This window comes from Niallia sp. Marseille-Q9988 (assembly GCF_976954375.1).
Genome location: NZ_CDRJSZ010000011.1, coordinates 1 through 115,343, shown reverse-complemented (window position 1 = coordinate 115,343; position 115,343 = coordinate 1). Strand labels below are relative to the sequence as shown.

The following is a 115,343-nucleotide window of genomic DNA, read 5'->3' as shown; positions in this document are numbered from 1 at the left end:
ACGAATGGTTCCTCCTATCGAAAGGCGGTGGAAACGTTCGAACAATTTTTAGGCTATTCGGCGATGAGCCACGAAGCATTACGGCAACATCTTCTTCAAACAAGCGTACTTCCCGCTAAGGAAAAACGCCCTTTTCAAAAGGTATTGTTTGTCGAAGTAGATGGATTATATGTGAAGAGTCAAGAAAAGAAAAAGCGTGGATTTGAGTTGAAATTCGCCGCTGTACATGAGGGATGGAAAGAAAACGGAAAGCGAGTCAGGCTCCGAAATAAAAGGCATTTTCTCTATGAAGGAAAAGAACCCTTTTGGGAAGCTTTTGAAACGTTCTTACAGAATAATTATGCGTATGATCCTACCCAAACCTTGCTTATTATTAATGGCGATGGAGCAGGCTGGATAACGGCATGTCGAGAGTATTTTCGGGAACGCGCCTTTTTCACCATGGATCGTTTTCATGTCGCTCGTTCAATGAAGCAACTAATGAAGAGCCATCCTCGATACCGCTACATGAAAAGAGCGTTAAAAAACTACCAGGTAGAAACATTACTTCTAGAGTTGAATAGCGCAGTAGGAACAATGGATACACCAGAAGAAGAAGAAAAACTAGAGCATTTCCTCGCCTTTTTAACGCATCATCAGGAAACCATAAAAGATTACCGTAGTTGGTTACAGGAAAAAGGTGTGGACACGACAGCGTATCGTCCAATGGGAAGTGCAGAGGCGATGATGAATCAATTAGCCAAACGATTAAAAAATGGAAGAGCATGGAGCAAAAAAGGGGTCATGAGCATGGCGCGCTTGTGGATTGGATTGAAGGATGACCTATCCATCCAAACGATATATGGGAAATGGGAAAAGAAAAAAGCCTAAATACATCAAAGAAAGAACATCGACCGAAAAGAAAAATACCCACAAAATTAGTAACAGAAACCGTGCGTCAGAACATGCCATACTTAAATCAAGCGATTGGAAAACCCATTCACTTTGCCTTACAGGGATTAAAAGGTTTTTAAAAAAAGAAAAAAACGAAATTTTGATGAAAGAAAATGTTTAGAAAGCGGATACAAAATTAAAAGTTTTATTTTATAAAAAGGGAGCTAAAAAAACTCCCACAAAAACTTGACTCAATCATGTTAGAATATTCTCTTTTCTAAAAGATGTTTTTATTTTATAATTTTATAATTAATAGTTTCAATACTAATTTCGGATTGAATTCATGCGTTATGCGCATGAGTGGAAAAGAGTGAAGATATGGAAATAAGACAAATTCAATATTTTTTAGAAGCTGCCAAAAGAGAACATATTACAGAAGCTGCCGATTCTTTGCATGTTGCGCAGTCATCTGTGAGTCGTCAGATTTTTAACTTAGAAACAGAATTAGGAGTAGAACTTTTTATACGTGAAGGGAGAAGCGTAAAATTAACGCCTCTAGGTAATGTTTTTTTTGAACGCATGAAGCAAGTATGGAGTATGATGGAAGACGCAAAAAGAGAAGTAGAGGAGTCCCTTGATCCTGAAAAAGGAACAGTTAGAATCGCATTTCCTATTAGCATGGCTGCTCATACCCTACCCTCCATCATTTATTCTTTTCGCACCCGTTATCCAGAAGCTAAATTCCATATGAGCAATGCCCTATATCACGATCTCATCGATGGAGTAATTAATGGGGAATTTAATTTGGCGATGATTGCGCCAATGCCGAATCGTGAAAAAGAAACTAAAATTAAAGGTGCGACATTATTTACAGAAAATATAGTCGCACTCCTTCCACTTCATCACCCTTTAAGTAAGCAAAAAGAAATCCAGTTAAAAGACCTAAAAGACGACTTTTTCTGTGTTTTGCCTGAAGGATTTGTATTTCGTGATCAAGTAGTTACAGCATGTCTTGATGCAGGTTTTTCACCACAGATTGCATTTGAGGGAAAAGATATTGATGCACTAAAAGGATTAGTATCTGCAGGATTGGGCGTTGCCTTAATGCCTGAAATGACTCTCGTAGATAACACACCACGGTCTACTTGCGTCATCCCCCTTTCAGATAACAATCTCACTCGAACCGTCGGTGTCATTTATCCCACCCATCGAAAACTTCTTCCAACAGAATTATTATTTTATCAGTTTCTTCTGGAGACATACGAAAGATTGAATGAGTTTAAAAAGTAAACAGCAAAAACAGAGTGTCTGACACTGTTAAAAGACATTTGTCTTGATTAGGTGCCTGACACTCTTATTACATTAATAAACTGATTCACTCTTTAATTCTCATATCTTTCATAAATACTACGTATCACAATCGTATTTACATAAGCAATTAAGGAAAAGCCAATAAACATGCAAAAGTATAAAAGGAACAAAAAAGAATAAATCGAAAATACAAAGGTTATAACAGGAATCATCGTCGTAAATATTAGGACTGTAAATGTTTTAATTGGATGTAAAAATGCAATCTTCCATGTATTTATGATAGAATTTTTTATTGAATTTTCAAATCTAGCGACATATGGAAAGATAAAGGTGAACAATAGTAAGTAAGCAAAAGTAAAAATAATGAGACTTAGTTTAACCAGCAATGACAAACTCCCTGTATATAGATTAAGGAAATAATAATCCAAGGAAAGGATAACACCTACTGCCAATACAATCATCCATATGATTGTACTTTGTTTGAAATTCTTTTTAAACGAATCGATGAATCCTTTGATGATAGAAACATCCTCATTTCTTACCATCTTCATTGTTATGGAATACATTGCTGTTATGGAAGATCCCATTGTAACAATTGGCAAACAACTGATAAGAAACACAGCATTTAAAACAAACAAATCAACTATTTTTGCTAAAAATCGATAAATGGGTCCATTCCATTCAAAAATATCATTCACCGTTTATCCATTCCTTTCTTAAATTATAGAGGTTATCTAGTTTTATAGATGTTGATACAATATTTGTTTTTTAATTGATACCCTCTTAATCTACGTTTGAAATATCACTTACTATTCCTTGACAGATCCGACTACAATTCCTGTAATAAAATATTTTTGTAGCATTGGATAGATTAATAGCAATGGGACACAGGAGACAACGATTTTGGCAGCATTAAGATTCTTGTTGGAAACTTCTCCTGCATTTGCTAAAGCACTTGAGGTTGCACCTGCTTTTAGCATATCTTCAATACTAATGGTTAGTGATTGTATATAGGTCATCAACGGATAATTGGATACTTTTGTCATATAAATTAATCCCGAGAAGAAATCATTCCAATTACCCACTATACTAAATAATGCAACCGTTGCTAAAGCTGGCATAGAAATCGGTATATATACTTTTATTAATACTTGTAACGGATTCGCACCATCCATTATGGCTGCTTCTTCTAATGATTTCGGTACACCTATAAAAAAGTTCATGACAAGGATGATGCTAAACACCTGCACTGCTCCAGGAAGCACTAATGCCCATATTGTATTTAGCATATCAAGATTTTTTACAACCAAATAGGTGGGAATCATTCCTCCGTTAAAAAGCATTGCAAAGATAAGTAAATTCATATAGATTCCTCTACCCCTAAACTCTCTTTTTGATTTAGAAAGAGGATAAGCCATTGTTACAATTAACACCATATTTATCACCAGTGATAAAAATACTCTTTGAACGGAAATACCAAAAGACCGCCAAAATTGTCCATCTTCCATGATCATTTTATATGCCTCAAATGTTGTATTAATTGGTGTAAGGCCAACTTTATTACTTGCTACTGCATCACTTCCACTAAAAGAAATCGCTACAATATTCCATAATGGAAGCAAGCAAGTCAGAGCAAGGAAAATGACGATTGCATAAATAGTAAATCGACCGATTCGTGCAGAAAAGCTTTTATTCTCTATCATGCGTTCTTCCCTCCTAGAACAATTTACGATCTGTAAATCTTTTAGCAGCATTATTTGCAGATAAAATTAAAATAATTCCTATCACCGATTTAAATAATCCTACTGCTGTACCAAAGCTATACTCGCGTCCCATTAATCCCACTCTGTAGACATAGGTATCTAATATGTCCCCTGATTCGTATACCATTGGTGAATAAAGATTATATACTTGATCAAATCCTGCATTTAATACATTAGGCAGACTTAATACAGCCAACAATAGAATAATTGGCAACATACCTGGAAGTGTAATATGCCAAATTCTCTTCCACCAATTGGCTCCATCTATGCTTGCAGCTTCATGAAGCCCAGGGTCAATAGCCGTTAGCGCTGCTAAATAAACAATCGAATTATATCCAAACTCTTTCCATACATCAGTCCCAATCATCAATGGTTGGAAAAGTGTATTACTCCCAAGAAAATTCAGCTTCTCTATGCCCAGGAAAGCTAGGATTTGATTAATCGTTCCATCCAGACTAAACATGTTTACTACAACAGTTGCAAGTACTACCCATGAAAGAAAATGTGGCAAATAAACAATCGTTTGGATAGATTTTTTTAGTATTTTCATTCTGATTTCATTTAATAAAATCGCAAAAACAATTGCCAATAAGGAACCTAATACTATTTTTCCGAGTGCAATAACTATCGTATTTCTGAACAGTTTACTTATATCAGGTAGAGAGAACATATACTTAAAATGTTCGAAACCAACAAATTCTGAGCCTGAGATTCCTTTTGCAGGCACATAGTCTTGAAACGCCATAATAACACCAAACATTGGTATAAAAGTAAAAATAATCAAAAAAATCATACCAGGAAGTAGCATCGAATGATAAAACAACTCTTCTTTTGTTACTATTTTTTTAGAATACTTCTTGTTGCTAGTTGGTAATGTACTTTTTTCATTTTCTGCTTTTACATGTGGTTGCTGAAACATAACATCCCCTCCTTACTTTGCAGCTGTTCTAACAATGACTTCTCTAATTACAGAAGGATACCCACTATTAGAACAGCTAAGTTTATATTCTATTTGTTCGCTAACTCCTCTTTAATTTCAGCAGCAATTTCATCTCCGCCTTGTTTCTTCCAATTTGCAACAAATGTATCGAAATAATCTAATGGTTTATTTCCTGTCACAATTTTAATGAAATCTTCTTCTTCCAATTTCAATAGGTTAGCACCCTTCTTTTCCATCGTTGGAGTGCTTCCAAAGAATACTGGAGTAGTCCAATTAAATTGCTCTTCTTTAGTAAACTTATCAATCATGCTCATACCTAGCATTCTAGAATGATATTTTGCCCATTCTGACGTCTCTGCACCTTCTGGATTCTCTTGATAAGCCATAACGCTTTGCGCATCAATTTTTAAACCTGCAGTAGGAATGTCATCAATAGAAATTTTCCCATCTACTGCTTCTTTAATATATTGATACTCATCTACTATATTTGTTGATTTATATACTTCAATGTTAAATGGTCTAGTTGAGCCGTCTACAGCTAATTCACCATACTTATAGATTTCTGGATAATCCTTTTGTAAATCATCTGCATTAATTATTTCATCATAAAATAAATTCAATATTTTGATTGCTAATTCTGGATGCTCATAATCTTTACGTACAACCATGAATTGTCCAGTCGGGTTATTATGGAATACATTTACTTTGCCGTTTTCTCCTTCGATTGCATAAGCAGCAAACTCAGCATTCTTATCCATCCCTCTCACTGTTGACAATCCCCAGTCCGGTATATGCCAAGGCCCTGTTATAATTCCCGTTTGGCCATTTGTAACAAGTGCCATAATATCATCCCAAGTTCTTGTACCAAACTGTGGATCGATGATACCTTTTTTAAACCAATCTGCCATTACTCCTAAAGCTTGTTTCGTCTCTTCTGTTGTAGAACCATTCACGATATTTCCTTTATCATCTTCTAACCACATACGAGGATGGGCATTAAAAACTCCAGCAATGCTAGTCATATTCAGACCACTACCCCCGTAATCACCCGCATTTAACCATGTAGCAAATGGAATTCCTACTGGATTTCCGGTGCCACCTGGATCATTTTCAATAAATGCTTTAGCTGTACGCTCCAATTCGGCTATAGTGATTTTGCTATCTCCGTCACTATCTAATTTAACCCCTAGTTTTTCCATCCAGTCTTTTCTAATCCAAACCATATTTGGCGCAGAGTCTCCAATGGTTGCTGGAATCGCCATTAGTTTCCCGTCAAATGTCGCATCCTCTAGACTGCGGTTATCATAAGTTCCATAAATATCCTTAATGTAATCGCTTGCATTTTCATCATAAACATCTGTCAAATCAGCAATTAGGTCATTTTCTACTAGCTCTTTTAGCTCTTCACGACTATCAACACGCATCATATCTGGCAACTCACCAGATGCAATAGCAAGTGCTACCTGACGACCATAATCTTCCCCTTCTGCTTCGAATTGATCCACTATCTTTGCATTTAATTTTTCTTCTACTAAACGTGTATAAGCATTATTTTCATATGTGTCGCCTTCAGGTAATTTAGAATTGGCAGCTGTTACACGTCCCATCGTTATAATTGTTTTCCCATCTTCTGTTTCGCTTTCTCCTGATGAAGAATTATCCATGCATGCTGCTAGTGATAGAGTTAGCGATGTTGCCATTAATCCCATTGCTGCGCGTTTCATTAACGTTTTGTAATTCATAAAGTCCCCTCCTATGGTCTATTTCTAAAAAAAATATCGTATAAGTTTGCCCAGCTTATTTTAAGCATAGTTAAAGTCTAATGGATTTTGAGAAGCAGGAATATATTAAATAAACCGTTTTCATGTACTTTTTTCCGGAAATTTTTCCAATTCAACATCGAGTTAAAAATCAATATGTTATAATCAACTAGAATTTTGTGCAGGAGGTATCATTATGTTTCGAATTTTAATAGCAGACGATGAAAAGGACGAACGAAGTGTCATCCGTTTTCTCCTTAATAAATTCCAGTTCGAACTCGATATTATAGAAGCTGCCAATGGAAAAGAGGCTGTTCAGTTATTAGAAAAAGATTCAATAGATATTCTTTTCACTGATGTAAAAATGCCTTTTGTAAATGGCATAGACTTAGCTGCAAAAGCAAAGGCACTAAATAAAGATATTCAAATTATATTTTTTAGTGGACATGACGATTTCAACTTTATCAAAAAGGCTCTATCGTTGCGAGCTGTTAATTATATATTGAAACCTGTAAGCCCGAATGAATTAAAACAAACAATGGCATCTGTTATCGAAAATATGGAGCAAAGAAGTTTGGAGTTAAAGCAAAAAGAAACGAATATCACTTTTCTTAAAAGTCATATACTATATCGGCTTTTAAATGGTACATCAATAGATGCTCTAATTAATGAATACCCTTTCATCAATATGGATTATTTAAAGGAATATTATCGAATGATACTCATTCAATTTGAAGAACCCTTTTTCGATAAATTACTTAAAGAAGAAACGTCCCTCTTTTTTGCTCAACTCAAACAATGCATGCAAGGGAATTCTTTTGATTATCTACATCTTAACCCTGATCAACTATTATTACTATTTACTGAAAAGCTTGAGCAAAAAAATATAAAGGAACTAGCCAGAAAAATTCATCAGGAGATTCTTTTATCGTTTAATATAATTGGATATATATCTATAAGTGAAGAAATTGCTTTACCGGAGAAAATTCCTGCACGATTTAAACAGATGGAAAATTACTTAGAAGATCGATTCTTTTATAAAGAAAACTATATTTATCCCATTGATTCAAATAAATTAGGATCCAATGACTATTTAGAACAGGACGAAGATCTCCTTCAAGCAATACAGAGAGCGATACAATATGTGGATACGTTCAGCTTTAACAAAAATATAGATACTCTCTTTCATAAATATAATAAAAAAAATCAGCTTTCCCATATTTATGTCCGGTTCTTATTTTCAAGATTGTTTCAAATTTTATGTCATGAATTGCCGCAATACAAGGAATCTATTCTAAATGAAAAAATCTCCGCTATCTATTCTTGTACACATTTTTCTGAAATAGAAAAAATAGTAGAAGAAGTAAAACTAAATATTCTAACCAGGCTCGAAGAAAAAGAACAATCTTCTAAACATGTCATTCATATTGTAAAGCAATATATCAATGAACATTATCCAGAGGATTTAAGTCTGAATCTTCTTGCTGATAAGGTGTATCTATCCCCTCGCTATTTAAGCGAAGTATTTATTCAAGAAACTGGGTCTGGAATAAATAAATACATTAAACAGATTCGGATGGATTCTGCCAAAAATCTGTTGGTCCATACAAATATGAAAATTAATGATATTTGCAAGCAAGTAGGCTATCAAAATTTCTCCTACTTTGTCCGAAGCTTCCGAGAGAACTTTGGCCTAAGTCCTGAAAAATTCCGACAATCACATAGAGATGCGAAAGAGAAGAATGAAAAATGAAAAAGCTAATCCAATGGTTTAAAGATTTAAGATACCGTAGGAAAATACTAATCATTTGCTTATTATCTAGTCTATTACCTGTCACTGTATTAGGTAGCTATTGCTATTTTCAAATACAAAACCTATTAATCAGTCGAGAAAATGAGGTTTTGGAAGAATCCTTACATCAGACTATTCTTAGTTTAGATTACAAAATTAATTCTTATAGTGATGCAATGAGCCAGATTGTTTGGAATGAAAATTTAAAGAACGGGTTAACTGCCACTTATGATAATACATATGAAATGTATATCATGTATCGTGATCATCTGACACCACTAATCCTTAATGTGAAAAATTTACAAACAGATATTAATCGTATCACTGTATACAGTAATAATAACACCTTGTATCCACATGGAACATTTCTACGACCTCTCACAGATGTAGAAGAATCAGACTGGTTCCCATATGTTATTAATAGTGCTTCCGTACACTTGACCGCTTCCGCTGATAAACGCCGATTTGTAATTGTGAGTAAAATATTCGATTATAACGAAAATAATAGAAATATAGTTTATATGGACATTGATTATCAATCAGTCTTTAGTCCATTGTCCCATATATTTGAGGATTCTTACGGACTCATTATATTAGATGAAAACAAGCAACCAGTCTTTACCCATCAAGGCTTTAATGAGAATGACGAATCTCATCCATTAACAACGGAAGAATTGATAAATAAAATCACTGATGGTTCACTAAAGGACAAGTATGTTTATAAAAAAACTAGTTTTCAATCGAACCAATGGACTGCCTATTTATATAGACCTTTAGAGATTGTTTCTAAATCTACTACCCCTATCATGACTTTGGTTATTATCGTGATTGTTTTATGTATTATTATTCTCTATCTATCTATTTATTTTCTTTCGAAGGTGGTTGTTCGCCCATTAGAACTACTTGCTGCCAATATGAAGCAAATTGAAGAAGGTAATTTAATTGTAACTGTAACCCCATCCTCTAAGGATGAAATTGGAGATGTAATTGGCCAGTTTGGTAACATGGTGTATGAGCTTGAAGATATGATTAATGAAGTATACAAAAGTAAAATTGCCAAGCAAGAATATGAAATGAAAGCATTACAAGCACAGATTAATCCGCATTTCTTTTATAATAGTCTTTCCCTTATTAACAGTAAGGCGATTCTTGTAGAACAAGAAGAAATTAGTGAGATGGCGCAGCTACTCTCCACATTTTATCGGACCACGTTAAATAAGGGAAAAAATACGATAACGGTTAAAGATGAGCTAGCAAATACCGTATCTTATATGAAAATACAACAAATGATGCATAGTAATTCCTTTGATATTTCTATTGATGTAGATAATCAAATTCTTGATTATTCAATGATTAATCTACTGCTTCAACCCTTAGTAGAAAATGCCATCAATCATGGAATAGACCATAAAGTGGATATCGAAAAAGGTAAGGTAACAATTATCGGAAAACAAACAGATACTTACTTGATAATTACTATACTTGATAACGGGCCAGGAATGAATCCAGAAGTATTAGATAACATTCTTACTACCAAAACAAAAGGGTATGGAGTACAAAATGTCCACAATCGGATAAAGTTAACCTATGGGGAAGAATATGGTCTGTTCTATACAAGTGAGTTGGGGAAGGGAACTTCAGTAGACGTTCGGATACCAAAATTTTTTTAGAAAATTCAAACAAAAAGCACCTGATACCATAAAAGAAAGAACGCTAAGTTCATTTGTGGTTTCGGGTCCTTTTTATTTATTCCTCTAATCTATCTATCACCATATATACATTGTACCAACTTATCCTTTCCCCTTCTCCTTCATCTCCCTAATACACGAATAACAATACCCCAGCTCCCGCTCAAATTTATACCACTTTTCACACTTCAAGCATTTTTTATGTAAAACTTCGTTTATCAGTAAATCATAACCATAGTATGTCATTACTTTTTCGATTTTCAGTATCTGCCCCTTTCTTTTCATCACCCTCTGCTAAATTATGCAATCGCTTGAAATAGGTGATAGCCCAAAAGGATTTTTTCTGCAAAAAAAGGGGATTAACCTGTTTATAAAAGAAATGCACTCCAATACTTTAAATCAGAGTGCATTTCTTTCACTTTATTAATGCTGTTTATTAGGCAGTTTTTCTTCTGGATGTCCTTTGCCATGCTTTTTGTTTTTCTCTTGCTTCTTTTGATCATTTTTCAATTTTTTAACAAACTGATTCGTATCTTCCATTATTATCCCTCCTACAAATGTTCATGTTATTTTATCCCATTAACAAACTTTACATTCTTTCAAATTCTTTCTTTTCTCTGGGGCATACATTGTAAAACGAATATTTAGCAAAATAAAAAAATTCCTTTCTCTTTGGATTAGCGTCACATGCTCAGTCTATTTCAATAGCTCTAGTTACTTGTTTGCCACAATTTTTACAGTTTTCTTGTAAAGCAATGGCAATTTTTGTTTCTTCGCTTAAATAATATTCTATTTGAACGATATCAATGCAGGAACTCCTCCATACATTTCTTATTAATTCACTAAACTCTTCACCTTCGCCACCCCTAGGGCATAATGATCAAAGAATATATTCTCAACCATTTCTCCTTGTGACTCTTCACAATCCACAATTACGATTACTTCTGAATGAATTCCCTTTAACAATCGCTTTCTCTTTTTTATGACTATTTCTGTAAAAAAGCGAATCCCAACTCCAATAAGAAAACCGACCGCGGCTCCTATTAACCCCCAATAAATCGGTCCTAATCTAAGCTTAAACCCTATACTTGCCCCAATAACAGAAAAAGCAGTAGCTAGTGCTGCTCCAATATCAATAAAAGAGGTTCCATCTGATAGATGAATATTATCAAAAAGTTTACGTTCTCCTGTTTGATTATCTAAAGGAAGAATAAATATACTCTCCTTCTTAATCCCCTTTTTCTCTAGCGTACTAATAGCCATTTCTATAAAACTCGAATGTTCAAATGTTGAAAATACTTGCATTATGACTTCACCTTTTGCCCTTTTAATACTTTAAATGACGGTGATTGATAATTTTCTTTAAAATAAAAGCGCTGTTCTTTATCATAAAGTTTATTGTTTTCTACGGTGTTTATATAGGAATCAAACGTAGCAAATCCATAAATCGACGGGAAAAACAACAACCATTCAGCATCTAATGCCGATGTAGCTTGTTTTATTTCCCCTAAAAATAATAGGGAAATGGCTTCAAGTCCATGAGATAAATAAAAAAATACTACCACCCAAATAATCACAAAAAATGCAGTGACAATTCTATGTATGTATAATTGACCTAATCCTGGCATAAAAAGTGACCATATAATTGCCATAACAGGATTTCTCTTATCGAGATAGTTGATTTCCATTACACCGATACTAAAAGAATTGAACCGATGCTCCTCCCGCTCTGCCAATACAAACACTTTATTCAAATCTACTGTCGTTCGATAGCTATCCCAAATCGCGAAGATATATACTGGAATATAAATGAGCAGCCATCTTGTATCAAGAACTTCTTTAGCCTTGTCAATCTCTCCTTGAAACGAATAAATCATAGCTAAATTCAAATGACTGTTAACATTTACTATAACTTCCCAAATAAATAAAACAAACCCTCGTAGATATTTTGATAAAAGAAGATGTCCGAATCCAGGAAAAGCAGCACTCCACCACCCTATGATATAAGGATTTCGCAGGTGAATTTGTGTCGTTCCGAGAACACTAACATGCGCCCTAAACCTTCTAGCTGTATTGTCATTTGTAAAATTATCCATAATTAAATTCACCTTGTTTTTCTTCATATATTACAAAGGAATAATAACTTGGTGTTATTTTTGTCTAAAATATGAAAGTTCATCCATGATTTAACTTTTTTAGTACAATAGAACTAAAAGAAAATAGAAAGGAAGATTAAAATTGATAGGAATTTTTGCATTATTACTATTTTTAGTTATCGCTAATCGCTTCTACCCAACAATAAAGGGTTTTATTGGGGAAATGAGGGTAAATAAACTTTTATCCAAATTGGAATTTCCATACAAGCAATGGAGAGATTTATATGTTCCAAATAGTAAAAGAGGCATGTCTCAAATAGATCATGTTCTGTTTGGTAAAAATGCTTTATTTATAATAGAGACCAAAAACTATCAAGGATGGATTTATGGAAGTGAAAATAGTCAGACGTGGACACAAGCTATTTATAAGAAAAAACATAAATTCAAAAATCCAATTTGGCAAAATTATGGACATATTCAAGCTATAAAGGAGTATCTTTCTGAAGAAATCCCAGAAAACTTTCCTATTTACTCTATTATCGTATTTAGTAATGAAGCAACATTAAAATACAAAACACCTTTTAAAAAAGCATCTGTCATAAATAACCGGAAACTTCTCTCTACTATAAAAGAACTGGATGTACCTTTCATTCAAGAAACAATTAATCGAGATACTATCGAAAACAAGTTAAATAGTTTATTAATTTCTGATAAAAAACAAAAGAAAAAAGTAGCAAAAAATCATATTAAGTCGATACAGTCTGAAGTAAAAACAAATAAAAAGAAAGTAAAACAAAATATTTGTCCCCATTGTGGCAACTCACTTGTTCAACGTAAGGGAAAAAATGGCCCCTTTACTGGTTGTAGTAATTTTCCCAAATGTAGATATACAAAAGCTATATGACCTATGTAAAACTTCAAAACACCATTGGAATTTTATGCTAAAATATATCTTAGAAATAAAACGAACTTTACAAAGGGGAGAACGAAATGTCTCAAGCATTAATATTTGATATGGATGGCACGCTTTTTCAAACAGATAAAATTTTAGAAATATCCCTTAATGATACTTTTAATCACTTGCGCTCTCTTCATTATTGGGAAGGAGCTACCCCCATTCAAACATATCGTGAAATTATGGGTGTTCCATTACCGATCGTTTGGGAAACATTATTACCTAATCATTCTATCGAGGTAAGAGAACAAACGGATGCTTATTTTCTTAAACGATTGGTTACAAATATAAAGAATGGAAAAGGTGCATTATACCCAAATGTAAAAGAAATTCTCTCCTATTTGAAAGAAAATAACTTTTCCATTTACGTAGCTAGTAATGGCTTAATAGAATATTTACATGCCATTGTAGAATTCTATCAATTAAATAATTGGCTTACAGAGACATATAGTATTCAACAAATTGCATCACTGAATAAATCAGATCTTGTTCGTAGTATCATAGCCAAACACGGAATAACTAGTGCTGCTGTTGTCGGTGACCGACTTTCTGATATTAAGGCTGCCAAAGAGAATGGACTAATTTCTATCGGCTGTAATTTTGATTTTGCTAGAGAAGATGAAATTAGCCAGGCTGCTATCGTTATTGATGATTTATTGGAGTTAAAATCAATTATACCGAAATTATTCACCTATCCAGTTAACGAACTTCTACATAATATATAAGAGATTAATAGGACTAGGACTAATAATCCTACTGCGGAATCTATAAAGCTATAGAACAAATAGCTGCCTTATTTGGCAGCTTAGCTATTAAACATATTGTTCCTTATTATCAAATTGCATCCCGTTTCAATTCTTTACAATTTCAGCAATACTCATAAAGCTGTTTGTGCGAATCCCCCATAAATCAACGTTTCCAATAAATTCGTAATTTTGTTGACTTAACAATGTTTCTAAGCTTTCTTTCCGTTCCTCATAGGGCAATTTGTATTCATCTATTAAATGCGCTTCGTCTCCTACTATTTCATAATAACTAAATAAAATGGAGTAACCCATCAAAACTATCTCCCCTTTTTCCCATCGTACAATGTATTCAATTAAATACATTAATTTATTTCTATACAAAACATAGATTTTCATATTTATGTTACTTAGTATAATGTTGTAAAGTAAACTGAATATAAACTTCTAAAAATTTATTTTCAGTTTACATTTTGCTTTTAAAATTAGGATAACTTATAGCTATGGAGGCATTTGATGTTTAAAATATTAGTGGTGGAAGATGACAAAAATACAAGAAAATTAATGTGTGCTGTCTTAAAACAGTATGGGTATCAAACTTTTGATGCTCAAGATGGAATGGAAGGTCTTTGTATGATGGAAAAAGAACATGTTGATTTAGTAGTTCTTGATTTAATGATGCCGAAAATGGATGGCTATGAATTAACGCGACAGCTTAGACAATCATGGGAGACTCTCCCTATATTAATGGTTACTGCAAAACAAGAACCAAAAGATAAAAGGAAAGGGTTTCTTGTCGGTACCGATGATTATATGACTAAACCTGTGGATGAAGAAGAAATGGTGCTTCGTATTAAAGCTCTTTTACGGAGAGCTAAAATTGCTAATGAACATAAGCTTACAGTGGGTAAAACGGTACTTGATTATGATGCACTTACCGTATCCCGGGGTGATCTCGTTTTTACGTTGCCACCTAAAGAATTTTTCTTATTGTTCAAACTACTATCCTATCCAAATATGATTTTCACACGCATTCAGCTCATGGATGAGATTTGGGGGATGGAATCTGAAACAGATGATCGCACACTTAATGTTCATATAAACCGGTTAAGAGACCGGTTGCGAGATATTCCAGAATTTGAAATTGTGACTGTTCGCGGACTAGGCTATAAGGCAGTGAAAACAGGATGAGAGATTTCTTTACCAAACGATTAAGTCTTGCTATCACATTAGTTATGTTTGTCTTTAGTGTAATGGTTGCAACGGTATTGGTAGCTGCCATGATTACTTTTGCCTTACAGCATTTAGGAATTATCTCAAAGAATAGTCAGCTTCCTTTATTTCCCTTAGTCGCTTTTTTAGGCTTCTGTATATTACTTGGAACTTCCTTAACAGCCTTTCTCAGTAAAAAGGCATTAAACCCTATTCGAACCGTAATCGATGCTACACATAAAGTTGCTGATGGTGATTTTACGGTGCAAGTAAACATAAAAGGAATAGGAGAATTAGAAGAATTATCCCAAAGCTTCAATAAAATGACTCAAGAGCTTTCCGGAATTGAAACATTACGAAGTGATTTTGTAAATAATTTTTCACATGAATTCAAAACCCCTATTGTATCTTTACGTGGGTTCGCAAAATTACTAAAAGAAAATAATTTAACAGAAGAAGAGCGACAAGAATACCTAGATATTATCATAACCGAGTCGGAGCGGTTAGCGGCACTTTCTACAAATGTACTGGCACTTTCAAAGTATGAAAATCTTGAAATTATAACCGATAAAGCGCCATTTCGATTGGACGAGCAAATACGAAAAACAATCGTCTTAATGGAACCAAAATGGGCTGCCAAAGAAATTAATATTAACGTCGAACTAGATGAAGTGACCTATAGTGGCAATGAAGATTTAACGCAACAAATTTGGTTAAACCTTTTGGATAATGCTATTAAGTTTTCAAATGGTGGGGGCTTGATACAAATAACCCTTACAAAGACAAAGGAAGAAATTTGTTTTATAATCCAAGATAATGGATCTGGTATGGATAAGCATACAAAAGCACATCTCTTCGATAAATTTTATCAAGGAGATACCTCTCATTCCAAATCAGGCAATGGGCTAGGATTAGCACTTGTAAAGCGAATTGTGCAACTATGTCATGGAGAGATTTATGTTGAGAGTGAAAAAGATTGTGGTAGCATCTTTATCGTTCGAATATAAGTACTTCCCTCTTTCCTTTTGCTTTTTCCATAGACAAGAGAGATATTTTAATAGTGAAAATTTATGTTTTTTATAAAAAAGAAACAGGCACCAATTGCTTTGGTACCTGTTTTTTCTCTCTTCAATATTATCCCCAAATTTCTTTTGCCACATCAACAATGTATTTCAATTTATTCCATTGCTCTTCTTCTGTCAATTTATTTCCATGATGAGTGGAAGCAAATCCACATTGTGGACTGATACAAATCTGCTCAAGAGAAACGTACTTAGAAGCTTCTTCTACACGTGCTTTGATAGCTTCCTTATCTTCTAATTCTCCACTTTTTGAAGTGAATACTCCTAAAACTACTTGCGCTCCACCATTTGGTACAAACTCAAGTGGTTTGAAACCACCAGAACGTTCATCATCATACTCTAAGAAGAAACCATCTACTTTTTCCTTGGCAAAGAAGCTAGGCGCAATTTTGTCATATGGACCTTCAAATGCCCAAGTAGATTGATAGTTTCCACGGCATAGATGTGTTGTAACGATTAAATCTTCTGGTTTTCCTTCTAGAACACCATTAACTACACGTAAAGCTAAATCGATTAATTCTTGTCTTTCTAACTCACTTTTTGCAAATGGTAATTCTGGAGCACAAAGTCCTGCAATATAAACATCGTCAAATTGTAAATAACGACACCCAGCTTCATAAAATGCTTGAACTGCATCACGATATGCTTGGATAACATCGTTTGCATAATCTGCAAGCTCCGGATAGATTTCTTCATTACGAATTCCTGCATTGAAAAATTGATTTGGACTTGGGATTGTCATTTTGGCAACGGCACGATCTCCCACAATCTCATAAAATTCCTTGAAATCTTTAAGATGAGGATGATCAGGATTAAAAGATACTTTTCCTGTAACTCGTACGTCATATGCTTCTGTTTCAACCCCATTAAATTTATAACCGTGGTCAGGTACATAACCTTCTACACCATTTAAATGCTCCATGAAATCAGTATGCCAGAAGCGACGACGAAACTCACCATCTGTAACTGCTTGAAGACCAACTTCTATTTGTTTATCGACAATTCGTTTGATTTCTTCTGTTTCTACTGCACGTAGTTCTTCTGCAGTAATAACTCCATCAGCAAACTTCTTTCTAGCATCATGAATTGATTGTGGACGAAGCAAACTGCCTACATGATCTGCTCTAAATGGTGCCTTAATAATCGTTTTTGTCATTTGAATCCTACCTCCGTAAATTTCTTCTCTCTTTTTTTTGTTTGGATTTTTCTAAAAAACAAATTATTATGTATAGAAAAATCTCCTTTGTGGATCATACATAACTAATTTCCACACCTTGCTTAGTTATAAATAAATGTAACATGAAAACAAGCATTCGGAAACACACAAAATTTTAATTCTTGTGATTATTTAAAACTTTTCTAGTAATTCTACACTATTTCGAAAAAGAATACTAGAAGAAACAAAAAATAGACGCAAGCTACTATTTTGTTATAATAGCTGACGTCTATTTTTTATCATTTTATGTTTTAATATTCAAATCATGATGCAAGGATTCAGATGGAATAGGATTAATCGGAACTTGTCCTTTCGGAACTGGTTCTTTTACATAAACGAAGTCACCTGTACCATCTTGTGCACTTCCTGTTGCCCATAAGCCCTCAGAAGAAGCATCTCCTTCTGATAGATTCCAAAATTCATATGCTTCTGGTTGCGATTCTTTTTCTGCTTCTGGTGGGAAAGTTGCTGGAACGACCACACCATTTTTCGCTTCTAGTTCCTCAATTGCAGCCATCCATTGATATTGGTGGTAGCGGTCACGGGCTAACATTTTTCTAAATGTTGCTTTAACTCCCTCATCTGTTGTCATATGGTACAATCTTGCCACCTGCAGACGGCCTTGGCTTTCTGCGTGAAGATTGGAACGCATATCTGCTAATAGGTTACCACTTGCTACAATATAAGATCCATTCCACGGTACCCCATTAGAGTTTGTAGGCATACCACCCAAACCACTTACTAGCAGATGCTGTGGATTAATTCCACCCATAATGGCTGCAACTGCTGGATCTTTTGCAGCCTCCGCTTGATCCTCAGGTGACGCTCCATCTAGAAGCTGACTTATAAGAGAGCAGAGCATTTCCACATGTCCAATTTCCTCTGTCCCGATATCCATTAGCATATCCTTATATTTTTCTTCTCCTCTACAGTTGAAACCTTGGAAAAGATATTGCATCATAACTGTCATTTCCCCGAATTGCCCTCCAAGTACCTCTTGGATTTGACGTGCTAACATTGGATCTGGATTGTCCACTTTCACTTCAAACTGTAATTCCTTTTGATGACGAAACATGATATCTCCTCCTTATGACTTTTCGTATTTACTGTTCGATTAAGATGTACCCCGGATTACATAAGAGTAAACTGCGGGAAATATTTCCAAGCAAAAAGTTCCAGGTGCTAAAATGCCACCTGGAACTTTTTTCTCTTATAATATACTAATATAGTAACTTCCTCCGTTTTTGCATCAAAAAGAAGTATTTTCATTTAAGTAAAACGCTTATATTTAAGAATAAAGAACCATTGCTAATCAGCTATATAATAACTGGATTATTTACTGCATTAGTATTGGTTGCGATTAGTCCTAGTGTACTCAATCCAGAGCCTGGTATCGCTATTTTAACTGGAACTGCTATATTCCCTTTAACAAATTCGGCCATCATTTCGATTCCAGCTGGTTTCTTAGGAGCATTTATTGGAACATCACTATCCAATAAACGGGATGAGAAGAAATACGCAGAAGTTATTGTTAAAGCTAATACGGGGATGAAGTGAAAATATAGCGCTGACATTCCATAACTTATTGTACAGGAAAGTCAGTCCATTGCTTTCCCGGGAAATAAAATGACAAAAACCGTCAATAATCGATTATATCCTATTTTTTCCGCAAACTCCTCTAACGTAGTTGATTACTTATTATATTTTTGAAGGCAATAACGTTTTCCCACGTCCAACATCAAAGTAACTCAAATATAGAATAAGATGGGAAAAGTAGAAATAGTAAGAAGATAAATTTATTTTTTCATACAGAATAAGCTCCCCTTTTTTCCTTGACCTTAAATGAAGTTGCCTCATAAATTCGAGACAACTTCTTCTACAATAAAGCAATTAATGCATATTATTATTCATTTGCTGTTGCATCGGCATACCTTGAGCAGGAGCAAATCCGTTTAAAATTTGCTGCATATCTTGTGCTGCTAATTGTGGCACTTGATAATAATGATGCTTGTTTTGATATAAGGAAACTTCATAAGCCATTTCAAGACAGTTTGGTATAGACGCGGCAATAACACGGCGTACTACTGGATTGGTTGTCTCTGAGGCTGCCATCGTTTTCATAGAAGCAGTTCCCTTAAGTGCATTTAGCATTGCTGCTGCCACATGTTGATCACTTATTTCCGTAACATTTTGAATTGGTTTAGATGGTGGCATTTGCGTCATACCAAAGATGAAATCATTATTTTCTTTCATCATATATGGCTCAGTTCTCTTAGCAGGAGGTTGTCCTGTTTGAAAACACTGTAATGTTAAATTATATTCTTCTTGGATAAATTGAGATTGTCTGTTATGGATATCACGTAATTCAGGATCCTGAATATGCCCCCCTAACAGTTTATATAAATTTAATGTATTTATTGCACCAGCCAAAACTTCATGTACATCGAACATTTCATGCCCACCATGATTCATTGCTTGGGGAACTTGTCCTGTTTGTATATTTTGGTGTACTTGCTGTCCATTTTCTAACATATAACGTCCTCCTTTTCTAATATAATAAACAACAGGATTAGTATGATAAAACCACATTAAACTATTCGTTTAAAAATAAAACATAATATGGCAATACATATGGTTTGGTTTCTAAAAACTTGAATTATTTTCTTATTTTAATCCATCCTAACAATTAGGAGGAGGTGTTATAATGCCAAGAGATCAAGTACATGTTAACGTGGATCCTAATATGGATGGGCCAAGAGAGGGAGTAATTGCTGATGCTGATGGAGACCAATTAGGTATAAGTAGAGACACTGGCGCAGAAACAACTGCCTTTCATGTGAAGCAATTAAAAAAAGACCCTGAATTGGCAAAATTTAACCAAACATTTAAACAATAATTTATAGAAAAAGAATTTGTAAAACTTAGGAATCATATGGAGGTAGAAATGAGTAGCTATTTAGATAAAGTGGTCACAAAAGTAAGAGATACTTTCGCTCATGCAACTGATTCAGTTCGCAAAAGTTTCCTCAACCTAACTGGAGAAGCTTCTGTCTCCATTAATCAGCTTGCAGCTTTTATAAAAGATCATAAGGAAACAAAAACAGAATGCAAATATTTATTGGGGAATTATTATTATTTTAGCCATTTGCAGGAAAATGGCATTCATTACTATTTAGAGACAAATGGCAATTATATTTTACAGTTAGATGCTAGCACAAAGGATCAGATTCTTATTGCCTATCGTTCTTACAAGGACAAGTTGTCTTTAAATTCCCCCATTAAATTCCCCAAAATATATTAAAAATAACAAAAAAACAGGATAGCATGAATTGATCTCGCTTCCTGTTTTTTAATATAGCTTAGACTATTTTCCCTTCCCAGCTCTGCATCCCACCAACCATATTTACTACATGAAAACCATTTTCCGATAATAATTGGGCTGCCTGACTACTTCTTCCACCAGCTTGACAAACGATATAATATTCTATTTGCTTATCTAATTCATGCATACGAAATTCAAGTAAGCGTAAAGAGATATTCATTGCGCCAGGAATTTTTCCTGTAGCCACTTCAGCTGGTTCACGAACATCAATAATGGATACGTTCTCCCCGCTGGATAGTTTACGATTTAATTCCTTTGGTGTTATTTCCTTCATACTATTATTCCTCCCAAAAATATTTTTAGCTACTTTAGATAAATAAATTCACATGCCCATCCTCTGCTTCTGCTAAATAGGCAGCTACACCAGCATACTCTATTCCGTCTAACAACTCTTCTTCTTTTAATCCAAGTAAGTCCATTGTCATAGTACAAGCAACAAGGTTTACATTCTGCTCTTGTGCCAATGCAATTAATTGGGGGAGTGTCATCGCATGATGTTTATCAATAATATGCTTAATCATTTTCTGGCCAAATCCTGCATAATTCATTTTGGATAAACCCATTCTCTCCGCCCCCCTTGGCATCATTTTGCTAAAAAGCTTTTCTAAAAATCCTTTATTTATTTGGACCTTTTCTTCCTTTCGAAGTGCATTTAGTCCCCAAAAGGTATGAAATATCGTTACTTCATGATCATAAGCAGCTGCACCATTCGCAATAATATATGCGGCCATTGCTTTATCATAATCTCCGCTAAATAGTACAATCGTTGTTTTCTTTGTCATTGTCCCACTCCTAGTCATTTACCTTTACCCCTATAGGTATTATACATACTAAAAATAATAAGCTCTATTATTCTAGAGCCTATCCCTTTTTATCATCTACTCTTTACTAACAGGTTAACAGCTTCTTTAATAACCTCATCCATTCTTTCGCCGTTTTTTTCTGCTTCTACTACACAATCTACTAAGTTAGTGCTAACAATTACTCCCATTGTTCGATCTACTGCTGAACGAACTGCTGATAGCTGTGTTATTACTTCCTTACAATCCTTATTATCTTCCATCATTTTCAGAATCCCTCTTAGTTGACCTTCCATTCGTTTCACTCTATTTTTTAATTGATCATTATATTCCAAAGAAAATGCTCCTTCCACTCAATAAGTATTTTTTAATCAACCATTATTAATCATTTCATTATACTTGATTAAATAATACTATATATAGTTTGTCAACGAACAAGCCAGCTAATGAAAAGGAGATTTCCTTACCATTCATCTATTTTTTCTTAATCCAAAATTTGATAATAGAACCTTCTTGTTCTGTTTTTAAAATTTGATGTCCGACTTTTTTTGTCCATGCCGGCAAATCAGTTAAAATTCCTTTGTCTGTTGCCAATAATTCTAATACTTGATTACTCTGTAACTCATCTATCCCTTTTTTTAACTTAACAATTGGCATCGGACAAGTTTAAACCTGCAACGTCTAAAATAGAATCAATTTGAATAGACGCTTCTGCTTTACTTCCTTCTTCTTTACGTTCTTCTTTTTGCGAACTACTTTCTTTTGTGATTTCTACTGTATCTGTCAAATTAGTAACAGCAGAATACGTTTTCCAGCCACCATCTACATTTTTTACTTCAAAGCCATTATTTTTCAATATTCTACTAGCTAAATAACCTCTTAGACCAACTTGACAACTTACATAAATCGGTTGATCCTTTGGTAACTCATCTAACTTATCTCTTAATTGACCTAAGGAAATATTCTGAGATCCCTCAATAAAACCAAATTCTCGCTCTACACTTTCCCTTACATCTATTAAATATCCACCGTTTTGGACTATTTGATCCACTTCATGCCACTGGATTTGTTCTAGTTCTCCGTCTACAATATTAGTTGCAACATATCCTGCCATATTTACTGGATCCTTGGCAGATGAATAAGGCGGTGCATAGGAGAGCTCTAAATTCGTTAAGTCCTCTACTGTTAAATTCCCTTTTATTGCAGTTGCAATTACATCAATTCGCTTATCTACACCGGCTCTTCCAATTGCTTGTGCACCGTAAATTCGTCCTGTTTCTTTATCAAAAATTAGCTTTAAGGCAATAGGTGAGCTTTCCGGATAATAGCCAGCATGTGCATAAGGATGAATGTGAACCACTTCATATGGGATATTCCACTTTTGAAGCACTTTTTCATTGTTTCCTGTAGTCGCAACTGTAAGGTCAAATATTTTAACAATGGAAGTACCTAATGTCCCTTCGTACTTTTCTCTTTTTCCCAATATATTATTTGCCGCAATTCGTCCTTGACGATTTGCCGGTCCTGCTAATGGAATCATTGTCTTTTTTTTATTGATATAATCGCGAACCTCAATTGCATCTCCTACAGCATAAATATCTTGATTTGAAGTTTGGAGCAAGTGATTTACAATAATACCACCTTGTACTCCAATTTCTAAACCGGCAGATTTTGCTAACTCGTTTTCCGGTCTAACACCAATAGAAAGAATAGTCATATCAGAGGTTATCTCTGTATTATCTTCTAATACTACTTTCTTGCCATTTTCTTTAAATCCCTTCACTCCATTGCCTAAGATAAGAGTGACTCCATTTTGTTTAAGATGTGTTTGAACAGGACTCGCCATTTCCACATCAAGCGGAGCTAAAACCTGATTACCCTTTTCGATAACTGTTACTTTTATGCCCCGAGCAACTAGGTTTTCCGCCATCTCTAAACCAATAAAGCCTCCTCCAATTATTATGGCACTATTTGGTGCTTGATGATCGACAAAATCTTTTATTCTATCTGTATCTGGTATATTTCTTAGTGTAAATAAAGATCCATGATTTTCTATCCCAGGAATAGGTGGAATAATTGGTCTAGCTCCAGGAGAAAGCAGCAATTTATCATAGAACTCTTCATAAACCTGAGCTGTTTTTAAGTTTTTAATCGTCACTTTTTTATTTTTTGCATCAATAGCTACAGCCTCACTATTTACTCTTATATCTAATTGAAATCTATTAGACATTCCTTCCACTGTTTGCACAAGTTATTTACTGCGATCTGTAATCGTTTCACCAATATAATAAGGCAATCCACAATTAGCAAAAGAAATATGCTCGCCTCTTTCAATTAAGATGATTTCAGCCTCTTCACTTATTCTTCTTAATCTTGCAGCAGCTGTTGCACCTCCTGCAACACCACCAATTATAACTACTTTTGTTTTCATATAAAATCTCCTCTCTTTAATACCTACAGGGGTATAATAGAATGTATAAAAAATACCCCAAGGGGTTTATTTATGTATTATATATGTCTTTAAATTGAAAGTAAAGAAAAAGGTGTCCAGCACTACAAAAGATAAGTAAGTATCTAATGCATCGCCTAACACCATTTTATGAACTAATTTATACAAGTCTTCTACGAATTCTACTACTTATAAAGTCAATGACAGAAACAACAACAATGATAATCATTAACATCATCCCAACTCGTTCCCAGCTACGCTGCATTGCGGCAATGATAAGAGGCGTACCAATTCCACCTGCACCAACTACACCAAGTACGGTAGATGAACGCACATCAATTTCATAGCGATAAATAGCATAAGAAGCAAATTCAGGAATAATCTGTGGAATTACCCCATACCAAATCGTTTGCAGTCTTCCAGCACCATTAGCTTTGAATGATTCAAGCACACTCATATCAATCGATTCAATAACTTCTGAATACAATTTTCCAAGCATCCCAATGGAGTTAATTCCAATCGCAAGCACCCCGGCAAATGGTCCCATTCCAACTGCAGCAACAAAGATAATCGCAAACATTACCTCTGGAAATGCACGAATTGCATTTAAAATCCATTTTCCAATATAGGAAAACTTCGAAATATTGGATGCAGCTAAAAATCCAAATGGAATTGCTAAAATGGCTCCAATAACTGCTCCTCCATATGCGATAGCTAATGTTTCAATCATATAGGCTATGTATTCAGGCACCTTCTCTAATACTGCATCATCAAAGAATGGATTCCAAAATAGACGTTGCAGTAATGCGCCTGGACTCAATGTTGATCCTCTATATGTCAAATCTGTAGTAGTCAGGGCAATATAGTATAGAAAAATAAGGATGACAGCAGAAATAATTGTTCTAATCCAAAACATCCTGTCTTTTTTCGGCTTTTGTATGATAGTATTTTTCGTCATTATAATAAACGCTCCCTTACACGACTACTTACAAAGTCAATGATAGTGACCGCAATAAATGTCATAAGTATGATAGTTGACACATTTCCATAATTAAATAAACTAGTTTGCTGTTTTAAAATAATCCCAATTCCACCTGCACCAACAAACCCTAAAATAACAGATGCACGTACATTTATTTCTAACACATATAATGCGTAAGAAGTATATTGCGGCAAAATTTGTGGGATGACAGCATATCTAATTACTTGAATGGTATTCGCACCAGTTGCCCGAATGGCCTCAAGAGGATTTGGATCAATCGCTTCAATTGTTTCACTTATAAGCTTTGCAAGAATCCCTAGTGAAAAAATAAACAATGCCCCAATACCGGAGATAACACCAATACCCATAAAGGCAACAAGAAGAACGGCCAGAATAAGCTCTGGTATCGTACGAATGATGTTTAAAATAAATCGTACAATTTGATAAAACACTTTGTTCTTATTAATATTTGCAGCAGCAAGAAAGCTTATTGGCAATGCAAATATAACCGATAGTGTTGTACTCAATAATGCCATATTCCACGTTTCTATTAATGCTTTCATAACGGTAGAAATGTACTTTAAATTAGGCGGAAAAAAATCATAAATAACAAAATCTATAACAACTGGCATTCCAGCAATAATCAGATTTGGATAAGCTTCCGTGTAAAATGCAGAAGCTATATATAAGCCTATTACAATTATAAGGATATAAGTTATTGTTACTTTCGTCTTTGAATGGAATACAGCAATATTCCCATTATCCACTGACGCTTTATTCTTTTGCTTCGACATTATTATTCAGCTCCTATAATGTCATCTTCTTTAATTGGACGACCATAGATCTCTTCGAATGTTTTTTCACTTACTTCACTAACAGGTCCATCAAATACTACTTCTCCTTCACGCATGCCAATAATACGGTCTGCATATTCCATTGCCATATCAATAAAGTGAAGGTTAATAATTGTCGTAATCCCGTCTTCTTTATTAATCTTCTTTAAATCTTTCATAACTGTATGAGATGTCGGTGGGTCTAAACTTGCGACAGGCTCATCTGCCAAGATGACATTAGGCTTTTGCGTTAATGCTCTTGCAATACTAACACGTTGCTGTTGTCCACCACTTAATTGATCTGCTCTGCGGTATGCTTTATCGTCAATTCCGACTCTCGCAAGACTACCCATTGCCAATTCCTTATCTTCATTTGAAAATAATCCAAATAAGCTTTTAAATGTACCCGTTCTGCCAAGACTTCCAGTTAACACATTGCGAAGCACAGACATTCTTTTTACTAAATTATAGCTTTGAAAAATCATGCCGATATTTCTGCGGACTTCTTTTAATTGACGCTCATTACACTTTAACGTATCTTTTCCATTAATAATTAGTTCCCCTTCTGTAGGCTTCACTAATTGATTAATACTTCTTATTAAAGTAGACTTTCCAGCGCCTGATAAGCCTACAACAACAATAAATTCTCCGTCATTAATCTTTAAGTTAACATTCTTTAATCCTTGATGACCATTCGGGTAAGTTAAAGATACATTTTTAAATTCAATCATCTAAAGAAACTCCTCTGCATTTACTTACTTGTAAAAAAGGAGGTAATTAGCTCCTCCTTTTTTACATTACTGTCTATTATTCAGATAACTCATCTTCGAACTTGCTATATACTTCTCTTACAATATCATAATCTTCTGGCTTAGCCTCTGCAATTCCATCCCAAGTATATACATCATTCATGATTGCCATCATTTCTTCATCATCATTAAATGCTAGGAATGCATCTTTAATTTTTTGTTTCCATTCATCTGGAAGATCACTGCGTACAGATAATGTATCATTTGGAATTGGATCTGTATGACCGATAACCTTTAAGTCTTCTTTAACTGTAGGATAGTCACCTTCTACTGTATCACGTGCATCATCAAATGTAGTTGCAAAATCAGCTTGTCCATCAAGTAATGAAAGAATCGCATTATCATGTCCACCAACTACTGAATGTTGGAAATGTGTAGATAAATCCTCTACGCCCATATCCATTAATTGTGATGCAGGGAATAAATATCCAGAAGTAGATAATGTATCTGCATATGCCCAAACAAGACCTTCTGTATTTACTAAATCTTCAATAGAATTAATTTCTGAATCTGCAGGAACAACATATTGAGCAACATAACTGTCGCCGCCATTACGAATCGCTTTTAATAGTACATCAACATCGGCACGATCTTCTGCTTGAACATAACCAAATGGATTTAAGAACCCAATGTCAATTTTCCCCGTTCTCATACCTTCTACTAATCCAACGAAGTCAATCATAACTTCTGCTTTAACAGGAATTCCAAGTTCTTCTGAAAGTTTTTCCTCAAGTGGTTCTACTGTATCAGCAATTTTATCTGCCTCTTGTGATGGAATAAACCCTAAAGTTAATTCCTTAATTTCCTCGTCATTACCATTGCTACTTTCGTTCTTTTCTTTCCCACCACAAGCTGTTAGTGCTACAAGCATTAATACCATAACTAGTGAAAATAATGTCTTTTTCAATTTCTTAGCCCTCTTTTCTTAATAAATTGTGTAATAAATAAAAGAAAACAACTGCAAAAAAACGATAAAAAAGTAGCTTTTAGTATGTATCTACATACTAAAAGTTTGTCCCCCCCTGTTCAAATTGTTGTAATGGATAAAATATATATAAAAATGGAAAAAGTCCATTTCTATTACGAAAGAGAGATATAAATACTGTAATACAAGTGGTAATAGTAATTAAGAAAGACTGACAATTACCTGATCCTTTATTTAGCTAAATGAAACATTAATTTTTTCAGAATATTCAATTTAATAGAAACCTACTATTTTTAAGATAGATATTCAAGAATATATTGATGAATTCCCGGTCTAGAAAATATAGTGGATGATTTCGTAAATACATTAATCGCTTGGTTTTCCAAGGTTGTCATTTCTGCACCTACTTCATTCAAAATGACTATACCTGCGGCAATATCCCATGGAGAAAGTCTAAAATCCAAGGAAGAATCTAATCTCCCACAAGCAACATATGCCATTTCTAATGCTGCAGAGCCAAGATAACGAACACCTCTTACATCATTTACTAAATGGTGCATTTTTTCATAGTCCACTTTTTCATTTGGAACAAGCCACAAATGATTGAAACATATTACTGCCTCTTCTACCCTACATGAAGTTAAAGTAGATAATGGCTGATCATTTAGAAAAGCGCCCTGATTTTTTATTGCAGAGAACAGTTCCTTTTTAATAGGATCATAAATATAACCAATGGTTGGGTCACCATCAATATAAACCGCAACAGAGATTGCATAATTCAGATTCTGATGGACAAAATTAGTTGTACCATCTATTGGATCAATAATCCAAACTACTCCTTCTTGCGTATCTATTGGTAATACATCTGACAAACCTTCTTCTCCTAAAACATAATGTCCAGGATAGGTTGACTTAATATTTCCGATAAAAAATTGTTCAATTTCTTTATCTTTTTGGGTAACAATGTCAGCAGCAGATGTTTTATATTCGACATTTAACTTTTCTTCCTGAGATAAGTTTAGACGTGCCCCAGCCTCCAGCGTCCATTCCTTCGCTTTCTCAGCAATCTCAATTACTCTCGAATCTACCATCTTTTCCTCCTCTGAAACTTACTGTATACAAGACTTCATTAATTTATGTATAAAATAGCTATAAGAATTAATAGTTTTGCCGTTATTTGTAACTATATGTTAGTTTATATCACATCATCTCTACTTTCAATAGAATATTGAATTTTTTCATGCTAATTTTTATTTTGCAAAAGTTTCCACAATAATATTAATAAAAAATTTACATTCTACCTAACGCTGTAAATAACTGTGGTTAATATATATCCCCTCAATATGTTGATTCACTGAATGCAGGAAAAGTTAAGGATTGGAACAGAGAGAATGTAATGATAATCTCTTGTCTAAAAAAATAGAAAGCAAATTGCTCTCTACTTTTAAATCTATACAACCATCACTGCATTTAAGATTTTATTATTCTATTACTCAACTTTCGCACCAAAAAAATAAGTGCAAATCGTTAGTTGTATTGCGTCTATGGTCTATTAAATATGTTGCTTGACAGTGTTTAATAAAATGAAATAACACCTCATTCTTTGGTATAGTGTAATTGTAGAGAAAACACTACCATACAGAAGAGGTGCTCCCTATATGATAGACCAAAATAGCCAAAACAATCAACTACCAAAAGAACTTAATTCGGTTTTTTCTGAGCTTGAAATGAATAAACACCTGCGCCAAGCAGGAATTAAAAAATCCTTCGGTTTCAGCTGTTCCTACTTATTTCAGCTTGTTTTCTGTTTGATTTTCCAGCACAAAAATTGGTTTTCACTTCTTGATTCAAAGAAAGCCGATCAGTTTCCAGCCAAAGATGCCGTCTATCGCTTTTTAAACCAATCAACTTTTAATTGGCGCCGTTTCTTACTACTGTTGAGCATTTTTACTATTCAAAAGGTGACTCGCCTTACGAATAAAGAGCGTCCAAAAGTACTGATTATCGATGATTCTGCGTATGACCGAAATCGTAGTAAAAAGGTAGAGCTTCTCGCTCGTTGTTTTGATCATGCTTCCCTGAAAATGCGTTTCTTTAAGGGGTTTCGTATGCTCACTTTGGGCTGGTCAGATGGCTATACATTTATGCCAATTGACTTTTCTTTAGTCAGTTCAAAAAAGTCTCAAATCAATGGTATCTCTGAAAAAATTGATAAACGTACTTGTGGATACAAGCGTCGAGAAAATGCATTACAAACTGAGCCTGAACAAGTTCCTGACATGATTAAACGTGCATTAGCCAATGGGATAGATGCAAGTTATGTCCTTATGGATTCTTGGTTTACATTGCCACCACTTGTAAAGTCTATTGTGGATCAAGGATTAGACGTAATTGGTATGGTCAAAGAAACAAAACAACGTTATAACGTAAACGGGGAGATGGTTTCTTTAAAGCAACTATACCACCTAGCTGGACCCATTCAATCCAAGAAAGGAATTCTTCGTTCCATCCATACGATGATGGCTAATGGAACACCAATTAAAGTGGTATTCATTCAAAACAGAAATAAGAAAAGCGACTGGCTTGCCATCCTCAGCACAGACTGCACTCTTTCAGAACAGGAGATCGTCCGAATCTATGGAATGCGCTGGGATATCGAGGTATTCTTTAAGGCGGCCAAATCTCTTTTGAAACTTGAAAAAGAATTCCAAAGCCGTTCATATGACGCGCTTATTTGCCATACAACGATTGTGTTTTCTCGTTTTATCGTTCTGTCGTGGCAGAATCGCTGTAATACCGATCAACGCACAATAGGTGGTCTGTTTTACGAATTATGCGATGAAGTAAATGAACTTGATTGGGCTGTCGCATTACAGCAATTGATCGAGCTTCTTCAAGATGCACTTAAACAAACGAATAAGAAAATCAAAAAAATAATTCAAAGTCAACTTGAACAGTGGATCGCTGGCCTTCCTAATTATATCAAGGCTTATTTGCCGATATCACTCTGCGAAAGTTGAGTCTATTATATTAAGAATAAATCAGTCGGCAGTTTTCCACATAGAAGGAATGTTTATAACTCGCCTTTAAAGCGTAAAACACTCCTCCGCTTTAATTCCTATTCCAAGTACTAGTCTTTTTCCTTGTACTACATATTATCCGAGCCATGATGTTGTAGCTATCCACACAATTCCACTGAACAATAGGAGTAGAAAACCAAGTTGAAGAAATGTAAATAGCGATTCTTTGCGATTGTCCAAATACTTCCACTCCATTAAGGCACGTGTAAGTCCTGAAACAGTAATGAAAAGAAGCAATACAAAATAGGGCTGCAAATACCACAGTTTATAAGCATAATTTATTATAAAGGCTATAAATAAAAGGAACATGAAAGCAATTCTTATACACCAATCGATTCGTTCGTGCACTTTATTTATATGGTTATAAGAGAAAAACTTTCGTCTTGGTAATTTCAATATTTTTCTAGCAACTAAATCAATTAGGTAACTAGCTATAAAAAAGACAAATAATATGATCAATAATTTCAACCAAAAAATTCCTTCGAATTCGTACATAGCTCGTTTTCCTTTCTCCGTTATTTTTATGTAAATATATACGAACTATAAGGTAAAAGGTTCCATCGATCTATATCTTTTTAGCACTATATATTCACTTAGGATTAATTTTGGATTATATCTTTTTACGGTTGAATCATAGATACATTTTTCTCCGGACTAAAATATGGCATACCGATTTCTATTGTCGGTATGCCATAGAAAAACTAAATTTTTGATTTTTTAACAAGCTTTATTTTAATTCCTTAATAAAAGCTTCAACTTCCTCCTCATTTGTTGCCCATGAAGTAACAAGTCGAATCGCAAAATGATCATTATCGACTTTTCCCCAAATATTGAATTGGTAATTCTTCTGCAGCTCGGCAATCATTTCATTAGAAAAAATCGGGAATACTTGATTGGTAGAAGATTGCGTTAAAAACTGATAGCCTTTCTCTGCCAATGCTATGTTTAGTCTGTCTGCCATCTTATTAGCATGCTCCGCTAATTCGAAGAAAAGATTGTCTTTAAATAGTTCATAAAATTGGATTCCTAGAACTCTCCCTTTAGCTAGCATCGCTCCCTTTTGCTTTATATGGTAACGAAAATCTTCCTTCAAGGAATCATTCTTTATCACAAGAGCTTCTCCCATTAATGCTCCATTTTTTGTTCCACCGATATAAAAAGCATCTAATAATTCTGGAAAATCACTTAAATCTAGATCATTATCCTTTGCACATAGTGCAGATCCTAATCGTGCGCCATCCATATAAAAAATTAAATTATTTTTTTGACAAAACGCACTTAATAGTTCAAGTTCTTGTTTGGAATAAATGGTTCCAATTTCTGTTGAGTTAGATATGTATACTAGCCTTGGCTTAACCATATGTTCATCTGTATGTTCATCCAGCACCTTTTGCAGCAGATCTGGTGTTAGCTTTCCATTTTCCGTATCAACTGTTAAAACTTTATGCCCTGTTGCTTCTATCGCCCCTGTTTCGTGGACAAAAATATGTCCAGTGGAAGCTGCAATTGCTGCTTCATGTGGTCTTAAAAAGGCAGAGATTGCAATGAGATTTGTTTGTGTTCCACCGACTAAGAGATGAACATCTACCTCATCACTTTTCATTTTTTCTTTTAATACTTCCACCGCTTTGTTTGTAAAGGAATCCTGTCCATACCCTATTTCTTGTTGTAAATTGGATTCTACCAATGCTTGGAGAATTCTTGGATGTGCGCCTTCACTATAATCATTGTTAAAACTATACATGGACATAACCTCCTTTTTTTTAAAATATTCTCTCATAAAAAGATTCTCCTTGTCACTAGTTGTATTTTTCTTTTAATTAAAATATGTTTTACCAAAAAAACAAATTCTTATAGATTTACGATAGACGCAGATGAAAGATGGAAAGTATTTACGACGCGAACTCTTGAAGCCAGAACTAAGAAAAAAAGCAAGTGTGAGCTTAAGCAAAGCTTTCGATAGCAAAAAAAGGGATTGCCCCTTAGATCTTAAGGTGTAACCCCTTCTTTCTTACTTATTTCGATATAAACATCTGTGTCCAATAGTTTCCGCTTTGGTAATAGCCTACTCCTATTTGTGTGAAACTTTTGCTTAAGATATTTGCTCGGTGACCACTTGAATTCATCCATGCTTGTACGACTGCTTGTGCACTTGTTTGTCCTTGAGCAATATTCTCTCCAGCTGATTTGTAGCTGATTCCATATGCTTTCATCATATCAAATGGTGATCCGTATGTTGGACTTGTATGGCTGAAATATTTCTTTTGTGCCATATCCATTGATTTGTCTCTAGCTACTCGGGATAATTCCCAGTTTTCCGTTAATGCTGGAAGTCCATTTTTTTGACGCTCAATATTACAAAGTCTAATGACTTCACGTTCTACTGTTTTAATAGAATCAATATTGGGAATCGTTAATTTTTGATTAGGATAAATTAAGCTTGGGTTTGAAATCTGCGGGTTTGCATCAATAATTTTCCGTAAGCCGATTTGATATTTCACAGCAATTTTCCACATCGAATCTCCGCTTTTTACTGTATATGTATCAGCGATTACCATCGTTGGAAGTGTAACTAAACATATAAATAAACTAAACATTGCCATAAATTTTTTCATTTTTCTTTCACCTCCTTCTGAGTAATAAGTTGCGCACAAAATTTTGTTCTTATCCTTTCTTTCTATGATTTTTTGATTTTTTTCAAAAAAAAGCAGAAATCAGATTTTACACATAAAATCCTGACTTCTGCTCTTATTTCACATTAGTGTATTTGTTTTTTTCTACGAAGGATAAGAGAAAGACTTACTCCAGTAACTAAAAGAATAGTACCAATCAACAGATATGTTCCATTATTTGTTGCTGTATTTGGCAATGAATTTTCGGAATTTCCATCGTTATATACTTCCTTTTCATTTGCTGCTTTTTCGTCGCTACCAGCATTGACTTCCTTTTCAGCTATAACTGGATCTTCGTCCTTTTCAGCCGGATTTTCTGGTGTAACTGGATCTGTTGACTCACCTGGCGTTTCTGGCTTAGTTGGCTCAGTAGCATTATTATCCGGCTTTTCTTCTGTTTCTTTCTCATCTTTTATAACAACTGTAGTTAACGGCTCAAGTGTTATTTTGTCAGACGCTAATGTAAAGCCACTTTTCTCTGAAACAGCATCTTTGCCAGCTTCATCATCGTCCACTAGCACTTTATAGCTTGTTAAGTCCTCCTTTAATGTTAGCTCTCTTGATTTTGTATCACCATTCATAAATACATAGTAGCTTCCCGTATTATCTGTTGACTCATTTTTATATGCAATTACAAGATCTTCTTCTTGTATTTCTTTCGCTTCTATTAATGTCACATTAGAATCTACTAGACTCTTTTCCCCTAAACGAAATGCATTTGTTGATTTTCTTAATTCAATCAATCCTTTTGTATATTCGACTGTTTCATCATTCACTGCATATTCTTCCTTATTTGTTGCTTTTGTCCAATCAAACATATTGATTGCATCAGAAGAATCATACGAATCATGGATAAAATAGCCAAAGGCGTTACCATTTTCATCGGTGAATTCATCATATTTTTGCTCTGGAATTCCTTTACCTAGCCATTGCTTTGTTCTTCCATATTCCTGGCCAGCATGTAAGAAAGCCGTTCCTTGAGATGTTAAAATCAACGAGTTTCCAAGACGAATACGTTTATGAATTTCCAGATCATTAGCTGGAATGGACGGATCTTTTTTCAATGCTTTCGCAATAATATCATATAATGGTAAATTATCATGTGCTTCAATATATTGCACTATGTCCCCTGGATCATCTGCCGGAGTATTGGATGGCTGTGCTTTAATATTGTTGAAAATCGTTTGAATATTACGAGCTCCTCCCGTAATAAAGCGCGGCTCCCCTTCTGATCCAAACCCTGACTTTAACTCATTTCTCATTTCATCGGAGAAAACACCAACATTATCTGTCTTATCCATCCAGTCTTGATCCGCACCTTTTCCTGCTAAAGATGAATCTGCTAGTTGTCCAGAAAAGGTCCTCCAGCCTTCCCCGATAAATAATGCATCAGGATTGATAGCTGCTGCTGCATCATAAGCATTTTGCACAGCTTCATAGGTCGCATCCCCCATCATATCCCATCTCATACCATCAATTTTAAATTCAGTAAACCAGTATTTTACCGAATCAATCATTAGCTTTTCCGCCATTTTGTGATTTGTTGCCAAGTTATTCCCAAACCCTCCGACAAATTTGCCATTGCTGTCCTGGAAAAAATAATAATCTGGCACAATATCATTTAATAGACTCGCATTGGACATATGGGTATAAACGACATCTAGTATGACTCCCATTCCGGCATCATGAATGGCATTTATTAACTCCTTTAATTCTTTAATACGCTGCTCAGGGTCTTTCGGATTTTCAGAATATGCACCATCTGGAGAGAAATAGTTATGTGGGTCATAGCCCCAATTGTATTCATTTCCTGCTGAAGAATACTCTAATTCTCTGTCCCCCATTTTTGTCTCATCCCCCCAATACCATGCCATTACTGGAAGTAACTGAACATGCGTGACACCAAGGGATTTAATATAATCTAGCTTATCAATAAATGCCTTATAGGTACCCCATCGACCATTTAAATCTGTTTCAATTGTCGGATCAGAAGTAAAGTCACGAATATGCGCTTCCCAAATGATTGCATCTTCTCGTTTTTCATAGCCATTAATATTCGCACTATTAAAGTTTGCTGGGTTTGTTTGACTTAGATCAACAATTGCTGCCTTACCAACTGTATCACCATCGCTGCCAACCTTTCCTTCTGTGTTCACAGTAAAAGCAGCCATTGATTTAGCATAAGGATCTAAAACTTTTGATATTTTCCCGTCATTTGTTACTTCATATTGGTAGTAATATCCTCTTACATTGTTAATCCCCAGCTCTTTTGCCTCTGCTTCCACGCTCCAAACACCTTTGTCACCTTGTACTAAATCTAAACTACCAATTTTCTTAGCAGCATCATTTTTGTCATAAAAAACGGCTGTAACTTTTGTTGCCTTTGGTGCCCATAATTTTAACGTTGCATCCCCATTATGATAAGTAGCCCCTAAATCGTCTCCTTCATAGAAATAATTTTCATCTAACAGTTTCCAGCCAGATTTGACTGTCACTGTTCTTCCTTGATAAGAAATCGTAAACGGTCCTTTTTCTGCGTCAAAAACTCCTGTTACTTCCACAATTGTTTCATTCGAAATTTTCACGCCATCAAAAGCAATCGCTTCTTGATTCTTGTCCACAATAGATAGGTCTTTGGCTAAAGCTTCCTCTGTAAGACCTTTTGTACTAGAAAAGATTAATTGAATTGCTTTATCAGACAATAACTCACCAGATACCAAATCAGTTGGCGTTTCCCAATATGGAGAAATATAAACATTATCATCTTCATTCTTTATCCATAAATGATCATATTCTTCAAGTAATGCAAAACCTTTATCCCCGCCAATTTTTTCTCCATTTTCTCGGTTCACAATAAGAAAGCCAATCTTTTGTGAATCATCCTTCACCTTAACATCCACATAGCTGCCATAGCGATCTGTTTTTTCAAATGCAAGCGCATCTGTTGGCCAATTAACAGACGGAGATTCTACATCTTCCCATAACCATAAACCTAGCTTGTCGTAAGTTTGATCATCTCGTTGATAGTGAATTCTTACTGTATTCTCAGGCAAATTAACTGGTTCGAATAGATTTACCGTATCGGAACCTTCCTTAATCCATATCTCATTCAACGCGGGGTTGCTTAAGGTAACCGTCTTATCTCCGCCCTCTTTTTCTCCATTTGTACGATTTACGACTAGGAAACTAACTTTTTTTGCATCCTCTTTCAAAGGAATATCAATATATGTACCATACTCATCTTGTTGCTCTTCTTCAAAAGCCATAGCTCCTTGTGGCCAATTAGCAGTAGGAGATGCTACATCATCCCATAGCCATAATCCCAAATCCTCATAATTTTTGTCTTCTTTTTGATAATGAATTCTTAATGTGTGTTCAGGTATTTCCTTTGCTTCTGTATTCTCTGCCTTCGCACTCATTTGTTCGAAGGTGAATCCTCTTGTAGTTAAAACAAGGACCAATACAGTTAGAATAATAAGTAGCTTCCTTACAAATTGGTTCATTTTTTCTCCTCCTGCTCTAGATTTAAGCAATCTGTTATTTAGAAAAAGCCTATTCACATTCCTAAATAATAGTTACTACTAAATTAAGCATTTACTTATAGTCTATCTCTCTAATTAAAGTAAACGCTTTCTTTCTATGTGAGATTATAAATATAGTAGATTACGAGTGTCAACGTTCCTCTTGATTGTTCACGGTAACAGAATTGCCAAATAGAGTAATTCAGGTCATCAGCCTCATCATATATCCATATATATCCATCCGAAAAAATAAAAAGGTTTAGCGCTTTATTTAAACACTAAACCTTCAGTACTCAGATTTATTTATAACCATTCATACTTCTCTTCTAATTTGTATGATTACTTTCATCCTTACTAATATGTTATTTTTCTTGAGCTCTATCCATTTTAAAATAGTTAAATAATAAATAAGATAGCCACATACAATCTCGATGATGCCTAATATTTTCAATTAGACCTTTGATTAAAACATTACTTAGTGTTCTTTCTTCCACCTCTACGGTAAGTAATGATAAAGATTCTTTCACATAAACATCTTCCACTTCTTCTATTTTCCCTTTTAATTGATGTAATAGCTCTTCTTTTGTAGCTACTTCTATTGTAAGGGAATGATGTAGCAGCTGATATTTTTCCTCTGTAAAAAATGGAGATTTCGTATGGGTAGCAAGAATATCGGTTTTTTCCACTAGAGAGTTTGAAAGCATTCGCAAATCAAAATCAATCCATTCATGATGACTTAAAACAATATGCGTATAAGTATTTAATAAACCCTTAATACTAAATACTAAATCAAATTTCAATTTCTGTATGGACGGATCATAAACTTTCTCAATCATGCGCACGATTGTTTTCTCCAGTAAATGGTCATAATAAGTACATTTATTGATAAATTCTTCATCAAAAGAAAGCGCTTGCTCTTTAAGAAATAACATAGCAAAACTAGAATTTTCCTTAAATGCAAAAAAGATTTCATAATAAAAATGATAAAGGACATCCTCTTCACGATTGACTGCATAGTCAAGTTTTGCGATAAATTGTTCCATAAAATAATCAACTAAGGCCATAATTAGTTCATCCTTAGACTTAAAGGATAAATAAAAGGCACCTTTTGATATGCCACAATGCTCCGTTATTTGTTGTACAGAGGTAGCTGAAAATCCTTGTTTTGCAAATAACTCAATTGATTTTTCCATAATTAGCTGTTTTTTCGTCATGCTCATCCACTCCTATGAACTCTCGTTTGACATATGACCACTTAGTCATTTATTATAGGTAAATGAGTTAGATTAGTCAATAAAGGGAAGGTGTATTATGAAAGGTTTAGTAAATTTTGTGTTAGGTAACAAACTTGCGGTTTGGCTTCTAACCATTATTATCACTGTATCAGGTATTTATTCTGGTACGAGAATGAATATGGAGACCATACCGAATATTTCGATTCCATACTTAACCGTAATGGATGTTTACCCGGGAGCAACTCCGGAAAAGGTCATGGAAGAGGTTTCCATGCCAATAGAAAAAATTGTTGAAAATCTTGAAGATGTAAAAGCTGTTTATTCGAACTCTTATTCTAACATGGCAAATGTTCAACTAGAGTATGAATATGGCACAGATATGGATGAAGCAAAACGAGCTTTACAATCTGCTTTAGATAATATCACCTTGCCTGATGATGCACAGGAACCTACAGTTACAGCAATCAGTATGAATATGATGCCAGTTGTAGCGTTAAGTGTCAGCAGTACAGAAGAAGATATTACAGAATTAACATCAACTGTTGAAGAAATCCTCCTTCCAAAAATCGAAAAAATTGATGGTGTTGCTTCTGCAACTATCACCGGACAGCATATTGAAGAAGTAGATTTAACATATGATAAAGAAAAAATGGCACAATTGGATCTAACTGAAGATACAGTTAAAGAAATGATCCAAGCAAGCAACTTAGCAGTTTCCTTAGGACTTTACGAGTTTGAAGAAGGGGAACAAGCAGTTGCAATCGATGGAAAGTTCATGACAGAAAAAGAGCTAAAGGATATGCTTATCCCTGTAACTCCATCGGAACAAAATCCATCACCATTCGTCAAACTTAGTGATATTGCTACAATTGAAGTGGTTGGGAAAGTAGAATCTGTCTCTCGTACTAACGGTGAAGACGCCATTGCGATACAAATAGTGAAAGGACAGCAAGCTAATACAGTTGATGTCGTGAACAGTGTTAAAGATTTAATGGAAGACGAACAAAAAAATATCGATGGTTTAGTGATTGATGTTTCTCTTGACCAAGGAGCTCCAATTGAAAAATCGGTATTTACGATGATTGAAAAAGCAGTATTTGGTTGTTTAATTGCTGTATTAATCATTTTGTTATTCTTACGCGATTTTAAATCAACGATTATCTCTATTATTTCCATCCCAGTTTCTATTTTCATGGCATTGTTACTACTAAACTGGATGGATATTACGTTAAATATCATGACACTAGGTGCTATCACGGTTGCGATTGGTCGGGTAATTGATGACTCTATTGTTGTTGTGGAGAATATTTACCGACGACTTCACCTTAAAGAAGAAAAATTAACAGGTCGTGCCTTAATTAGAGAAGCAACGATTGAAATGTTTAAACCAATCCTTTCTTCTACATTAGTAACGGTAGCTGTATTTGCACCATTGATGTTTGTTGGTGGAATGGTTGGAGAATTATTCCGTCCTTTCGCTTTAACAATGGCATTCTCACTTGGCGCATCCTTACTTGTTGCAATAACAATTGTGCCAGCTCTTTCTCACTTCTTATTCAAGAAGAAATTATATGGAGAGAAAGTAGAAAGCACTCATAAAGAAGCCGGCAAATTGGCGAATTGGTATAAGGGGATTCTTGAAAAAGCTCTTAACCATAAAATCATCACTTCTCTTATCGCAGTCGTGTTATTAGCTGGAAGTGTTGCTCTTACTCCTTTAATCGGCTTTAGCTTCTTAGGAAGTGAAGAAGAAAAAACAATGTATATCACCTATACACCAGAAACTGGTGAATTAAAGGATGAAACATTAAAGAACGTTACAGAAGTAGAAGAAAAAATGCTTGATCGCAAAGATATTGATATTGTTCAATTATCTATCAATGATACTGCTGATGCACAAAGTGCCATGATGGGCATGGGAGCTGGCGGTGCACTTATGTACCTAATCTTTGATGAAGATATGAAGAACTTCCCAGAAGTTCGTGATGAAATTGAAGAATACATTACAAATATTGGTCAGTCTGGTGAATGGAAAACGCAAGACTTCTCATCAATGGGAATGTCAACAAATGAAGTAAGCTATACATTCTATAGCGAAGATTTAGATAAGCTTAATGAAGCTGTTAAAAAAGCAGAAGATATTTTAAAAGAAAACGACAAATTAGAAGATGTTTCAACTACTGCTGAAGATGCATATGTAGAATATACATTTAACGTAGATCAAGATGAATTATTGCAGTACGGCTTAACAGCAGGTCAGCTTCTAATGATGCTAAGCCCAGATAATACAAAAGATGTTGTCACAACCATTGAAAAAGATGGTGAAGCTTTAGATGTCATCGTTCAGCAAGAAAAAGCAGCACAGCCAAAATCAATTGACGATATGCTAGACACAGAAATTCCAACTGCATTAGGAAATACGATGCCCCTTTCAGAGCTTGTTGAAGTAGAAGAAGGAACTACTTTAAATACACTTTCTCGTAGTAAAGGAGAGTATTACGCAACTGTATCAGGAAAAATTCTTGGTAGTGATGTTTCCAAAGTAACAAGTGAAGTGGATCAAGAAATCGATAAAATCGACTTACCAAAAGGCGTTACAATAGATGTTGCTGGTGTTGCAGCAGATATGAATGAAACATTTACGCAATTGGGTGTAGCAATGATTGCTGCTGTTGCGATTGTATACTTTATTCTTGTTGTAACATTCCGTGAAGGGGTTGCCCCATTCTCTATCTTATTTAGTTTACCGTTTGCCGTTATTGGTTCATTTGTAGGCTTATATCTGGCAGGTCTAACTATTTCCGTATCGGTTATGATGGGATTACTCATGTTAATTGGTATTGTTGTAACAAATGCCATCGTATTAGTAGACCGCATCATTCATATGGAACGTGATGGAATGCATATGCGTGAAGCGATTCTGGAAGCAGGTTCTACTCGTCTTCGCCCTATTCTAATGACAGCAATTGCAACAATTGGTGCATTAATTCCATTAGCAATTGGATCAGGTGGTAGTGGATTAATCTCTAAAGACCTTGGTATTACGGTTATTGGTGGTTTAATCAGTTCTACTTTATTAACCCTTGTTATTGTTCCAATTGTATACGAAGTTCTTTCAAAAATGTTTAAGAAAAATCGTAAGGATATAGACGAAAGTTAATAATCTATTCATCAAGAGCCAGTGAAGGAACCTTCACTGGCTTTTTGTATTTATTATCTTTCTATCAGGATGGATGAATCCTACTTTTTAGGATTTTCCTTTGCTATGGTTGTCGTCAAGCGCTTGATGAACACCACTTCTTCTCAATTTTCCTTGTGGCTTTCATATCCTTCCATATAAAGTGCTCTTCCCTTCAAATAAACCCAACAACTCAAGTTCTTTCATAAAAAAATTATAAACTGGAAAAACTACTTCCATACTACAATGGAAAGGATTTTGTCATGAAAGTACATTGTTCTAATGAATATGATTCATTAAAAACAGTTGTTTTAGTTTCCCCGGAATATATGGCTATTAAAGTTCCTATAAACGATATTCAAAAAAAACATGCAAAGAAAAATATTGATCGAAATGTCGCCGAAAGACAGCATCAAATGTTTGTTGAAAAGCTGCAAGAGCACGGAGTAGAAACGATTCTTCTTCCTCCAGAGGAAAAATACCATGAACAGGTATTTACAAGAGATATTGGCTTCACATTAGGTAATCAAATCTTCGTTGCGGAAATGGCTCGTGAAGTAAGACGAGGAGAGGAAAAGATTTTAATAGACTATTTAAAAGAACAAGAAATTACTTATACCGATATAAAAGGTAATATGATTGAGGGGGGAGATGTAATCATTGATGGTAAAACCATTTATGTTGGCATTAGTCAGCGTACAAATAAATTTGCTATCCGTCATTTACAAACATTACTACCATCCTATGATGTAATTCATGTTCCCTTTACCGATACGTATCTTCATCTTGATTGTGTTTTTAATGTTCTGTCTCCTACTGAGGCGCTAATATTTCCAGGAGAATTCCATAAAGAAAAAGAAAGAATGTTACGAGATCGTTATGATTTAATTCATATAAGTGCAAAAGAGCAAGCAACATTAGGTACCAATGTATTATCCATTGGCAACAAAAAAGTATTTAGCTTACCTATGAATGAAGGCGTAAATAAAGAACTACAAAAAAGAGGCTATGAAGTCATTGAAGTTGATTTTTCAGAAATAATTAAATCTGGTGGTTCCTTTCGCTGCTGCTCTATGCCTTTACTAAGAGAACAATAATAAACATAGCGGAAAGGAAATAGTGGGGGCTAGAAACCCGTCCCCTCTATTTCTTTGAATACTACATTTTTTAGTTCATCTAGCATTTTTCTTAAGTTATTTAAACTAATTTCAATACTTTCAAAAGGGGTTCTTCTCGTAGCATCCTGTTCGATAATCCACCATTGTATATCTGCTTCGTTCCCTTGTTTTAGAATGGATTGAAAATCAATAGCACCCGTCCCTACTTCCGCAAAGAAACCTTCTTCATCTTTTGTCATATCTTTTAAATGGACAAGTTTCGTTCTCTCTCTATATGTATCAATCCATTTAGCTGGATCATATTCTCGCTTAGAAAGCCAATATACATCTGGTTCTGCAAAAACAAATCTTACGTCTGTTTCTTGCATTATCGTATCTAATGCTGTTCTGCCGTCCTGTAAGTTATCTAATTCAAAATCATGATTATGATAACAGAGAGAAATTCCTGCTTTTTGACACTTTGCTCCAGCTTTATTTAAGAAAGTAATCAGGGACTGATAATCAGCTTCTGTTCTTTTCTCTGGTAAGAGATAGGGACATACTAAAAATTTACTTTCTAATACTATCTGCTCTTGGATGACTTCTGCTAAATTACTTTCTATGACAGCTAAAGGAACATGACACGCTGCTACTTTAAGACCTAGTTCATCCAGTAATTCCTTTAATTCGCCTACAGGTATCCCGCCATATCCCGCTAGCTCTACTCCTTGAAAACCTAAACTAGCAACTTTACGGAGAGTCCCGCGAAAATCCACTTCGCATTCATTTCTTAACGTGTACATCTGCAATGCAATAGGTATATTCTTCAATTCCCCTTCCCCCCTTTGTATAACTGCTTTTCGACTGAGCTTAAGTTATAATAAGCTAATTAAAGTCTACACTACTTACTATTTTACAAGAAAACGTTGTCATTTTACAAAAAAGATGGAAGAATGTTACCATGTTCTTTAACAAAAAAATAATTAGGATGTGTACCTTATTGGAACATCATATCAAAAAAATAATAGCGCAAATGGAAAAAGAATATGACATAAAAGTACTGTATGCTTGTGAATCAGGTAGTCGTGCATGGGGGTTTTCCTCTCAGGAAAGTGATTATGATGTTCGCTTTATTTATATTCATCATCCAAGCTGGTATTTATCGATTGATCGCAAACGAGACGTGATCGAGATACCGAAACGTGATTCATTATCCATCCCTGTAGATCCTTTATTAGATATAAGTGGCTGGGAATTGACTAAAGCACTTAAGCTGTTCCGAAAATCCAATCCACCTTTATTAGAATGGCTACACTCCAATATGATTTATTATCAGCGCTTTTCGACCATTGAAAAAATGAGAAACTTAGAAAAAGAAGTATTCTCTCCTACTTCCACTTTTTATCATTATATTAATATGGCAAAAGGAAATTTTCGAGAATATCTTCAAGGGGATATTGTGAAAATAAAAAAATATTTTTATGTATTGCGGCCAGTTTTAGCTGCTAAGTGGGTGCAGAGTTTCGAGACAATACCTCCAATGGAGTTTAACACTCTAGTACAAGTGCTTATTCCAATGGGAGCTCTTCGTATAAAGATTGAATCGTTAGTAGAAAGAAAAAAATCAGGGCAAAAATTGGCATTAGAACCAAGGATTAACCTTATTAATGAATTTTTGGATACGGAGATAAACCTTTTAGAGACATATGCAAAAGGATTAGAGAAAAATTTATTGGACCCTACAGAACGATTAAATGATCTCTTTCGCAATACATTAAATGAAGCATGGGATAATAATTAAAAAAGGACATATAAAGAAGTTCGCGTTCTTAGAAAACTTCTTTATATGTCCTTAAGATTTTCTCGACTTTTTTCTATTTAAAAAGTTACCGCTACATCTTTTGCACGAGCAATCGCATTCGCTTTAATTTCTTCTGCCTTTTCTGGAGCTAAATCATGTCCTTCCACAAATAATCCTTGGAAATCATCAATTCCAAAAAAACCCATCAATGTTTTTAAATAGCGATGTCCCATTTCTTTTTCAGCAGAAGGTCCATGAGAATAAATCCCGCCACTCGCCTGAATATGAAGAACTTTCTTATTAGAAAGAAGCCCTTTTGGTCCTTCGGCTGTATATTCAAATGCCTTTCCTGCTACAGCTACAGAATCTAAATAAGCCTTCATAACAGGAGGAAATAATAAATTCCATAATGGGGTAACAAAAATATATTTATCAGTCTGAACAAATTGTTCACTTAGTTCCGCCAAACGACTTACTTTTGTTTTTTCTTCATCAGATAGCTGATCAAAACCATTTCCAGATTGCAGTTTTCCCCAGCCTTGGAATACGTCTGCATCAATAGAAGGAATATATTCTTTATATAGGTCAATGTGTGTAACTTCATCCTCTGGATTGGTTGCTTTATACTGTTCAATGAATGCCTTACCTACTGCCATTCCATATGATCTAGATTCATCAAATGGATTTGCTGTAATATATAATATTTTTTCCACTGTATTCTGCTCCTTAAGAAAGACTTTATTATCTTATCTTTACTATAGTGCTGCTAGTACTTATATTCAATGGAAGTAGGCATATGTTACTAATATTGTCACATTTCAAATAACATTTAATTTTTCTCTAGTCGCTATTCTTTAAAATAGGGATTCAGGTGAATTAGTACTTCATTTATATTGTCGTGTTTTGCCATTAGCTTCTTTTTGATTTTTCTTGATAAATCATGACCTTCCTTAATCGTTTTATCATAATCGATGGAAATTCGTAAATCGACTAAAATATAGTGGCCATGTTCTCTAGCACGTAAACGATCAATCCTTTTCACTTCCGTAAAGGAAGCAATAATTTCACGATATTCCCTTAAAATTTCTAAATCTATATTTCGCTCAAGTAAAATATCAAAAGCTTCACTTACCATTTCTTTTGCAATTTTAAAGATTAAAAATGCGACGATAATAGTGGCAACTTTGTCCCCATAAAGAAGGAAATTAATCGTTAACTTTTCCCCGATTATAGACAATAAAACCCCTATCGCAGCTGCAATGGATGCAACAATATCAGCCTTATGATCATAAGCAATTGCTTCAATCGCTTTACTATTTTGTTCATCAGCAATCTTCTTACTATATCGATATAAAAGCACCTTTGAAATATATGAAATTACAGCAACCCACATTGCGATTAAGCTTGGCGTTGTTATCGGATGAAAGAATCCCATAATCACTTCATATACCAGATAGACGGAAACTCCAAGAAGTATCATTCCGACTAGTCCTGATACTATTATCTCTGCCTTACCATGTCCATATGGATGTTCTTGATCTGCAGGTTTATTTGCAATTTTAATAACGACTAATACAATTACAGAGGCAAAGACATCTGCAGCAGAGTGAATCCCATCAGCGAAAACAGCGTCACTATTCCCCACCCAGCCAACTATTAATTTTCCAATAGTTAATACAATATTACTAATGACACTAATCCAAGCTACCCTTTTGGCTAGCACTTCTCTCGATCCCAATTTTAATCAACCTCTTTTTATTATTTCCAATAATTTCAATATGTACAAAAAGTCAACCTAACTATATTAGCAGAAAAGAAATCAGTGGGTCTAGAGAAAAAAAGTTTCCACCTTGCAAATTAATAATTTACCATTCCTTGCGAATTTATTCGCTAATACATGCTAATAATAGAGTTGATCGAATAGCACTTAACATTTTCTCTTATAACTTGCATCTTTTCGAAAAGCAAATAAATGATGAAAGCAGCCACTATCTAACAATTCATTGTTTTTAAACATAGGATTGTTAATTCATGAAAAAAATTCCCTATTAGGATGGTTATGATGACAACTATTTTTGAAGCATTAAAGGATTATTTACAGTTGAATTTAGATGTAGAGCCAAAAAATCCGCTGCATGTAGGTGAAGTGATGAGTTGCTGGACTTATCTTACTATTGTGGATGAAGCGAATATTTATATTCAAGTTGCATTAAATACAACAACAGATGATGATGTTATCAAGTCACTAAAAGACAGTTTTAAACAATGTGATGCGCATGGGCAATGGTTTCGAGACTTTCTTATAGCTGAAGGAATTCCATTGCCGCCAACAAGTGAACAACGACCACTATCTTATTCACAGGCCGTGCCTCTTGGTGTGAAAATGACTGATGACGAAATAATGAATGGACTAGGCATTAAAACCGCTGCATCCATTACTCACTGTGCAGCAGCTGTTTCCCAATGCATACGAAATGATATAGCTACTATGTTTACCCAATGTATGTTAGAAAAAATGAAATTCGGTGCAAGTTTAAAGGATTTAATGAGACAAAGAGGCTGGATTAAAGTCCCCCCTTATTACTATCCACCTGGTGCACCAATTAAAAACGCATGAAGAAAATTTTTGCGAGAGCAAAATCGATTGGCCCCAGCTCTTTCTTTTAGCAGGGGCACAGTGTCTTTTAAGTGCCTTAGCTACGGACATTCTTTGTTATATTTTTTGGAATGGAAACTAAATTTATTGGCTACCTTTTTCCAATAGTAAAGCATCCAGAATTTTATTTTTCCCCATTTATATACTTTTGAATTCGTATGCTGTAATTCTACCCATGCAGAATCGTATGAGTAAAATGTTTGTGGGAGAATAAATATCCTTTTTGTCTAGTTGGGGGACGCGTCCTCCAACTAGACAAAAAGGCCACCAAGCGAGAGCGCGGTAGCTGGAAAAAATGAAGCATTAAAAAAGAGAGCTTCCTTTTGTAAAGTAGAATTTGGCGAAAACTACGAAAAGGAGAGGCTCTCATGAATCAATGTAACACAAAAATGCCATCATTAAAAGAATTGGAAAAAACTTTATTTCGAACACTCCAAATGACGTTTCAAGAAATCCTTGTTCAAACGTTAGAAAATTGGGATCAAGAGATTGCCCAGCAACGAGACAAAAGAAGATTTGCTTTACGTGATAAACGAGAAATACGAGTAGATACAGCGTTTGGAGCTGTGGAGCTGAAGCGTAATTATTATTTCGATCGTGTGACCAAAAAATATATTTGTCTATTAGATCACTATTTACAGTTTCAGGGGAATAAGGGATTTAGTCCACTACTAGAAGAATGGGGGTTAGAACTAGCGACGAATGGCTCCTCCTATCGAAAGGCGGTGGAAACGTTCGAACAATTTTTAGGCTATTCGGCGATGAGCCATGAAGCATTACGGCAACATCTTCTTCAAACAAACGTACTTCCCGCTAAGGAAAAACGCCCTTTTCAAAAGGTATTGTTCGTCGAAGTAGATGGATTATATGTGAAGAGCCAAGAAAAGAAAAAGCGTGGATGGGAGTTGAAATTCGCCGCTGTGCACGAGGGATGGAAAGAAAACGGAAAGCGAGTCAGACTCCGAAATAAAAGGCATTTTCTCTATGAAGGAAAAGAACCCTTTTGGGAAGCCTTTGAAACGTTCTTACAGAATAATTATGCGTATGATCCTACCCAAACCTTGCTTATTATTAATGGCGATGGAGCAGGCTGGATAACGGCATGTCGAGAGTATTTTCGGGAACGCGCCTTTTTCACCATGGATCGTTTTCATGTCGCTCGTTCAATGAAGCAACTAATGAAGAGCCATCCTCGATACCGCTACATGAAAAGAGCGTTAAAAAACTACCAGGTAGAAACATTACTTCTAGAGTTGAATAGCGCAGTAGGAACAATGGATACACCAGAAGAAGAAGAAAAACTAGAGCATTTCCTCGCCTTTTTAACGCATCATCAGGAAACCATAAAAGATTACCGTAGTTGGTTACAGGAAAAAGGTGTGGACACGACAGCGTATCGTCCAATGGGAAGTGCAGAGGCGATGATGAATCAATTAGCCAAACGATTAAAAAATGGAAGAGCATGGAGCAAAAAAGGGGTCATGAGCATGGCGCGCTTGTGGATTGGATTGAAGGATGACCTATCCATCCAAACGATATATGGAAAATGGGAAAAGACCACGGAAAAATCAAAGAAAGAGCATCGACCGAAAAGAAAAATACCCACAAAATTAGTAACAGAAACCGTGCGTCAGAACATGCCATACTTAAATCAAGCGATTGGAAAACCCATTCACTTTGCCTTACAGGGATTAAAAGGTTTTTAAAAAAAGAAAAAAACGAAATTTTGATGAAAGAAAATATTTAGAAAACGGATACAAAATTAAAAGTTTTATTTTATAAAAAGGGAGCTAAAAAAAACTCCCACAAAAACTTGACTCAATCTATACATCTACTTCTTTATACAATTTATACCATTCTATTGTATAATATACGGTTTGGTCAATATCCCATTTAGGGTGCCAATCTAAATTATACTTTGCTTTATTTATATCCAAGCTTAGAAGCTTTGCCTCATGTTCCGTGGAGTATGACGTATCGACTTCCCATGTGCCATCCTTCCACTGCATTACTATTTTTTCTACTAATTGTTGCACCGTCGTCACGCTATCTGATTCCGGTCCAAAATTCCATCCTTATTACAAACAAAAAATCCCCCATTAATCCAGTCATTTAACATTGGTTTTTCTGAAAAACCCTTTGCGATTCCATCTTCTATATCAAGAACGCCATATTGATTATTTTTTTTAATTCCAGTAAGTGTAACTGTTTTACCTTTTTCTTTATGGAAGGCAATTAGTTTATCTAAATCTATGTCAGATAAGCCATCTCCATATGTTAATAGAAAGATATCATCCTCTATATATTCTTCTAACTGTTTAATTCTCGCTCCTGTCATCGTATCTTGCCCTGTATCAATACATGTAATATTCCAAGGCTCTGTTTTTTCGAGAATGTCATATTGGTTGTTTAATAAATCTATTTTGAGATTATTTTTTCTCCAAGCTAAATTTACAAAATAATCCTTTATTTGATCCCCCTTATATCCCAGTGGCAGAATAAATTCTTGGTGTCCATATTCACTATAATGCTTCATAATGTGCCATAATATCGTTTTTCCATTCACATCAGCTAAGGCTTTTGGTATGTTCTCTGTTAAGCCCCTCATTCTCATTCCTTTGCCTCCACATAAAATGACAACTTTCATGCTTTCACCTCTTCTCTTAGTATTTTCATGCCATTATATGTACAGGCCACTAATTATGCATAGGTTGTTTCATTAAGTTTTACAAGATATAGGCATAATTTCTGAGAGAGTGGGAAAAAACTTTTTTTCCCATTACTTTTTTCATATGGAATAAAGTTATTATTACTCCTTACAGGAAGCAAGCCTTGGTTTAAATTAAACCGTTTTCAACAGAATAGTAAACAAGCATTATTGTTTGTTAGATTGGCTAAATAAACATATATCTATTATCACAGTAGTAGTTGGTACTAAAGAACAACAGGATTAGAAATATTCCAAAAATCAACTTCACAAAAAATACCGCCCTACATGTAGGACAGTATAAACTAACATTTTTGTGGCTAAAGATTGATTTTCCTTTTCTTCTTTTATCTTTCAACTGCAGTTTTACCTGAGTTTTATTTCAACTTTTCTCTTTATAAAAAAATGCTATGAGGATGTTTCTCCCCATAGCATTTTTCTTATCCTATTTTTATTTTGTTGCCTTCCACTACGATTTTTTCATTCTCGCCTAGGTTTGTAAATACCATTGGAGTAATAATAGACGGAACCTTTGACTTAATTGCATCAAAATCGATTTCCATTAATTTTTGTCCTTGCTTTACTTTATCTCCATCTTTAACAAATGCTGTGAATCCTTCCCCTTTAAGAGCAACGGTATCTAATCCAACATGAATTAAGATTTCTTTTCCACTATTGTCCGTCATGCTCAATGCATGCTTTGTAGGAAATACATTCATAATTTGTCCATCTGCCGGAGCAACTAAAACACCATTAATTGGATCTACTGCTATACCATCCCCCATCATTTTTTGTGAAAAAACAGGATCAGGAACTTCACTAATATTTAGTAATTTTCCTTCTAATGGCTGAATGTAATTATTAGTTGAACTCGTATTTTCTTCCTTATTTCTTTTAAATAGATTTTTAAACAAACTAGTACCTCCAATAAAAGATTCTTTCATTCTATTTTAACGCAATAACAAAAATTTTCCCATAAATCTGATTAAAAATATTTCCTGCGAAATTTCTCCGCAGGAAACGAAGTCTTATTTTAAATGATAAACAATGGACTCATATGGTCTTAGCGTAATACTTTCTCCAAATGAAGGAGAATTTGAATAGTTAGAAAGAAGAGTTGTACTTGTTAATCCTGTAGTATCAACATGCTTCGGCACAGTAAATACCGCTTCTTCCTCGTAAAAATTATTTATTACGAGTAGCTTTTCTTTATCTGTACTACGTAGGTAAGCAAATATTTTATCATCATCAGGAGCAAGTAACTCATAATCTCCATCTGTCACAATATCGTATTCTTTACGAAGGTTAATTAACTTTTGATAGTGATAGAAAACAGAGTCCTTATCCTTTAATGCATTTTCTGCATTCAGCTCTTTATAATTTCTCGCTGTTTCTATCCATGGTGTTCCCTCCGTAAATCCAGCATTTTTCTCTCCATTCCATTGAACAGGTGTACGAGAATTATCACGGGATTTTCTACGTAGGACTTCTAAGATTTCTGCTTCTGGCTTACCACTTGCTTTCAATATATTATACATATTTAAAGATTCCACATCACGGTATTGGTCAATAGATGTAAATTTAGGATCGGTCATCCCAAATTCTTCTCCTTGATATATATATGGAGTGCCCTGCATCATATGAATCGTGGTCGCAAGCATCTTCGCAGATTCCTTATGATATTTCCCATCATTTCCATAACGAGATACAATCCGCGGCTGATCATGGTTACACCAAAATAGGGCATTCCAGCCTCCACCTTCATGCATCCCTACTTGCCAGTTAGATAGAATTTGTTTTAAAGCATGAAAATCCATTTCCCCAATTTCCCACTTTTCTCCGTTTGGATAATCTACCTTTAAATGGTGAAAATTAAAGGTCATGCTTAATTCATTACGTTCTGGCATTGTATATTTAATACAATGCTCTAATGTTGTGGAAGACATCTCCCCAACTGTCATACTGTCATATTTTGAAAAAACAGCTTGATTCATTTCATGGATAAATTCATGCACACGTGGACCATCTGTATAAAACTTTCTTCCATCACCAGGTGCTACTGAACCATCATCATCTGGAAAATCCTGATTTTTTGAAATTAAGTTAATAACATCTAGACGGAAGCCATCTACTCCCTTTTCAAACCAGAATTTCATCATTTTGTAAACTTCATAGCGTAGCTGTTCATTCTCCCAATTTAAATCAGCTTGGCTTACATCAAAGAGATGTAAGTAATATTGATCTGTCTTTTCATCATATTGCCACGCATTCCCACCAAATTTTGACTGCCAATTTGTTGGCTCCTTTCCATCTTCTTTTCCATCTTTCCAAATATAAAAATCACGATAAGGATTATCCTTAGAAGAGGCGGCTTGTTTAAACCACTCATGCTCTGTGGAGGTATGGTTAACGACAATATCCATAATTATTTTTATCCCTTTTTGACGAGCTTCATTTAATAGCTGATCAAAGTCATCCATATTTCCATATTCATGATGAATGGCATAGTAATCACTAATATCATAGCCATTATCTTTTTGTGGGGAAGCATAAATAGGTGTTAGCCACAGGACATCTACCCCTAATTCCTTTAAATAATCTAGTCTTTTTATTATTCCTTGAATATCTCCTACTCCATTTCCAGTTGTATCTTGAAAACTCTTCGGATAAATTTGATATACTACTGCCTTTTGCCACCATGCTTGTTCCATCTATTACACCACCGATGTGAGAATTATGTCCTTTTCCTTTATCTCAAAAAACGTAATGATTTTAGGAGGCCACTGAAAAAGTGAATTACCTGGTGAATCGGTAGTTACCAAACCTTTCTAACTTAGTGTAGGTTTTTGTTTTCCGAGGCTTGCCGCTCGCTTTCCACGGGGCGAGCGCCGAGCCGCTTCACAGCTCACGCTCCTGCAGGGTCTCGGACTTTCTCGCATCTCCCGTAGGAGTCGAGCGGACGCCTCTCCAAACCAACTTATTATTCGCTTTCAAATAAATAAAACCTCATTTTATTTGGAGAACTAGACTTTTTCAGTGCCCTCGATTTTAGTATCTGTGTTTTTTTCCATTAAATTTATTAGAATAAGTTCAAATACCTTATGCTCATCTGCACACAAACCGGTCGACATCATAATGAATATCAACTTTCTTTGATTTAGTACTCTACGCAACACCATAAGAACGAATTTTTTATGTTTTCCTTCCCTTCCATCATAACATGTATATACAAGTTGTCAACTAATTTAGTAATACGTTTTCAAAACATCCTTTTATGAAAAAGATATTGTATATAAACTTGTACGTATAATAAATAAGAAGGATTATACTTGCCACATCATTTTTCACTATTTCCTTGCTAAACTCTATGTTTTCTTTTTCTTGTGCCTCTCACCCGACTTTCCCCCCCTTTATCAAAGAAAACATTGGTCTTTTAAGCCTATTTTTGATACGATATCTCTATGATTTTTATTGTACGTATAAGTTAACATCGTTAACTACAATGGAAAGCGGTGAAACAGTGGCACAAACAACAAAATACAATATGGTGAAAGAAAAAATTACGGACTGGATCACTAGCGGTAAAGTGCAGCCCGGAGAAAAAATATACTCAGAAAATGAGTTGGGGAAAATGTTTGGGGTAAGTCGACATACGATTCGTCAAGCATTAGGCGATTTAGTACATGAGGGCTGGCTGTACAGAGAACAGGGTGCTGGTACTTTTGTTTCCCATCAGCAGATTCCTTCTACACAAATGGCATTATCCCAATCTCAGCTTCCATTAAAGAAAACGAAAAATATTGGTGTCATTACAACATATATATCAGACTATATTTTCCCATCCATTATTAAAGGAATTGAATCTTATTTAACAGATCATGGATATTCACTCACTTTCGCTTGTACGGACAATGATATAAAAAAAGAAAAACAATGTCTTCAGACAATGTTAAACAGAAACATTGACGGTTTAATTATTGAACCGACTAAAACAAATGTCTTCAATCCAAACATGAAGTTTTATTTAGAGTTAGAGCAAAATAAAATCCCTTATTTAATGATTAACCAATTTTATCCACAGCTCTCTCCCCCTCATTTAGTGGTGGATGACGAATATGGTGGATTTATTTCGACAGAGCATTTAATAAAGCTTGGGCATAAAAAAATCATTGGATTATTTAAATCCGATGATTTGCAAGGAATTAATAGAATGAAAGGATTCATACAAGCATATAAAGCTTATTCGATTCCGTTCTTCCCAGAAATGCTGATTAATTATTCTACCGAAAATCAAGTTAAATTTCCCATGGAGCGATTGGCAGAGACTTTCAAAACAGATAATAGACCGACCGCTATTATTTGCTATAATGATCAACTTGCCATCCAAGTAATCCAGTATCTTCGCTCCTTACATTTATCCATTCCAGATGATATCTCCATCATTGGCTATGATGATTCATTCTTAGCCGAAGCCTCTGAGGTTAAATTAACTTCTGTATCCCACCCAAAAATGGATATGGGCTTAGATGCAGCAAAATGGATTGTCAATGCAGTGGAAGAGAAAGGAACTTTACCATTGTCCTATGTGTATAAGCCTAACTTGGTATTAAGAAATTCCACAGGACCTTATCCAAAGACATTATAGAAGTTCATTTGCTCCACATATTAGGAAAGAACATGTATACTATAAATAGATTTATACTTAGGAGTGAGCCGTTTTGAAGGATGAATTAGCTTATATAGGTAACAAAATCATAAAAAACAAGAACATCCTTGCTGAAAATACAAATACATTGCTATCTCAATTTTTACAGCAAACCTCTGATTTATCCTTACCTTATCTAAAAGAAGATATGCATAAATGGAATGCGAAACTCTTTTTCATTTTAGCTGAATCATTAAAGGATAATAAAGATACAGATGAAATACAGCAATGGTCGGAAAAAACTGCAGAAGCATTTGTAAGGAATCATATTCCTTTACAATCCGCCCTTCGCTCCCTATCCATTTATCGAAATGTTATTTGGGACGTATTTACAGAAGAATTGGAGCAGAAGTCTTTTGCACCAATTACTATGTTGGATGTAGGAAAGATTATTGATCCGATTCTCGATGAAATAAGTGCTTATATTGGGCATATTTATGAAGAACATAATACAAAGATAATGAAGCTTGCCTATAATGCATTAGAAGAACTGTCTGTACCAGTTGTTCCAATCGCGAAAGAAACAGCGATTATCCCACTTATCGGCGAAATAGATACACAACGTTCGCAATTAATTTTAGAGGTAGCATTACAAGAATCTGCCAATTTAAAAATCGAATATCTCATTTTAGATATCTCTGGCGTACCAATTGTCGATACAATGGTTGCAGATAATTTATTTAAAGTAGTTCACGCTTTGGATTTGATTGGAGTTAAATCCATTGTCTCTGGAATTAGACCTGAAATTGCTCAAACGATTATTTCTTTAGGAATCGACTTTAGCAAGATTACCACGTGTGCAAATTTACATACTGCTTTAGCTAGTATTGGGTTGAAGAGAGTAATAGAATAAGAAAAAGAGGATGTCTTAAAGTGTTATTGTAATAAATAACTCTGCTAAGACATCCTTTTTTTATGCTGTATAACGCTCTTTTTCAATTTCTTTTAATGATTTTCCTTACTTGGAAGCCAAATGTTATTATTATAAAATCTCTTTAAACATAGAAATGACTTCTTCCTTTGTAGGTTGGAATGGATTTCCTGGAGCGCATGCATCTACTAATGCAAAATTCGCTAATTTATCCAAATCAACCTCATCTACACCTAATTCTGATAATTTTGCTGGAATTCCTACTGTTTGGCAAAGCTTTATTATGGCAGCAATTACTTCCTCAGCACACTGGCTATCCGTTTTTCCTTCAATAGAAATACCAATCGCTTTAGCTATTGCAGGAAATTTATGAGGATCCCGTCTAGCATTTTCTCTTTCCACGATAGGTAAGAGCATAGCATTGCATACACCATGTGGTAAATCATATACGCCCCCTAATTGATGTGCCATTGCATGAACAAATCCTAAACCTGCATTATTAAATGCCACACCAGCTAAGAACATAACATATACCATCTGTTCACGGGCTTCTATATCATGTCCATCCTTAACTGCACGCGGTAAATAAGTGAATATCTTCTCTACTGCAGCTAAAGCGGTAGCATCGGTTACTGCATATGCTCCCGGAGTAACAATTGCTTCTATCGCATGTGTTAAAGCATCTATTCCTGTTGCAGCTGTTAATGCAGCAGGCTTATCCTCCATTAGCACAGGATCGTTCACAGATATTGTTACAAGGCAATTTTTATCCACCATCACCATTTTGACTTGTCGTTCCTCATCTGTAATGACATAGTTAATGGTGAATTCACTGGATGTTCCAGCAGTTGTGTTTATCGCTACAATTGGTACTGATTTTTTTGAAGTTTTTCCTACACCTTCGTAATCCCTAATATCTCCACCATTCGTTACATAAAGTCCAATTGCTTTTGCTGTGTCTTGAGGAGATCCTCCACCAACAGATACAATAAAATCACATTCATTTTCTTTGTATGCTTCTACTCCTTTATATACATTTGCTGTTGTCGGATTAGGTTTTACTTCTGCATAAACAACATACTCTATCTCTGTTTCGTCGAGTACTTTTTTTACTTTTGCCACAATCCCGCTTTCATTTAGGAAAGCATCGGTTACCAATAGTGCTCTTTTTACGCCTAATTCTTCTATTTGTGGTCCTACTTCCTGTAGACAGCCTCTTCCCATTAAATTCGTACTTGGAACATAGTTTTTACACTTGACTATATTTAAAGACATAGATAACCATCATGAGAAAGTAGCTTTATTTAAGGGGCTAACTTAGAGATTGTTCTTCTTTACATATTTTTCCATTTAGTTTTATCCCGCCTTCTATCGACCTTGTTTCCCCAGCATATCAAGTGTTTCTTCTACTCCTACAGCATAATCTTCAAATATACCATTTTTAATTTTTATCATGGTTGGGGTGCCAGTAATTTCAATTTCCTTCGCGGTTTCTGGCGCTTCATTGCCGTAGGCTGTATTATGTGTGGCAATAATTTGATTATCCTCATTTGCAACAACCCCCCAGGCAATATTTTTATCATTTTGGAAGTCCTCTATATTTATTCCATCATTCCAAACTTCTTTTCCGTCCACTATTTTACCTATTATTTTGTCATACTCTTTATGGTGGGCTTCCCAGTCATACCAGATAGATTCATTCTTTTCTTCCTGCATATCGACAATATAAATTGGAACGTCTCCACTGTTGCTAAACTCAATAACATCCTCTTCAATTTGCTTACAATATGAACAGGTTGCTTGCCAAAAATAAACGATATATTCCTCATCTTGCTGATTGAATGTAGAGGATGCATCTATTTTCGTTAAATCCTCAATGGCATTAATACGATTGCTGTTTAACAACCAGATAGCTGCAAAACAAACAATCAAGATTACCGCAATCACTATGAAAATAATCATTGGTCTATTTTTTTTCTTCATTTATAAATCTCCTTCACTACAATATGTAATACCTATATTCTATCTAAAAAGCCACCCCAATAAATCATCAAACCAGCCACAATTTCAACATAATTGTGAACAAGTCTTCTCCATTGATGGCTTTATTCTAATTGCAACGAAAATGTTAGCAGCAAATTCACTATATTCGTATTATTCATTCCTTCTATGATAAAATCAGAATATCTTGAAAAGGAGTTGAATACCGTGAAAGAAAATATAATAAATCGCTTTATATCATATGCTGTTGTTGATACACAATCGAATGAGAACAACGCAGAATGTCCTTCTACTCCAGGACAGTTAACACTAGCTAATTTATTAGTAGAAGAACTTAAAGAAATTGGATTAGATGAAGTAACTATTGATGAAAATGGCTATGTGATGGCTACTTTGCTAGCAAATACGAATAAAAAAGTTCCAACCATTGGTTTTCTTGCTCACTTAGATACTGCTACTGATTTCACAGGAAAAAATGTACGTCCACAAAGAGTAGAAAATTATGATGGGCAAGATATTATATTAAATGAAGCTTTACATATCGCTTTATCTCCAAACGATTTCCCTGAACTAAAGAATTATGTGGGGCATACTTTACTTACGACAGATGGAACTACCTTACTTGGTGCAGACAATAAGGCTGGTATTGCTGAAATTGTCACTGCCCTTATTTACCTAAAGGAAAATCCCGACATTAAACACGGAAAAATCAGAGTTGCTTTTACCCCGGATGAAGAAATTGGCAGAGGTCCTCATAAATTTAATGTAGAAGCCTTTGATGCTGATTTTGCTTACACAGTTGACGGTGGCCCCTTAGGCGAATTGCAGTACGAAAGCTTTAATGCTGCTGGAGCCAAGATTACGATAAGTGGAACAAATGTGCATCCAGGTACAGCAAAAGGGAAAATGGTCAATAGTATAAAAATTGCAATGGAATTACAAAGTCGCTTGCCAGCAAGTGAGGCACCTGAATTTACAGAAGGATACGAGGGCTTTTATCATCTACTGTCCTTTGAAGGAGATGTTGAAAAGACAAATCTCCATTATATTATCCGTGATTTTGATCGTAATTCTTTTGAAGAAAGAAAAAATGTTCTACAAGAAATTGTGGTCGAATTAAATCAAAAATATGGCGATAATACGATAAAGTTAGACTTAAAGGACCAGTACTACAATATGCGCGAAAAAATAGAACCAGTAAAAGAAATTGTTGATGTTGCCTACAAAGCAATGGACAATCTCGGTATTAGCCCTATTGTCCAACCAATTCGTGGTGGAACTGACGGCTCCCAGCTCTCTTATATGGGACTACCGACCCCGAATATATTTACAGGTGGAGAAAATTTTCATGGCAAATATGAATATGTATCTGTTGACAACATGATAAAAGCAACAAATGTCATTGTAGAAATTGCTCGCTTATTTGAAGAACGAGGAGAGTAATAGGGAGAAGGCTATATGCCTTCTCTTTATAGTTTGCTAGATAATTTTTTAATAGTCACCCATTTCTCACACGATATTTATTTCGGATTTCGAATTAAATTTTGTACTTTTAATAGTTTAGTATATAATGATTCAGTGCCAAAATCCCTATATTCCATGGATTTAGGGTTGAAAGAAAAGATTAGAGGAGTTTTGCAATGAATACAATCAGTAAAATGCAAGAAGAAGTTACACAAAATACAGAGTTACATCACTTTATTTTAGAATCCTTTGGACTTCAATCCAAGAAAAAGAGAGTGCGCAAAAAACTGTTTAAACAAGTAATCTCTCAAGAAAAAATCCTAAAAAAAGTTGTGAAAGAATTTAAACTAGCAGGTCAAGAGCAGTCAATTCCAACTGCCAAACAGGAAGAAAGCAATATATCCTTTAATAGCCTGCCAATAACTACTTTATTAAAAATCGGAAAAGAATTTTTTAAAGAGGAAGAAAGTGTTCGTTTTTACTATAATAAAAACAAAGAACCTTTCTATAAAAATAAAGAAATGTTAGTTACTTGTATTTCCACAAATTTTGCAGATGCACCTGCTGAAATTCAAAAAGAAATCATCAATAAATTATAATTTTTTACATTTCATGATTCATTTTTTAATAGCCACTTCCTCTCATCCTCCCAAATTATGAAGTGGCTACTATTTTTTATTCCCTCTTTCCCCATGCAATAGTGCTACCTCTTTTAATTTTCTTGTTCCATATCTCACACTCTGCTATAATTTTCATGTGTATATTATTGCACTTATATTAGACTAGAAAGAGGAGGAATACATATGATTAAAGTTGCACCCTCCATTCTCTCCGCTAATTTTGCGAAGTTAGGAGAAGAAGTAAAAGACGTTGAGCTAGGTGGAGCAGATTATATCCATGTAGATGTCATGGATGGACATTTTGTACCTAATATTACGATTGGCCCACTTATTGTAGAAGCAATCCGTCCAGTTACAACTTTACCTTTAGATGTTCATTTAATGATTGAAAATCCTGATTCTTATATACCACAATTTGCAAAAGCTGGTGCTGATATCATCACAGTACATGTTGAGGCATGTCGCCACCTGCACCGTACTATTCAATTGATAAAAGAAAATGGGGTTAAATCAGGCGTAGTATTAAATCCAAGTACTCCTGTAGATACAATCAAACATATCATCGAAGATATTGACATGGTTCTATTAATGACCGTTAATCCTGGTTTCGGTGGACAAGCATTCATCCATAATGTACTTCCAAAAATTAGAGAAGTTCGTCAATTGGCTGATCAACTAAATCCGGCACTTGATATTGAAGTGGACGGTGGTATTAATGCCGAAACGGCAGTATTAGTGAAAGAAGCAGGGGCAAATGTTCTTGTTGCTGGATCATTTATTTATAATAATCCAAATCGTGAAGAAGCAATTAAGGCTGTACGTGGATAAATAACATGAATTTATCATCGTGGGCGTTTTCCTTTCCCTCACTGATGATAAGTTGTTAATTGAATTTTTTAGTCAGTAAGACAGTTCATTAGTGGAGACTTCCGAATTAATTGATAACAAGAGGCTGGGACAAAAGTAAATAGCCACTATCACAGCTTTTATAAACCAATAAAAAAACCTGAACAAGCATATGGAACTATGATTGTTCAGGTTTTTCTATAGCAGGAATCTTCTTTCCTTTTTATCGTTCGCCTTTCTCCTCAAAGTGAATCTATCACTTAATCTTGCGAACACTACCTCACACTTGATAATTGCAATCATCAATTTTTAGATTATTCGACTATTTCTCCTTTCCATTCACTCACAAATCGTATCAAATACTAGTGTAACCCTTCCTCAATTATTATATTAGAAATACTTATTCCATTCTAAAAATAGAGATTTTTAAGACTTTAATAGTATATCCTCCTTATATTTACCTATATTAAAGCAGAAATAAAAATTTTTTTGACAAATCTAGCACCTTTTCAGTATTATATTAAAATAATAGAGGAGGTTTCATGATGTCAGAACTAAATAAACAGAAAATTGTGGACAGTGTTCCCCAAAAGGGATTTTTTGGGCACCCTAAAGGATTATTCACTCTTTTCTTCACAGAATTTTGGGAGAGGTTTTCTTACTATGGAATGAGAGCCATCCTAGTTTATTATATGTATTACGAAGTTTCTAAAGGCGGATTAGGTATCTCTGAAGGAACAGCAATAGCTATTGTTTCCATTTACGGTTCCCTTGTTTATATGTCGGGTATAATCGGCGGATGGTTTGCTGATAGAATTTTTGGTACGTCTATGGCCGTTTTCTATGGTGGTATTTTCATCATGCTTGGTCATATTGTTTTAGCCGTTCCAGGAAGTATTACCATGTTCTTTATTTCGATGGTCTTAATTGTTATCGGAACAGGTTTATTAAAACCCAATGTATCAAGTATTGTTGGGGAAATGTATAGTCCAGAGGATGCTCGACGTGACGCCGGATTTAGTATTTTCTACATGGGAATAAATCTTGGTGGATTCCTAGCACCGATTATTGTCGGAGAGATTGGAATGAATTATAGCTTCCATCTTGGTTTCGGACTTGCTGCAGTAGGGATGTTATTAGGTTTAATTGTATTTATGATGACTAAAAAGAAAAACCTAGGTCTTGCTGGTACAGTAGTGCCAAATCCTTTGTCAAAAGAGGAAAAGAAAAAAGTTTATTCTTCCATCGGAATTGGTGTAGTTGTCCTTGCCATTATTCTTGCTATTACTATTTCTTTAGGAATATTAACATTTGATTCTTTCATCACAATTGTTGGAATTCTTGGTTTCTTAATTCCCGCTATCTATTTCACTGTTATGTATCGCAGTCCCAAGACAGATCGTGATGAGCGTTCCAGATTAATTGCATATATTCCGTTATTCTTAGCTGCAGTTATGTTTTGGGCTATCCAAGAACAAGGCTCCACTATTCTAGCTACCTATGCAGATAAACGAACACAATTAGAGTTTGCTGGATTAAGTCTTTCACCGACAATTTTCCAATCCATCAATCCGTTGTTCATCATCATTTTTGCTCCAATATTTGCATGGATTTGGATGAAGCTTGGTAATCGACAGCCTTCTGTTTCTAAGAAATTTTCGATTGCATTATTATTTGCAGGTTTATCCTTTATCATTATGATGTTACCTGCCTATATTGGTGGAGAAAATACACTAGTAAGTCCATTATGGTTAGTATTAAGCTATTTCCTTGTAGTAGTTGGGGAGCTATGTATATCTCCAGTAGGACTATCCGCAACTACAAAGCTTGCGCCTAAAGCCTTCTCTGCACAAACAATGAGCTTATGGTTTTTATCTAGTGCAGCTGCTCAAGCACTTAATGCACAAATCGCACCATTATTTACAAAAATATCGGAAGTTGCCTATTTCGGTATTTTAGGCGGAATAGCAATCCTCTTAAGTATTATCCTTTTCTTGTTATCACCAATGATTCAGAGCAAGATGAAGGGAATAAAATAACAAATAAAGACAAGTGGGGGTTTATCCTCCACTTTTTTACCTCTGCTTTCCATATACACTAAACGTGGAGAGTTAATGCTCAGTTAAATCTCTATTTCTACTTTATGTCCTCCTATCGAAATTCCATCAGCGTTTCTTGAACTTACTAGACTTCTTTTAAGTAATTTTAAGGCACGATGCTGTGTTGTCTTCACCTTGCTTTCAGACCATCCTAAATTTAATGCTGTTTCTACAATACTCATGTCTTTTAAATATCTACAATAGATTACCTTTTTTTGATCTACCGTACAGCATTTTAGTAAATGATTCAGCCAATCCAGTTGTTCTTTATATAGTGCCATTTCCTCAGGAAGTGCCTGTTCATCTTTTATATGAATGGGAATTTCACAATCAAAGGAATAAGAATTTTTTTGCTTTCGAAAATGATCGATAGCGATATTTTTTGCAATTGTATATAACCAAGTTCTTTCACTACTTTCTCCTTTAAAGGAGCATTTTGTTTTAAGAACTCTTATAAAAACTTCCTGAACTAAATCCTCCGCCTCCTCTTTTTTTACTCCTAAATATATTAAAAAATGAATTAACTCTTGATTATATTGTCTATAGAGCTCATCAATCGAACCCATTTCTCCCACTCCCAACAAAACCGGTGAATCCATGGAAAGATAGCAAATAAAAAAATCTTCATTTAAATTAATGAGAGCAATAAATAATTTAATGCATACAAATTTGTTTATCCATTTAACTTCCTCATTAAATTGTTACTATCTCGATAGTGTTTATCCATTAGATTTGTTACAAAATAGTTACCAAATCAACTTTTGTAACATTAATGAAATATATTATACATCTTATCGTAATAAAAGTCCCATTTTTTTCATTAAAATTCTGCTATTTTTCTATTTCTTTTTAGCTCTCTTCCATCAAACCGTTGCGTCTACTATTATTTTGTTAGGAAAACTCAAAAGATTCATAGTCTTTTATAGGAGAAGCAAAGCATTAATGCTTTGCTTCCGACTGTTTGAAATTTTGAATGCTTATATTAGACTGAAGGAGCGTCTTTCTGATTGTTTTTACGATAGATAAGCCCTCATTTGAATCTCCGTGAATACAAATTGTATCTGCTTGAATCGGTACCTCTTCTTCTTGAACCGAGACAATCTTTTTCTCCTTGACCATATGAAGTATTTGCTTTGCTGCATAATTTGGATCATGGATAAGTGCTTGTTCCTGTGTACGTGGAGTTAAGCTACCATCTGACTGATAGGTGCGATCTGCAAATACCTCATTAGCAACATTTAAGCCATATCGTTTACCTGCCCTGATTATTTCACTATTCGCTAATCCAAAAAGGATATATTCAGGATTCACCTTATAAACAGCTTTAGCAACAGCCTCTGCTAAGTGGATATCCTTTGCTGCCATATTGTATAATGCACCATGGGGTTTTACGTGCTGCATAGCTCCCCCTTCTGATTTCACAATTGCCTCTAATGCCCCTATTTGATAAACAACAAGATCATAAATTTCACTAGGTGATATATTTATTTCTCTTCTTCCAAAGCCTAGTACATCATTAAAGCCTGGATGTGCTCCAATCGCTACTTTATTCTCAAGCGCAAGTTTTACCGTTTTTCTCATGGTCGTTGGATCTCCAGCATGAAAGCCACAGGCAATATTAACACTTGTCACAAATGGTATAATCCCTTCATCATTCCCAATACGATAAGTACCATAGCTTTCTCCTAAATCACAATTAATATCAATAGACGACATAATGGCTCGCTCCTTCCACTTTTATATTCAACATTTAATGTATTTTCCTATCTATGGTGATTCTAGATAACCGACAGTTAAACCTGCTAATTTCTCAGTTTTCTTAAGTCTACAAAAAATGCGGTAGTCCTAAAAAAGAGGGACCACCGCATTTGAATTTCCATTAGAAGATTCTTCTTTAGACTATTATTTTCAACTAGGGCTGTTTCACCTTCTAATGTTTATTACTCTCTAATCTTTTCAATCTCATCTGCAACAAATTGAACTTGTGTTCCTACAATTACTTGAATGCTTGTTTTTCCCACTATATTGATCCCTGGTACACCGGTTGCTTTAATTTTCTGTTGATCAACAGCATCCATGTCCTTCACTTCAACCCGTAAACGTGTTACACAATTATCAACAGAAGTGACATTATTGTCGCCACCAAGACCTTTATAAATTTCAGAAGCCATCACAGCAAATTTATTATCTGTAGTCACTGCAACCTGATCTAATGATTCATTCACTAACTCATCATCTTCTCTTCCAGGTGTTTTAAAATTAAATTTAGTAATAAGAAAACGGAATAATGTATAGTAGATAACGGCAAATACTAGTCCTTGAACCATTAGCATATATGGATTATTTGCTAGCGGCAAACGTGAACTTAAGAAGAAATCAATAAATCCACCACTAAATCCGAAGCCTGCTGTCCAATGAAAACTTGCGGCAATAAAAAGAGAGAGACCTGTTAATGCTGCATGAACTACATAAAGGGCAGGTGCTGCAAACATAAATGCAAATTCAATTGGTTCTGTAACTCCTGTTATAAACGCTGCTACCCCTGCTGCAAGCATCAAGGAAGCCACTTGTTTTTTTCTTTTTGTTTTTGCAGTATGATACATAGCAAGCGCTGCTGCTGGAAGTCCAAACATCATCACTGGGAAGAAGCCCGCTTGATACATACCAGTTACACCTTTTACCCCATTATTAGACCAGAAATTATTAATATCGTTAATTCCTGCAATATCAAACCAGAATACAGCATTTAAGGCATGATGCAACCCTGTTGGAATAAGTAGTCGGTTAAAGAAACCATATATACCAGCACCAACTGCTCCAAGCTTACTAATTGCTTCACCAAAAGAAACAAGTCCTGAAAAAATTGCTGGCCAAACAAATAATAAAATGACGGAAATGATTAGCATCGAAACAGCACTAAGTATAGGAACAAGCCTTTTTCCGCTAAAGAAGGCAAATGCTGTTGGGAGCTGTGTCTTACTAAAACGATTATACAAAGCTGCAGCAACAGCACCTGCTAATATACCGATAAATGCATTTTCAATTTTAGAGAAAGCCAAGTTCACCTCTTCTACAGGAATCCCTTGTAACATTGCTACAGAAGCAGGAGATAGCAAAGTTTTCACAACCAAATAGGAAACTAAACCACTCATAGCGGATGCGCCATCTTTATCTTTTGATAACCCTAGCGCAACTCCTATTGCAAATAAGATTGCTATATTATCTAATATGGACGAACCAGCTTTAATAAAAAAGGATGCAATTGGGCTTTCGGCTCCCCATCCACTTGGATCAATTGCATAACCAATACCCATTAATAACGCTGCTGCTGGTAAAACAGCCACTGGCAGCATTAATGCACGCCCGAGCTTTTGTAAGTATGATTTCATTTAACTTCCCCCTAAAAATAATTAAATAAGTTAAAATAATGCCACCAACTACTGCTGTTTTATAAGATAAAATCTCTCTATTACTGTCTCTTTTTAGGCATCCCTCCTTTAAATAGTCATTCTCTAATTTTTTTGATAATACAATTGAATAGCATGCTTAATATGCCCGTCAGCTTCACCAAGATAATGAAGCGAATCCTCCTTTGTTCCACCTGTTAAAACACGAAAAATAGATACTTTCAAATTATGATCATTCTCTTTTAGTATTCTTGCAGCATCTGCCTCACTAAGATCTGTCGCATTCATCAATGTTTGTACAGCCCGATATACAAGCTTATTATTAATGAGCTTCATATCTACCATTTCATTGCGGTATACCTTCCCTACTCTCACCATTGATGCGGTTGATAGCATATTCAACACCATTTTTTGAGCTGTTCCCGCTTTTAAACGTGTCGATCCTCTAATAACTTCTGGACCTGTTATTGCTTCAATTCCATAATCACAAATAGAGGAGAGCATTGTACTTTCATTATTGCTTATCCCGATTGTCAATCCATTTCTTTCATTTCCATAATGAATGGCTGCAAGGACAAACGGGGTGGACCCACTAGCGGTCACACCAATTAATACATCTCTCGCTGAAAAATTATAATCTTCTAAGGTTGATTGTATAAGCTGTTCGTCATCTTCTGTCTCTTCTAAAGAGGTCCACATCGCCTCATAACCACCTGCTAAGATTCCTATCCAGCGATCCTCTTCAATCGAAAAAGTAGGAACAAGCTCAACAGCGTCTACTACTCCTAACCTTCCGCTAGTACCTGCACCAATCACAAAAATTCTCCCGCCAAGCTTCCATCGGTCTACAATTCCATCAACAGCTAAGGCAATCATTGGCAATGCTTCTTTTACCGCATTTGTAATTCCGCCATCTTCTTGGTTCATAAACTGAACAATTTCAAAAGAACTCCATTCATCTAATAACAGGCTTTTTTCATTACTGGTTTCTGTCGTTCTATGCTTCTTCATGATTGGGACCTCTTCATATCAATCACAAATTTATAACGATCGCCACGATAAATAGATTTAACATATTCAAAAGGCGTACCATTTTCCAAATAACTATATCGTTCCATCAATAATGCAGGTGCTCCTTCTTTAATCCCAAGAGGTATACTTTCATTTTTTTGAGACAAGGTTGACTCTATTGTCTGGGTGGCATGACTAATCTTTAATTGTAAAGTCTTTTCCACATACTCATAAATAGAACCATGCAAAGTTTCTTCCTGAAGCTCTTTAATCAAAGCTGTCGGAATATACGAGGTTTCAAGTGCCATAGGAATTTCATCTGCTATTCGCAAGCGACTAAACTCATAGACCATCTCTTCCTCTTCTATCCTTAATTTAGAAGCAACCCCTCTTGGACAAGGTATCGTCTTAAAATCTAAAATTTTTGTTTTCGGAGTTAGTCCTCTTGAACGCATATCTTCTGAAAAACTTGTCAGCCCAGAAAGCTCCTGTTCTACTTTAGGAGTAGCAACAAAAGTTCCTTTTCCTCTTTGACGAACAAGAACACCTTCTGCTACTAAATTATTTATTGCTTGACGTACCGTCATCCTGCTGATCCCGTACTTTTCCGAAAATTCCCGTTCTGAACTAATCGGATCCCCTGGTGTTAATTCTTTAATGATTTCTTTTATTTCCATCTCTAATTGATAATAAATGGGGATATGCGAATCTTTTATAATCAACTAAACACACTCCCTTTTTTTTCTTTTAAAATCGAAAGTGCTTCCTGATCAGCAATTACCGTAACATCCGGATGTTTTTTCAAAATAGATGCAGGTAGATTCTCGTTCACATCTGTTTGGAATAACTGATTTAAAATTGGAGCTTTTTTCACTCCGGAAACAAGTAACACGATTTGTCGACTTTTCATGATGGTGGATATCCCCATAGAGATGGCATGTGTTGGCACGTCTTCCATTTTAGTAAAATAGCGTGCATTTGCTTCTCTTGTAGAGTCAGCTAGTTTTACAATACCTGTAGTAGAAGAAAAAGAAGTCCCCGGCTCATTAAAACCGATATGCCCATTTTCTCCAATTCCTAAAATTTGCATATCTATTCCACCTACTGTTTCAATAAGCTTTTCATAATTTCTACCTGCCTCTTCATCGTGAACACTTTTGGCAGATGGCAAGTATGTTTGATTTTCTGGAATATTAATATGGTTAAATAATTGCTCTTTCATAAAATAGCTATAGCTTTGTGGATTGTCCTTTTCCAACCCAATATATTCATCTAAATTGAGTGTAATTACTTGCTCATAGGAAGTTTTATTTTGGGTGAAATCCTTCATTAAATATTGATACATACCTACCGGAGTACCACCAGTTGCAAGTCCTAAAACACTATTTGTCTTCGTTTGGACTTGCTCAATAATTATTTCCGCAGCTAATTTGCTCATTTCATCATAATTTTGTACTTCAATTAGTTTCATGCTGTTACTCCTCCATTTGAATAAACGATTTGTCCATTGCAAATTGTTAATGCAACTTGATTATTTTCATCTAATACGACTAAATCTGCATCCTTGCCTTTTGCAATACTTCCTTTTCTATCTAAAATTCCTATTTGCTTAGCTGGATTATAAGAAGCCATCTTTACTACATCCTGCAATGTACATCCTGTGAAATTCATCATATTATTGATAGCATCATTCATTTTTAGGGTACTTCCAGCAAGGGCACCATTTTCCAATAAAGCCTTCCCATCCTTCACAATTACCTTTTGTCCGCCTAATGAGGAAATACCATCGTCAAGCCATTTGGCACGCATACTATCTGTAATTAGAATGATATGATCAACACCCTTTTGGAAAAAAGCAAGCTTAACGATTTCTGGATGAATATGTACACCATCAACAATCATTTCTGCCACTAACTCTGAATGAAGCAAAGCTGCACCTGCAACTCCAGGATCACGATGATGGAGGCCTCTCATGCCATTAAAAAGATGTGTAACATGATTAACTCCCGCTTGAATGCTTGATAGTACTTGATCGTAAACAGCATCTGAATGCCCCATTGATGGGACAATATTTTCACCCTTTAAATAGCGAACAAGTTCGAAGTTTTCATCTTCCTCAGGTGCCATTGTAACAAGCTTGATGTGATTTTGGGCTAGTCTTTGCCATTTTTTAAAAAGGGCTACATCAGGCTTTTTAACAGACTGGATTGGCTGCGCCCCTACTCTTTTTTCTGAGATAAACGGACCTTCCAAATGAATTCCGATTATTTCTGCTTTTCCAGTTTGATTAGCAGATCCGAGATACTGAGCAATAGTAGACAGCGCCTTTTCGATACTTTCTGCATCTTGCGTCATTGTCGTTGCTAAAAAGCTTGTTGTCCCTTCCTTTGGTAAAGTATCGGCCATTCTTTCTAAGGCATTCCATGACCCATCCATCGCATCTGCATCATTTGCTCCATGGATATGGATATCAATGAATCCTGGAATTAAATTCATCCCCATAGGGAAATCTATTATTCGCATATTACTCCAGTCTTCTTCATGAAAGGATTCCATTAAACCTATCGTATCGATTTTTCCACCCTTTATTACCATATACCCTTTTGGAAAAATGCCTGATTCTGTGTAAATGCATAAGTTTTTTAAAACTAATTCCTGTTGTTCATCTGTTATCATGATTTCATTAATCCCTTCTAAAATTGATTCATCAACTATATATCTAGATGTCTAGACCAGTTATTCCGTTCCTTTATCATTATCACATATACTACTAAAAGTATGCCTAGAAATCGCTAAACTTGTCAGGAAATTTAACAAACTTTTTTTATTTTTAATAAACACACTGATCAGTAATCGCTTTCATAATGAATTATAATTTATTTCTTTTTCCCGAGTCAACCTTCATTTGTTCTTAAAAGGATAACCGCCGAAGCATAATGTTGCAAACTTCAGCTGTTATCACCTATTTTATCCTTATTATATTCATACAGCTTACCTGAACGATAGGCATTCCTAAACCTGCCTTACACTTTCCCTATAAATGATTTCAAAACCAGATACTGTTTTCAATGGGGTATCCTCTCCTCTTATTAGACTAAGCATCTTCCTAGCGGCAAGGTTTCCAGCATCTTCATAAAAAAACTTAGCAGTGGTTAAGCCAGGATGAATCATTTCTGTCATTTCGTATCCTCCAAAACCAGTAATGGATAGATCATTCGGAATAGAAATCCCCATCGAATAAACCGCTTTCATTGCACCGATTGCAAGATTATCTGTAGCACAAATAATGATACTAGGACAGAATGTATTCATTATGTCATAAACAACGGAAGACGCTTCTACATTATTTCTATTTATTTCAAAAAATCTTACATCTATATCTGCTATATCCTCCAAACTTTTTTTAAAACCTTTTTTTCGATCAATTCCTACCGCAACATTTTTTTCATTGACTCCAAGAAATGCAATTCTTTTATGTCCCTGAGATAGAATATATTTCCCCACTTCATAGGCTGCTTCATAATCATTATGAATTAAACTATGAATCTCCTTATGCTGTTGACCGACTATTAGCACAGGAATATCTACTTCCTTTATTATCGATAAGTGACGGTCCGTTATTTCCGTCGCTAATAAAATAATCCCTGCAACCTTTTGCCTTACTAATGAGTGAATATTTTCAATTTCTCGTTCTAAATCTAGATTGGAATGAGAAATAAGCATTTGATAATTCATGGTCTTTAATTCTTCATCTATTCCAATTAAGGTGCGCGAAGAAGCATATGAATCTAATCTAGGAACAATAGTCCCAATAATATTTGGTTTCTTTGCCTTTAAGCTTTGAGCAAATGCATTAGGCGAATAGCCCGTTTCTTTAATAATATGCTGTATTTTCCGTTTTGTTGCTTCACTTACAGAACCATCATTTAAATAACGAGATACCGTACTTTTCGCTACACCTGCAAGTCTTGCAATATCCCCAATTGTTGTCACCAATAAACCTCCTTATCTCTTACAAACCTTATTAATTAATCCCCTTACTTTTCCAATTAATACTATAGAGAGCCCTTTCATTTTATTACACTTATGTACTTGATTACATCTAGCTAGTTTCACTTTGGTCCCTTTTCTTTTCTACCTTTATTATACAGGATAATAATACAAACGTATTAACTACTTTTTCTATTTAGACGTATACTCTCCTGCTTGTTGATTCATAATGATTGCTAGTAGGAGTTTCTTTTAGGTTAATATGAAGGTAGGGAAACCAATGAAAAAGATATCATCTCTTCACAAAAATAAATATAACTTTGATTTATATCAAAGTGAAAACTATTTAAATCAGCCCCTTATCTCTGTCATTACACCCGTATATAATAATGAAAAAACAATCAAGCATACAATTGAATCTGTTTTAAATCAATCTATTATGCCGCAGATTGAATATATAATTGTTGACGATGGCTCTAAAGATCAGACTCGTTCTATCTTAAAAACGTTCGTTAAAGAACATCCCAATATTAAACTCGCCTTTCTTGCAAAAAACAGCGGTACCCCTGCTTATCCTAGAAATTTGGGAATCGAACTTTCAACTGCCCCCTATCTAACTTTTTTAGATGCGGATGATTGGTTTGAAAAAACTGGCTTAGAAAAGCTTTATAGTGTATTAAATGAAACAGATGATGACTATGTAGTGGGAAAAACAATTAGAGTTACTTCCAATAAAAGTGCCATTGTAGCAGAACATGAATCTTGGAAAGAAAGGAGAAGTATTCCCCCAACGAGTATCCCACATATTTTTCATCATTTAGGACCGAGAGCAAGATTAATGAAAGCCAGTATTGTTAAAGATAATCAAATTAAATTCCCTGAGATGAAATATGCGGAGGACAAGCAATTTTTCATGGAATTACTAACGAATTGCAAGAAAATCTCGACCACGAAAGCGATTATTTATTATTTAAATCGTTTAGATGAAAATAATGAGTCTTTGACTAAGCAAACAAATGTTTTAAATAAAATGCATTGTAATAGAAAAGTCATTCACTATTTTAAAAAGAAGGAGATGGATGCAGAATTAAAGAAAATGATTTTTAATCGACTTTATGAATTTGATTGCTTTAATGGTTTTATGAATCGATATCATACGCTAGGAAACGAGAACACTCAAACATTTAAGGGAAAAATAGATGAATTTTTAAAAAGAAAAGCATATATAGCAACCATGAAAAAAATATTACGTACGACTTCTTCCTTTGATTATGAAATCAGCGATCATTTTCATCATCCTTATAATGTTGTTTGTTATCAATTATTTCAGCAAAAGCGCTATAAAGATATTGAAACATTATTTAAATGGATGAACCAAGAAAAAAACAAAAAACATATTGTAAAAAAAGGTACAGCTTATTGGGCAACCCCTTTAAGTCAGCCCTATAACTATATTAAAGTTCCCATGTATGCAGAATTAGTAAATTGTGAATATACGAATGGTTTCTTCCGGTTCGATATTGGTATAGCCGGCGATTACCCGGAAGACATGGAACAGATACTTTTCCGTGACCGAAATAATATGCATAGACAGTATTTCTTTCAGATTGAACCATATGAAGGAGCTTTAAAAAGAATTATGATACCTGAAGCATTCTTTGCTTCTTTTAGGAAATCAGTCTATACCATTTATTTATCGTATCGAGATTATCATAAAGTACAGTTGCATATTCCCAATCCAAAACTTAGGCTAAAAAAACGCCAAACAGATAAGCATCATTTTTACAAAACGATTCATAATCATTTGGCGTTAAAGGTTCTTGGATAGACAAAATTAGTTTGATCCTAGTCGTCCACTCGCTTTCCATCAGGCGAGCGGGCGACTATCCAAAATTCTAATTTCCTTCTTTAAAAACGGGAAGGAAATAGTCCATTATTTTCACTTTGTTTTTTGCAATGTTGCTACAAATCGTTGAAATGCTTTCTTTCCTTTGTCATCTCTTTTAAATACACCTGCATGATGCAAAATGGTCTCAAACACTATCCCTATTTCTTTTTGTAAGATGGAGTGTACATTTTTTCTTGTCATTTGCGGATTTTTTTCTTTAACAACCTTTGCCCAATTTAGATGTTTTATAATAGCAGGCTCGTCTTTGATGTTCACTTCGAAATCTGCTTGTAAAATTTTGTCTGCAAGCATGCTCATCTCTTCTTTTAAGCGACCTGGCAAGACTGCTAAGCCCATCACTTCAATGAGACCGATATTTTCCTGTTTAATTGCATGGACTTCCTCATGTGGATGAAAGATGCCATGTGGATGCTCTTCACATGTGCGGTTATTGCGGAGCACTAAGTCTATTTCAAAGAATCCATTTCGCATTCTAGCAATCGGTGTAATCGTGTTATGGCGAGTATCTGCTGTGTATGCAATAATATCTACCGTTTCATCACTATAACCCATCCATTGTTTTAATATATAATCAGATGCCTCTACTAATTCTTGTCTATCTGTTCCTTGTAATCGAAGAACAGACATCGGCCATTTGACAATACCTGCTTGAATAGAAGGAAACCGGTCCATTGTAAACGCTGTTTCTACTTCCGCCTTTGCCATCGGAAATTCATGAAATCCTCCTTGAAAATGCTCATGGGTCAAAATCGATCCTCCAACAATTGGTAGGTCTGCATTGGAACCTATAAAATAATGAGGGTATTGTTTGACAAAGCCTAGTAATCTAGCAAATGTATGTTTAGAAATTGTCATTGGTTCATGCTTCTCGGAAAAACATATAGCATGTTCCTTGTAATACACATATGGCGAAAACTGCAGAAACCACTGTTCCTCTTCTAACGTTACAGGTATAATGCGATGATTTTGTCTTGCAGGATGATTTACTCTTCCCGCATAACCAGCATTTTCTTTACATAGCAAACATTTTGGATAGGAGCCTTGCTTTACTTTTTTGGCAGCTGCAATTTCTTTCGGATCTTTCTCTGGTTTTGATAAATTAATCGTAATCTCTAAATCCCCATAACCCGTTTGTGCCAGCCATTCTTCATTTTTGGCAATTCGATCGGTTCGGATATAATCCACCTTTTTCGAAAAATCATAAAACCAGCTCGTTGCTTGCTCTGCTCCCTTTTCTTTATAAAGCCTTTCAAATCTATTATTTATTTCAGATGGCAATGGAACAAAGCAACCCATTAATTTTGTATCCAATAAATCGCGGTAGGTAATCGTCGACTCTAGTAAGCGATTATTTTCTGCTGCCCAATCTAAAATTTCATCTAAAATAATTCGCAAATCTGTATCTGCTACTTCATTTTTTTCAGATGGAACAAAATCATCCAATTCTAGTATTTCGAGTAATTTATTTCGTACTACATCTATATCCCATTTATTTAATAACCCTGATTTTAGTCCATAATGAAGCAATTGTTCTACATGATGATAAATAGTTGTTGTCATCTACTATTGCTCCTTTCTTCTTAGTCATTCCCCATTATCTATCTTGATAGCCTTCTGGATTTTCCTGGAACCATCTCCATGCACTACCAATCATTTTTTCTAAAGAAGTATACTGTGGATTCCAGCCTAATTCTTCTTTTGCCTTTTCTGAAGAAGCAACTAATCGGGCAGGATCTCCTGCTCTTCTAGGTGCAAGCACAGTTGGGATAGGATGGCCGGTTACCTTTCTTGCTGCTTCCATTACCTCTTTCACAGTAAATCCAGTTCCGCTACCTAAATTGTATATCCCACTTGTCCCCTCTTTTTCCAATTTATCCAAAGCAAGTATATGAGCATTCGCTAAATCAGTGACATGAATATAATCTCTTATACATGTTCCGTCATGCGTATCATAATCATCGCCAAAGATGCTAATTGCTTCTCTACTTCCTAATGCCACTTGTAAAATAATCGGAATCAGATGTGTTTCAGGAAAATGATCTTCTCCTAATTTACCATCCATATGTGCTCCTGCAACATTAAAGTATCTTAGAGCAACAAAATGAATCCCATACGCCTCTTCCGTCCACTTTAACATTTTCTCAATCGCAAGCTTTGTCTCACCATATGGATTCGTCGGAGTAGTAGGATCACTTTCTTGTATCGGAAAATTCTTCGCTTCCCCATACGTTGCAGCAGTTGACGAGAATACCATTTTCTTCACACCATTTGACTGCATTGCCTTTAAAAGCGACATCGCACCATATACATTATTGTCATAGTACTTCAATGGATTGTTTACACTTTCTCCTACTAAGGAGTCGGCAGCAAAATGGACAACCGCATCAATCGAATGTTTCTTAAACACAGCATCTAGGAATTGTGCATCTCGCAAATCACCAATATAAAGTGCTGCATTTTCTAATACGGCTGCTTTATGTCCTGTTTGGAGATTATCGACAACAACTACTTCTTCCCCTCTGTCTAATAGTTCAGACACCATATGACTTCCAATATACCCAGCACCACCACATACTAGAATTGCCATTTCTTACTCCTCCTCTTATTATTAGCTTCTATTCTTCCACCATTTCTTTTGCACCATCACCAACTTGAACAACATAAAAGTCTGCCTTTAATCCTGTCTGCTCCTCGTATTTCGCCCCTACCGTTTCGATGAAGGCATCAATATATTTGTTGTTCACAATGCTGATTGTACAACCACCAAAGCCTGCACCTGTCATACGAGAACCTATGACACCTTCTTGTTCCCATGCTGCCTCCACTAAAGCATCCAATTCTTTCCCAGTAACTTCATAATCATCCCTTAAGGAGACATGGGATGCGTTCATCAATTGTCCAAATCCCGCAATATCGCCTTCTTGTAGTTTCTTTACCGCCATAATTGTTCTGGCATTTTCATATACAGCATGCTTTGCTCTTAATCGATCAATATCTTGCTTAATGAAATGAGCATTTGCATCAAATTCCTCCTTAGTTAACTCTCCAAGCGAACGAATATCTAGCTCTTCTTGCAAGTCTTTTAGTGCTCTCTCACATTCCCCTCGTCTCTCATTATATTTAGAATCAGCAAGCCCCCTGCGCTTATTGGTATTTGCAATAATTAGCGACGCATCCTCTAAATCGAGTGGACTGTAGGTATAATCAAGCGTATCGCAATCTAGTAAAATGGCATGTTTTTCTTTTCCCATTCCAATTGCGAATTGATCCATGATGCCACAGCTTACACCAATAAACTCATTCTCTGCCTGCTGACACATTTTCACTAGCGAAATTCGATCAATCGCAAAAGAGTAGAGCTCATTTATCATGATAGCTGTTACTACTTCAATAGAAGCAGAGGACGATAGGCCCGCACCATTTGGTATTGCTCCTTCATATAAAACATCAAATCCAGAATCTAGTTTATATCCATGTTGTGCAAGTATTGCAATAACTCCTTTTGGGTAATTCGCCCAATCATCTCCTTGATCGTAGACTAGATTATCTAAGGATATCTTTATCACACCTAAATTGGAAAAATTGGTAGAATAGAAGTGAATCATTCTATCATATCTTTTTCGAACAATTGCTGTTGTTCCAATGGATAAGGCACAAGGAAAGACATGCCCTCCATTATAATCTGTATGTTCTCCTATTAAATTCACACGTCCTGGTGCAAAAAAAGTACGTATTCTTGTTTCCCCTTCGTTAAAAATATCAGTAAAAGTTGTATATAGGTTATTTGCCATTTGTGTCTCTCCTTTATATATGAACGATTATTTTCCCTCTCGTTATCAATAATTTATTGAACCGTTTACATTTTTATTTTATGCTTCAAACCGTTCTCTCTCAATGGTAAAATAAGAAAGGGAAAAGGGTAATATTTTGCTATTCAGCAGAAAAATTTCTGATAAAATTAATATTAGCTCAAATTACCATTCATCTATACAGGCAAGTATCTACCTATGTTATCTCGACTTAGAAAGGGGCTTTCTCATTGCCTAAAAAAGATAATAATGTATTTGCATACAGATTTACGGAAAAAATTACAAAAGAGGTTGCCCAAATTTGGTCGATTGGATGGGAAAATCAAACATCTTATCTTTATAATTGGAAAGGAAAAAAGCGTAAAGAGGATAGCATGTATATTTTCCAATATACTATTTCTGGAATGGGAGCAATTGAAGTTGGAGGAAAAGATCATCGATTAACCGCTGGAAAAGCATTTCTGATTGATATTTCAGAGGAATACAGATATTATCTACCACAAAATAGCGAGCAATGGGAATTCATTTTTATTACTTTATATGGGGAATCGGTAAAAAAATGCTGGCATTCCTTCACAGAGAATAATCAATTCATTATCCAATTAGCTTCTGATTCTAGACCCATACAGCAGCTTCTTCACATTTATCAATTAGCAAATGAGAAGAATATAACGAATGCGTACCAAGCATCTAGTCTTGCTTATTCCTTTATAATGGAAGTGTATCAATACAAGAAGAATATGGGAGACATTCCATTGCCTGAAAGTATATTAAATGCAACATTATTTGCGCAAAATCACTATGATAAACCAATTGGTCCTGATGATATGGCTGAGGCAGCCAAACTTTCCCGCTTCCATTTTACCCGTTTATTTAAAAAAGTGCTTGGGATTACACCTATCCAATACTTAACAAATATCCGGATAATAAAAGGGGCAGAGCTATTATATCAAACCAAATATTCCATTGAGGATATTTCCGTTCAGGTAGGCTTTGCAAATGCAAACTATTTTACGAAGGTGTTTCGAAAATCAACGGGCATGACACCTGGAGAATTTCGAAAGAAGAATATTCGTCCAAGCGAAGATATTCTTCTTTAATACTTATTTTTCATCAAACATTTCCAGGCTGAACATTCCTTTTTCATAAATGAAGTTCAGTTTCTTCCCTGGTGTTAGCATATTTTCCAGAATATCTTTTGAAGCTTGGAGAGCAATAGACATTCGATTAAACTGTTCTTGCTCCTCTTCTTGCAATGTATCCGAATTTTGACATAAAATTGCTTCCAGTTGGTTTTGATAATGGAGTATTTGATTATAAATAGTCTCATACATCGTTTCCATTTCGTTATTCATTCAAACAGCTCCTTACACTTAGGATGGTTTCATCTTAGCATATTTTTGCTTTGTTTTTACACTATTTAGAGCAAAAATGTATAGCTAACCCTTATATATAGACAATCAAATTCAACCAGCCTCTAAAGGAAAGCAAATTAATTTAAAATAATACATGAAAACAGTTTCAAAATTAATATATATCCTTTAAAATATAGATAAAGAAATTTTTTTCTATATAAAATGTTTTCTATGAAATATTTTTTACACTTTTCCATATAAAGGAGTTTTTATAATGAGTTCAACATCCCTATATTTAGGTGTAGACATTGGCACAACAAGTACAAAATCTGTTCTATTTGCTGAAGCTGGCAAAGTCTTAAGCATGCATCATGTAGAATATCCACTACACAGCCCTGCACCTGCAATTGCCGAACAGGATCCTGAACAAATTTTTCAGGCTGTATTAGAAACAATGAGTACAGCTATTCAAAAAGCCAAAGTGGATGCAAAGAACCTAAAATTAGTTTCCTTCAGCTCTGCCATGCATAGCGTTATTGCATTAGGCGAAAATGGAAAACCATTAACACGCTGTATTACGTGGGCAGATAGCCGTGCTTCTACTTGGGCGAAAAAAATCAAAGAGGAGCATAATGGCTTAGACATATATCGCAGAACGGGAACACCAATTCACCCTATGTCTCCTTTAGCCAAATTAACATGGCTAAGAAATGATCAACCAGACATTTTTACAAAAGCAACTAAATTTATTGGCATAAAGGAATATATATTCTATCGCTTATTTGATGAGTTTGTTATCGATTATTCTATTGCTTCTGCGACTGGAATGTTTAATCTTGAACAGTTAAATTGGGATCAGGAAGCTTTAGAAGTTGCTGGTGTAACTCCTGAGCAGTTGGCGAAGCCAGTTCCTACTACTCATTATTTAACAGGGCTTAAGGATAAATATGCTAAAGAGATTGGAATTCCTGCAGAAACTCCATTTGTTGTTGGGGCAAGTGATGGTGTTCTTTCTAATCTGGGAGTAAATGCTATTGACCCTGGTGTAGTTGCAGTGACAATTGGTACAAGCGGAGCGATTCGGACTGTAACCGATAAACCAGTCACAGATCCTAAAGGAAGAATCTTTTGCTATTGCTTAACAGAAGATCACTGGGTAGTTGGCGGACCTGTTAATAATGGTGGAATGACTTTCCGTTGGGTTCGTGATGAATTGGCCTCTTCGGAAGTTGAAACGGCAAAAAGACTTGGAATTGATCCATATGAAGTTTTAACAAAGATTGCTTCCCGGGTCACACCTGGTGCGGATGGTTTATTATTCCATCCATATCTAGCTGGAGAAAGAGCGCCTTTGTGGAATTCCAATGCAAGAGGATCTTTCTTTGGACTCGGATTACATCATAAAAAAGAACATATGGTAAGAGCTGTATTAGAGGGAGTTATCTTAAATCTTTATACGGTTATGCTTGCCCTTCAAGAAGTTATTGGAGCACCAAAGCAAATTCAAGCAACAGGTGGATTTGCCCGTTCTGAACTATGGAGACAAATGATGGCAGATATTTTTGATCAAGAAGTAGTCGTTCCAGAAAGCTTTGAAAGCTCTTGTCTTGGTGCTATCGTTTTAGGCATGTATGCATTAGGGGAAATTGACGACTTTTCCATTATGAAACAATTAGTCGGTAGTACACATTCCCATCAGCCAATTCAAGAAAATGTTGACATTTATCAAGATTTAACAGCTATTTATATCCGTATATCTCGAGCATTAGAGCAAGAATATGATGCAATCGCATCGTTTCAAAATAAATGGGTGAAATAACCTTTGAAAAAGATGTCTACAGTTAGTAAGTAGCTAAAGGAACTGGGAGAAAAGATTACATTGTAGTCTTTTCTCTTACAATATTATTTGTACACCAAATGACATGGCAAAACGCTCGGACCTCCAATCATTTTGCCGTTTTTTTACATGCTACTCACCTAAAAAAAGGCACAATATCCTTATGAGGTTCCATGTGCTAGTTCGTTTATGTGTCTTTCTCTTCTACTCCCATATTTTATTCATTAATAATACGGGTATAATTCAATCTATTGTTGAAAATTAAAGATCTTCAATTAATAGTTTCATTGCTAATCCACTAAACTCCGATAGTTATGAGTCCCTTCTTTTTAATTGAACTACCCGTCAACTTCTAGATTAATCCTTCTTAAACTTAATTACGATATAAATAAAAAAGCCTTATCCCTTATATATCAAGGTTTTAGACATTAACTAGCATACATCATTTAAACGAATTACTTTTCTCGATTAAACCAGTCATTTTATTGCTGGCAATATCTTTCCCATTCACCCAATTATTAAAATTAAAATCCAAAGCTTCCTTCCCTTGAGCTATAGAAGTAATAATTCTCGATTTATTAAAGGAATAGGAAAAGGTATGAAGTGTTCCAAATAGGTTTTCATAATCTGTAAAAAATACAGGGGAGCGTTTATTTGCGAAAATTTTAAACATCTCGTCTTGTGTTAGTTTATCTCCATAAAATGATTGTAAATAATTATTTCTTTTGATCGAACCATCAATAGATAATCTATTTTTTTCTTGGAGTTCCTGCGTTTGAAAATGATTAACACATGATAAAAGGGAATCATCATTTCTGATACAAATTTTTTCCGGGGTTGCTTCAATAACCGCAATGTTGCCTTTTTTATCACCCAAGGAAAAATTATAACACGCTGAATGCGGTAATTCTTTTAGCAGAGCAAATGCATCATCGACTGTGGAGCAAGTATCCAATGCCATCCTGATTGCTGTCCAAGGTGAAATACCTTTTGTATATCCATTATAACTTACAAAGTTTAGTCCCATTACTAATCCTTCCTGATTAGCTCCATCGTGTCTCCCTAAAATTTGGAGATTATATCCTGCTGTGGCAAGTGCTGTCTTTGATTGGACTAAACTAAAAATACCATCATAAAAATCGGGGGAAAAATCATAGTTCCTAACATAATATTGATCTGTAAGTATAGCCGTGCACCCCATCGCATCTATCTTTGGAACATCATAACCACTAAACATGGATGCAGCTCTAATAGATGAAATTCCCAATCCTTGTGCTAGTCCTTCCAACTCTTCTAGTAGATGGGGAGTATAGGATGAAAATATGGAGCGCATATTTTTATAGTCAATGTCATGCTCGAAAATCTTATTCCACATCGGAACAAGAGAACTATCCAGTATGTGCTGTCCTGTTTTCATCCCAATATTAAAAGAACTATCTTCTCTAATTTGAACTATCTTCACCTCAAATTTCTTCATAACTAGTACCTCCAACTTTTAGTTCTGGTTTATTTTCATATGAATCTCACCTCCATGATACTTGCAATTAAAGATAATTTCCTGTCAATGGCTGCTCTTTTTAGTCTGTTCTAGTTGTCCATTTTTTCAAAAAAGTCCTTCAGCAAAACATACTTGCTAAAGGACTTTTCGTTTTATTTAGATTCTACACTATGGCCGCCAAATTCATTTCGTAAAGACGCAACAACTTTACCTGAAAATGTATCTTCATCTAATGAACGATAGCGCATCATTAAAGATAATGCTGTAACTGGCATAGCCGTTTGTAAATCTAATGCTGTTTCCAGTGTCCATTTTCCTTCACCAGAAGAATGCATTACACCTTTAATACCTTCAAGCTTTGGATCTTTAGAAAAAGCATTTTGCGTTAATTCCATTAACCAAGAACGAATGACAGAACCGTTATTCCAAACCTTTGCCACACCTTCGTTATCAAAATCATACTCACTTTTTTCCAGTAGCTCAAAACCTTCTGCAATGGATTGCATCATGCCATACTCAATTCCATTATGAACCATTTTCAGAAAATGGCCGCTTCCAGATACACCAGCATACGTATAGCCATTTTCCACACATAAATCCTTAAACAATTCTTCAACCTTATCAAATATTTCTTTATTGCCGCCAATCATCATACAAGCGCCATTTCGAGCCCCGTCTACACCGCCACTTGTACCAACATCTAAATAGAAAACGCCAAGTTCTTCTAAATCAAGCCCTCTTCTTTTCGAGTCTTTATAATGAGAATTACCACCATCAATAATAATATCCCCTGTTTCCACATACTTCTTTACTTCGCACAACACATTTTCTGTCACTTCTCCGGCAGGAACCATTAGCCAAATTACTCTTGGTGTAGGCAGATTTTTCACTAAATCCTCAATTGTATTTACTCCTGTTACATTTTTATGAGAAATTTCTTTTACAGCGCTTTCATTTATATCAAAAGCTGTTACACTATACTTATGATCCACCATATTTAAAGCTAAGTTATATCCCATTTTTCCTAAACCAATAAGACCGATGTTCATTCGTTATTCTCTCCTTTTGAAAAAATATTTCTCTATATAAATTATTATACGAAATTTTTTTCGAAAATAATACCCCTTTACGAATATTTTTCGAAAAAAAATGTTATAATAAGAAAAATTTTTTCAAGAGACTAATTGTGTTATACTACAACTATATTAATTTGGAAAGGATAGAAGTCTATGGCGCAAAATTGTCTTGGGAAAATTCGTTCCTATTACGCTAGACTAAGTGAAAAAGAAAAAAAAATCGCTGATTACATTCTTGAGAATCCTGAAAAAATCATTCATTCCACCATCAATGAATTAGCAGAAGATTTAGGCGTTGCGGACGCAACGGTTTTTCGGTTCTGTAAGCGGATTGGTTTTAAAGGCTATCAAGCAATGAAAATAGCTTTAGCTTCTGAAGTAATTGAACCAATTCAGCAAATTCATGAGGAAATTAGCGAAAATGATAGTGTCAAAACCGTTACTGAAAAAGTATTTAAATCCAATGTACGAACACTTGAAAATACATTGGAAATACTAAACGGCCATTCTATTCAAAAAGCAGTTGAATTATTATTACATGCAAAACGAGTAGAGTTTTATGGTACAGGTGGTTCAGCTGTTATTGCAATGGATGCTTTCCATAAATTTGTACGAACTGGAATTAAAGCGTTTTCATTCATAGACTCTCATTTTCAGCTAATGTCTTCTTCTCAACTATCAGAACAGGACGTCGCTGTCATTATTTCACACTCTGGTACTAACAAAGATACTATTAGCATAATGAAAACAGCTAAAAGTAATGGTGCTAAAACCATTGGAATTACTGGGTATCCCAGATCACCAATCGGTCAGAATTCAGATGTAGCTCTATTCACAAGCTCTGAGGAAACGGAATACCGTTCGGAAGCTTTATCTTCAAGAATTGGTCAGCTTAGTTTAATTGATGCATTATATGTAAATGTGATGATTTTAAATAAAAATATTGCAAATCAATCATTAGAAAGAATCAGAAATGCTATATCTGATACAAGAATATAAGGAAACGAACGATTCTTACTACTTACGTGTTTTAACAAAGCTAAAAAAGGGAGTTAGTTATGGTTAATCCATAATTAGCTCCCTTTATCTATTCAAACTATTATAATATCTCCATATTAATAAAAGGAGTATCAAATTCAAGCTGTCCTTTAATTCTTTTTAAATTTAGTTTTTCTCCCTTCAAAAAGGAATCCAAATCAATGATTAGAGGCATTCGATCACTACCAATCGCAAACCATGCTTTTTTCTCATGAGGGAGATATGCTGCGGTGTGAAGCGTTCCAGACCAAGCATTATACTTATTTGAAAACACTTCTTTATCCTTATCATTCAATATGCGAAAAGCTTCATATACATTGGAATAACTGCCTTGTTGTCCTTCTATTATCTGCTTTCTTCTTATGGAGTCATCCATTTGATATTGGTTTTCTTCCTTTAAGATTTCGAAATGATTGGTACTTATATTCGATTTTCTAGCAATAACTGACCTTGGAGTTGCTTCTACCACGTATGCTTCTCCACAATTGTCTAATAATACATAGCTAAAAGAAGTTCGATGAGGAATTTCCTTTAATAAAGCAATTGATTCTTCCACATTTGCACATGTTTCTAAGATTATTCGACCAATCATATTACATATAAAACCATCCCCAGAACCAACTCGATTAATAAAATTATAGCCCATCACTAGACCTTTTTCATTCATGCCATCGATTCTTCCAGTTATTTGCATAGATGGACCAATAACAGCATAACCCGTATCAGTTGGCTGATATATCATGTAACGCCCTTCGTATGAACCAGGATGACTATCATAGTTTCTAATTAAGTAATTCGATCCTGCTAAGATCGAACAGCCACTTCTTGCATATTCGACGTAATGGCCACCAAATTCCCTTAATGCATCTTCGAGTTTCCAGTGGAGAGCGTCTGCTAGGCCATTGATTTCTGCTAGCATTCCCGGAATAAACTTATTAAGAAGCTGGATGGATTCTTTTTCATTTATGGTAAAATAACGTTTCCGCTTTGATGTCCAATGCTTTATTCGATTAGGCAAAATAGGAGATTCCTTCAATAATTGTCCTTGCATATATCCAAAATCATAATGATTTCCACGAAATTGAATGAAATCACTATATACTTGTTTCATCAACATTTCCGTATGAGTAAAATGTTTGTGGGAGAATAAATATCCTTTTTGTCTAGTTGGGGGACGAGTCCCCCAACTAGACAAAAAGGCCACCAAGCGAGAGCGCGGTAGCTGGAAAAAATTAAGCATTAAAAAAGAGAGCTTCCTTTTGTAAAGTAGAATTTGACTAGAAAACTACGAAAAGGAGAGGCTCTCATGAATCAATGTAACACAAAAATGCCATCATTAAAAGAATTGGAAAAAACTTTATTTCGAACACTACAAATGACGTTTCAAGAAATTCTTGTTCAAACATTAGAAAATTGGGATCAAGAGATTGCTCAGCAACGAGACAAAAGAAGATTTGCTTTACGAGATAAACGAGAAATACGAGTAGATACAGCGTTTGGAGCTGTGGAGCTGAAGCGTAATTATTATTTCGATCGTGTGACCAAAAAATATATTTGTCTATTAGATCACTATTTACAGTTTCAGGGGAATAAGGGATTTAGTCCACTACTAGAAGAATGGGGGTTAGAACTAGCGACGAATGGCTCCTCCTATCGAAAGGCGGTGGAAACGTTCGAACAATTTTTAGGCTATTCGGCGATGAGCCATGAAGCATTACGGCAACATCTTCTTCAAACAAACGTACTTCCCGCTAAGGAAAAACGCCCTTTTCAAAAGGTATTGTTCGTCGAAGTAGATGGATTATATGTGAAGAGCCAAGAAAAGAAAAAGCGTGGATGGGAGTTGAAATTCGCCGCTGTACACGAGGGATGGAAAGAAAACGGAAAGCGAGTCAGGCTCCGAAATAAAAGGCATTTTCTTTATGAAGGAAAAGAACCCTTTTGGGAAGCCTTTGAAACGTTCTTACAGAATCATTATGCGTATGATCCTACCCAAACCTTGCTTATTATTAATGGCGATGGAGCAGGCTGGATAACGGCATGTCGAGAGTATTTTCGGGAACGCGCCTTTTTCACCATGGATCGTTTTCATGTCGCTCGTTCGATGAAGCAACTAATGAAGAGCCATCCTCGATACCGCTACATGAAAAGAGCGTTAAAAAACTACCAGGTAGAAACATTACTTCTAGAGTTGAATAGCGCAGTAGGAACAATGGATACACCAGAAGAAGAAGAAAAACTAGAGCATTTCCTCGGCTTTTTAACGCATCATCAGGAAACCATAAAAGATTACCGTAGTTGGTTACAGGAAAAAGGTGTGGACACGACAGCGTATCGTCCAATGGGAAGTGCAGAGGCGATGATGAATCAATTAGCCAAACGATTAAAAAATGGAAGAGCATGGAGCAAAAAAGGGGTCATGAGCATGGCGCGCTTGTGGATTGGATTGAAGGATGACCTATCCATCCAAACGATATATGGGAAATGGGAAAAAGAAAAAAGCCTAAATACATCAAAGAAAGAACATCGACCGAAAAGAAAAATACCCACAAAATTAGTAACAGAAACCGTGCGTCAGAACATACCATACTTAAATCAAGCGATTGGAAAACCCGTTCACTTTGCCTTACAGGGATTAAAAGGTTTTTAAAAAAGAAAAAAACGAAATTTTGATGAAAGAAAACATTTAGAAAACGGATACAAAATTAGAAGTTTTACTTTATAAAAAGGGAGCTAAAAAAAACTCCCACAAAAACTTGACTCAATCAACATTTCCCCTTTAATTGCTTCCATATGGAGAATATAACTATACTATATTTTTAGAGAATAACAAGTAAATTGCTTTTGGTAAATGTTTTTTCGAAATTGAGATATCTGTTTGCTTAAAATAAAAGAATATTTTAAATTTAAACTAAAAACATTTCCTGTTAATTAACATAAAGAGGGTACTCATCGCTCGCCCAATAGAAAGCATAGTGTTTTCATGTTGCGGATTAACACAGACTTTTATTGAAACCTTCTTTAAAACAAAAACACGAACAATTATACATGTTTTGTATAACTGTTCGTGTTTATCACTAGCGGGAATACTTATATTCCAGCTTCTTCCACTATAGGGATTCTATTAAACAATTAAATCTAATATTAACACTCCTGCAAATGCGACGAATGATAATACCGTTTCTAGAACTGTCCAAGTTTTAAATGTTTCTTCTACTGTTAACCCAAGGTATTCTTTTACCATCCAGAATCCAGCGTCATTTACATGAGAGAACATTAGAGAACCTGCACCTGTTGCGATAACTAACAGCTCCACATTTACTCCTGACATTCCAGCAATAATTGGGGAAACAATTCCTGCAGCTGTCGTTAAAGCAACTGTTGCTGAACCTGTAGCTATTCGAATTAATCCAGCAATTATGAAAGCTAATACTAGTGGTGATAAAGATAAGCTTTCCGACATTGTTCCAATCGTACTCCCTACTCCACTATCAATCAACACCTGTTTGAACGCTCCACCTGCTCCAATGATTAATAAAATGGAACCAACTGGTAAAAAACAGTCTTCTGTAAATTTTTTAATACTATCTTTATTCATTCCTTGACGTATACCAAGGAAATAGAAGGCAAAGAATACAGCAATTAATAGTGCTAATAATGGACTACCTAGAAAGGCAAGTACATTTCTTACTCCTTCTGAAAAGATCGTCAAATAAGGTGCAGCTGTTCCAATTATCATTAAAATAACAGGTAATAAAATAGATAAAAATGATACGCCAGTACTTGGCAATTTATCTTCTGCTATTGGTTCTGCAGTGATAAGAGAAGATTCTCCCTTTGGAAAAACACGCTTATTAATCCACTTCGCAAATAATGGTCCACCAATGATTCCAGCAGGTAACGCAATAATCAGTGAATATAATAATACAGTTCCTAAATTAGCATCAAAAATTCCGATTGCCGCAATCGCACCAGGGTGTGGCGGAACAAGGCCATGGACGATTGACAATCCAGCAATACCAGGCAATGCTATCAATAGAATATTCTTCTTTGTTGCTTTTTGAATAGATATAACTAATGGCAATAATATTAAAATACCAACCTCAAAAAATACGGGAATTCCGATAATAAAGCCAGAGAAAAACATTGCCCATGGTAATTTCTTTTCCCCAAAAACGTTTACAAAAAAGTTAGCAATTTTTAATCCTGCTCCAGATTCTGAAAGCATTTTCCCCAAAATAGTCCCTAATGCTAATATTCCTACTAAGTGACCTAACACGCCGCCTACACCAGTTTCATAAGCGCTTACAATCTTATCAAAAGATAATCCTGAAAAAATGGCTAGAAATAAACTTGCTACTGTTAAACTGATAAAAGCATGCCACTTTAATAGTGAAACTCCTAAAATAACAATAACTATGGAAAGTAATGCAATAATTAATAAATAGGCATCCATCTTTGTACCCCTTTTCCCTTACGTTTGAAAGTGTTTTCATTTGATGTTTTTATTATACGAAAAATTTTTTCTTTTATCAACCCATTATTAAAGAAAATTTTTTATTCTTAATATTTCTGAAAAATTGAGTTTTCTACTTTTCATTCTTTTCACCTTTCAAGTGGGGGAACTTTAAAAAAATTTCATTAAAGACTAAAGAATACCACCGCCTATTTCGCCATATATAATGGAGAATCAACTTATATACTACTAGCTGCTAAGCTAATTGATGGCACTAGTTAAGACTATATAAACGGCTGAAGAATCTTCGAGTGCACCAAAATTTTTTTGATGCTTTTTAATTACAACAATTACCTATTTCATATTGGACAACCAACTAATGAAAGGATTTTACATATTATAAAGGAAAAATGAAGGAGGTTCACTTATGCAGCCAACGGTCATTACAGGACTTAACGGCGTGATTTATCAAAACTTTCCTCAGCCAGCATATGGAGCTTGGAATCAACAGCTGTTAGGAAATAAAGATAATTATTACTACATGATTGGAGGTCAACTTTATAAGATTGCTCCAAGACCACAAGGGGCACAAGCATATTATCCATATTTAGGTCCCAATGTTCCTTTGAATAGAAGCAAAAGACAGTGGTATTAATTTTAAATTCCTTTTACCAAAAGATATTTAATTATTTCTGTTTTCTACATTACTTAATAAAAAATATTAGGTAGTCACTTTCGTTTAAATTGACATAGAATTACTTAAGAGTATGAGTGGAATAAAAGAACTTATTCCGTCTGTAAACATACAAAAAGCTCAAACCACTTAGTAAAAAGAGATTTGAGCTTTCCTGAAATGTATGACCTGTACTGGGTTCGAACCAGTGACCCCTTGCCTGTCAAGCAAGTGCTCTCCCACTGAGCTAACAAGTCATGTTAATTAGTATTTTTCATCTTAAGCCTATCATACCATGTCCTCTCTCCATTTTCTATAAAAAATAAAAAAGTGACGGCATCTCCATCACTTTTTTAACCCTTATTGCATTTCTCCAAGCAGCTGTTCTAATTGATTGGTAATCCTGTTTCCTGAATCTTCATCTAATAAATAGGTTTGATTGACTTGCTTTGTAATTTGATTATCGGTAACATAGGCTCCTGTTAAGATATTGGTTGCACCTAAATTTGCTAACACAGGTTTCAATGCGTAATCTATTACTAATAAATGAGCATAGCTTCCTCCAAGCATTAAAGGAAGTATCGTTTTATTTCGAAGACTCTTTTGTGGCAATAGATCTAGAAATGTCTTAATGATGCCTGAATAAGAAGCCTGAAATACAGGTGATAGGACAATCACTCCATCACTTTGTTCTACGTTTTGTCTTGCTTCCTTAATTTCTTTATTCATAAAATCAGCGGTAATTAAGGCAGCGCTTGGCAATTCATGTACTTGTATGACGTGGACTTCAACCTTCTCTTTTTCTAAAAAGTCAGCAGTATATTGTAAGATACCTGTTAATCTTGAGTCTATTTTGTGTCCACCAGCTATGATGGTTACTTTCGTCATTGATGTCTCCCCTTTATAAAAATCTTCTATGTGAATAATAGTTTTTTTTCCTTGTGCAATTATTTTATCATGAATAACAGTTTATGTGCTTAAACCCTGTTTCTAAACAATTATGTTACATAAATCACTTTTCTTATCAAGAAAGTTCACATTTAAGACATATTCTTTTGAATGATTTGTGAATTGATTCACATTATTATTTTATTTTAATAAGTATTTGATATATTTAACTTGTAAATAATAAAAACGAAAAATAAGAAAAGGATGATTCTTATGTTTATCGGATTTTTAAGAGAAAATAAAATTGCAGCTGGCATTTTAACCATCATTCGTTTATTCCTTGGCTATTCTTGGTTTACTTCTGGATTTGGTAAACTTACTGGTGGGGGTTTTGATGCTTCTGGATTTTTAACAAATGCAGTTACTAACCCAGTCATGGGTCCAGATGGCGGAGCAGTCTATGGCTGGTACACTAGTTTTGTAGAAGGATTTGCATTACCGAATGTAGGTTTATTTAATGTTCTCGTTCCTATTGGAGAAACATTAGTCGGTCTTGGGTTAATTTTAGGTTGTTTCACAACTGCTGCAGCATTCTTTGGAGTATTAATGAATTTCTGTTTCTTGCTTGCTGGCACCATTTCTCATAACCCAACAGATATCTTATTGGGCATGATTATCATGATTGCTGGAGCAAATGCAGGATATTACGGTCTTGATCGCTGGGTACTGCCTTATGTTAGAAAAGCAATCTTTAAAAATGAAGATGATAACAAAGAATTGAATAAAAAACCTCGTTTGACATAAATGAAAGTGCACTTACTAAAATAGTAAGTGCCTTTCTTTTCTGTTCTATTCGCCATATAAAACCAGTTTATGCTGCTTTAAACTTCTTTGACAATCTATCACTCGTTGGTTTTTACTTCCTTTATAAAGGAGACTTAAATCTCTTTGTTCGATTAGAAACCGGCCATCAACTAAAACATCTAAATATATACTTAATTCCGCAAACTCTTCCTTAAATTCTGTCACTAGCTCTTCCCAGAGAAATCCTGTATAGCACCAAATATTTTTATTATTTTCTTTGCATTTTTTAGCTAATCGTATAAGTTCTCTTATTTGTAGCATTGGCTCTCCACCACTAAAGGTAATATCATTTAATGGATTTCGATTCAATTGACTCATCATTTCGTCAATTGACATCTCGATTCCTCCATCTATTCGCCAGCTCTCTGGATTATGACACCCTCTACAATAATGAGTACACCCCGCAAAAAAAATAGTAGTTCTTAATCCTGGACCATCGACAACACTATCTTCAACTATTGATAATACTCTCAACGATGTTTAACCCTTTCCCGCTCTTCTGCACGCTTAGCTGTATTCCAACGATCAAGTGATCCAACAAATAGCGATAGGTAAGTCTTTGGTTCCTCCTGTTGTCAGGTTTTCCTCCGTAAACAATCATTTCAGATTGAACTTTTCCCCCGCTCCACACCGTACGTGAACCTTTCAGCTCATACGGCGTTCCATCGTTTTCACATTCTATTTGTTTTAAACATTACTTACACACTTCGAAGAAGATATATTTCACTGTATATTCGTTTCTTTACCCAACGCTAAATTTCTTCTACAATACTTTCTACTTTGGCTATTAATCTTAATTTGTTCAGTTTTCTTAGCTGTTTCTCATTTAATCCCAATATCTTTAGATATTTATTAAGTGTCTCTTTTTTTGTTGCGTGAATTAGTTTATGCACTGTTTCTGAGACAATTAATAAATTCGAGTAGTTGTCACTGCCTCCATATTGTTTCGGAACCTTATGATGACAATGTATATCATGCGCTTCTAACAATTCATTTGTCACTGCACATTTTCCATATTGTGCAGCATACAATGATATTCTATTATCTGCGTATTCTATAGACTGACCCTTTACTGGATTTCGCATTAACCATCTTAGTACGCCCGTATCAAACTTTAAATTTTGATGTTTTAATGCTCTTCCTTCTTTTGTATATCTATTAATCTTTCGAGTTCTTGACATTGGGATTTTATTTGAAACAAAACCTATCGGAAGAATATAGTGATTTCTCAGATATCTTAATCTTCTAGATTTACCATACCATTTTAGAACACTTGACTTGTATATACCGCTATCTTTCATATTACCTTTTGGTTCTTTGCTTAAGCCTATTCTTGTTAGCCTATTCTTAAGCATATGACCTGTTCTCCATTCAATATTACGGCAATCTACTGATATATGTGTCGCTATACGATAATAATTATGAACACCCATTACTAATGCATTATATCTGCTTATTGCTTGATATTGTTTTTCTTTTTCTTGTGTGTTCTCAATTTTCTCGATTGCTTCTCTTATCTGTATTATGATTCTTTCCTTTGCCTTATCGCACATATAGGATCTAACAACCCATTTATTCTTTTTTGGGCTTAAGTGGACTTTTAGCTTATAACCAAGGAACTCTGAATATTTCTTACGAAGATTGACTATTTTCGATTTTTCTTTACATATGTCAAGTTTCAATCTTTCTTCTAGCCATTTCTTTGTTCCTTCAAAGGTTCTTATTGCTTCATTATAGCTTTTGCAAAAGATTTTAAAATCATCTGCATATCTTACTATAAATATTGGTTTTAACTTTGAGTCTTTTTTAAGCTTCGAATATTTTGCTGAGTTATCAACTGAACCATTTTTCCTTATATAAGGTTTGTATGGACTACGCATAGGAAAGCTTTCCCATTGTGATTCAATCCATTTATCTAGTTCATTTAATACTACATTTGCTAACAAAGGTGATAATATTCCACCTTGTGATGTTCCTTTTGTCGGATATATTACTTTTCCGTTTTCAAGTACCACAGGTGCTTTTAGCATTGCTTTAATTATTGATAACAACTTCTTATCTCTGACTCCTAGTGTCCAAAGTTGTTTTATTAATTTACTATGCCAAACATTATCAAAGAATCCTTTGATGTCCACATCTACCACGTAGTGCATGTTTGAATTTTGCATTAATTGCATAACTCTTGCTATTGCATTTTCAGCAGAACGGTCAGGTCTGAAACCATAGGAGTGATAATAAAATTTAGCTTCAACTATTGGTTCTATTACTTGCTTTATACATTGCTGTACAATGCGGTCAATAATGGTTGGTATTCCTAAAAGTCTTTTCTTACCATCCCTTTTTGGTATTTCTACCCTTCTTACTGTATTTGGTCGGTAATTACTGAACTTTCTATTGATTAATTTTAAGTAGTCTTCTTCATTTAGCTTTGATAAGTCATCAATTGTTCTACCATCTATTCCTGGAGTATTGCTTCCGTCATTCTTCTTTATATTTCTATATGCCAACATTATGTTCTCTGGTGTTGTTATCAACTCAATTAAACTGTTGAAATTTTTTCCTTTTGTGCTATCTTCATATAATCTATCAAATGTTGTTTGCATATCGTAATATTCCGAGTGACGTATTTGACTTATCTTCGGTAACTTCTTTTTCAGTGTTTTATTCTGCTTCGAAGTCAACACAGGCATCCCTCCTTTATTGGATGGATTTTCTTTGTCATACTCGAAGCTGTGTTTATAATGTTTTCAATTTAAAATGTAAATACGACTTGAGGCTATCCCTCCATGGATTATTATCTCCACTTCAACGGTACTATGCCTCTGCTCTCACCAAGATTAAAGATAGTTATATCCTTATGAATTTCCTATCTAACGCTTCACTAGCCTACAACTGCCTCAACGTTCTTGGCTTTCCACGTTCCAACAATCCTATCATTTAAGTTCCTTAGGTGCTTCCTTTGAGCCTGATTGCTTGACATCGCCTTTAACGATGTAAGGATTTTCGTGGTTACCGTGCTACTCATCCTCACAATCTCCAATTACCATGGAGCCATACATTTCTGTATGGTATCACTAAGACCCTTTCATTCGGAAGTTCGTCAGTACCTTTCTTATGAAGCTTGTACATTCTCACCATAGAACTTGACACCCGACCTATCATTTACAACCTCCACCTCTGGAGATATTTCCTCATCAAACTTATATTGTTTATGTTAGGGTAAACTTCAGTCGACTTCACCGAGCTTCTGACCAATCATTTGTTGTACGATTCTTAGCCAGTCGGAGTATCAGTGGGGACATTTCAGGGCGTTACTCCATCATTCTATCCCTTAGATTGTCAGTTCTCCAAAGTTTGTCTCATTACTTAATGTAATAATTCAACTTCGTGCTTAACCTTTTCAGTTAAGAACGTGTCACACGATATCCAGTAATTCTTCGTATCCGTTCAATCTTTGTCTCTTCCTTTTCTCCACACTTAGGACATTCGTTATCAATAATCCCTTTATAGCCACAGCTTATGCAACGATCCACTGGATGATTAATACTTCCATAGCCAATCCCTGATTCTTTCATTGTCCGGACGATTTTCTCCATCGCATCCATATTTTTACTAGCATCACCATCTAGTTCGACATATGTTATATGACCCGCATTCGTTAAAGAATGAAATGGTGCTTCCCGTTTAATTTTTTCATAAATAGATATTGGATAATAGACGGGGATATGAAAACTATTAGTAAAATAATCTCTATCCGTCACTCCTCTAATAATTCCAAACTTCTTTCTAGTTGCCCGTAATGCTTTTCCCGCAAAGGATTCCGCAGGTGTTGCAAGCAGTGAATAGTTCAGCTGATATTTTTCCATTGCTTGATCCGCTTTTTGGCGCATAAACTGAACAATGCGCAAACCAAGCTCATACGCCTTTTCGCTTTCTCCATGGTGAAAACCAAGCAAAGAAACTAAACACTCTGCTAAACCAACAAACCCAATCGATAATGTTCCTTGCTTTAAAAGTTCATCTAGTTGAGCATCCATCTGTAGCTCTTCTCCACCTTGCCAAACTCCTTGTCCATATAAAAATTTAAAATTTGCTACTTTTTTCTTTCCTTGGTAATGATATCTTTCTAGCAGTTGTTCAATAACCAAGTCTATCGTTTCATTCAATTTATAAAAAAACGATTCTATTGTATTGGACTCTAAGCCAAGCAAAGGGAGATTAATACTTGTGAAAGATAAATTCCCTCTTCCAATTGTTTGTTCCCTTCCATGGATATTTCCCATTACTCTTGTTCGGCATCCCATTGTTGCAACTTCTGAATGAGGAGTACCGTCATAATACGCTAAATTAAATGGCGCATCGATAAAAACAAAGTTAGGAAATAATCTTTTACTTGTTGTCTCAATTGCTAAACGAAATAAATCATAGTTTGGATCTTCTTTTTGATAATTTATTCCATCCTTCACTTTAAATACGATGATAGGAAAAATTGCCGTTTCGCCAGCACCAAGACCTGCTTGTGTTGCGAGTAGCAAGTTCTTTGTTAACATTCTTCCTTCCCTCGATAGATCTGTCCCTAAATTTACTGAAACAAATGGAGTCTGCCCCCCACCTCTTGAATAGTGATAGGTAACATTTTGAAGTTATCACCATGTTTTCCCCCACTCTACACCGTACGTGAACCTTTCAGCTCATACGGCGTGCCATCGAAATAGTAAAATCAAAAATTTACTAAAAGGTAATGTTGTAATTTCCCACTAGCTTTCGGAGTTCGTTAATCTTTTTCATTTCCTCCTCCTGAAGGCTATATCTCTTAATGAGACGCTTCTGTGTCCTGTCATTATTAGTGTGTACTAGCAAGTGAATATTGGTAAGGAGATATACTAGGTTACTGTATTCATCCGTTCCACCTTTTTGTCTTGGTATTTTATGATGACATTCCATATCATTGATTGTTAGTTCTAATCCTGTAACAAAACATCTACCGTGTTGAGCAGAATATAGCGAAATTCGGTTATCATTATATTCAATACTTCGATAGACTATAGGATTTTCCATAATATGTTTAAGGACGAATTGGTTAATATTGATTAATTTATCATGAACAAGCTTTCTACCTTCATCTGTATAATTGGATATTCTTCTATTAAATAAGGTTGGTCGCCTGAACTTGATACCTGAGATTGGATATAATGCAATTTTATGCATAAAGTATTGTTTTCGATGAGCATATTGACCATAGTGCTTTTTGTATGTTTCAGAAAAATGCCCTCGATGTGAAACACATTTTTTCCATCTCTGTTTTAATCTGTATAACGTATCGTTCTCAATGTCACTGAAGTCCCTGTTAACGTTGGTTGCAATACTGTAGTAGTTGTGCACCCCAATAATAAGTGAGTTTAGCTTATACACTTCTTTTGGAGTGTTGCTATTTTCTATTTCGTCTATTTTCTTACGTATCTCTGATTTAATTCGAATTTTCTCTTCGTCAACCATATGTGATTTGATAACGTAGCGTTTTTTCTTCCTTTGTACTTTAATCTTAATGCCAAGGAACTCTGTATAGTTTTTCTTAAGATTTACAATACTTGATTTCCTTTCGTTAACTTCTAAGTTTAACCTTTCCTTAAGCCAGTTGATAGTTGCAATATAAAGCTTTTTGGCATTTTCATAGCTATTAGTTAGGATTCGGAAGTCATCTGCATATCGGACGAAAAAGCACTGTTTTAATTTGGTTCCGTTTCTAAGTGCATTCAATTTATTTGAATTATTTTTGTAAGGTAAATTTTTAAAGTTCCCCTTACCATTTCCTCCACAGCGCTGTTTTGCAGGAAATTCAATCCATTGTGAAGCAATCCACCAGTCAAGCTCATTTAGTACAATGTTTGACAGAAGTGGGGAGAGGATTCCTCCCTGAGGTACACCTTTTGATGATTTTCCCTCATTTTTCATTTCTGCTTTTAACATTTTACTAATTATTGAGATTAACTTTTTGTCTTGAATGCCTAAGCTCCAAATTTGTTTTAGAAGTTTTCCGTGATTAACATTATCGAAAAATCCTTTAATATCGACATCTACAGAGTATAAACATTTGGAGGAGTGAACATAGCTGTAAAATTTTGCAATTGCGTGTTGAGTACTCCTATTTGGTCTGAAACCATAGCTTTCATTAAAGAATTTAGCTTCACAGATAGGTTCCAAGACTTGTTTTATACATTGTTGGATAAGCCTGTCTTCAATTGTCGGAATTCCTAAAGGACGTAAATCCCCATTTGGTTTAGGAATCAATTTCCTTTTTACTGTTTGTGGTTGATAGTTGTTAAGCCTTCTTCTAACGTAAGAGATGACGTCGTTAACATTTTCCACACCAATATCTAAGATAGTTCGTCTGTTCGTACCACTAGTTTTACTCCCTCTATTTTTCTTAATGTTTCTGTATGCTAGTTTGATATTTTCCTCGCTAATAATAATTTCATAGAGGTTTTTGAACACATTGCCTTCATTAGATTCGAGATATAGCTGGTCATAGACTTCCTGAATATTGTAATATTCATTGTACCGTAGACTTTTCTTCTTTTTAGCCATAGTCATAAGTCGGTGTTACCACCTCTCTTAGTCATACTCGAACCTTATGATTATTACAAAAGAACCATGATTTTACTATTTCGACTAGAGGCTATCCCTCCACCATGTTTCCATGGCTTCAAAGGTACTGTGCCTCCGCTCTCACTCGGATTTAATACGTTATAACAAATTGCTTTTGAACCGTATTTACGCCTCATTGGTGGTTAATCCTCTGCGTTCCGAGCTTTCCCCGTTCCGATATTCTTATCCTTTCATATACCCTTAGGTTCCATCTATGAGCCTGCTTGAACGTCATCACCTTTAATGATGAAGGGTGTTTCATAATGCACCATTTTACTAAACCCCTCAAGCACCTAACAATGTAGGCATATGCATTTCTACATATCACACTATAGACTCTTTAGGTCAATGGTTCGTCGGTGGTTTGCCAACCACATTCTAACCATAGGTATTTTATGGACTCCCGGCATATAGGCTACGCTATTCACCTCTGAATAGGTTTCGAATCAAAAAGATTTTCGGTTGCTCTCTGCCGACTTCACCGAGCTTCGTACCATCAAATGTTAACCCATTATCAGGCACGTCGGAGTATCAGAGGAAGCATTTCAAGGCGTTACCCTATCATTCTACTTCTCAGAATATCAGTTCTAACAATAAAAAATTGTTGTACCAGCTTTTCACTAGTAAACGGGTCACACATGCATCGAGTTACAATTATGTATAAATGCCTCACAAGCTTGGTAAGTTTCTCTTTCTGTCCATTTCCAAGCACTACGTTCCAACTCTTCACTGTCATCTATTAAGTCACTTAAACGAAGCTTATTTTGGCAGTATGTTTTATATACATATGGTGCTAGATCATAGTCTAACATTGGGATAGATTGTCCCCCGTGTTGCTGATTTTGGTTAGCTTGTAAAATGATGGACGTAAGCGCCATTGCACTCATAATAGATTTAGGCTCTCTCATAAACCCATGACCTGTATTAAACCCATTCTTTAAGATTTTTGCTAATGGGATTTGACAACAAGTTGTCGTACCAGAAGAAAAAAAATCAAGATCATGAATATGAATATATCCTTCTTGATGTGCCTCTCTCACCTCTTTCTTTAACAAATGCTCCATAGTATAATACTTGGAAGCAGTAGCAGCAAATTGCATCATATGACTCATCGGTGACATCCCATCAATATTTGCATTTTCTTGGATAAAGTCTTGATTATTGTTTTTCATTATTTCATCAAACTCACTTACTAATTGGACATTCTTGCCCATCTAACTCACTCCATTCATAAAGGAATCTTTACCCATTATAATGGCATTTCTTTTAATAAATCTATATATTGTGTTAAATTCACAAAATATACACAATATATAGATTAACTTAAGTTTCCCCTTCTGTGAACCTGACCTCCTACTATCCATGAAGAATTATTATTGATACACTATTGGTAAATTCAGTGACAAAGAAAGGATAAGGATAACGATGACTAAAGGGACAATAAAAGAGGAAACTTTATTTAGCAAAGAATTAGGCGAAGAAATAACATTACTAATCAATCTTCCTCCTGCCTTCTCCCCTCTTTATAAATACCATTTGCTAATCGCACAGGATGGGAAAGATTATTTTCAATTCGGTCGAATTGGAAGAGTGGCTGATGAATTACATGCAAATCATCAAATAGCGGAGACTATCATTGTTGGAGTCCCTTATTCGTCTGTCCATGATCGTCGGGAAAAATATCATCCAGATGGCCCTCAAAATACAGCATATATCCGCTTCTTGGCACATGAACTTGTTCCTTATCTAGATGAACAGTTTCCAACTTATCATATGGGATTAGGACGTGGGCTGATTGGAGATTCATTAGGCGCTACCGTATCCTTAATGACTGCATTAAAATATCCACATACCTTTGGCAAACTCTTGCTGCAATCTCCATTAGTAAATGAGAAGGTATTACAAGCCGTTCGCAAGTTCGATTCCTATCATTTACTAGAAATTGATCATATTATAGGTACAGGTGAAACTGCCGTAAAGACAACAATCCAAACAACAGAAGATTTCCTTACACCAAATAGAGAGATGGCGCATCATCTTAAATCAACAAACTCTGATTATACTTTTGAAGAATTTGATGGAGATCATACATGGAAGCATTGGCAACCATATATAGCCAAAATGCTAATAAGAATGTTTCCTTCCTAATTGGAAACTAATTTCGTTTAGCTTTTTTAAGCAATCGTGAAAGTCACTCCTCGTATAAAGACATGAGGGGTTGCTTGCTAAACATTAGATTTTTTCTGAAATCTTTGAACTTAAAAGAATAATTTTGTTATAATATCTTACATATAGAACATTGAAATCGTAATAATAGATAGTCCATTTTCTATATCTTTAAATAATGTTTTTATAATGAAATGGAGGTCCATCAAATGAAATATGGTATTGCTATTTTTCCTGGAAAAGACTTGCAGGATTTGGCCAATTCCCTTCGTAAACGATATGATCCGAAGTATGCTTTAATCCCGCCACATATTACATTAATTGGTGATTTTGAAGCGGGAAACGAAGAAATTGGAGAAGTAAGTAAGAAACTTGCAACGATTGCAAGTCATTATCATTCTATTCCTATAAAAGTATCAAAAGTAAGTTCTTTTAAACCCGTCAGCAATGTGGTCTATTTAAAGATTGAACCAAATTCTGATTTAGAACACCTTCATCAAGAGCTAAATAGTACATTGGGAGTTAGTCCAGAGCATCCATTTGTTCCACATATTACTCTTGGCCAAAATTTATCGAGTGATGAGCATTTGGATTTATACAGCAATTTACGGATGCAAAACTTTCATTTTGAGGAAAAATCAGACCGCTTCCATTTGCTTTATGAATTGGAAAATGGATCATGGACTGTTTATGAAACTTTTAGGTTAGGAAAGGAATCGTGAAAAAGTGGAAGTAATCGTCGTGAAAACAGATAAAGAATTAGAAGATGCATACTTTGTACGTAAAACAGTATTTGTAAAAGAACAACATGTACCAGTCGAAGAAGAAATAGATGAATTCGAACAGAACAGTACACATTTTGTACTTTATGATGACAATAAAAAACCAATAGGTGCTGGTCGCTATCGATCATTCGATGAGTATGGAAAAGTGGAAAGAATATGTATCCTATCTACCAATCGAAAAGGTGGCGCTGGGAAAGCGGTCATGAATAAAATAGAAGAATATGCCTTAAATAACGGTACTCCTGCTTTAAAGCTTAATGCTCAAACACATGCTATTCCATTTTATAGCAAACTAGGATATGAAGTTATTTCCGAGGAATTTTTAGATGCCGGTATTCCTCATAAAACAATGATAAAAAAATTATAATGTTATTTGGTTGTCCCAAGATGCAATCTTTCCTCTAAAAGGATATCGATTATAGCATCATAATTGGGCAGCCTTTTTATTTACAACCTAAAGCTTTAGGTTTAACTTTCATGGATTTGCCTAAAATAGATGTTGGAAAGGGTGGGTTGCATGGAATTCAAACATATATTTAGTGAACTTATTATCGGGTATTTTTTGTTGCTTCTTTTAACAAAAATCTTAGGAAAAACCCAAATCACTCAGATTACTACCTTTGACTTTGTTTCTGTTTTGGTACTAGGGGAGCTTGTAGGGAATGCTATGTATGATACAGAAACAGGAATTAAAGAAATTACCTATTCTATCCTGCTTTGGGGAGCTTTAATCTATGTTACAGAATTTATTACACAAAAATTCCGAAAAACTAGACAGCTATTCGAAGGAAAGCCATCTATTGTTATAAATAAAGGCAAAATTGATTTTCATGAACTTAAGAAAAACCATTTGGATATAAACCAGTTACAACATTTACTCCGTGCAAAAGATGTATTTTCGATTGCCGAGTGTGCTTATGCTATTTTAGAAACGGACGGCACCATAAGTGTATTAAAGAAATCTGCATATTCAAATCCGACTAAGCAAGATATGAAAATACCAATTGAAACCACTTCACTTCCGATAAGTGTCATTTTAGATGGTGAAATCATAAGAGAAAACTTACCTCGAATAGGCTGGTCCGAGGACCAATTAATGAAAGAATTAAACAGCCAAAATATTCCATCTTATAAAGATATCCTTTATGCAGAATGGCGCGAAGGCTCTCCCTTATATGTACAGAGCTATGATATGAAGTAATTTCCTTTATACTTGTGCATGAAAATAAGTACCCTTTCCAGTTAATTGAGCAATTAGCTGCTCATTGGCTACTTTTAATTCATGCATGTTGTTTTTTGGAGAAAAAGGCTTGGAAGAAGATTTCTCCTCTTGATTAGCTGGAAGATTAGCAATCTTGGCCACAGGATATGTAGCTTCTTTTTTATAGATTTTTGTTTTGCTGACAATATCTCTCACCGCATACTGCTCTGCTTGAAAATGAGTGATTGGTAAGATATATCCCATCTTAATCAGTCCTTTCCTTCTATATATAGAATCTTTTCCCTTCTTTCCCACATGTTAAACCATTTTTCTACACTTTAAACAATCCTTTGTTTTTGATATGATAGATATTATTTCACAACAGATATGGATAGATGTATTAAAAATAGATTCGAGGTTTCCTATGTTAACAGCTTTAAATTATGATAGATTCATTTCATTAAATACAATTGATAGACAAGAATTGCAGAAAGTTTATGAAGCTGGCAAAAATGGGCTTCTTGCCTGCACTGTATGTGGAGAGGCGGTAAAGCTTTATTTAGGAATAAAGAGTGCTCCCTATTTTTATCATTATTCTTCTAAACAACCATGTGCGACAGAAGACTTATCCAATGTTCAGGAAGAACAAGCTGCTACCATTGATATAGACGATGAAAAAACAAATGGATTTCGATTACCAAAGAGCAGAAGTATTTTAAAAATTGTTACCGAAAGCCCAACTTTTAAACCGCCTATGACTATTAAAGCAACGATTCATACATCTGAATTAGCGAATAGTCTACCAGTTACTTATCCAAAGGAATCTTATTTAAATATGCTCGCGCAAAACGGTTATTCAGTTGATGCTACCCAAAGTAAAGCTGTTACAATCGACGAGGGACCGATTCTTATTCTAGCAGGAGCAGGAAGTGGTAAGACGCGAGTATTAACAATGCGAGCCGCTTTTCTAATTCACGAGAAAAAAGTTGATCCGTCGACAATTATGCTCGTTACTTTCACCAATAAAGCCGCAAACGAAATGAAGGAACGATTATTACACTACCCAATGATGAACAAAAGTGTAGTACAAAAGATTGTTTCTGGAACTTTCCATAGTATTCTCTATCAAATATTGATTTTTCATGAACGAGAAAAATGGCAACGTAATAAACTACTAAGCAGTAATTGGCAAAGAGAGCTTTTATTAAAGGAAATAGCAAGGGAAGAGCAAATGGATGAGAAAGACTTCCCATTTGATGCAGCCCTTCAATTAATAAGCGCCTGGAAAAACAGCATGCTATCCCCCAATAATGTGGAGCCTGATAATGACTGGGAACAAAAAGTTGTACAGTTATATACCGGCTATGAGACGAAAAAACAACAACGAAATCTATATGATTTTGATGATATGCTTCTTGGCGGCTATCGTTTTTTTGTGGATAACCCAGCTATTTTAGCAACCTATCAAAAACGCTTTACTCATTTCTTATTAGATGAATTTCAAGACATAAATAAAGTGCAATATGAGTGGATAAAGCTAATGGCAGGTTCAGCTAAATCCATTTATGCAGTGGGTGATGATGATCAATCTATCTATTCTTTTCGAGGCAGTGATCCAAAATACCTGTTAGATTTTGAAAAAGATTATCCAAATTCACAGACAATTATTCTCGATTATAATTACCGCTCTTCACAAGAAATTGTGTCTGCAGCAAAATCAACCATTAGCAAAAATACAAAGAGACGTGCTAAAAAAATGATTACAGGATATTCAGGAAAGCCCCCAATTGGGTTCTATCCTTATGACGAAGAAGAAGAAGCGACGATGATTTTGACAGATATTCAGGAAAAGATAAAATTAGGTTATGAGCCAAGGGATTTTGCCATTCTCTTTCGTACAAACACGAATAGTCGTGCCATGTTTGAGCGATTAGCATCCTCTAGTTTACCATTTAGATTGGAACAGGATACTGGTTCCTTCTACCAAAGGTTTATCGTAAAAAGCATGTTGTCCTATTTAAAACTCATTGATGATCCAGATAACCAACAAGCTGTTGGTGATATCCTGCCTACTCTCTTTTTGAAAAAATCCGTTTTGCAGGATATTAAAGCAACGAGTATTTTAGAAGATTGCAGCTTTTTAGATTGCCTCCATTTTATTAAAACAGGGTTTGCCTTTCAAGAAAGCAAGCTAAAAAAAATTCCAAATACATTAAAGGGATTAATAAATCGTTCTCCGCTTGATGCCATTAATTATATAGAAAAAGAATTAGGCTTTCAGGAATTTATTAAAAAACGAGGAAATGAAGGGAATCAATGGGATAAAGGGTCTGACGATATTCGCGATTTAAAGGTCGTTGCACGAAAATTTAATTCCATTAAAGAATTTGTGCAATATACGGATCATATGATGGCGATGAATGAAGAATTACGCAAGCAATATAAAAATGAATCCAACGTAATTACCTTAAGTACTATTCATCGTGCAAAAGGATTAGAGTATAAAACCGTTTATATACTCGGTGCGGTTGATGGGTCTATCCCTCATGACTTTGCATTAGAGTCATTCCGAAATAATAATATTTTCCCCCTTGAAGAAGAGCGTCGGCTTCTTTATGTTGCGATGACAAGGGCACAAAAAGAACTATTTCTGTCCATTCCTATGTATCTAAGAGGAAAAAAAGCTAAGGAATCACGTTTTTTATCGCCCTTGTCGATGTCTCCTTTTGTTCAATTACATTAATTTTAAAAGCCATCGTAAAACACTATTGTTCATTGGACAAACAAAAAATAGGGTAACTTTTCAGAGATTTTGATCAGTTACCCGTTTTCCTCTTACTTTTTGTTAATCATTTTAGATAGCGTATTAAAATCCAGCTGCTTGCCGTCTTTTACAATAGATTCAACTATTTTATCCTCTGTTTGCTTTGGTACAGATTTACCAGCAATTTGTGATACTCTTCGAATAACACTTCTCACTGTTTTTTCATCTTTAAAATTTGCGTTTTGTAAGGAATTTGCTAGTTCCAAAATATCTTTCATATTTACGCCAGTTTTTGATTCTATGTTTTTAAAGAAATTATTGTTCATACACGTGTTTCCTCCTTAGGTGAGCTACTTTACATTGTATGAAGCAATAGAAAAAAGGTGAAAACCCGGTGAAGAGAAAAGGCAAAAATGATTAAGAGGCGTAGCAGGTTATTGCTATTGAGAGCTCCATACTGAGAGCTCCATACTAAAATTCAAAAATATAAAAGGAGCTCTCTTTAAAAGAGAGCCCCCTTTTCCAATGATTAGTTGTAGAAGCTAGCTCCTACGATTACTAACAAGATAAATAAAACAACGATTAAAGCAAAAGAAGAGATTCCTCCTCCGCTATAGCCGCCACCATAGCCATATCCGCCATAACACATTCCTACTTCACCTCGCTTCTCCTTGTACTCATTATCAGAATATGGAGAATTGAAGTTTATGTATAGGCAAGCTACTAATAACGAATAGAATGTACGATTGTCATGAGTGTCCATTCCTTTACTTTCCATGCATAAGGAACTATCATAAATTTCCTACCATTAATCAAAAAATAAAGAATTTTCACATATTATTACCCTTTTGGTTTAAAAATTAGAGCACCGATAAAACCGAATATAATAGCCGCAGATATCCCTGAACTCGTTACTTCAAACATCCCTGTTAATACACCAACAATGCCATGCTTTTCAGCTTCTTGCATTGCTCCATGTACTAATGCATTTCCAAAACTCGTTATCGGAATGGTAGCACCTGCACCTGCAAAATCAGCAAATGGCTCATATAATCCAAATCCATCCAGTACCGCACCTACTACGACTAATGTTGTTAACGTATGTGCAGGAGTTAGCTTAGCAACATCAAACATAAGCTGTCCAATAACACAAATTATACCTCCTATAACAAAGGCCCAAAAAAACATTGGGAGCATCCCTATTCCTCCTTTTTCCTATATTTCTTCCATGCGACAATCAGTAGGAAAGAAATTATCCTACTGATTTATTAAATTTCAATCGATACAGCGTGAGCGATACAAGGTATCGTTTCATTTTGTTGCACGGTTAATGGGGAAAGAAGCGCACCTGTTGCGACTAGAAGAATCCTTTTGTAGGTGCCTTTTTTCATTTCATTTAATAAATGTCCATAGAGCACAGTTGCTGAACATCCCGCTCCACTTCCTCCAGATTGGACCGGCTGATCTTTTGTATAAACCAATAACCCACAGTCTTTAAATTTATTTTCATCTATACTCAATCCTTTTTCTTTTAATAAAGCTATCGCGGTTTCTCTCCCGATTCTTCCTAAATCACCTGTGACAATTAAATCATAGTGAGAGGGATCAATTTTTAAATCTTGAAAGTGTGCAAGTATTGTATCTACAGCTGCTGGAGCCATTGCTCCCCCCATATTAAATGGATCTGCTAATCCCATATCAACCACTTTGCCAATTGTGGCAGAGGTTGTGTAAGGTAATTGCCCATCTGATTGTCTACTTGTCACTAACGCCACACCTGCACCAGTTACAGTCCATTGTGCTGTCGGTGGTTTTTGCCCACCATATTCAGTTGGATAACGAAACTGCTTTTCAACCGCTGCATTATGACTAGAGGCACCTGTTAATACATTCGTAGCACCCTGATAATTCACCATGAAGGAAGCAAGAGCAAGACCTTCCATAGATGTAGAGCAGGCACCAAATAAACCGAAATAAGGGATTTTCAAGTCTCTTGCCGCAAAGCTTGAAGGGGTAATTTGATTAATTAAATCACCAGCTAAAAAAAACTGGATATCTTTTGGCTTTACTTCCCCTTTTTTTAAAGCTGTCTGTGCAGCTTCCTCTAGTAAGATCCGATGAGCCTGTTCATAAGAGGTTTTCCCCATCCATAAATCATCATGTAAAATATCAAAATCATTAGCTAACCTTCCATTTGCTTCAAAGGGACCTCCTGATACGCCGGTAGCTTTTATTACTGGATGATTTTGAAATACCCAGGACTGTTTACCTTGAAGCATTAGAATCCCCCCGTCATTAGAATGAATATTGTTTTAATAAGCGCGACCACAAAGGCTGAAAATACACCGAATAAAATAACGGAACCAGCGAGCTTAAAAATATTTCCCCCAACTCCAAGTACAAATCCTTCTGTACGATGTTCAATCGCTGCTGAAATGATGCTATTACCAAATCCTGATACAGGTACAGCACTTCCTGCTCCTGCAAACTGGCCCAAACGATCATAAATACCAAAACCAGTTAATAACATCGAAAGAAATATGACTGTAGCTGTTGTAGGGTTGCTTGATGTTTGTTCTGTAAAATGGAAAAAGTAAATGTAGAAATAAGAAATAATCTGGCCAATCATACATATTAATCCGCCGACAAAAAATGCCTTTATGCAATTTTTTAAAACCGGCCGTTTTGTTTCATATTGTTGTTCAAATTTTTCATATTGCTGTTGCTCTGGTGTTTTGTTTTTTTTCTTACTGTCTGCCATTTTATCCCCTCCTTACGTTAACTCATTATTTAATTTAATAATTTCTTTCAAACGCTTGTCTGCTTTTTCTTCACTAAATTCCGAATCTTGGATTTTATCCCTTAAGCGCATTGTCTCTAAGAAAATTTTAAAGTCACTAGAAACCGTAAATTTCTCCTCTGGATATTTAGATTCCAGCTTTTCCGTTAATTCTTTTTCAATACTTTTCATTTTAAAACGAGCCATCTGTTTCACTTTATAGGCTACTAACGTATCCTTCTTGCCTTTAACTACTGCTACATCATAAATGGACGAAATGGTATTTGTTTCTTCCTTTATCCCTTGGACCAATTCTTTTTGACCTACTTCGTCGGATTCTGTATAGATAACAACTGGTTCTGGATCTACCTTTTTCAGCATAGACCATCTGCTATTCGGCGTTTCTTTCTCACAACCAGTTAAGAAAACACATAAGCTAAAAATCAATATCAAAAAAGCGTGCTTTTTATTCGTCATATTCTTCCCTTCCTATGTAAATGATGAATTGATGTTTATATTTTCTTCTTTTTAAGCTTTAATTATTAGAGGTTTCTCTAACAATTAAAATCCAATTTTTACAAACTCTTTTTTAAAATAAAAAATACCCGCTCAAAGTCGGGTATTCTCCTTATTTTGCAGATTTTTTTCCGCAATTACATCCTGATTTTTTCTTTTTTGTTTTAGTTGTTGCTTTCGGCTTTTCTGTCCCTTTTACTTTAAATACTTTTTTCTCCAGCAACTCAATCCCTCCAATAATAATATCTATACACGAATAAAAACACTGTTCTCAAACGTGCCTTAACACATTGTATGACGGAATGAAATGCATGTGTAAACAACTAGCCTACCTAATGCAGTTAATCAACAAACACTCTTTGTAAGATAGCTTCAATTAAGGAAGCTCCTCCTGCTATCGCAAAGACAAGCACAAAAGGTCCACAAATGCTTGGAAAGATATAATATAAAAGGGTAAGGAAGATTGCGACCCACACACCAGTACACCAATAGCAGCTAATTAACTCTCCAAAGAAACCACGGATTTTTCCAGATTTAGGAACTATATAAACTTCTGTTTGCCCATCATTATTCTGTTCCTCTACTTCATCTAAAAACAACTTACGGAAAGATTCTGTGATTCGATCAAAAACAATTAATCTCGTTAGACGAAAGCTTGCCAAAATTAATAAAAAAAACTCCATCCATTGGATATCCATCTAGATTCTCCCCTCCAATCGACCAAGAAATAGTAAACGGATAGTCAGATGCCCAAATTTTGAGAAAAAAGGCGTTTGTCCGTAACCCATAAGGCTCTTCGGCAATATGTTAGTAATGTAAGAAACATAAAGAAAGAAACAAACAAGGAGGAAAACAATTATGGGTTGTGGAAAAAAAGAAGATATTTACGGTACATCCAGCTGTGTTTGCGAAGTGGTTCGTGCCATTAAAGATATCCAAGATAACGCTGAAGACACTTGCGAATGCGAAACTAACTGTTTCTCAGAGCCACTAGGATCACTTGTATCTCCAACAAAGCGTAAAAAAGCTGATACTCGTGTATTCGTTTTAAGTTCTGCTGATGGCTCTCCATTCCATGCATTTTATACAGGTTCAGACTGCAACTGCGTTTCTATCTTTTTCCGAGTAGAGGATGTTTTTGATAACTGCTGTGCAGTATTAAGAGTACTTGCTCCAATCGGTAAAGACGGAGAAACACTTGATATCGTTGGACACAAAGGAATCGATTTAAGCAAAATTTGTGAATTAGAAGGTTTTGTTCGCACTTCAAGTTGCATTACAGTTGACTTAAAATGCTTCTGCGCAGTTCAATGTATCGCTGACGTTGACTTAAATGTTTGTGACTAATAACGATAAAATTTATATGCTTTACCCTCGGAGGACGTCTATCTGGCTCCTCCATTTTTATGTTTACTCCTTTCTTTTTTCCATTACATTTTATGCACGGAAAAGAGTTACCATGTTACCAGACAAACCTATTCATCGCGATTCACAAATTTGTTGAATATTGGACAATAAAAGGGGGGCCGCATAATAAGCAGTTTCGATTATGTGGTGAAATTTTTTTTAAAAAGAATTCAAAATTACATATTATCTCAAAGCAAAAACGCATTTCATTCCCCTCTCAGTATGATAAGCGGTGATTATAAAGCTAATCTTTTTCAAGAGAAGGCATCTATCATAGGGAGGAAAAAATACTGAATTTGTCAAAAACGCCTTGTTTGATTAGTAATCCTTGTGTTTAGTCTTTGAATGATAACCCGTTTTCTTTTAATACAGACCTAAGTTTTGGTAAAGAAGCTGGTCCCATTCCGTGAAATTGCAAAATATCTTTCTCGCTATATTTTGATAGCTCCTTCAGCGATGTTATCCCATTGTTTTCCAATGCACGTCTTGCTGGTGCCGATAGCAATGAAAGAAATCCATTATTAGGTTTGCGTTCTGTCTCACAAATCGGGCAGGTTGGACAATCGCTGCTTTTAAAGTATTTGTGTCCCTTATCGCATGTTCTTAAAATTTTTTTTGAAGTAGTCATAAAATGTCTCCCTTTTTGCTATTATTTTTTCCTTCAATATATCTAGTTAAAGAATTTAATTCATCCTTTTTTCCGCAGTTCTCAATCTACCAAAGTTTACCTAATTCAATACTTTTATATTCGTTTAATTTAATATTAACATTAAACTCCGAATGTTGATAAATTACCAAAAGAAAAAGGAGTTATTCCAAATCAATGAACGGTTATAAATATATCATTAGCAGTAACCAATTTCGTAGATTACTGTATGTAATATATTTATACACCATCTAATTTGAAATAACTCCATTAATGCGATGAATTAATTAAATACCAATCATTCTTACTTCTTGAATCACAGCTATTTTTAAGGTGACGATCGACTGATCCATTAGTTTTATATCAACATTTCCGTCTGTTAAACCAACTATAAATCCACGAATATTCTCATTAGCCGTTATAACAATACACGGGACTGGTGGCAACTGCTTAGGAAAATTAAGTAAGTACTCTAATTTCTCGACTATCTCCATCTCTTTAAAGCTTTTTAACCGTTTAAAGGCAGGTTTTCTTGGAGATTTTTCCACTTGCTGCTCCTGATAATTTTGCATTTGTTCCTGGGTATTCATTGTGGAGGCTTGCTTTTCCGCTCCTTCTTTTGAGAGCTCTTTTGTTTCTTTGATCTCTTGGAGCATTTCTTCTTTTTGCTTTTTCTCCATCAGTTCTTTGTATTGCTTCTGTTTAGCAATTTTTGCAGAATAGCTTACTTGCATATTGCCTTCCATCTTTTTGGTACCAGACTGAGAAAGATAAGGCTTACTATTCTCACTGTACACAATTTTCACCTCCTAAAACATTAACCATATTTTTTATAGGATTCATCCTAATGTATGCATGATTTGCCTAATACGTAACTTTAATTATCAAAAAATGAAAAGAAGTGTACGTGGAAAGACGAAGTGGTTTGGTCAAAAAATAAGACAACCCATCAGCTGATGAGTTGTCTTTAATTGAATTAACCAACAATGTGGAAACCTGAATCTACATGAATATTCTCTCCAGTTATTCCTCTTGCTAGATCACTAAACAAGAACAATGCTGTATCTCCTACTTCTTCTGGAGTTGTTGTTCTTCTAAGTGGAGAACGCTCCTCGATTTCTTTTAAAATGGAATTGAAATCACTAATTCCTTTTGCAGATAATGTGCGAATTGGCCCTGCGGAAATAGAGTTTACACGAATACCTTCTTTTCCTAAATCAGCAGCTAAATAACGAACACTTGCATCCAAGGAAGCTTTTGCAACACCCATTACATTATAATTTCTAATTGCACGCTCTCCGCCTAAATAAGTTAATGTAACAATACTTCCGCCTTCTGTCATTAAGCCTTTTGCTTCTTTAGCAACCGCGGTTAATGAATAGGAACTAATATTATGCGCAAGTAAAAAACCGTCTCTTGTTGTATTCATATAGTCGCCTTGTAATTCTTCTTTATGAGCAAAAGCGATGCAGTGAGCAATCCCATGAATTGTCCCAACTTCTTTTTTAATTGCTTCAAAGCAAGTGGCAATTTCTTGATCATTAGTAACATCACAAGGTAATACAATACTATCTGATGAATCTAGAGTAGCAACAAGGTCACGAACGCTTTTTTCTAATCTTTCCCCTGCATAAGTGAAAATTAATCGAGCACCAGCTTTATGCAAGGAAGTTGCAATTCCCCACGCAATACTTCTTTTATTTGCAACACCCATGACAACATAGGTTTTGCCCTTTAATGAAAAAGTCATTCTTATTCCTCCTATATACTATTACAAGTTATTAGTACCTAGTACTAATTTTACTACAAAAAAATAAAAAAAGAAAGCACTCATACAATAGGCACTTTCGTCATTTTTGTCATTAGCTTACCGTATCGTCGTTATTATCTGTTGCTTTTTTGGGATTTTAGCTTAGCATTTTTGTTAAAAAGGGCTTAGAGGCGCTTTCTCTGTTACCCTTTTGTCCTTTTTTTGCTAAAAAGGGCTTAGAGGCGCTTTCTCTGTTACCCTTTCGCCCTTCTTTTTACTAAAAAGGGCTTAGAGGCGCTTTCTCTGTTACCCTTTTGTCCTTCTTTTTGCTGAAAAGGGCTTAGAGACGCTTTCTCTGTTACCCTTTTGTCCTTCTTTTTACTAAAAAGGGCTTAGAGACGCTTTCTCTGTTACCCTTTTGTCCTTCTTTTTGCTAAAAAGGGCTTAGAGACGCTTTCTCTGTTACCCTTTCGTCCTTCTTTTTACTAAAAAGGGCTTAGAGACGCTTTCTCTGTTACCCTTTCGTCCTTCTTTTTGCTGAAATGGGCTTAGAGGCGCTTTCTCTGTTACCCTTTCGTCCTTCTTTTTGCTGAAATGGGCTTAGAGGCGCTTTCTCTGTTACCCTTTTGTCCTTCTTTTTGCTGAAATGGGCACTGACACCGTCGTCTTTCCTTTACCTTTCAACCCTTTCTCATACTGCAAAAATTATTAAATAATTTACCCGCCTATAATAACCTAACGATACTTAATTAAAATTTAAATTCCAACTGTCTCTTTAATTCTGTTACATATTCATGTGATCCAGTTACAAGTAGATGGTCATTAAGTTGTAACTCTGTATCTCCATGAGGGATGACAAAATCAGATCCTCTAAAGATTCGGACGAAAATGACATCTCCAGTAAACGGGAAGGATCTCAAAGACATTCCTTCAAATTCTTTGTTTCTTAATATTATTTCATGTAGGGATGTCTCTGTATTTCCAAGTAGTGCAAATATATTTGGAGACTGAATTAATGCAGTTAATAATGCTTTCGTAGATGTCAACATAGAAAATACTTCTATATCTTCTCTGCGTAATTCCTCCTCCATCTCCATATTTTCCACACGACAAATCACTCGATCTACCCCTGCTCTTTTAATCAAGAGACTCATTTCAGCATTTAAGAAGGAATCTCCTGTCGAAATCACAACTATATCTGCTGAGCAAATATCTGTTTGTCGTAGAATCTCCTCTGAATAATTGTTCAATTCAATGATTTCAAATAAAGAGTCTGCAATTTGAAAATCTTGCTTTTCTTGTTTTTTATGATAGAAAGTTACATCATAAAGAGATGATTTCAACTCTTGGTAAACTTGCATAGTAACTTGATTTACTCCAATAATAGAAACATTTATCACTTTTTCTTGTGCTACATCTTTCGGGAACATTTTCTTGAACAAAATCGGCGAAATAATGCACGATATAATGGCAACCAAAATAAAGATTCCACTCATTTGAGGTGTTATTATATTTAAACGTTCTCCAATTGTAGATGCAGCTATAACGAGTGACAAAGTAGATGTTAATAAAAATCCAGAAGCCACAATCGTTTTTGTATCATACCATTTTTTTAAATAGTAGACTGGTAACAGCTTACTTACTAATAAAGCCATTAATAGTAAAGGAATAAATAATAATAGTTTAGGATATGTAAATAACGACCAGATATCCATTTCAACACCAATCATCACAAAGAAAATAGGTATTAAAAATCCATAACCAAATGAATCTAACTGGTGAACCAATTCTTCATTTGGTGATAATAGGGACACAAGTACTCCTGCTAAGAAAGCACCTAAAATATGTTCTGCTCCAACAGATTCTGATAAAGCGACAAGAAAGATGATTAGTGCAAATACTGCTCTTGTGCCTATTTGTACTGTTCCTCTAGAAAGAGTGTCCATAAATTTATTATTTTTTATTTTTCTACCAACAAAGTAAAGAATTAAACCTGCTATAAAAAGAATTAATAATAGCCAAGTATTCCCTCCTGTTTCATGAATAGAAGCAAATACAGCAAGTAAAATCATTGTGACTAAATCAGCAATTACTGCTACAAGCAAAATAATTTGCCCAATAACGGACTTCATGATGTTTGCTTCTTTTAAAGTTGGAACTACTACTCCTAAAGAAATAGTTGCGATAATAATGGTCATTAAGAATGCACTATCAACAAATCCAGCTAGTACAAATAAGAAACTTAATCCGATTGATAGAAGGAGAATTGCCACAAAAATAATCATTGCCGTCTGAAATGATTTAGGCTCTAATTTCCCATTAGGCAATGTCTCTCTTTTTTTTCTACTTGAAAAAGCAGAAAAATCTATCTCTAAACCACTTAAAAACATTAAAAAGATAAACCCTAAAGTCGATAGAGTTTCTAGCCACATATCTTGCTCTACAAGGTTAAACCCACTTTTCCCGATAATTAAACCCATCAGAATTTCTGCCACAACTACGGGAATAATATTCAATTTTAGTCGTTGCAAAATAATTGGTGTTAATAGAGCCACCGTAACTACGATAACTAGTGATGCGAAAGAAGCACCGTGTTCCATCGCTATCCCTCCTTTTTTCCTCTAATTCGTTAAATAACTCATAAACATAGTTGCCATACCAAAATAAATCAAAATACTAATAATGTCATTAATTGTTGTAATAAATGGACCTGAGGCCACAGCTGGGTCTATATTAAATTTGTGCATAATAAGAGGGATGATTGCACCAGCAATCGTTGCTACTATCAGTGTTCCAAGGATTGAAACTCCAACTAGAATTCCGAGAAATAAATCACCCTTCCATACATACACCACAATCGTAACCAGTATGCCACATATCGTTCCAGTAATGAGCCCAGTCCCTGCTTCTCTTACAATTAGCTTCCAGCTATTTTCCTTGCCAATATCTCCTGTGGCTATCCCACGTACAGCAACTGCCAAAGCTTGCGTTCCTGTATTCCCAGCCATTCCGGCAATCAGTGGAATAAATACAGCAAGGATTGCTACTTGATTGAGTGTTTCTTCAAATCGACCAATAAGGCTTGCAGTAAACATGCCAAGAAATAATAAAATAATTAGCCATGGGAGCCTTTTTTTTGCTGCAGAGAAAGGATGCTGGTCAACAAAATCCATATTGGAAACCGCAGCAAATTTTGAATAATCCTCTGAAGCTTCCTCTTGCATAACATCGACAATATCATCAATTGTAATAATCCCAAGCAATCTTTTTTGAAAATCAATAACAGGTAAGGCTAAAAAGTCATAGTCTTGCATTTTTCTAGCTACTTCTTCCTGATCCTCACTTACAGAGACAGAATAGATTCTGTCATTCATAATATCTTTGATAAGCGTTTGATTCCCACTAACAATTAAACTTCGTAAAGAAACCACGCCAACTAATTGTTTTTGGTCATTAACTACATAAATATAATAAATAGTTTCTGCATTGGGTGCCTCTCTTTTTAAAATATTCATAGCAGTCTCTACCGTTTGTTCTGCAGATAAACTTATATAGTCTACTGTCATAATACTTCCAGCAGTCGACTCTTCATAATGCATAAGTGCTTTAATGCTCGTTGCAGTTGGTTGCTCCATTATTGCCAAATAGCTTTCTACTTGCTCTTTTTCTAATACATTTAATATATCTACAGCATCATCTACAGACATATTTGCTAAAGTGTCTGCTACATAATCAGGGATAAGTTTAGCAAAAATCTCTTGATATTCCCAATCATCCATTTCTAAGTTCTCAAACATTTCTGCGATTTCACTTGGAGCTAAGTATTCAAAAACTTTGGTTCTCTCTTCTATCTCCATTTCCTTAAAAAATGAAGCTTGGTCATAAGGATGTAATTCAAGGAAATTTTTACGAAATTCCTGTAAGTTTTCATTTTGTAAAGAATGGAGAATTACATTACGCTGTGCTTCATTCGTTAAATTTTTCTCTGACACTTGTCTTCCTCCTCTCTTTTAAAATTGGCTATTTTTCTTTGTCAAAGCAATAAGCTTTTAAAAAGGCTGTTTAAGTTTGTAACTGCAATTTAATCATAATTGTTGGTGGCCGACTTTTAAATTTGGGTATTTCATTTGTTTTCCGAGGCGACAGCTTGCTTTCCATGGGGCGAGCGCCGATCCGCTTCGTTACTACGTTCCTGCAGGGTCTCGGACTTTCTCGCAGCTCCCATAGGAGTCGAGCTGTCGCCTCTCCAAACCAACTTAATATTCGCTTTCAAATAAATAAACCCTTAATTAATTTGGAGAAACTATACTTTTTCAGTGCCCTCGTTATGCTCATGCAGAATCTTAATAGCGTCTCTCTCGATAATCCCACTGGAGTCTACGTATATTACGGCTACTCTATTTTTCCAACTTATTCTTTTTTCCTATTGAAAAAACAACAATCTTTTAGAAAACTGCCTTTAAAAATCAGCCTAAAAATTTGTGGCCACTGAAAAAGTGAATTACCTGGTAAATCGGTAGTTACCAAACCATTCTAACTTAGTGTAGGCTTTTGTTTTCCGAGGCTTACCGCTCGCTTTCCACGGGGCGAGCGCCGAGCCGCTTCACAGCTCACGCTCCTGCAGGGTCTCGGACTTTCTCGCATCTCCCGTAGGAGTCGAGCGGACACCTCTCCAAACCAACTTATTATTTGCTTTCAAATAAATAAAA

Annotated in this window: 101 protein-coding genes, 1 tRNA gene and 6 pseudogenes (1 of these 108 running past the window's edge); 37 read left to right on the top strand and 71 right to left on the bottom strand. The window is 35.1% G+C overall.

Features of this window, described 5'->3' with window-relative positions; all coding sequences use genetic code 11:
* From ACWNMZ_RS19170 to ACWNMZ_RS19160, 3 genes are all read left to right on the top strand, one after another.
* Window positions 1–870: the 3' portion of an ISLre2 family transposase gene (locus tag ACWNMZ_RS19170; RefSeq protein WP_449598786.1), read on the top strand. Its footprint begins 330 nt before the window's first position; the window shows 870 of its 1,200 coding nt (coding positions 331–1,200); its start codon lies beyond the left edge, outside the window; its stop codon occupies window positions 868–870.
* On the top strand, window positions 849–1,013 hold the full coding sequence (locus tag ACWNMZ_RS19165) for a hypothetical protein (protein ID WP_449598621.1): 165 nt from the start codon (window positions 849–851) through the stop codon (window positions 1,011–1,013). Before ACWNMZ_RS19170 ends, ACWNMZ_RS19165 begins: the two co-directional genes overlap by 22 nt.
* A gap of 238 nt (window positions 1,014–1,251) precedes the next feature.
* Window positions 1,252–2,163 (top strand): LysR family transcriptional regulator, encoded by a 912-nt coding sequence (locus ACWNMZ_RS19160; protein ID WP_031536438.1) that lies wholly within the window; start codon window positions 1,252–1,254, stop codon window positions 2,161–2,163.
* 92 nt (window positions 2,164–2,255) lie between these two features.
* Here the strand turns inward: ACWNMZ_RS19160 and ACWNMZ_RS19155 are convergent, their stop codons facing one another.
* The 4 genes from ACWNMZ_RS19155 to ACWNMZ_RS19140 all read right to left on the bottom strand — a co-directional run bounded on the left by ACWNMZ_RS19155 (window position 2,256) and on the right by ACWNMZ_RS19140 (window position 6,629).
* Window positions 2,256–2,882: a YesL family protein gene (locus ACWNMZ_RS19155; protein ID WP_235252645.1), complete on the bottom strand. Its 627-nt coding sequence runs from the start codon at window positions 2,880–2,882 to the stop codon at window positions 2,256–2,258.
* A 111-nt stretch (window positions 2,883–2,993) separates the two neighbouring features.
* Window positions 2,994–3,887, bottom strand: coding sequence for a carbohydrate ABC transporter permease (locus ACWNMZ_RS19150; protein WP_235252644.1), 894 nt, complete (start codon window positions 3,885–3,887; stop codon window positions 2,994–2,996).
* Window positions 3,888–3,900: 13 nt separating this feature from the next.
* Window positions 3,901–4,755, bottom strand: a complete 855-nt coding sequence (locus tag ACWNMZ_RS19145; RefSeq protein WP_284561496.1) for an ABC transporter permease — start codon at window positions 4,753–4,755, stop codon at window positions 3,901–3,903.
* A 200-nt stretch (window positions 4,756–4,955) separates the two neighbouring features.
* Window positions 4,956–6,629 carry a sugar ABC transporter substrate-binding protein gene (locus ACWNMZ_RS19140; RefSeq protein WP_441131247.1) on the bottom strand — a complete coding sequence of 558 codons (1,674 nt, stop codon included), beginning with the start codon at window positions 6,627–6,629 and terminating at the stop codon, window positions 4,956–4,958.
* 214 nt (window positions 6,630–6,843) lie between these two features.
* Here ACWNMZ_RS19140 and ACWNMZ_RS19135 point away from each other — a divergent pair, with 214 nt between their 5' ends.
* Window positions 6,844–8,400 carry a response regulator gene (locus ACWNMZ_RS19135; RefSeq protein WP_441131248.1) on the top strand — a complete coding sequence of 519 codons (1,557 nt, stop codon included), beginning with the start codon at window positions 6,844–6,846 and terminating at the stop codon, window positions 8,398–8,400.
* On the top strand, window positions 8,397–10,109 hold the full coding sequence (locus tag ACWNMZ_RS19130) for a sensor histidine kinase (RefSeq protein ID WP_284561492.1): 1,713 nt from the start codon (window positions 8,397–8,399) through the stop codon (window positions 10,107–10,109). The genes ACWNMZ_RS19135 and ACWNMZ_RS19130 overlap by 4 nt, the downstream gene beginning before the upstream one ends.
* A 244-nt stretch (window positions 10,110–10,353) precedes the next feature.
* On the opposite strand, the gene ACWNMZ_RS19125 is transcribed toward ACWNMZ_RS19130, so the two are convergent.
* The 4 genes from ACWNMZ_RS19125 to ACWNMZ_RS19110 all read right to left on the bottom strand — a co-directional run bounded on the left by ACWNMZ_RS19125 (window position 10,354) and on the right by ACWNMZ_RS19110 (window position 12,223).
* On the bottom strand, window positions 10,354–10,476 hold the full coding sequence (locus tag ACWNMZ_RS19125; RefSeq protein WP_449598785.1) for a hypothetical protein: 123 nt from the start codon (window positions 10,474–10,476) through the stop codon (window positions 10,354–10,356).
* A 74-nt stretch (window positions 10,477–10,550) separates the two neighbouring features.
* Complete coding sequence (locus ACWNMZ_RS19120; RefSeq protein ID WP_235252640.1) at window positions 10,551–10,667, bottom strand: DUF4023 family protein; 117 nt, start codon at window positions 10,665–10,667, stop codon at window positions 10,551–10,553.
* A gap of 294 nt (window positions 10,668–10,961) precedes the next feature.
* Window positions 10,962–11,432: a hypothetical protein gene (locus tag ACWNMZ_RS19115; RefSeq protein ID WP_284561491.1), complete on the bottom strand. Its 471-nt coding sequence runs from the start codon at window positions 11,430–11,432 to the stop codon at window positions 10,962–10,964.
* Window positions 11,432–12,223: a hypothetical protein gene (locus ACWNMZ_RS19110; protein ID WP_449598784.1), complete on the bottom strand. Its 792-nt coding sequence runs from the start codon at window positions 12,221–12,223 to the stop codon at window positions 11,432–11,434. Before ACWNMZ_RS19110 ends, ACWNMZ_RS19115 begins: the two co-directional genes overlap by 1 nt.
* A gap of 142 nt (window positions 12,224–12,365) precedes the next feature.
* On the opposite strand from ACWNMZ_RS19110, the gene ACWNMZ_RS19105 reads away from it, so the two are divergent.
* Window positions 12,366–13,127, top strand: a complete 762-nt coding sequence (locus tag ACWNMZ_RS19105) for an NERD domain-containing protein (protein ID WP_051640930.1) — start codon at window positions 12,366–12,368, stop codon at window positions 13,125–13,127.
* Between the two features lie 71 nt (window positions 13,128–13,198).
* Window positions 13,199–13,903: pseudogene (locus ACWNMZ_RS19100) on the top strand (HAD hydrolase-like protein); the annotation flags it as partial.
* Between the two features lie 126 nt (window positions 13,904–14,029).
* Here the strand turns inward: ACWNMZ_RS19100 and ACWNMZ_RS19095 are convergent.
* Window positions 14,030–14,236 (bottom strand): hypothetical protein, encoded by a 207-nt coding sequence (locus tag ACWNMZ_RS19095; protein ID WP_048718446.1) that lies wholly within the window; start codon window positions 14,234–14,236, stop codon window positions 14,030–14,032.
* A gap of 201 nt (window positions 14,237–14,437) precedes the next feature.
* On the opposite strand from ACWNMZ_RS19095, the gene ACWNMZ_RS19090 reads away from it, so the two are divergent.
* The gene (locus ACWNMZ_RS19090; protein ID WP_449598783.1) at window positions 14,438–15,112 is read left to right on the top strand and encodes a response regulator transcription factor; all 675 of its coding nucleotides are present in this window, start codon (window positions 14,438–14,440) and stop codon (window positions 15,110–15,112) included.
* The gene (locus ACWNMZ_RS19085) at window positions 15,109–16,140 is read left to right on the top strand and encodes a HAMP domain-containing sensor histidine kinase (RefSeq protein WP_048718448.1); all 1,032 of its coding nucleotides are present in this window, start codon (window positions 15,109–15,111) and stop codon (window positions 16,138–16,140) included. Before ACWNMZ_RS19090 ends, ACWNMZ_RS19085 begins: the two co-directional genes overlap by 4 nt.
* A 127-nt stretch (window positions 16,141–16,267) precedes the next feature.
* On the opposite strand, the gene ACWNMZ_RS19080 is transcribed toward ACWNMZ_RS19085, so the two are convergent.
* Both ACWNMZ_RS19080 and ACWNMZ_RS19075 read right to left on the bottom strand, forming a co-directional pair.
* Entirely contained in the window at window positions 16,268–17,371 is a 1,104-nt protein-coding gene (locus ACWNMZ_RS19080) for a 5-methyltetrahydropteroyltriglutamate--homocysteine S-methyltransferase (protein ID WP_031536404.1), read from the bottom strand.
* A gap of 304 nt (window positions 17,372–17,675) precedes the next feature.
* Complete coding sequence (locus ACWNMZ_RS19075) at window positions 17,676–18,506, bottom strand: manganese catalase family protein (protein WP_031536403.1); 831 nt, start codon at window positions 18,504–18,506, stop codon at window positions 17,676–17,678.
* A 230-nt stretch (window positions 18,507–18,736) separates the two neighbouring features.
* On the opposite strand from ACWNMZ_RS19075, the gene ACWNMZ_RS19070 reads away from it, so the two are divergent.
* Window positions 18,737–18,988, top strand: coding sequence for a hypothetical protein (locus tag ACWNMZ_RS19070; protein ID WP_031536402.1), 252 nt, complete (start codon window positions 18,737–18,739; stop codon window positions 18,986–18,988).
* 333 nt (window positions 18,989–19,321) lie between these two features.
* Here the strand turns inward: ACWNMZ_RS19070 and ACWNMZ_RS19065 are convergent, their stop codons facing one another.
* Window positions 19,322–19,963, bottom strand: a complete 642-nt coding sequence (locus ACWNMZ_RS19065; protein WP_031536401.1) for a spore coat protein — start codon at window positions 19,961–19,963, stop codon at window positions 19,322–19,324.
* Window positions 19,964–20,135: 172 nt separating this feature from the next.
* Here ACWNMZ_RS19065 and ACWNMZ_RS19060 point away from each other — a divergent pair, with 172 nt between their 5' ends.
* Both ACWNMZ_RS19060 and ACWNMZ_RS19055 read left to right on the top strand, forming a co-directional pair.
* Window positions 20,136–20,327, top strand: coding sequence for a hypothetical protein (locus tag ACWNMZ_RS19060; protein ID WP_031536400.1), 192 nt, complete (start codon window positions 20,136–20,138; stop codon window positions 20,325–20,327).
* Between the two features lie 48 nt (window positions 20,328–20,375).
* Complete coding sequence (locus ACWNMZ_RS19055; RefSeq protein ID WP_048718454.1) at window positions 20,376–20,732, top strand: hypothetical protein; 357 nt, start codon at window positions 20,376–20,378, stop codon at window positions 20,730–20,732.
* A 58-nt stretch (window positions 20,733–20,790) separates the two neighbouring features.
* On the opposite strand, the gene ACWNMZ_RS19050 is transcribed toward ACWNMZ_RS19055, so the two are convergent.
* From ACWNMZ_RS19050 to ACWNMZ_RS19010, 9 genes and pseudogenes are all read right to left on the bottom strand, one after another.
* The gene (locus ACWNMZ_RS19050) at window positions 20,791–21,087 is read right to left on the bottom strand and encodes a rhodanese-like domain-containing protein (RefSeq protein WP_048718457.1); all 297 of its coding nucleotides are present in this window, start codon (window positions 21,085–21,087) and stop codon (window positions 20,791–20,793) included.
* Window positions 21,088–21,121: 34 nt separating this feature from the next.
* Window positions 21,122–21,595: a DsrE/DsrF/DrsH-like family protein gene (locus ACWNMZ_RS19045; protein ID WP_152910838.1), complete on the bottom strand. Its 474-nt coding sequence runs from the start codon at window positions 21,593–21,595 to the stop codon at window positions 21,122–21,124.
* 92 nt (window positions 21,596–21,687) lie between these two features.
* The gene (locus ACWNMZ_RS19040; RefSeq protein ID WP_031536397.1) at window positions 21,688–21,948 is read right to left on the bottom strand and encodes a metal-sensitive transcriptional regulator; all 261 of its coding nucleotides are present in this window, start codon (window positions 21,946–21,948) and stop codon (window positions 21,688–21,690) included.
* Window positions 21,949–22,087: 139 nt separating this feature from the next.
* Window positions 22,088–24,044 (bottom strand): annotated as a pseudogene (locus ACWNMZ_RS19035) (FAD-dependent oxidoreductase).
* A 178-nt stretch (window positions 24,045–24,222) separates the two neighbouring features.
* Window positions 24,223–25,020 (bottom strand): phosphonate ABC transporter, permease protein PhnE, encoded by a 798-nt coding sequence (gene phnE / locus ACWNMZ_RS19030; RefSeq protein WP_031536395.1) that lies wholly within the window; start codon window positions 25,018–25,020, stop codon window positions 24,223–24,225.
* Window positions 25,020–25,838 (bottom strand): phosphonate ABC transporter, permease protein PhnE, encoded by an 819-nt coding sequence (gene phnE / locus ACWNMZ_RS19025; RefSeq protein ID WP_031536394.1) that lies wholly within the window; start codon window positions 25,836–25,838, stop codon window positions 25,020–25,022. The genes phnE (ACWNMZ_RS19030) and phnE (ACWNMZ_RS19025) overlap by 1 nt, the downstream gene beginning before the upstream one ends.
* A 2-nt stretch (window positions 25,839–25,840) precedes the next feature.
* Window positions 25,841–26,608 (bottom strand): phosphonate ABC transporter ATP-binding protein, encoded by a 768-nt coding sequence (gene phnC / locus ACWNMZ_RS19020; RefSeq protein ID WP_031536392.1) that lies wholly within the window; start codon window positions 26,606–26,608, stop codon window positions 25,841–25,843.
* A 76-nt stretch (window positions 26,609–26,684) separates the two neighbouring features.
* A complete protein-coding gene (gene phnD, locus ACWNMZ_RS19015) occupies window positions 26,685–27,593 on the bottom strand; it encodes a phosphate/phosphite/phosphonate ABC transporter substrate-binding protein (RefSeq protein ID WP_081836572.1) in 909 nt (302 codons plus the stop codon).
* A 311-nt stretch (window positions 27,594–27,904) separates the two neighbouring features.
* The gene (locus ACWNMZ_RS19010) at window positions 27,905–28,702 is read right to left on the bottom strand and encodes an inositol monophosphatase family protein (protein WP_048718461.1); all 798 of its coding nucleotides are present in this window, start codon (window positions 28,700–28,702) and stop codon (window positions 27,905–27,907) included.
* A 567-nt stretch (window positions 28,703–29,269) separates the two neighbouring features.
* On the opposite strand from ACWNMZ_RS19010, the gene ACWNMZ_RS19005 reads away from it, so the two are divergent.
* Window positions 29,270–30,631, top strand: coding sequence for an IS4 family transposase (locus tag ACWNMZ_RS19005; protein ID WP_449598292.1), 1,362 nt, complete (start codon window positions 29,270–29,272; stop codon window positions 30,629–30,631).
* A gap of 135 nt (window positions 30,632–30,766) precedes the next feature.
* On the opposite strand, the gene ACWNMZ_RS19000 is transcribed toward ACWNMZ_RS19005, so the two are convergent.
* The 5 genes and pseudogenes from ACWNMZ_RS19000 to ACWNMZ_RS18980 form a co-directional block, all read right to left on the bottom strand.
* Window positions 30,767–31,186, bottom strand: a complete 420-nt coding sequence (locus ACWNMZ_RS19000) for a DUF4181 domain-containing protein (protein WP_031536389.1) — start codon at window positions 31,184–31,186, stop codon at window positions 30,767–30,769.
* Window positions 31,187–31,418: 232 nt separating this feature from the next.
* On the bottom strand, window positions 31,419–32,435 hold the full coding sequence (locus tag ACWNMZ_RS18995) for a threonine aldolase family protein (RefSeq protein ID WP_031536386.1): 1,017 nt from the start codon (window positions 32,433–32,435) through the stop codon (window positions 31,419–31,421).
* Between the two features lie 271 nt (window positions 32,436–32,706).
* On the bottom strand, window positions 32,707–33,306 hold the full coding sequence (gene safA / locus ACWNMZ_RS18990) for a SafA/ExsA family spore coat assembly protein (RefSeq protein WP_048718538.1): 600 nt from the start codon (window positions 33,304–33,306) through the stop codon (window positions 32,707–32,709).
* A gap of 143 nt (window positions 33,307–33,449) precedes the next feature.
* A pseudogene (locus ACWNMZ_RS18985) lies at window positions 33,450–36,755 on the bottom strand (pullulanase); the annotation flags it as partial.
* 491 nt (window positions 36,756–37,246) lie between these two features.
* Entirely contained in the window at window positions 37,247–38,098 is an 852-nt protein-coding gene (locus ACWNMZ_RS18980) for a TetR/AcrR family transcriptional regulator (protein WP_031536382.1), read from the bottom strand.
* A 97-nt stretch (window positions 38,099–38,195) separates the two neighbouring features.
* Here ACWNMZ_RS18980 and ACWNMZ_RS18975 point away from each other — a divergent pair, with 97 nt between their 5' ends.
* The gene (locus ACWNMZ_RS18975; protein ID WP_031536381.1) at window positions 38,196–41,279 is read left to right on the top strand and encodes an efflux RND transporter permease subunit; all 3,084 of its coding nucleotides are present in this window, start codon (window positions 38,196–38,198) and stop codon (window positions 41,277–41,279) included.
* Between the two features lie 281 nt (window positions 41,280–41,560).
* Window positions 41,561–42,394: a dimethylarginine dimethylaminohydrolase family protein gene (locus ACWNMZ_RS18970; protein ID WP_031536380.1), complete on the top strand. Its 834-nt coding sequence runs from the start codon at window positions 41,561–41,563 to the stop codon at window positions 42,392–42,394.
* A 29-nt stretch (window positions 42,395–42,423) separates the two neighbouring features.
* Here ACWNMZ_RS18970 and ACWNMZ_RS18965 read toward each other — a convergent pair whose 3' ends face one another.
* Entirely contained in the window at window positions 42,424–43,224 is an 801-nt protein-coding gene (locus ACWNMZ_RS18965; protein WP_031536379.1) for a sugar phosphate isomerase/epimerase family protein, read from the bottom strand.
* A gap of 170 nt (window positions 43,225–43,394) precedes the next feature.
* On the opposite strand from ACWNMZ_RS18965, the gene ACWNMZ_RS18960 reads away from it, so the two are divergent.
* Window positions 43,395–44,195, top strand: coding sequence for a nucleotidyltransferase domain-containing protein (locus ACWNMZ_RS18960; protein WP_031536378.1), 801 nt, complete (start codon window positions 43,395–43,397; stop codon window positions 44,193–44,195).
* A gap of 77 nt (window positions 44,196–44,272) precedes the next feature.
* Here the strand turns inward: ACWNMZ_RS18960 and ACWNMZ_RS18955 are convergent, their stop codons facing one another.
* The gene (locus ACWNMZ_RS18955) at window positions 44,273–44,908 is read right to left on the bottom strand and encodes an FMN-dependent NADH-azoreductase (RefSeq protein ID WP_031536377.1); all 636 of its coding nucleotides are present in this window, start codon (window positions 44,906–44,908) and stop codon (window positions 44,273–44,275) included.
* A 134-nt stretch (window positions 44,909–45,042) separates the two neighbouring features.
* Window positions 45,043–45,933: a cation diffusion facilitator family transporter gene (locus ACWNMZ_RS18950; protein WP_031536376.1), complete on the bottom strand. Its 891-nt coding sequence runs from the start codon at window positions 45,931–45,933 to the stop codon at window positions 45,043–45,045.
* Between the two features lie 324 nt (window positions 45,934–46,257).
* Here ACWNMZ_RS18950 and ACWNMZ_RS18945 point away from each other — a divergent pair, with 324 nt between their 5' ends.
* Window positions 46,258–46,812 carry a DUF3231 family protein gene (locus ACWNMZ_RS18945; protein ID WP_031536374.1) on the top strand — a complete coding sequence of 185 codons (555 nt, stop codon included), beginning with the start codon at window positions 46,258–46,260 and terminating at the stop codon, window positions 46,810–46,812.
* Between the two features lie 407 nt (window positions 46,813–47,219).
* The gene (locus ACWNMZ_RS18940) at window positions 47,220–48,557 is read left to right on the top strand and encodes an ISLre2 family transposase (RefSeq protein WP_251628884.1); all 1,338 of its coding nucleotides are present in this window, start codon (window positions 47,220–47,222) and stop codon (window positions 48,555–48,557) included.
* 117 nt (window positions 48,558–48,674) lie between these two features.
* Here ACWNMZ_RS18940 and ACWNMZ_RS18935 read toward each other — a convergent pair whose 3' ends face one another.
* The 4 genes and pseudogenes from ACWNMZ_RS18935 to treC all read right to left on the bottom strand — a co-directional run bounded on the left by ACWNMZ_RS18935 (window position 48,675) and on the right by treC (window position 52,269).
* Window positions 48,675–48,896, bottom strand: coding sequence for a hypothetical protein (locus ACWNMZ_RS18935; RefSeq protein ID WP_197030874.1), 222 nt, complete (start codon window positions 48,894–48,896; stop codon window positions 48,675–48,677).
* Between the two features lie 26 nt (window positions 48,897–48,922).
* Window positions 48,923–49,498 (bottom strand): annotated as a pseudogene (locus ACWNMZ_RS18930) (sugar phosphate nucleotidyltransferase); the annotation flags it as partial.
* A 500-nt stretch (window positions 49,499–49,998) separates the two neighbouring features.
* On the bottom strand, window positions 49,999–50,472 hold the full coding sequence (locus tag ACWNMZ_RS18925; protein WP_031536846.1) for a PTS sugar transporter subunit IIA: 474 nt from the start codon (window positions 50,470–50,472) through the stop codon (window positions 49,999–50,001).
* A gap of 114 nt (window positions 50,473–50,586) precedes the next feature.
* A complete protein-coding gene (treC, locus tag ACWNMZ_RS18920; RefSeq protein ID WP_031536845.1) occupies window positions 50,587–52,269 on the bottom strand; it encodes an alpha,alpha-phosphotrehalase in 1,683 nt (560 codons plus the stop codon).
* 809 nt (window positions 52,270–53,078) lie between these two features.
* Here treC and ACWNMZ_RS18915 point away from each other — a divergent pair.
* Window positions 53,079–54,203, top strand: coding sequence for a GntR family transcriptional regulator (locus ACWNMZ_RS18915; protein ID WP_031536844.1), 1,125 nt, complete (start codon window positions 53,079–53,081; stop codon window positions 54,201–54,203).
* A 73-nt stretch (window positions 54,204–54,276) separates the two neighbouring features.
* Window positions 54,277–55,116 (top strand): STAS domain-containing protein, encoded by an 840-nt coding sequence (locus ACWNMZ_RS18910; RefSeq protein WP_031536843.1) that lies wholly within the window; start codon window positions 54,277–54,279, stop codon window positions 55,114–55,116.
* A 129-nt stretch (window positions 55,117–55,245) separates the two neighbouring features.
* Here ACWNMZ_RS18910 and ACWNMZ_RS18905 read toward each other — a convergent pair whose 3' ends face one another.
* Together ACWNMZ_RS18905 and ACWNMZ_RS18900 are read right to left on the bottom strand one after the other, a co-directional pair.
* Entirely contained in the window at window positions 55,246–56,409 is a 1,164-nt protein-coding gene (locus ACWNMZ_RS18905; RefSeq protein ID WP_031536842.1) for an iron-containing alcohol dehydrogenase, read from the bottom strand.
* Window positions 56,410–56,502: 93 nt separating this feature from the next.
* A complete protein-coding gene (locus ACWNMZ_RS18900) occupies window positions 56,503–57,117 on the bottom strand; it encodes a hypothetical protein (protein WP_349205201.1) in 615 nt (204 codons plus the stop codon).
* 225 nt (window positions 57,118–57,342) lie between these two features.
* Between ACWNMZ_RS18900 and pepT the strand changes: the two genes are divergently transcribed.
* The 4 genes from pepT (at window position 57,343) to ACWNMZ_RS18880 (ending at window position 62,104) form a co-directional block, all read left to right on the top strand.
* Window positions 57,343–58,578 (top strand): peptidase T, encoded by a 1,236-nt coding sequence (gene pepT / locus ACWNMZ_RS18895; protein ID WP_048718783.1) that lies wholly within the window; start codon window positions 57,343–57,345, stop codon window positions 58,576–58,578.
* Between the two features lie 197 nt (window positions 58,579–58,775).
* Window positions 58,776–59,198: a hypothetical protein gene (locus ACWNMZ_RS18890; protein ID WP_031536838.1), complete on the top strand. Its 423-nt coding sequence runs from the start codon at window positions 58,776–58,778 to the stop codon at window positions 59,196–59,198.
* Window positions 59,199–59,402: 204 nt separating this feature from the next.
* Window positions 59,403–60,047 (top strand): ribulose-phosphate 3-epimerase, encoded by a 645-nt coding sequence (gene rpe / locus ACWNMZ_RS18885; RefSeq protein WP_048718780.1) that lies wholly within the window; start codon window positions 59,403–59,405, stop codon window positions 60,045–60,047.
* Between the two features lie 563 nt (window positions 60,048–60,610).
* Window positions 60,611–62,104 carry a peptide MFS transporter gene (locus tag ACWNMZ_RS18880; RefSeq protein ID WP_284561267.1) on the top strand — a complete coding sequence of 498 codons (1,494 nt, stop codon included), beginning with the start codon at window positions 60,611–60,613 and terminating at the stop codon, window positions 62,102–62,104.
* Between the two features lie 83 nt (window positions 62,105–62,187).
* Here ACWNMZ_RS18880 and ACWNMZ_RS18875 read toward each other — a convergent pair whose 3' ends face one another.
* The 8 genes from ACWNMZ_RS18875 to ACWNMZ_RS18840 form a co-directional block, all read right to left on the bottom strand.
* Window positions 62,188–62,730, bottom strand: a complete 543-nt coding sequence (locus tag ACWNMZ_RS18875; RefSeq protein WP_349205200.1) for an RNA polymerase sigma factor — start codon at window positions 62,728–62,730, stop codon at window positions 62,188–62,190.
* A 373-nt stretch (window positions 62,731–63,103) separates the two neighbouring features.
* On the bottom strand, window positions 63,104–63,880 hold the full coding sequence (locus ACWNMZ_RS18870; RefSeq protein ID WP_349205199.1) for a LamB/YcsF family protein: 777 nt from the start codon (window positions 63,878–63,880) through the stop codon (window positions 63,104–63,106).
* Window positions 63,881–64,104: 224 nt separating this feature from the next.
* The gene (gene nagE, locus ACWNMZ_RS18865) at window positions 64,105–65,553 is read right to left on the bottom strand and encodes an N-acetylglucosamine-specific PTS transporter subunit IIBC (RefSeq protein ID WP_031536832.1); all 1,449 of its coding nucleotides are present in this window, start codon (window positions 65,551–65,553) and stop codon (window positions 64,105–64,107) included.
* Window positions 65,554–65,676: 123 nt separating this feature from the next.
* Window positions 65,677–66,582, bottom strand: coding sequence for an N-acetylmuramic acid 6-phosphate etherase (gene murQ, locus ACWNMZ_RS18860; protein WP_031536831.1), 906 nt, complete (start codon window positions 66,580–66,582; stop codon window positions 65,677–65,679).
* Window positions 66,579–67,304: a GntR family transcriptional regulator gene (locus tag ACWNMZ_RS18855; protein WP_031536830.1), complete on the bottom strand. Its 726-nt coding sequence runs from the start codon at window positions 67,302–67,304 to the stop codon at window positions 66,579–66,581. Before ACWNMZ_RS18855 ends, murQ begins: the two co-directional genes overlap by 4 nt.
* Window positions 67,301–68,053: a glucosamine-6-phosphate deaminase gene (nagB, locus tag ACWNMZ_RS18850; RefSeq protein ID WP_031536829.1), complete on the bottom strand. Its 753-nt coding sequence runs from the start codon at window positions 68,051–68,053 to the stop codon at window positions 67,301–67,303. The genes ACWNMZ_RS18855 and nagB overlap by 4 nt, the downstream gene beginning before the upstream one ends.
* Window positions 68,050–69,258, bottom strand: a complete 1,209-nt coding sequence (gene nagA, locus ACWNMZ_RS18845; RefSeq protein ID WP_031536828.1) for an N-acetylglucosamine-6-phosphate deacetylase — start codon at window positions 69,256–69,258, stop codon at window positions 68,050–68,052. Before nagA ends, nagB begins: the two co-directional genes overlap by 4 nt.
* Window positions 69,259–69,594: 336 nt before the next feature.
* Complete coding sequence (locus ACWNMZ_RS18840) at window positions 69,595–70,575, bottom strand: LacI family DNA-binding transcriptional regulator (protein WP_031536827.1); 981 nt, start codon at window positions 70,573–70,575, stop codon at window positions 69,595–69,597.
* Window positions 70,576–70,852: 277 nt separating this feature from the next.
* On the opposite strand from ACWNMZ_RS18840, the gene ACWNMZ_RS18835 reads away from it, so the two are divergent.
* Entirely contained in the window at window positions 70,853–72,400 is a 1,548-nt protein-coding gene (locus ACWNMZ_RS18835; protein WP_031536825.1) for a glycosyltransferase family 2 protein, read from the top strand.
* Between the two features lie 111 nt (window positions 72,401–72,511).
* On the opposite strand, the gene galT is transcribed toward ACWNMZ_RS18835, so the two are convergent.
* The 3 genes from galT to ACWNMZ_RS18820 are packed head-to-tail and all read right to left on the bottom strand — an operon-like array spanning window position 72,512 to window position 76,272.
* Window positions 72,512–74,041: a UDP-glucose--hexose-1-phosphate uridylyltransferase gene (galT, locus tag ACWNMZ_RS18830; RefSeq protein WP_031536824.1), complete on the bottom strand. Its 1,530-nt coding sequence runs from the start codon at window positions 74,039–74,041 to the stop codon at window positions 72,512–72,514.
* Window positions 74,042–74,075: 34 nt separating this feature from the next.
* A complete protein-coding gene (gene galE, locus ACWNMZ_RS18825) occupies window positions 74,076–75,068 on the bottom strand; it encodes a UDP-glucose 4-epimerase GalE (protein WP_031536823.1) in 993 nt (330 codons plus the stop codon).
* Window positions 75,069–75,096: 28 nt separating this feature from the next.
* Window positions 75,097–76,272 (bottom strand): galactokinase, encoded by a 1,176-nt coding sequence (locus ACWNMZ_RS18820; protein WP_031536822.1) that lies wholly within the window; start codon window positions 76,270–76,272, stop codon window positions 75,097–75,099.
* Between the two features lie 248 nt (window positions 76,273–76,520).
* Between ACWNMZ_RS18820 and ACWNMZ_RS18815 the strand changes: the two genes are divergently transcribed.
* A complete protein-coding gene (locus ACWNMZ_RS18815) occupies window positions 76,521–77,390 on the top strand; it encodes an AraC family transcriptional regulator (RefSeq protein WP_031536821.1) in 870 nt (289 codons plus the stop codon).
* Between the two features lie 3 nt (window positions 77,391–77,393).
* Here ACWNMZ_RS18815 and ACWNMZ_RS18810 read toward each other — a convergent pair whose 3' ends face one another.
* On the bottom strand, window positions 77,394–77,645 hold the full coding sequence (locus ACWNMZ_RS18810; RefSeq protein WP_031536820.1) for a hypothetical protein: 252 nt from the start codon (window positions 77,643–77,645) through the stop codon (window positions 77,394–77,396).
* 274 nt (window positions 77,646–77,919) lie between these two features.
* Here ACWNMZ_RS18810 and gntK point away from each other — a divergent pair, with 274 nt between their 5' ends.
* Entirely contained in the window at window positions 77,920–79,464 is a 1,545-nt protein-coding gene (gntK, locus tag ACWNMZ_RS18805; RefSeq protein ID WP_031536819.1) for a gluconokinase, read from the top strand.
* Window positions 79,465–79,924: 460 nt separating this feature from the next.
* Here the strand turns inward: gntK and ACWNMZ_RS18800 are convergent, their stop codons facing one another.
* Together ACWNMZ_RS18800 and gnd are read right to left on the bottom strand one after the other, a co-directional pair.
* Complete coding sequence (locus ACWNMZ_RS18800) at window positions 79,925–80,959, bottom strand: C45 family autoproteolytic acyltransferase/hydolase (protein ID WP_031536818.1); 1,035 nt, start codon at window positions 80,957–80,959, stop codon at window positions 79,925–79,927.
* Between the two features lie 173 nt (window positions 80,960–81,132).
* Window positions 81,133–82,029 (bottom strand): phosphogluconate dehydrogenase (NAD(+)-dependent, decarboxylating), encoded by an 897-nt coding sequence (gnd, locus tag ACWNMZ_RS18795; RefSeq protein WP_031536817.1) that lies wholly within the window; start codon window positions 82,027–82,029, stop codon window positions 81,133–81,135.
* A 180-nt stretch (window positions 82,030–82,209) separates the two neighbouring features.
* On the opposite strand from gnd, the gene ACWNMZ_RS18790 reads away from it, so the two are divergent.
* A complete protein-coding gene (locus tag ACWNMZ_RS18790; RefSeq protein ID WP_031536815.1) occupies window positions 82,210–83,055 on the top strand; it encodes a MurR/RpiR family transcriptional regulator in 846 nt (281 codons plus the stop codon).
* A gap of 100 nt (window positions 83,056–83,155) precedes the next feature.
* Here ACWNMZ_RS18790 and ACWNMZ_RS18785 read toward each other — a convergent pair whose 3' ends face one another.
* Window positions 83,156–84,205 (bottom strand): C45 family autoproteolytic acyltransferase/hydolase, encoded by a 1,050-nt coding sequence (locus tag ACWNMZ_RS18785; protein WP_449598782.1) that lies wholly within the window; start codon window positions 84,203–84,205, stop codon window positions 83,156–83,158.
* Window positions 84,206–84,400: 195 nt separating this feature from the next.
* Between ACWNMZ_RS18785 and ACWNMZ_RS18780 the strand changes: the two genes are divergently transcribed.
* Window positions 84,401–85,744, top strand: a complete 1,344-nt coding sequence (locus ACWNMZ_RS18780) for an ISLre2 family transposase (RefSeq protein WP_449598781.1) — start codon at window positions 84,401–84,403, stop codon at window positions 85,742–85,744.
* 474 nt (window positions 85,745–86,218) lie between these two features.
* On the opposite strand, the gene ACWNMZ_RS18775 is transcribed toward ACWNMZ_RS18780, so the two are convergent.
* Window positions 86,219–87,550, bottom strand: a complete 1,332-nt coding sequence (locus ACWNMZ_RS18775; protein WP_251629385.1) for a GntT/GntP/DsdX family permease — start codon at window positions 87,548–87,550, stop codon at window positions 86,219–86,221.
* 427 nt (window positions 87,551–87,977) lie between these two features.
* Here ACWNMZ_RS18775 and ACWNMZ_RS18770 point away from each other — a divergent pair, with 427 nt between their 5' ends.
* Window positions 87,978–88,205 (top strand): hypothetical protein, encoded by a 228-nt coding sequence (locus ACWNMZ_RS18770; RefSeq protein ID WP_449598780.1) that lies wholly within the window; start codon window positions 87,978–87,980, stop codon window positions 88,203–88,205.
* Window positions 88,206–88,408: 203 nt separating this feature from the next.
* Here the strand turns inward: ACWNMZ_RS18770 and ACWNMZ_RS18765 are convergent.
* Both ACWNMZ_RS18765 and ssuE read right to left on the bottom strand, forming a co-directional pair.
* A tRNA-Val gene (locus tag ACWNMZ_RS18765) sits at window positions 88,409–88,480 on the bottom strand.
* Between the two features lie 103 nt (window positions 88,481–88,583).
* A complete protein-coding gene (ssuE, locus tag ACWNMZ_RS18760) occupies window positions 88,584–89,111 on the bottom strand; it encodes an NADPH-dependent FMN reductase (RefSeq protein ID WP_031536811.1) in 528 nt (175 codons plus the stop codon).
* Between the two features lie 273 nt (window positions 89,112–89,384).
* Between ssuE and ACWNMZ_RS18755 the strand changes: the two genes are divergently transcribed.
* A complete protein-coding gene (locus ACWNMZ_RS18755; protein ID WP_031536810.1) occupies window positions 89,385–89,915 on the top strand; it encodes a DoxX family protein in 531 nt (176 codons plus the stop codon).
* Between the two features lie 45 nt (window positions 89,916–89,960).
* On the opposite strand, the gene nrdG is transcribed toward ACWNMZ_RS18755, so the two are convergent.
* From nrdG to nrdD (ACWNMZ_RS18730), 5 genes and pseudogenes are all read right to left on the bottom strand, one after another.
* Complete coding sequence (gene nrdG, locus ACWNMZ_RS18750) at window positions 89,961–90,449, bottom strand: anaerobic ribonucleoside-triphosphate reductase activating protein (protein ID WP_031536809.1); 489 nt, start codon at window positions 90,447–90,449, stop codon at window positions 89,961–89,963.
* Between the two features lie 278 nt (window positions 90,450–90,727).
* Window positions 90,728–92,656 (bottom strand): group II intron reverse transcriptase/maturase, encoded by a 1,929-nt coding sequence (gene ltrA / locus ACWNMZ_RS18745; RefSeq protein ID WP_449598779.1) that lies wholly within the window; start codon window positions 92,654–92,656, stop codon window positions 90,728–90,730.
* Between the two features lie 735 nt (window positions 92,657–93,391).
* Window positions 93,392–94,618: pseudogene (nrdD, locus tag ACWNMZ_RS18740) on the bottom strand (anaerobic ribonucleoside-triphosphate reductase); the annotation flags it as partial.
* A gap of 88 nt (window positions 94,619–94,706) precedes the next feature.
* A complete protein-coding gene (ltrA, locus tag ACWNMZ_RS18735) occupies window positions 94,707–96,566 on the bottom strand; it encodes a group II intron reverse transcriptase/maturase (protein WP_031536806.1) in 1,860 nt (619 codons plus the stop codon).
* 692 nt (window positions 96,567–97,258) lie between these two features.
* Window positions 97,259–97,834 (bottom strand): annotated as a pseudogene (gene nrdD / locus ACWNMZ_RS18730) (anaerobic ribonucleoside-triphosphate reductase); the annotation flags it as partial.
* A 211-nt stretch (window positions 97,835–98,045) separates the two neighbouring features.
* On the opposite strand from nrdD (ACWNMZ_RS18730), the gene ACWNMZ_RS18725 reads away from it, so the two are divergent.
* The 4 genes from ACWNMZ_RS18725 to ACWNMZ_RS18710 all read left to right on the top strand — a co-directional run bounded on the left by ACWNMZ_RS18725 (window position 98,046) and on the right by ACWNMZ_RS18710 (window position 100,772).
* A complete protein-coding gene (locus tag ACWNMZ_RS18725) occupies window positions 98,046–98,768 on the top strand; it encodes an alpha/beta hydrolase (RefSeq protein ID WP_031536804.1) in 723 nt (240 codons plus the stop codon).
* Between the two features lie 227 nt (window positions 98,769–98,995).
* Window positions 98,996–99,508, top strand: coding sequence for a YjcG family protein (locus tag ACWNMZ_RS18720; protein ID WP_449598778.1), 513 nt, complete (start codon window positions 98,996–98,998; stop codon window positions 99,506–99,508).
* Between the two features lie 4 nt (window positions 99,509–99,512).
* A complete protein-coding gene (locus ACWNMZ_RS18715) occupies window positions 99,513–99,938 on the top strand; it encodes a GNAT family N-acetyltransferase (RefSeq protein ID WP_031536802.1) in 426 nt (141 codons plus the stop codon).
* 150 nt (window positions 99,939–100,088) lie between these two features.
* Complete coding sequence (locus ACWNMZ_RS18710; RefSeq protein ID WP_031536801.1) at window positions 100,089–100,772, top strand: YetF domain-containing protein; 684 nt, start codon at window positions 100,089–100,091, stop codon at window positions 100,770–100,772.
* Window positions 100,773–100,778: 6 nt separating this feature from the next.
* Here ACWNMZ_RS18710 and ACWNMZ_RS18705 read toward each other — a convergent pair whose 3' ends face one another.
* Complete coding sequence (locus tag ACWNMZ_RS18705; protein WP_031536800.1) at window positions 100,779–101,036, bottom strand: hypothetical protein; 258 nt, start codon at window positions 101,034–101,036, stop codon at window positions 100,779–100,781.
* 160 nt (window positions 101,037–101,196) lie between these two features.
* Between ACWNMZ_RS18705 and ACWNMZ_RS18700 the strand changes: the two genes are divergently transcribed.
* On the top strand, window positions 101,197–103,515 hold the full coding sequence (locus ACWNMZ_RS18700; RefSeq protein WP_441132254.1) for a UvrD-helicase domain-containing protein: 2,319 nt from the start codon (window positions 101,197–101,199) through the stop codon (window positions 103,513–103,515).
* Between the two features lie 92 nt (window positions 103,516–103,607).
* Here ACWNMZ_RS18700 and ACWNMZ_RS18695 read toward each other — a convergent pair whose 3' ends face one another.
* The 7 genes from ACWNMZ_RS18695 to ACWNMZ_RS18665 all read right to left on the bottom strand — a co-directional run bounded on the left by ACWNMZ_RS18695 (window position 103,608) and on the right by ACWNMZ_RS18665 (window position 107,529).
* A complete protein-coding gene (locus ACWNMZ_RS18695; RefSeq protein WP_031536798.1) occupies window positions 103,608–103,862 on the bottom strand; it encodes a stage VI sporulation protein F in 255 nt (84 codons plus the stop codon).
* A gap of 203 nt (window positions 103,863–104,065) precedes the next feature.
* Window positions 104,066–104,185: a YjcZ family sporulation protein gene (locus ACWNMZ_RS18690; RefSeq protein WP_081836596.1), complete on the bottom strand. Its 120-nt coding sequence runs from the start codon at window positions 104,183–104,185 to the stop codon at window positions 104,066–104,068.
* Window positions 104,186–104,376: 191 nt separating this feature from the next.
* Window positions 104,377–104,733 (bottom strand): stage V sporulation protein AE, encoded by a 357-nt coding sequence (spoVAE, locus tag ACWNMZ_RS18685; protein ID WP_031536797.1) that lies wholly within the window; start codon window positions 104,731–104,733, stop codon window positions 104,377–104,379.
* A 71-nt stretch (window positions 104,734–104,804) separates the two neighbouring features.
* On the bottom strand, window positions 104,805–105,815 hold the full coding sequence (spoVAD, locus tag ACWNMZ_RS18680) for a stage V sporulation protein AD (protein WP_441132253.1): 1,011 nt from the start codon (window positions 105,813–105,815) through the stop codon (window positions 104,805–104,807).
* Complete coding sequence (gene spoVAC, locus ACWNMZ_RS18675) at window positions 105,815–106,297, bottom strand: stage V sporulation protein AC (protein WP_031536795.1); 483 nt, start codon at window positions 106,295–106,297, stop codon at window positions 105,815–105,817. Before spoVAC ends, spoVAD begins: the two co-directional genes overlap by 1 nt.
* Window positions 106,298–106,309: 12 nt before the next feature.
* Window positions 106,310–106,792, bottom strand: a complete 483-nt coding sequence (locus tag ACWNMZ_RS18670; RefSeq protein WP_441132251.1) for a sporulation protein — start codon at window positions 106,790–106,792, stop codon at window positions 106,310–106,312.
* 380 nt (window positions 106,793–107,172) lie between these two features.
* Window positions 107,173–107,529, bottom strand: coding sequence for a DUF1360 domain-containing protein (locus ACWNMZ_RS18665; RefSeq protein WP_235252272.1), 357 nt, complete (start codon window positions 107,527–107,529; stop codon window positions 107,173–107,175).
* A gap of 160 nt (window positions 107,530–107,689) precedes the next feature.
* Here ACWNMZ_RS18665 and ACWNMZ_RS18660 point away from each other — a divergent pair, with 160 nt between their 5' ends.
* Window positions 107,690–108,178, top strand: a complete 489-nt coding sequence (locus ACWNMZ_RS18660) for a CotY/CotZ family spore coat protein (RefSeq protein ID WP_031536792.1) — start codon at window positions 107,690–107,692, stop codon at window positions 108,176–108,178.
* Window positions 108,179–108,572: 394 nt separating this feature from the next.
* Here the strand turns inward: ACWNMZ_RS18660 and ACWNMZ_RS18655 are convergent, their stop codons facing one another.
* The 5 genes from ACWNMZ_RS18655 to mgtE form a co-directional block, all read right to left on the bottom strand.
* Window positions 108,573–108,866, bottom strand: a complete 294-nt coding sequence (locus ACWNMZ_RS18655; RefSeq protein WP_031536791.1) for an RNA polymerase alpha subunit C-terminal domain-containing protein — start codon at window positions 108,864–108,866, stop codon at window positions 108,573–108,575.
* 305 nt (window positions 108,867–109,171) lie between these two features.
* A complete protein-coding gene (locus tag ACWNMZ_RS18650; protein ID WP_031536790.1) occupies window positions 109,172–109,681 on the bottom strand; it encodes a CotO family spore coat protein in 510 nt (169 codons plus the stop codon).
* Window positions 109,682–109,860: 179 nt separating this feature from the next.
* Window positions 109,861–110,634: an enoyl-ACP reductase FabI gene (gene fabI, locus ACWNMZ_RS18645; protein ID WP_251628608.1), complete on the bottom strand. Its 774-nt coding sequence runs from the start codon at window positions 110,632–110,634 to the stop codon at window positions 109,861–109,863.
* Window positions 110,635–111,383: 749 nt separating this feature from the next.
* Entirely contained in the window at window positions 111,384–113,234 is a 1,851-nt protein-coding gene (locus ACWNMZ_RS18640; RefSeq protein WP_251628607.1) for a monovalent cation:proton antiporter family protein, read from the bottom strand.
* 21 nt (window positions 113,235–113,255) lie between these two features.
* Complete coding sequence (gene mgtE / locus ACWNMZ_RS18635) at window positions 113,256–114,626, bottom strand: magnesium transporter (protein ID WP_031540159.1); 1,371 nt, start codon at window positions 114,624–114,626, stop codon at window positions 113,256–113,258.
* Between the last annotated feature and the right edge of the window lie 717 nt (window positions 114,627–115,343).

Coding starts and splice junctions, on each gene's coding strand:
- ACWNMZ_RS19150 (WP_235252644.1), bottom strand. CDS start 3,887: ATGATAGAGAATAAAAGCTTTTCTGCACGAATCGGTCGATTTACTATT.
- ltrA (WP_031536806.1), bottom strand. CDS start 96,566: ATGACTATGGCTAAAAAGAAGAAAAGTCTACGGTACAATGAATATTAC.
- gnd (WP_031536817.1), bottom strand. CDS start 82,029: ATGAACATCGGTCTTATTGGTTTAGGAAAAATGGGATATAACTTAGCT.
- ACWNMZ_RS18880 (WP_284561267.1), top strand. CDS start 60,611: ATGTCAGAACTAAATAAACAGAAAATTGTGGACAGTGTTCCCCAAAAG.
- safA (WP_048718538.1), bottom strand. CDS start 33,306: ATGAAAAAATTTATGGCAATGTTTAGTTTATTTATATGTTTAGTTACA.
- ACWNMZ_RS18770 (WP_449598780.1), top strand. CDS start 87,978: ATGCAGCCAACGGTCATTACAGGACTTAACGGCGTGATTTATCAAAAC.
- ACWNMZ_RS18970 (WP_031536380.1), top strand. CDS start 41,561: ATGAAAGTACATTGTTCTAATGAATATGATTCATTAAAAACAGTTGTT.
- ACWNMZ_RS19115 (WP_284561491.1), bottom strand. CDS start 11,432: ATGCAAGTATTTTCAACATTTGAACATTCGAGTTTTATAGAAATGGCT.
- ACWNMZ_RS19090 (WP_449598783.1), top strand. CDS start 14,438: ATGTTTAAAATATTAGTGGTGGAAGATGACAAAAATACAAGAAAATTA.
- ACWNMZ_RS19000 (WP_031536389.1), bottom strand. CDS start 31,186: ATGTACGAATTCGAAGGAATTTTTTGGTTGAAATTATTGATCATATTA.
- ACWNMZ_RS18655 (WP_031536791.1), bottom strand. CDS start 108,866: ATGACTACTTCAAAAAAAATTTTAAGAACATGCGATAAGGGACACAAA.
- ACWNMZ_RS18755 (WP_031536810.1), top strand. CDS start 89,385: ATGTTTATCGGATTTTTAAGAGAAAATAAAATTGCAGCTGGCATTTTA.
- ACWNMZ_RS18875 (WP_349205200.1), bottom strand. CDS start 62,730: ATGGGTTCGATTGATGAGCTCTATAGACAATATAATCAAGAGTTAATT.
- ACWNMZ_RS18835 (WP_031536825.1), top strand. CDS start 70,853: ATGAAAAAGATATCATCTCTTCACAAAAATAAATATAACTTTGATTTA.
- ACWNMZ_RS18940 (WP_251628884.1), top strand. CDS start 47,220: ATGAATCAATGTAACACAAAAATGCCATCATTAAAAGAATTGGAAAAA.
- ACWNMZ_RS18905 (WP_031536842.1), bottom strand. CDS start 56,409: ATGTCTTTAAATATAGTCAAGTGTAAAAACTATGTTCCAAGTACGAAT.
- ACWNMZ_RS19165 (WP_449598621.1), top strand. CDS start 849: ATGGGAAAAGAAAAAAGCCTAAATACATCAAAGAAAGAACATCGACCG.
- ACWNMZ_RS18945 (WP_031536374.1), top strand. CDS start 46,258: ATGACAACTATTTTTGAAGCATTAAAGGATTATTTACAGTTGAATTTA.
- ACWNMZ_RS19145 (WP_284561496.1), bottom strand. CDS start 4,755: ATGCTACTTCCTGGTATGATTTTTTTGATTATTTTTACTTTTATACCA.
- treC (WP_031536845.1), bottom strand. CDS start 52,269: ATGGAACAAGCATGGTGGCAAAAGGCAGTAGTATATCAAATTTATCCG.
- ACWNMZ_RS18890 (WP_031536838.1), top strand. CDS start 58,776: ATGAATACAATCAGTAAAATGCAAGAAGAAGTTACACAAAATACAGAG.
- phnC (WP_031536392.1), bottom strand. CDS start 26,608: ATGATTGAATTTAAAAATGTATCTTTAACTTACCCGAATGGTCATCAA.
- ACWNMZ_RS18700 (WP_441132254.1), top strand. CDS start 101,197: ATGTTAACAGCTTTAAATTATGATAGATTCATTTCATTAAATACAATT.
- phnE (WP_031536395.1), bottom strand. CDS start 25,020: ATGACGAAAAATACTATCATACAAAAGCCGAAAAAAGACAGGATGTTT.
- murQ (WP_031536831.1), bottom strand. CDS start 66,582: ATGAAGAAGCATAGAACGACAGAAACCAGTAATGAAAAAAGCCTGTTA.
- galE (WP_031536823.1), bottom strand. CDS start 75,068: ATGGCAATTCTAGTATGTGGTGGTGCTGGGTATATTGGAAGTCATATG.
- gntK (WP_031536819.1), top strand. CDS start 77,920: ATGAGTTCAACATCCCTATATTTAGGTGTAGACATTGGCACAACAAGT.
- ACWNMZ_RS19140 (WP_441131247.1), bottom strand. CDS start 6,629: ATGAATTACAAAACGTTAATGAAACGCGCAGCAATGGGATTAATGGCA.
- ACWNMZ_RS18995 (WP_031536386.1), bottom strand. CDS start 32,435: ATGTATAGTTTTAACAATGATTATAGTGAAGGCGCACATCCAAGAATT.
- ACWNMZ_RS19110 (WP_449598784.1), bottom strand. CDS start 12,223: ATGGATAATTTTACAAATGACAATACAGCTAGAAGGTTTAGGGCGCAT.
- ACWNMZ_RS19050 (WP_048718457.1), bottom strand. CDS start 21,087: ATGAAGGAAATAACACCAAAGGAATTAAATCGTAAACTATCCAGCGGG.
- ACWNMZ_RS19075 (WP_031536403.1), bottom strand. CDS start 18,506: ATGTTTCGTCATCAAAAGGAATTACAGTTTGAAGTGAAAGTGGACAAT.
- ACWNMZ_RS19130 (WP_284561492.1), top strand. CDS start 8,397: ATGAAAAAGCTAATCCAATGGTTTAAAGATTTAAGATACCGTAGGAAA.
- galT (WP_031536824.1), bottom strand. CDS start 74,041: ATGACAACAACTATTTATCATCATGTAGAACAATTGCTTCATTATGGA.
- ACWNMZ_RS18640 (WP_251628607.1), bottom strand. CDS start 113,234: ATGGAACACGGTGCTTCTTTCGCATCACTAGTTATCGTAGTTACGGTG.
- spoVAD (WP_441132253.1), bottom strand. CDS start 105,815: ATGCTTCAAGGTAAACAGTCCTGGGTATTTCAAAATCATCCAGTAATA.
- ssuE (WP_031536811.1), bottom strand. CDS start 89,111: ATGACGAAAGTAACCATCATAGCTGGTGGACACAAAATAGACTCAAGA.
- ACWNMZ_RS19085 (WP_048718448.1), top strand. CDS start 15,109: ATGAGAGATTTCTTTACCAAACGATTAAGTCTTGCTATCACATTAGTT.
- nagB (WP_031536829.1), bottom strand. CDS start 68,053: ATGAAACTAATTGAAGTACAAAATTATGATGAAATGAGCAAATTAGCT.
- ACWNMZ_RS19080 (WP_031536404.1), bottom strand. CDS start 17,371: ATGACAAAAACGATTATTAAGGCACCATTTAGAGCAGATCATGTAGGC.
- spoVAE (WP_031536797.1), bottom strand. CDS start 104,733: ATGCTCCCAATGTTTTTTTGGGCCTTTGTTATAGGAGGTATAATTTGT.
- ACWNMZ_RS18665 (WP_235252272.1), bottom strand. CDS start 107,529: ATGGATATCCAATGGATGGAGTTTTTTTTATTAATTTTGGCAAGCTTT.
- ACWNMZ_RS18785 (WP_449598782.1), bottom strand. CDS start 84,205: ATGAAACAAGTATATAGTGATTTCATTCAATTTCGTGGAAATCATTAT.
- ACWNMZ_RS18710 (WP_031536801.1), top strand. CDS start 100,089: ATGGAATTCAAACATATATTTAGTGAACTTATTATCGGGTATTTTTTG.
- ACWNMZ_RS19060 (WP_031536400.1), top strand. CDS start 20,136: ATGCCAAGAGATCAAGTACATGTTAACGTGGATCCTAATATGGATGGG.
- ACWNMZ_RS18720 (WP_449598778.1), top strand. CDS start 98,996: ATGAAATATGGTATTGCTATTTTTCCTGGAAAAGACTTGCAGGATTTG.
- ACWNMZ_RS19135 (WP_441131248.1), top strand. CDS start 6,844: ATGTTTCGAATTTTAATAGCAGACGATGAAAAGGACGAACGAAGTGTC.
- ACWNMZ_RS18800 (WP_031536818.1), bottom strand. CDS start 80,959: ATGAAGAAATTTGAGGTGAAGATAGTTCAAATTAGAGAAGATAGTTCT.
- ACWNMZ_RS18695 (WP_031536798.1), bottom strand. CDS start 103,862: ATGAACAATAATTTCTTTAAAAACATAGAATCAAAAACTGGCGTAAAT.
- rpe (WP_048718780.1), top strand. CDS start 59,403: ATGATTAAAGTTGCACCCTCCATTCTCTCCGCTAATTTTGCGAAGTTA.
- ACWNMZ_RS18810 (WP_031536820.1), bottom strand. CDS start 77,645: ATGAATAACGAAATGGAAACGATGTATGAGACTATTTATAATCAAATA.
- nagE (WP_031536832.1), bottom strand. CDS start 65,553: ATGAAATCATACTTACAAAAGCTCGGGCGTGCATTAATGCTGCCAGTG.
- ACWNMZ_RS18670 (WP_441132251.1), bottom strand. CDS start 106,792: ATGACGAATAAAAAGCACGCTTTTTTGATATTGATTTTTAGCTTATGT.
- ACWNMZ_RS19065 (WP_031536401.1), bottom strand. CDS start 19,963: ATGTTAGAAAATGGACAGCAAGTACACCAAAATATACAAACAGGACAA.
- ACWNMZ_RS18980 (WP_031536382.1), bottom strand. CDS start 38,098: ATGACGAAAAAACAGCTAATTATGGAAAAATCAATTGAGTTATTTGCA.
- ACWNMZ_RS19005 (WP_449598292.1), top strand. CDS start 29,270: ATGATAGACCAAAATAGCCAAAACAATCAACTACCAAAAGAACTTAAT.
- ACWNMZ_RS19120 (WP_235252640.1), bottom strand. CDS start 10,667: ATGGAAGATACGAATCAGTTTGTTAAAAAATTGAAAAATGATCAAAAG.
- ACWNMZ_RS18725 (WP_031536804.1), top strand. CDS start 98,046: ATGACTAAAGGGACAATAAAAGAGGAAACTTTATTTAGCAAAGAATTA.
- spoVAC (WP_031536795.1), bottom strand. CDS start 106,297: ATGGCAGACAGTAAGAAAAAAAACAAAACACCAGAGCAACAGCAATAT.
- ACWNMZ_RS18660 (WP_031536792.1), top strand. CDS start 107,690: ATGGGTTGTGGAAAAAAAGAAGATATTTACGGTACATCCAGCTGTGTT.
- ACWNMZ_RS18780 (WP_449598781.1), top strand. CDS start 84,401: ATGAATCAATGTAACACAAAAATGCCATCATTAAAAGAATTGGAAAAA.
- ACWNMZ_RS19055 (WP_048718454.1), top strand. CDS start 20,376: ATGAGTAGCTATTTAGATAAAGTGGTCACAAAAGTAAGAGATACTTTC.
- nagA (WP_031536828.1), bottom strand. CDS start 69,258: ATGATAACAGATGAACAACAGGAATTAGTTTTAAAAAACTTATGCATT.
- ACWNMZ_RS18775 (WP_251629385.1), bottom strand. CDS start 87,550: ATGGATGCCTATTTATTAATTATTGCATTACTTTCCATAGTTATTGTT.
- fabI (WP_251628608.1), bottom strand. CDS start 110,634: ATGACTTTTTCATTAAAGGGCAAAACCTATGTTGTCATGGGTGTTGCA.
- ACWNMZ_RS18705 (WP_031536800.1), bottom strand. CDS start 101,036: ATGGGATATATCTTACCAATCACTCATTTTCAAGCAGAGCAGTATGCG.
- phnE (WP_031536394.1), bottom strand. CDS start 25,838: ATGTCGAAGCAAAAGAATAAAGCGTCAGTGGATAATGGGAATATTGCT.
- ACWNMZ_RS18975 (WP_031536381.1), top strand. CDS start 38,196: ATGAAAGGTTTAGTAAATTTTGTGTTAGGTAACAAACTTGCGGTTTGG.
- ACWNMZ_RS19095 (WP_048718446.1), bottom strand. CDS start 14,236: ATGGGTTACTCCATTTTATTTAGTTATTATGAAATAGTAGGAGACGAA.
- ACWNMZ_RS18790 (WP_031536815.1), top strand. CDS start 82,210: ATGGCGCAAAATTGTCTTGGGAAAATTCGTTCCTATTACGCTAGACTA.
- ACWNMZ_RS18690 (WP_081836596.1), bottom strand. CDS start 104,185: ATGTGTTATGGCGGATATGGCTATGGTGGCGGCTATAGCGGAGGAGGA.
- ACWNMZ_RS18870 (WP_349205199.1), bottom strand. CDS start 63,880: ATGTCGTCTATTGATATTAATTGTGATTTAGGAGAAAGCTATGGTACT.
- ACWNMZ_RS19045 (WP_152910838.1), bottom strand. CDS start 21,595: ATGACAAAGAAAACAACGATTGTACTATTTAGCGGAGATTATGATAAA.
- ACWNMZ_RS19160 (WP_031536438.1), top strand. CDS start 1,252: ATGGAAATAAGACAAATTCAATATTTTTTAGAAGCTGCCAAAAGAGAA.
- ACWNMZ_RS18820 (WP_031536822.1), bottom strand. CDS start 76,272: ATGGCAAATAACCTATATACAACTTTTACTGATATTTTTAACGAAGGG.
- ACWNMZ_RS18900 (WP_349205201.1), bottom strand. CDS start 57,117: ATGAAGAAAAAAAATAGACCAATGATTATTTTCATAGTGATTGCGGTA.
- ACWNMZ_RS19010 (WP_048718461.1), bottom strand. CDS start 28,702: ATGGTAGATTCGAGAGTAATTGAGATTGCTGAGAAAGCGAAGGAATGG.